Source organism: Mesorhizobium sp. M4B.F.Ca.ET.203.01.1.1 (genome assembly GCF_004791025.1).
Lineage (GTDB): Bacteria > Pseudomonadota > Alphaproteobacteria > Rhizobiales > Rhizobiaceae > Mesorhizobium > Mesorhizobium abyssinicae.
In genome coordinates this window covers 109,448-224,790 of sequence record NZ_SRUO01000003.1, presented here as the reverse complement: position 1 = coordinate 224,790, position 115,343 = coordinate 109,448, and the positions used below count along the sequence as shown (strand labels likewise).

At 64.9% G+C, this 115,343-nt stretch carries 101 protein-coding genes, 1 tRNA gene and 2 pseudogenes (3 of these 104 only partly in view); 50 read left to right on the top strand and 54 right to left on the bottom strand.

Annotated features, from left to right (window positions below; all coding sequences use genetic code 11):
• Positions 1-53, bottom strand: partial view of a lytic transglycosylase domain-containing protein gene (locus EN846_RS07845; RefSeq protein ID WP_245493343.1) — the 5' portion only. The gene continues 538 nt to the left of window position 1, outside the view; the window shows 53 of its 591 coding nt (coding positions 1-53); the start codon lies at positions 51-53; its stop codon lies off the left edge, out of view.
• Positions 1-1,377, bottom strand: partial view of a flagellar hook-length control protein FliK gene (locus tag EN846_RS07840; protein ID WP_128346277.1) — the 5' portion only. 18 nt of this gene lie to the left of the window's left edge; 1,377 of the gene's 1,395 nt are visible here — the first part of the coding sequence; the start codon lies at positions 1,375-1,377; its stop codon lies off the left edge, out of view. The genes EN846_RS07845 and EN846_RS07840 overlap by 71 nt, the downstream gene beginning before the upstream one ends.
• Positions 1,374-2,846: a chemotaxis protein MotC gene (locus EN846_RS07835; protein ID WP_127393419.1), complete on the bottom strand. Its 1,473-nt coding sequence runs from the start codon at positions 2,844-2,846 to the stop codon at positions 1,374-1,376. Before EN846_RS07835 ends, EN846_RS07840 begins: the two co-directional genes overlap by 4 nt.
• Positions 2,843-4,294 carry a MotB family protein gene (locus EN846_RS07830; protein ID WP_127393420.1) on the bottom strand — a complete coding sequence of 484 codons (1,452 nt, stop codon included), beginning with the start codon at positions 4,292-4,294 and terminating at the stop codon, positions 2,843-2,845. Before EN846_RS07830 ends, EN846_RS07835 begins: the two co-directional genes overlap by 4 nt.
• Positions 4,291-4,917: a hypothetical protein gene (locus EN846_RS07825; protein ID WP_127393421.1), complete on the bottom strand. Its 627-nt coding sequence runs from the start codon at positions 4,915-4,917 to the stop codon at positions 4,291-4,293. Before EN846_RS07825 ends, EN846_RS07830 begins: the two co-directional genes overlap by 4 nt.
• 3 nt (positions 4,918-4,920) lie before the next feature.
• Entirely contained in the window at positions 4,921-6,582 is a 1,662-nt protein-coding gene (gene fliF / locus EN846_RS07820; protein ID WP_127393422.1) for a flagellar basal-body MS-ring/collar protein FliF, read from the bottom strand.
• A 132-nt stretch (positions 6,583-6,714) separates the two neighbouring features.
• A complete protein-coding gene (locus EN846_RS07815; protein WP_126058480.1) occupies positions 6,715-7,599 on the bottom strand; it encodes a flagellin in 885 nt (294 codons plus the stop codon).
• Between the two features lie 246 nt (positions 7,600-7,845).
• Positions 7,846-8,730 carry a flagellin gene (locus EN846_RS07810; RefSeq protein WP_127285014.1) on the bottom strand — a complete coding sequence of 295 codons (885 nt, stop codon included), beginning with the start codon at positions 8,728-8,730 and terminating at the stop codon, positions 7,846-7,848.
• Between the two features lie 242 nt (positions 8,731-8,972).
• Positions 8,973-9,704: a flagellar type III secretion system pore protein FliP gene (gene fliP, locus EN846_RS07805; protein ID WP_126058482.1), complete on the bottom strand. Its 732-nt coding sequence runs from the start codon at positions 9,702-9,704 to the stop codon at positions 8,973-8,975.
• Positions 9,701-10,195 carry a flagellar basal body-associated FliL family protein gene (locus EN846_RS07800; protein ID WP_127393890.1) on the bottom strand — a complete coding sequence of 165 codons (495 nt, stop codon included), beginning with the start codon at positions 10,193-10,195 and terminating at the stop codon, positions 9,701-9,703. The genes fliP and EN846_RS07800 overlap by 4 nt, the downstream gene beginning before the upstream one ends.
• Before the next feature lie 26 nt (positions 10,196-10,221).
• Positions 10,222-10,926 carry a flagellar basal body L-ring protein FlgH gene (gene flgH / locus EN846_RS07795; RefSeq protein ID WP_127393891.1) on the bottom strand — a complete coding sequence of 235 codons (705 nt, stop codon included), beginning with the start codon at positions 10,924-10,926 and terminating at the stop codon, positions 10,222-10,224.
• A complete protein-coding gene (locus tag EN846_RS07790) occupies positions 10,923-11,504 on the bottom strand; it encodes a MotE family protein (protein WP_127393892.1) in 582 nt (193 codons plus the stop codon). Before EN846_RS07790 ends, flgH begins: the two co-directional genes overlap by 4 nt.
• A gap of 3 nt (positions 11,505-11,507) precedes the next feature.
• Positions 11,508-12,749 carry a flagellar basal body P-ring protein FlgI gene (locus EN846_RS07785; protein ID WP_128346519.1) on the bottom strand — a complete coding sequence of 414 codons (1,242 nt, stop codon included), beginning with the start codon at positions 12,747-12,749 and terminating at the stop codon, positions 11,508-11,510.
• Entirely contained in the window at positions 12,746-13,291 is a 546-nt protein-coding gene (gene flgA / locus EN846_RS07780) for a flagellar basal body P-ring formation chaperone FlgA (RefSeq protein ID WP_127393849.1), read from the bottom strand. Before flgA ends, EN846_RS07785 begins: the two co-directional genes overlap by 4 nt.
• Positions 13,292-13,297: 6 nt before the next feature.
• The gene (gene flgG / locus EN846_RS07775) at positions 13,298-14,086 is read right to left on the bottom strand and encodes a flagellar basal-body rod protein FlgG (RefSeq protein ID WP_127311692.1); all 789 of its coding nucleotides are present in this window, start codon (positions 14,084-14,086) and stop codon (positions 13,298-13,300) included.
• A 9-nt stretch (positions 14,087-14,095) separates the two neighbouring features.
• Positions 14,096-14,434, bottom strand: coding sequence for a flagellar hook-basal body complex protein FliE (locus EN846_RS07770; protein ID WP_127285021.1), 339 nt, complete (start codon positions 14,432-14,434; stop codon positions 14,096-14,098).
• Positions 14,431-14,850: a flagellar basal body rod protein FlgC gene (gene flgC, locus EN846_RS07765; protein WP_127311691.1), complete on the bottom strand. Its 420-nt coding sequence runs from the start codon at positions 14,848-14,850 to the stop codon at positions 14,431-14,433. Before flgC ends, EN846_RS07770 begins: the two co-directional genes overlap by 4 nt.
• 2 nt (positions 14,851-14,852) lie before the next feature.
• The gene (gene flgB, locus EN846_RS07760; protein ID WP_127311690.1) at positions 14,853-15,233 is read right to left on the bottom strand and encodes a flagellar basal body rod protein FlgB; all 381 of its coding nucleotides are present in this window, start codon (positions 15,231-15,233) and stop codon (positions 14,853-14,855) included.
• A gap of 102 nt (positions 15,234-15,335) precedes the next feature.
• Positions 15,336-16,181: a hypothetical protein gene (locus tag EN846_RS07755; protein ID WP_127393850.1), complete on the bottom strand. Its 846-nt coding sequence runs from the start codon at positions 16,179-16,181 to the stop codon at positions 15,336-15,338.
• A complete protein-coding gene (gene fliI, locus EN846_RS07750; RefSeq protein WP_128346518.1) occupies positions 16,162-17,583 on the bottom strand; it encodes a flagellar protein export ATPase FliI in 1,422 nt (473 codons plus the stop codon). Before fliI ends, EN846_RS07755 begins: the two co-directional genes overlap by 20 nt.
• A gap of 4 nt (positions 17,584-17,587) precedes the next feature.
• Complete coding sequence (gene flgF, locus EN846_RS07745; protein ID WP_127283906.1) at positions 17,588-18,310, bottom strand: flagellar basal-body rod protein FlgF; 723 nt, start codon at positions 18,308-18,310, stop codon at positions 17,588-17,590.
• A 7-nt stretch (positions 18,311-18,317) separates the two neighbouring features.
• Positions 18,318-19,094, bottom strand: coding sequence for a DUF1217 domain-containing protein (locus EN846_RS07740; protein ID WP_187331326.1), 777 nt, complete (start codon positions 19,092-19,094; stop codon positions 18,318-18,320).
• A 180-nt stretch (positions 19,095-19,274) separates the two neighbouring features.
• Here EN846_RS07740 and motA point away from each other — a divergent pair, with 180 nt between their 5' ends.
• Genes motA through EN846_RS07710 form a run of 6 tightly spaced genes read left to right on the top strand, consistent with a single transcriptional unit; the run spans position 19,275 to position 24,142 of the window.
• Positions 19,275-20,150: a flagellar motor stator protein MotA gene (motA, locus tag EN846_RS07735; protein ID WP_127393963.1), complete on the top strand. Its 876-nt coding sequence runs from the start codon at positions 19,275-19,277 to the stop codon at positions 20,148-20,150.
• Positions 20,151-20,184: 34 nt separating this feature from the next.
• Positions 20,185-21,123, top strand: a complete 939-nt coding sequence (locus EN846_RS07730; RefSeq protein ID WP_128345993.1) for a FliM/FliN family flagellar motor switch protein — start codon at positions 20,185-20,187, stop codon at positions 21,121-21,123.
• Positions 21,124-21,156: 33 nt separating this feature from the next.
• Entirely contained in the window at positions 21,157-21,543 is a 387-nt protein-coding gene (fliN, locus tag EN846_RS07725) for a flagellar motor switch protein FliN (RefSeq protein ID WP_127283902.1), read from the top strand.
• Positions 21,544-21,587: 44 nt separating this feature from the next.
• Positions 21,588-22,604, top strand: a complete 1,017-nt coding sequence (locus EN846_RS07720) for a flagellar motor switch protein FliG (RefSeq protein WP_127392608.1) — start codon at positions 21,588-21,590, stop codon at positions 22,602-22,604.
• A gap of 24 nt (positions 22,605-22,628) precedes the next feature.
• On the top strand, positions 22,629-23,711 hold the full coding sequence (gene flhB / locus EN846_RS07715; RefSeq protein WP_127392609.1) for a flagellar biosynthesis protein FlhB: 1,083 nt from the start codon (positions 22,629-22,631) through the stop codon (positions 23,709-23,711).
• Entirely contained in the window at positions 23,708-24,142 is a 435-nt protein-coding gene (locus EN846_RS07710; RefSeq protein ID WP_127283899.1) for a hypothetical protein, read from the top strand. Before flhB ends, EN846_RS07710 begins: the two co-directional genes overlap by 4 nt.
• A 121-nt stretch (positions 24,143-24,263) precedes the next feature.
• Here EN846_RS07710 and EN846_RS07705 read toward each other — a convergent pair whose 3' ends face one another.
• Together EN846_RS07705 and EN846_RS07700 are read right to left on the bottom strand one after the other, a co-directional pair.
• On the bottom strand, positions 24,264-25,034 hold the full coding sequence (locus EN846_RS07705) for a helix-turn-helix transcriptional regulator (protein WP_127392610.1): 771 nt from the start codon (positions 25,032-25,034) through the stop codon (positions 24,264-24,266).
• Entirely contained in the window at positions 25,031-25,735 is a 705-nt protein-coding gene (locus EN846_RS07700) for a helix-turn-helix transcriptional regulator (protein ID WP_135928094.1), read from the bottom strand. The genes EN846_RS07705 and EN846_RS07700 overlap by 4 nt, the downstream gene beginning before the upstream one ends.
• Positions 25,736-26,190: 455 nt before the next feature.
• Here EN846_RS07700 and EN846_RS07695 point away from each other — a divergent pair, with 455 nt between their 5' ends.
• Positions 26,191-27,384, top strand: a complete 1,194-nt coding sequence (locus EN846_RS07695) for a TMEM43 family protein (RefSeq protein ID WP_127392612.1) — start codon at positions 26,191-26,193, stop codon at positions 27,382-27,384.
• A 41-nt stretch (positions 27,385-27,425) separates the two neighbouring features.
• Here the strand turns inward: EN846_RS07695 and EN846_RS07690 are convergent, their stop codons facing one another.
• Together EN846_RS07690 and EN846_RS07685 are read right to left on the bottom strand one after the other, a co-directional pair.
• Positions 27,426-28,457, bottom strand: a complete 1,032-nt coding sequence (locus EN846_RS07690) for a histone deacetylase family protein (RefSeq protein ID WP_127392613.1) — start codon at positions 28,455-28,457, stop codon at positions 27,426-27,428.
• A gap of 23 nt (positions 28,458-28,480) precedes the next feature.
• A complete protein-coding gene (locus EN846_RS07685) occupies positions 28,481-29,134 on the bottom strand; it encodes a TetR/AcrR family transcriptional regulator (RefSeq protein ID WP_127392614.1) in 654 nt (217 codons plus the stop codon).
• A gap of 259 nt (positions 29,135-29,393) precedes the next feature.
• On the opposite strand from EN846_RS07685, the gene EN846_RS07680 reads away from it, so the two are divergent.
• The 8 genes from EN846_RS07680 (at position 29,394) to EN846_RS07645 (ending at position 39,972) form a co-directional block, all read left to right on the top strand.
• Positions 29,394-31,073, top strand: a complete 1,680-nt coding sequence (locus EN846_RS07680; protein WP_127392615.1) for an amidohydrolase — start codon at positions 29,394-29,396, stop codon at positions 31,071-31,073.
• 126 nt (positions 31,074-31,199) lie between these two features.
• A complete protein-coding gene (locus EN846_RS07675; protein WP_128345992.1) occupies positions 31,200-32,294 on the top strand; it encodes an ABC transporter ATP-binding protein in 1,095 nt (364 codons plus the stop codon).
• A complete protein-coding gene (locus EN846_RS07670) occupies positions 32,294-33,214 on the top strand; it encodes an ABC transporter permease (RefSeq protein ID WP_127283891.1) in 921 nt (306 codons plus the stop codon). Before EN846_RS07675 ends, EN846_RS07670 begins: the two co-directional genes overlap by 1 nt.
• Positions 33,207-34,004, top strand: a complete 798-nt coding sequence (locus tag EN846_RS07665; RefSeq protein ID WP_127283890.1) for an ABC transporter permease — start codon at positions 33,207-33,209, stop codon at positions 34,002-34,004. The genes EN846_RS07670 and EN846_RS07665 overlap by 8 nt, the downstream gene beginning before the upstream one ends.
• Before the next feature lie 23 nt (positions 34,005-34,027).
• On the top strand, positions 34,028-35,062 hold the full coding sequence (locus EN846_RS07660) for an extracellular solute-binding protein (protein ID WP_127283889.1): 1,035 nt from the start codon (positions 34,028-34,030) through the stop codon (positions 35,060-35,062).
• A gap of 66 nt (positions 35,063-35,128) precedes the next feature.
• Positions 35,129-36,325 (top strand): serine hydrolase, encoded by a 1,197-nt coding sequence (locus EN846_RS07655; protein ID WP_127391474.1) that lies wholly within the window; start codon positions 35,129-35,131, stop codon positions 36,323-36,325.
• A 25-nt stretch (positions 36,326-36,350) separates the two neighbouring features.
• Positions 36,351-37,529, top strand: a complete 1,179-nt coding sequence (locus EN846_RS07650; RefSeq protein WP_127391475.1) for a serine hydrolase — start codon at positions 36,351-36,353, stop codon at positions 37,527-37,529.
• A 124-nt stretch (positions 37,530-37,653) separates the two neighbouring features.
• Positions 37,654-39,972, top strand: a complete 2,319-nt coding sequence (locus tag EN846_RS07645) for a Tex family protein (protein ID WP_128345991.1) — start codon at positions 37,654-37,656, stop codon at positions 39,970-39,972.
• Here the strand turns inward: EN846_RS07645 and EN846_RS07640 are convergent, their stop codons facing one another.
• Positions 39,973-40,884, bottom strand: coding sequence for a LysR family transcriptional regulator (locus EN846_RS07640; protein ID WP_127391477.1), 912 nt, complete (start codon positions 40,882-40,884; stop codon positions 39,973-39,975). It lies immediately after the preceding gene.
• A 106-nt stretch (positions 40,885-40,990) separates the two neighbouring features.
• Between EN846_RS07640 and EN846_RS07635 the strand changes: the two genes are divergently transcribed.
• From EN846_RS07635 to EN846_RS07585, 11 genes are all read left to right on the top strand, one after another.
• Entirely contained in the window at positions 40,991-42,181 is a 1,191-nt protein-coding gene (locus EN846_RS07635; RefSeq protein ID WP_127391478.1) for an acyl-CoA dehydrogenase, read from the top strand.
• Positions 42,182-42,430: 249 nt separating this feature from the next.
• On the top strand, positions 42,431-45,790 hold the full coding sequence (locus tag EN846_RS07630; protein WP_127391479.1) for a transglutaminase family protein: 3,360 nt from the start codon (positions 42,431-42,433) through the stop codon (positions 45,788-45,790).
• Positions 45,791-45,796: 6 nt separating this feature from the next.
• Positions 45,797-48,208 (top strand): circularly permuted type 2 ATP-grasp protein, encoded by a 2,412-nt coding sequence (locus tag EN846_RS07625; protein WP_127391480.1) that lies wholly within the window; start codon positions 45,797-45,799, stop codon positions 48,206-48,208.
• A gap of 3 nt (positions 48,209-48,211) precedes the next feature.
• Entirely contained in the window at positions 48,212-49,096 is an 885-nt protein-coding gene (locus EN846_RS07620; RefSeq protein WP_127391481.1) for a transglutaminase family protein, read from the top strand.
• Between the two features lie 92 nt (positions 49,097-49,188).
• Positions 49,189-50,154 (top strand): glycosyltransferase family 2 protein, encoded by a 966-nt coding sequence (locus EN846_RS07615; RefSeq protein WP_348630819.1) that lies wholly within the window; start codon positions 49,189-49,191, stop codon positions 50,152-50,154.
• The gene (locus tag EN846_RS07610) at positions 50,154-51,023 is read left to right on the top strand and encodes a glycosyltransferase family A protein (RefSeq protein ID WP_127286415.1); all 870 of its coding nucleotides are present in this window, start codon (positions 50,154-50,156) and stop codon (positions 51,021-51,023) included. Before EN846_RS07615 ends, EN846_RS07610 begins: the two co-directional genes overlap by 1 nt.
• Positions 51,024-51,094: 71 nt before the next feature.
• Positions 51,095-51,763: a hypothetical protein gene (locus tag EN846_RS07605; protein WP_127394363.1), complete on the top strand. Its 669-nt coding sequence runs from the start codon at positions 51,095-51,097 to the stop codon at positions 51,761-51,763.
• A gap of 69 nt (positions 51,764-51,832) precedes the next feature.
• Complete coding sequence (locus EN846_RS07600; RefSeq protein WP_128345990.1) at positions 51,833-52,924, top strand: DNA topoisomerase IB; 1,092 nt, start codon at positions 51,833-51,835, stop codon at positions 52,922-52,924.
• 113 nt (positions 52,925-53,037) lie between these two features.
• Positions 53,038-53,412: a YciI family protein gene (locus EN846_RS07595; protein WP_127284727.1), complete on the top strand. Its 375-nt coding sequence runs from the start codon at positions 53,038-53,040 to the stop codon at positions 53,410-53,412.
• Positions 53,409-54,680: an RNA polymerase sigma factor gene (locus EN846_RS07590; protein WP_127284726.1), complete on the top strand. Its 1,272-nt coding sequence runs from the start codon at positions 53,409-53,411 to the stop codon at positions 54,678-54,680. The genes EN846_RS07595 and EN846_RS07590 overlap by 4 nt, the downstream gene beginning before the upstream one ends.
• 182 nt (positions 54,681-54,862) lie before the next feature.
• A complete protein-coding gene (locus tag EN846_RS07585) occupies positions 54,863-56,377 on the top strand; it encodes an aldehyde dehydrogenase family protein (RefSeq protein ID WP_127392994.1) in 1,515 nt (504 codons plus the stop codon).
• Between the two features lie 97 nt (positions 56,378-56,474).
• On the opposite strand, the pseudogene EN846_RS07580 reads toward EN846_RS07585, so the two are convergent.
• The 3 genes and pseudogenes from EN846_RS07580 to EN846_RS07570 all read right to left on the bottom strand — a co-directional run.
• Positions 56,475-57,311: pseudogene (locus EN846_RS07580) on the bottom strand (hypothetical protein); the annotation flags it as partial.
• 107 nt (positions 57,312-57,418) lie between these two features.
• Positions 57,419-58,285, bottom strand: a complete 867-nt coding sequence (locus EN846_RS07575) for a hypothetical protein (protein WP_187331327.1) — start codon at positions 58,283-58,285, stop codon at positions 57,419-57,421.
• A gap of 259 nt (positions 58,286-58,544) precedes the next feature.
• Positions 58,545-59,258, bottom strand: a complete 714-nt coding sequence (locus tag EN846_RS07570; RefSeq protein ID WP_127284722.1) for a GntR family transcriptional regulator — start codon at positions 59,256-59,258, stop codon at positions 58,545-58,547.
• 262 nt (positions 59,259-59,520) lie between these two features.
• Between EN846_RS07570 and EN846_RS07565 the strand changes: the two genes are divergently transcribed.
• The 6 genes and pseudogenes from EN846_RS07565 to EN846_RS07540 all read left to right on the top strand — a co-directional run bounded on the left by EN846_RS07565 (position 59,521) and on the right by EN846_RS07540 (position 65,327).
• Positions 59,521-60,609, top strand: coding sequence for an ABC transporter ATP-binding protein (locus tag EN846_RS07565; RefSeq protein WP_128345989.1), 1,089 nt, complete (start codon positions 59,521-59,523; stop codon positions 60,607-60,609).
• A 29-nt stretch (positions 60,610-60,638) separates the two neighbouring features.
• Positions 60,639-61,928, top strand: a complete 1,290-nt coding sequence (locus EN846_RS07560) for a PotD/PotF family extracellular solute-binding protein (RefSeq protein WP_127393693.1) — start codon at positions 60,639-60,641, stop codon at positions 61,926-61,928.
• Between the two features lie 143 nt (positions 61,929-62,071).
• A pseudogene (locus EN846_RS07555) lies at positions 62,072-62,911 on the top strand (ABC transporter permease); the annotation flags it as partial.
• Between the two features lie 4 nt (positions 62,912-62,915).
• Positions 62,916-63,734, top strand: a complete 819-nt coding sequence (locus tag EN846_RS07550; protein ID WP_127393691.1) for an ABC transporter permease — start codon at positions 62,916-62,918, stop codon at positions 63,732-63,734.
• Positions 63,735-63,745: 11 nt separating this feature from the next.
• Positions 63,746-64,492: an aspartate/glutamate racemase family protein gene (locus EN846_RS07545; protein ID WP_127393690.1), complete on the top strand. Its 747-nt coding sequence runs from the start codon at positions 63,746-63,748 to the stop codon at positions 64,490-64,492.
• Positions 64,493-64,496: 4 nt separating this feature from the next.
• The gene (locus EN846_RS07540; RefSeq protein WP_128345988.1) at positions 64,497-65,327 is read left to right on the top strand and encodes a GNAT family N-acetyltransferase; all 831 of its coding nucleotides are present in this window, start codon (positions 64,497-64,499) and stop codon (positions 65,325-65,327) included.
• A 13-nt stretch (positions 65,328-65,340) separates the two neighbouring features.
• Here EN846_RS07540 and EN846_RS07535 read toward each other — a convergent pair whose 3' ends face one another.
• Positions 65,341-66,273, bottom strand: a complete 933-nt coding sequence (locus EN846_RS07535; protein WP_127392763.1) for a GlxA family transcriptional regulator — start codon at positions 66,271-66,273, stop codon at positions 65,341-65,343.
• A gap of 88 nt (positions 66,274-66,361) precedes the next feature.
• Here EN846_RS07535 and EN846_RS07530 point away from each other — a divergent pair, with 88 nt between their 5' ends.
• Positions 66,362-67,513 (top strand): DJ-1/PfpI family protein, encoded by a 1,152-nt coding sequence (locus EN846_RS07530; protein WP_127392764.1) that lies wholly within the window; start codon positions 66,362-66,364, stop codon positions 67,511-67,513.
• 221 nt (positions 67,514-67,734) lie between these two features.
• Positions 67,735-68,619: a hypothetical protein gene (locus EN846_RS07525; RefSeq protein WP_245493241.1), complete on the top strand. Its 885-nt coding sequence runs from the start codon at positions 67,735-67,737 to the stop codon at positions 68,617-68,619.
• Positions 68,620-68,621: 2 nt separating this feature from the next.
• Here EN846_RS07525 and EN846_RS07520 read toward each other — a convergent pair whose 3' ends face one another.
• The 3 genes from EN846_RS07520 to EN846_RS07510 are packed head-to-tail and all read right to left on the bottom strand — an operon-like array spanning position 68,622 to position 73,502.
• Positions 68,622-70,151, bottom strand: coding sequence for a hypothetical protein (locus EN846_RS07520; RefSeq protein ID WP_127392766.1), 1,530 nt, complete (start codon positions 70,149-70,151; stop codon positions 68,622-68,624).
• 60 nt (positions 70,152-70,211) lie between these two features.
• Positions 70,212-71,345 (bottom strand): cellulase family glycosylhydrolase, encoded by a 1,134-nt coding sequence (locus EN846_RS07515; protein ID WP_127392767.1) that lies wholly within the window; start codon positions 71,343-71,345, stop codon positions 70,212-70,214.
• Between the two features lie 3 nt (positions 71,346-71,348).
• Positions 71,349-73,502, bottom strand: a complete 2,154-nt coding sequence (locus EN846_RS07510; protein ID WP_127392768.1) for a GumC family protein — start codon at positions 73,500-73,502, stop codon at positions 71,349-71,351.
• Positions 73,503-73,745: 243 nt separating this feature from the next.
• Between EN846_RS07510 and EN846_RS07505 the strand changes: the two genes are divergently transcribed.
• Together EN846_RS07505 and EN846_RS07500 are read left to right on the top strand one after the other, a co-directional pair.
• Positions 73,746-75,155, top strand: coding sequence for a lipopolysaccharide biosynthesis protein (locus EN846_RS07505; RefSeq protein ID WP_127285317.1), 1,410 nt, complete (start codon positions 73,746-73,748; stop codon positions 75,153-75,155).
• Entirely contained in the window at positions 75,152-76,246 is a 1,095-nt protein-coding gene (locus EN846_RS07500) for a glycosyltransferase family 4 protein (RefSeq protein WP_127285318.1), read from the top strand. The genes EN846_RS07505 and EN846_RS07500 overlap by 4 nt, the downstream gene beginning before the upstream one ends.
• Here the strand turns inward: EN846_RS07500 and EN846_RS07495 are convergent.
• Positions 76,232-77,716 (bottom strand): hypothetical protein, encoded by a 1,485-nt coding sequence (locus EN846_RS07495; RefSeq protein ID WP_127393561.1) that lies wholly within the window; start codon positions 77,714-77,716, stop codon positions 76,232-76,234. The two genes, EN846_RS07500 and EN846_RS07495, sit on opposite strands and share 15 nt — an antisense overlap.
• Before the next feature lie 294 nt (positions 77,717-78,010).
• Here EN846_RS07495 and EN846_RS07490 point away from each other — a divergent pair, with 294 nt between their 5' ends.
• On the top strand, positions 78,011-79,174 hold the full coding sequence (locus tag EN846_RS07490; RefSeq protein ID WP_245493240.1) for a GNAT family N-acetyltransferase: 1,164 nt from the start codon (positions 78,011-78,013) through the stop codon (positions 79,172-79,174).
• 77 nt (positions 79,175-79,251) lie between these two features.
• On the opposite strand, the gene EN846_RS07485 is transcribed toward EN846_RS07490, so the two are convergent.
• The 3 genes from EN846_RS07485 to EN846_RS07475 form a co-directional block, all read right to left on the bottom strand.
• Positions 79,252-80,478, bottom strand: a complete 1,227-nt coding sequence (locus EN846_RS07485) for an NAD(P)/FAD-dependent oxidoreductase (protein ID WP_127393560.1) — start codon at positions 80,476-80,478, stop codon at positions 79,252-79,254.
• Positions 80,475-81,323 carry a WecB/TagA/CpsF family glycosyltransferase gene (locus tag EN846_RS07480; RefSeq protein WP_128345994.1) on the bottom strand — a complete coding sequence of 283 codons (849 nt, stop codon included), beginning with the start codon at positions 81,321-81,323 and terminating at the stop codon, positions 80,475-80,477. The genes EN846_RS07485 and EN846_RS07480 overlap by 4 nt, the downstream gene beginning before the upstream one ends.
• Positions 81,324-81,584: 261 nt before the next feature.
• A complete protein-coding gene (locus EN846_RS07475) occupies positions 81,585-82,391 on the bottom strand; it encodes a MerR family transcriptional regulator (protein WP_127308869.1) in 807 nt (268 codons plus the stop codon).
• Between the two features lie 181 nt (positions 82,392-82,572).
• Between EN846_RS07475 and EN846_RS07470 the strand changes: the two genes are divergently transcribed.
• The gene (locus tag EN846_RS07470; protein WP_127308877.1) at positions 82,573-83,853 is read left to right on the top strand and encodes a 4-aminobutyrate--2-oxoglutarate transaminase; all 1,281 of its coding nucleotides are present in this window, start codon (positions 82,573-82,575) and stop codon (positions 83,851-83,853) included.
• A gap of 34 nt (positions 83,854-83,887) precedes the next feature.
• Positions 83,888-85,369 carry an NAD-dependent succinate-semialdehyde dehydrogenase gene (locus EN846_RS07465; RefSeq protein ID WP_128346107.1) on the top strand — a complete coding sequence of 494 codons (1,482 nt, stop codon included), beginning with the start codon at positions 83,888-83,890 and terminating at the stop codon, positions 85,367-85,369.
• 46 nt (positions 85,370-85,415) lie between these two features.
• Here EN846_RS07465 and EN846_RS07460 read toward each other — a convergent pair whose 3' ends face one another.
• Positions 85,416-90,236: a winged helix-turn-helix domain-containing protein gene (locus tag EN846_RS07460; protein ID WP_127391243.1), complete on the bottom strand. Its 4,821-nt coding sequence runs from the start codon at positions 90,234-90,236 to the stop codon at positions 85,416-85,418.
• Positions 90,237-90,391: 155 nt separating this feature from the next.
• Here EN846_RS07460 and EN846_RS07455 point away from each other — a divergent pair, with 155 nt between their 5' ends.
• Positions 90,392-91,246 (top strand): DUF1194 domain-containing protein, encoded by an 855-nt coding sequence (locus EN846_RS07455; protein ID WP_127308872.1) that lies wholly within the window; start codon positions 90,392-90,394, stop codon positions 91,244-91,246.
• A gap of 63 nt (positions 91,247-91,309) precedes the next feature.
• Here EN846_RS07455 and EN846_RS07450 read toward each other — a convergent pair whose 3' ends face one another.
• From EN846_RS07450 to EN846_RS07435, 4 genes are all read right to left on the bottom strand, one after another.
• Positions 91,310-93,136, bottom strand: coding sequence for a patatin-like phospholipase family protein (locus tag EN846_RS07450; protein ID WP_187331328.1), 1,827 nt, complete (start codon positions 93,134-93,136; stop codon positions 91,310-91,312).
• A 293-nt stretch (positions 93,137-93,429) separates the two neighbouring features.
• Complete coding sequence (locus tag EN846_RS07445; protein WP_127391246.1) at positions 93,430-94,245, bottom strand: oxidoreductase; 816 nt, start codon at positions 94,243-94,245, stop codon at positions 93,430-93,432.
• A 66-nt stretch (positions 94,246-94,311) separates the two neighbouring features.
• A complete protein-coding gene (gene fabF / locus EN846_RS07440) occupies positions 94,312-95,607 on the bottom strand; it encodes a beta-ketoacyl-ACP synthase II (RefSeq protein WP_127391247.1) in 1,296 nt (431 codons plus the stop codon).
• Positions 95,608-95,754: 147 nt separating this feature from the next.
• Positions 95,755-96,360, bottom strand: a complete 606-nt coding sequence (locus EN846_RS07435) for a TetR/AcrR family transcriptional regulator (protein ID WP_127391253.1) — start codon at positions 96,358-96,360, stop codon at positions 95,755-95,757.
• A gap of 86 nt (positions 96,361-96,446) precedes the next feature.
• On the opposite strand from EN846_RS07435, the gene EN846_RS07430 reads away from it, so the two are divergent.
• From EN846_RS07430 to EN846_RS07420, 3 genes are all read left to right on the top strand, one after another.
• On the top strand, positions 96,447-97,559 hold the full coding sequence (locus EN846_RS07430; RefSeq protein WP_127391248.1) for an efflux RND transporter periplasmic adaptor subunit: 1,113 nt from the start codon (positions 96,447-96,449) through the stop codon (positions 97,557-97,559).
• Between the two features lie 2 nt (positions 97,560-97,561).
• Positions 97,562-100,681, top strand: a complete 3,120-nt coding sequence (locus EN846_RS07425; RefSeq protein ID WP_127391249.1) for an efflux RND transporter permease subunit — start codon at positions 97,562-97,564, stop codon at positions 100,679-100,681.
• Between the two features lie 131 nt (positions 100,682-100,812).
• On the top strand, positions 100,813-101,427 hold the full coding sequence (locus EN846_RS07420; RefSeq protein WP_127391250.1) for a TetR family transcriptional regulator: 615 nt from the start codon (positions 100,813-100,815) through the stop codon (positions 101,425-101,427).
• Positions 101,428-101,565: 138 nt separating this feature from the next.
• Here EN846_RS07420 and EN846_RS07415 read toward each other — a convergent pair.
• Positions 101,566-101,642, bottom strand: a tRNA-Met gene (locus tag EN846_RS07415).
• 238 nt (positions 101,643-101,880) lie between these two features.
• Between EN846_RS07415 and EN846_RS07410 the strand changes: the two genes are divergently transcribed.
• Entirely contained in the window at positions 101,881-102,846 is a 966-nt protein-coding gene (locus EN846_RS07410; RefSeq protein ID WP_127391251.1) for a Gfo/Idh/MocA family oxidoreductase, read from the top strand.
• 50 nt (positions 102,847-102,896) lie between these two features.
• On the opposite strand, the gene mnmA is transcribed toward EN846_RS07410, so the two are convergent.
• A complete protein-coding gene (mnmA, locus tag EN846_RS07405) occupies positions 102,897-104,087 on the bottom strand; it encodes a tRNA 2-thiouridine(34) synthase MnmA (protein ID WP_127391252.1) in 1,191 nt (396 codons plus the stop codon).
• 261 nt (positions 104,088-104,348) lie between these two features.
• On the opposite strand from mnmA, the gene EN846_RS07400 reads away from it, so the two are divergent.
• Positions 104,349-104,624 (top strand): DUF1153 domain-containing protein, encoded by a 276-nt coding sequence (locus EN846_RS07400; protein WP_006203587.1) that lies wholly within the window; start codon positions 104,349-104,351, stop codon positions 104,622-104,624.
• A 68-nt stretch (positions 104,625-104,692) separates the two neighbouring features.
• On the opposite strand, the gene EN846_RS07395 is transcribed toward EN846_RS07400, so the two are convergent.
• Positions 104,693-105,619 carry an NADP-dependent oxidoreductase gene (locus tag EN846_RS07395; protein ID WP_127282274.1) on the bottom strand — a complete coding sequence of 309 codons (927 nt, stop codon included), beginning with the start codon at positions 105,617-105,619 and terminating at the stop codon, positions 104,693-104,695.
• A 90-nt stretch (positions 105,620-105,709) separates the two neighbouring features.
• Between EN846_RS07395 and EN846_RS07390 the strand changes: the two genes are divergently transcribed.
• Positions 105,710-106,114: a helix-turn-helix domain-containing protein gene (locus tag EN846_RS07390; RefSeq protein WP_127393955.1), complete on the top strand. Its 405-nt coding sequence runs from the start codon at positions 105,710-105,712 to the stop codon at positions 106,112-106,114.
• Positions 106,115-106,181: 67 nt separating this feature from the next.
• Here EN846_RS07390 and EN846_RS07385 read toward each other — a convergent pair whose 3' ends face one another.
• A complete protein-coding gene (locus EN846_RS07385) occupies positions 106,182-106,559 on the bottom strand; it encodes a flagellar export protein FliJ (protein ID WP_127282272.1) in 378 nt (125 codons plus the stop codon).
• Positions 106,560-107,009: 450 nt separating this feature from the next.
• Between EN846_RS07385 and ctrA the strand changes: the two genes are divergently transcribed.
• Entirely contained in the window at positions 107,010-107,705 is a 696-nt protein-coding gene (gene ctrA, locus EN846_RS07380; RefSeq protein ID WP_006203583.1) for a cell cycle two-component system response regulator CtrA, read from the top strand.
• 76 nt (positions 107,706-107,781) lie between these two features.
• On the opposite strand, the gene EN846_RS07375 is transcribed toward ctrA, so the two are convergent.
• Entirely contained in the window at positions 107,782-108,150 is a 369-nt protein-coding gene (locus EN846_RS07375; protein WP_127282271.1) for a response regulator, read from the bottom strand.
• 250 nt (positions 108,151-108,400) lie between these two features.
• On the bottom strand, positions 108,401-109,030 hold the full coding sequence (locus EN846_RS07370) for a histidine phosphotransferase family protein (protein ID WP_128346108.1): 630 nt from the start codon (positions 109,028-109,030) through the stop codon (positions 108,401-108,403).
• 402 nt (positions 109,031-109,432) lie between these two features.
• Here EN846_RS07370 and EN846_RS07365 point away from each other — a divergent pair, with 402 nt between their 5' ends.
• From EN846_RS07365 to EN846_RS07355, 3 genes are all read left to right on the top strand, one after another.
• The gene (locus EN846_RS07365; protein ID WP_245478323.1) at positions 109,433-109,969 is read left to right on the top strand and encodes an EipA family protein; all 537 of its coding nucleotides are present in this window, start codon (positions 109,433-109,435) and stop codon (positions 109,967-109,969) included.
• Between the two features lie 148 nt (positions 109,970-110,117).
• Entirely contained in the window at positions 110,118-111,278 is a 1,161-nt protein-coding gene (locus tag EN846_RS07360; RefSeq protein ID WP_128346109.1) for a hypothetical protein, read from the top strand.
• A gap of 41 nt (positions 111,279-111,319) precedes the next feature.
• Positions 111,320-111,625, top strand: coding sequence for a hypothetical protein (locus EN846_RS07355; RefSeq protein ID WP_127394235.1), 306 nt, complete (start codon positions 111,320-111,322; stop codon positions 111,623-111,625).
• On the opposite strand, the gene EN846_RS07350 is transcribed toward EN846_RS07355, so the two are convergent.
• The 5 genes from EN846_RS07350 to EN846_RS07330 all read right to left on the bottom strand — a co-directional run.
• Complete coding sequence (locus EN846_RS07350) at positions 111,604-112,404, bottom strand: RNA methyltransferase (RefSeq protein ID WP_127310666.1); 801 nt, start codon at positions 112,402-112,404, stop codon at positions 111,604-111,606. The two genes, EN846_RS07355 and EN846_RS07350, sit on opposite strands and share 22 nt — an antisense overlap.
• A gap of 57 nt (positions 112,405-112,461) precedes the next feature.
• Complete coding sequence (locus EN846_RS07345) at positions 112,462-112,800, bottom strand: metalloregulator ArsR/SmtB family transcription factor (RefSeq protein WP_127282265.1); 339 nt, start codon at positions 112,798-112,800, stop codon at positions 112,462-112,464.
• Between the two features lie 160 nt (positions 112,801-112,960).
• Positions 112,961-113,737 carry a HugZ family protein gene (locus EN846_RS07340; protein ID WP_128346110.1) on the bottom strand — a complete coding sequence of 259 codons (777 nt, stop codon included), beginning with the start codon at positions 113,735-113,737 and terminating at the stop codon, positions 112,961-112,963.
• 39 nt (positions 113,738-113,776) lie between these two features.
• Complete coding sequence (locus EN846_RS07335) at positions 113,777-114,949, bottom strand: CaiB/BaiF CoA-transferase family protein (RefSeq protein ID WP_135913825.1); 1,173 nt, start codon at positions 114,947-114,949, stop codon at positions 113,777-113,779.
• Between the two features lie 5 nt (positions 114,950-114,954).
• A protein-coding gene (locus EN846_RS07330; protein WP_127393571.1) for a 3-hydroxyacyl-CoA dehydrogenase crosses the window boundary here: on the bottom strand, positions 114,955-115,343 show its 3' portion. 373 nt of this gene lie beyond the right edge of the window; 389 of the gene's 762 nt are visible here — the last part of the coding sequence; its start codon lies beyond the right edge, outside the window — the gene reads right to left on this strand; the stop codon is at positions 114,955-114,957.

Below are 115,343 nucleotides of genomic sequence, written 5' to 3'. Positions count from 1 at the left end.
GCCAGTGCGCTCGCGAGCAGGCGAAGCAGCGCGGCCGCTGTCCGGTGTGTCATTGCTGTTGTTCCTTCCCGGCTGCTGACCGCCGGAGCCGGCATTGTTGCCGCTCGAGTTGCCGGGCTGAAAGGCGGATTGCTCGCGGCCTGGCGACATCGGCAGCGAGCTGTTGGCGTCGACGCGCGCGGCTGCTGGCGTTGCTATCGAAGGTTGCAGTACCGTGACCTTGTCGACGTCGAAGCCGAGCCCGCGCAGGGACTTGACGATCGCCTCGCTGTCGGCCGCGAGACGACGATGCGCGTCATGGGTTTCGGGCTTCAGCTCGATCGAAAGTTGCTCTCCGGAAAGCCGCAAGCTGGCCGTGACCATGCCAAGCTCGGCCGGGTGAAGCTCGATCTTCAATATATGTGTCGGAACGGCAACAGAACCGGGCGGTTGGGAACCCGCGGAGGGGGTCGAAAAGGCCTGCGGCAAGCCATTGTCCGACGCCAGCGCGTCGACCAGCGCCGGAGCCGTCTGGTTTAGCGGGTTCTGCGCCGGGGCCGGGAAGCTCTGCTCGGCGACGATGTCGATGCGCGCAGCCGACGACGCCTGTTTTCCTTGCTCCGACGGCGTCGCCGACCGTATTGCTTCAAGGGTTTTCGATGGCGATGCCGGTCGCTTAGCCGGCGCTGCCGATACGTCCGCAGGCGTCTGATCCTCAGGCGGCGCCGTGGCGCCGCCATCCCGGCGCGGCAGGTCCTTGAAGACGGCGCTGATGGCTTCCGGCTGCCGGAGCTTACCGGGAAAGGCCTCGGCGTTCGAGGCACGTTCGGACCGGGAGAAGGCACCGGCATCTTTGGAGTCGGGATCCGAGGTCTGATCGGGTTCTTTCAGGGTAGAAAGCAATCGCCGCGACGATTGCGGCTGGCCGTCCAGCGCCGGCTCCGGCCCGCTGGGCGCGGCATCGTCGCCGTCCGCTCTGGCCGATGGCTGGAAACGGCCGATGTCGCTCAACGCCATCAGCAATGGCAGGCTGTCCTTGAGCGGGCCGGCGTTCGCGGTCTGCGCGGCCGGGTCGGCATCCGCCGAGGCCTTGTCCGCATCGGTATCGGCCTCGTCCTTCACGGCCTTGCCGAGCGCTGACTTTGGCGCGGCGGCTCTGGCCGGAGCATCGCCTTCGGGCTGCGTCTTGCCGGGACTGGCCAGTGCGCGTCTGTTCCATCGCGCATCGGCGGATGCGGTTTCAGCCGGTTGCCCGTTTTCCTGCGCGGGCTGTTTTTCGGCGCCGCGCAGCAGATCGCCGAAGCTCGTGTCCTCGCCCTTCGCGGCCGGCGCGGCCGACCTGGACGCGGCGTGCGTGGGGACAAGTCCCGGGAGGGCCTGGCCGAGGCTGGTGGTCATTTCGGGGCGGCTCCAAGCAGTTGGTCGATCTTGTTGAGTTGGCGGCGCGTCTGCATCATCGCGGCGTCGGTGGCGTCGGACGGATCGGGACCGGGGGAAGGTTCCGGCGTCGATGCGGGCTGAACCGCCGCCGCCTCGGCCGATGCCGAAGCCACCGCCGGCGCATCGGTTGGAGCCGGAGCCTGCGCAGTCGGCGCGGCCACTGCCGGGATAGAAGCCGGCGCATCCGGGGATGGCGATGCCAGGGCTTGCCTCTCCGCCGGCTTCGCGACCGGGCCGGATGTCTCGACCGCCGGCTGCTCGGACATCGCGCCTTCGACCGGCGGCAGGTCGGCGTCTTCCTGTCTCTCAGCCGCCGCGATCTCGGCTGCGGGCTTCCCGGCTGCGGACTTCTCGGCGTCCGCGTCATGCTTTTCCACGGCGGGGACTGCCGGTCGCGCGACCACTTCGCCGGCGACGGCCTGCGCGGCATCGAGCAAGGCCCGGTCGCTTTCGGAGAGCTTGGCGCGGTCGATCTTCTCCAGCTTGGCGCGCACATCCTCGATGGTGCTCGACGTCACCGTCGACAGGCTGGAATAGAGCTGAGCGCGCGGGTCGTCCTCATTGCCGTTGCCGTCGCGGCCTTGCTCAGCCCTGGCCGAGGCGAAGCTGGAAAGCTCGGTCAGGCCGTCGATCGCCGCCCGGCGGGCGATGCGCAGATAGATCACCTTCTCGCGCTCGGGATCCATCATCGAGGTGATGTCGGCGAGCTTGTCGTGACTGATCGCCATGTGCAGCGAAATGACGCCGGAGACGAAGGAATCCGCGAATTGGCTGGCATAGGGCGAGTGGAGGTAGTTCGACACATATTGGGTGGAAGCCAGCGCGAAGCGGGCCGCGTCGCCTTGCTGCGCGGCGATGCCGACCGAGCGGCGAAGCGCTGCTTCCTCGACCAGCGTGCCTGGGCTGAGCAGCCGGGCGTCGTCGAGCAAAGCGAGGGCCGCGGCCGGCTGGTCGGTGGCGAGCAGCGAGCCCTTGACCAGCGCCAGGAAGGCGCCGAGGTCGGCGGGCAGCGCCATCGGGTCGATCGGCCTCAGCGTTTCGATCGCCTCGGCCGGGCGGCCGTTCAGGTAGCTGATGATGCCCTTGGCGACGGCCAGGCTCCGCGGGTCGGTCTCGGCGCGCGAGGCGGCTGCCTCGACGGTCACGGGATTGCCGCCGCTCATGCCGTAGACGAGCAGGGCGCGAAAGTTCCTCGGTTCCTTGAAATCCCCGGCATCGGCGGCGCGCAGGCGCGCATCGGTCATTTCGAGCAGCTTGGCCTGCATCGGCAGCGCCGCGTGGTCGCCGGCGGCGATGCGGTCCTGCACGAGCTGCAGCGAGCGCACCAGCTGATAGGGCTGCAGCGCCTCGTCGGCAAAGCTCGCCGACGGCGCTGCGGCGCTCAGCAGCAGGCCGACGGCGCGGCCGATGACGGTCGCAGCTTTCATCCGCCCGTCGCCATCAGAATCTCGATGCGCCGGTTGGCGGCCGCCAGCGGATCGGCAGGATCCTTCGGCTGCCGGTCGGCGAAGCCCGCGACCTCGGTGATGCGGCGCTCGTCGACGCCGCCGCGCACCAGCATGTAGTAGGCCGAATGGGCGCGCGCGGTGGACAGGCGCCAATTGTCGTAGGTGTCGCTTCGGAACGGCCGTGAATCAGTATGGCCGTTGATGCTGATCGTGCCCTTCTGGCTGTTGACGATATGGCCGATCTTCTCCATCGCCAGCACCAGCTCGCGGCGCGGCAAGGCCGAGCCGATCTCGAACATGCCGAAATCCAACTGGTCGGTGATCGAGATGACGACGCCCTTGTCGGTCGCCTCGACCGAGACGCCGTCATGCAGCTTGTCGCCCGGCTTGAAAGCTTCGGCCAGCTGCTGCTTGACCTCGGCCGCGGCCTTGACCGTGGCGGCGCTCGGCGCCTTTTCGCCGACATCGGGTTTTGCCGCCGCTTCGGCCTTCGCGGCTTCCGGCGTTGCGGTCTCGGCCTTCTCGCCGTTGGCGGTTTCGCTTGTCGCGGTTTCGCTTTTTGCAGCTTCGCGCTTGGCGGCCTCAGCCTTGGCGGCTTCGCCTTTTGCAGCCTCGCCCTTGGCGGCTTCGACTTTCGCGGTTTCGGCCTTTGCCGTCTCCGGCTTGGCATCCGCCTTGTCGGGCGCCGTCTTCGCCAGGGGCTCGAGCGGCGCGTCGATGACCGGCGGCGCCGGCGGCACGGCCTTGACCTTCGGCACCTGGGTCTCGGCGACTTTCTCGCCGGGCTTTGCCGGATCGCCCTCGATCTTGGCGCGCTCGGCGCTTTCCTCGGCGCCGGGCGCGGCCACCTGCTGCGACCAGAAATCCGGCGCGAAGGGATCGCGGTAGGACTCGCCGCCGGAGGCGCCGGTAGCCGGGCCGGCATTCTGCGCGCCGCCTTCGCCCTTTGCGCTGACATTCTGCATCACCCCGGTGTCGGTCGCGATCTCCGACAGCACCGCATAGGGATCGGCAAACAGATGCTCGTCGGAAAGGTCGGAGTTCTGCGAGGCTTCCTTGGTCTGCCTGCGGTCAGAGGAGCCGGCGCCGCCCTTGCCGTCCTCACCGGCCTTGCTGGCGCCGTCCTGCGGATTGTCGGCCGTCAGCCCGACCTTGCTCGGACCGTCGCCGAGATCCTCCAGGCCCTTGCGGCTGGAATTGCGATCGATCAGCTCGACCGGGTTGAAGTAGCTGGCGACGGCCGCCTTGGTCTGCTCGTTGGCGGCGTTGATCAGCCACATCACCAGGAAGAAGCACATCATGGCGGTCATGAAGTCGGCGAAGGCGATCTTCCAGACGCCGCCATGATGACCGTCGTCGTGGCCGTCATGGTTGCGCTTGACGATGATGATCTCGTGCCTGTCCTCTCCGGCGTCCACCGCGCTCATGACAGAACCTCGGACAGCGAGGCCGACCATTCGGCGATGCGCGTCTCGAACACCGCCTCGTCGATGACGACGGTGAGGTCGAGGCCCTGGGCCTCGACGAAGTCGAGCTGGGCGGCGCGCGGACCGAGCGAGGCCGCCAACGTTTCGAACAGCGACAGCGGGCCGCGCACGGCGATGCGCACCGCCTCGGAGTCGGCGATGGCCTCGCCGAGCGTGCGCGCGAGCGCGTCCAGCGAGCGCTTCTGCAGGTCGTCGCTGACCATGCCGCCAATGATGCGGGCAAGGGTGGCGCCGACGAGGTCGGTCACGCGCAGCTCCATGGCATCGATGTGCCTGGCGACGGCCTGGCCGACATCGCCGCCGAAGCTTTCAAGGAAAGCTTTTGCCTCGTCGGCATTGGCCTGGCGCTCGGCGTCGAGCGCGGCCTGATGGGCGACCGCAAGGCGCGCCTCGAGCGCCGTTTCCGCATCGGCGACGGCTTCGGCGATCAAAGTGCCGATGTCGGCCTGCGGCGGTGCTTCGTCGGGCTTGCGTTCGGGCTCGGCGGCGGCCTGCGGCTGGCCGGCACGCGGGCTGCGCGTTCCGAAATCCGGGAGAAGGTCGAAGAGGGCGACTGAGGGCATGGTCTATCCGGCGACTTCCTGGGCGGCCCATTTGCGCAGGATTTGCGCGGTGCGTTCCTCGTTGAGGTCGACCATGCGGGCAAGCCGTTCCTGCGGCGCCGGCCGGATCTTCTGGCGAAGGTCGTCGAGCGGCGTGGAGCCGGGGCGCGCGCCCGGCAAGGCGCCGACGGGAGCGGCCGTCGCGTCGGAACCGATCGCCGCCACCGCGGGCTCGGGCGTCGGCAGCGAGCGCTGGACATCGTCGAAGCTCGGGCCGGCGATGGCCGGCTTGGCCGGAGCCGTCAGCGCCGCCGCCATCGGTCTCAGGCCGAAGAAGGCGACCAGGAACACCACGACGATGAAGGCGCCGGCATTGATCAACGTGCCGGTATAGGTCCCGATCGAGGCCAGGATGCCCGGCTGCTCGATCGGCTCGCCGTCGAGCCCGTCGATGAACTCGACCGCCGAGACGTCGATGACGTCGCCGCGCTTCTCGTCGAAGCCGGTGGCGGAGGCCACCATCTTCTGGATGTCGGCGACGCGCTTGGCGATCTGCTCCGGCGTGGCGTCCTTGCCGAGAATGGTGGCCAGGCGCTGCTGGTTGACGACCACGGCGACCGACATCTTGGTGACCGAATAGCCGTTGGAGACGGTAGCGATCTTCTTGGAGTTGATTTCGTAGTTGGTGATCTCCTCCTTGCGGTCGTTCTGCGAGGTGGATTGCGGTCCCTCGGTGCTGGCCGCCTGGGTCTCGGGCAGGTTCTGCTCGACGCTGGTCGGGGTCGAGGCCTGCTTCTGATTGCTGTTCTCGTTGGTGCGCACCGACTGCACGGAGCGCTCGACGCGGGACTCCGGATCGAAGATCGTCTCTTCGGTCTGGCGGGTATCGGTGTTGACGTCGGCCTTGACGCTGGCGCGGAAATTGTCGGGGCCGAGATAGGGGGTGAGCGCGCGGCGGATGTTGTCGCCGATCTGCGCCTCGACCGTCTGCTCGACGCCCAGCGTGCGGGCAGCGCTGGTGTTGGACGGGTCGTCGCCGGCGGCCAAAAGGTTGCCGTTGGAATCGAGCACCGTCACCTTGTCGGCCGCCAGGCCGGGGACGGCGGCGGCAACCAGGTGGCGGATCGACATGGCGCTCTTTTCGGCATCGATGCCGGCATAGCGGATGACCACCGAGGCCGAGGGCTGCTGCTCGTCGCGGCGGAAATTGGCACGCTCGGACATGACGATGTGGACGCGCGCCGCCTTGATGCCGGCGATCGACTGGATGGTGCGCGCGATCTCGCCCTCCAGCGCCCGCACCCTTGTGATCTGCTGCATGAAGGATGTCAGGCCGAGCGAGCCGACATTGTCGAACAGCTCGTAGCCGGCATTGGCGCTGGTCGGCAGGCCCTTCTCGGCGAGCATCATGCGAGCCTGCGCGGTGGTGCCGGCGGGCACCAGCACGGAGGTGCCGTCGGCGCCGACGTCGAAGCCGATGCCGGCCTCGCCCAGCACCAGGCCGATCTGGTTCACGTCGGAGCGCTCGAGCCCGACATAGAGCGTCTCGTAGGCGGGACGGTTGAGATAGATCGAGGCGACGCCGATGACGGTCATGACGAGCGCCGCGATGCCGCCCAGCATGACGAGGCGCTTGACGCCAAATGCCCTGAGATTCGAGATGATGCTCTGGATCTGTTCCGGCACGTTCCAACGGCTCCCAGCACGACTGTCCGTCGGAACACTAGACCGCGAAGCTTGTGCGAGGATGATAGGCGGAATGCAAAAGGCCGCGCTTGCGGCGCGGCCTTCGATGCAGTGGAAAGATCAGCCGGGATGTCAGCTCTTGAACAGGGCCAGGATCGACTGCGAGTTGCCGTTGGCGATCGACAGCGACTGGATGCCGAGCTGCTGCTGCACCTGCAGCGCCTGCAGGCGGGTCGATTCCTTGTTCATGTCGGCGTCGACCAGGGCGCCAACGCCCTTGTCGATCGAGTCCGAGAGGTTCGACAGGAAGCTCTTCTGGGTGTCGATGCGCGACTTGGCGGCACCGAGATAGGCCGCGCCCGTCGAGAGCTTGGCAAGCGCCGTTTCAACGCTGCCCAGCGCCGTGTCGATGGCGGTGTCGGTGACGGCAGCGGCGCTTGGGTCGAAGAAGGTCGTGGCGAGCAGGCCGCCGACGATGCCGCCCGTGCCGGCAATATCGAGAACCTGCGTGTCGGCGGCCGCGACATTGATGGTGTCGATGGCGACGGTGGTGCCGGTGCGGTTGTAGGAAGCAACGATCTGCAGGTCGGAGGCGACGAGGCCGTCGTTCTGCAGCAGGTTCGAGCCGGCATAGCTGGCATTGGTGACCGACGACTTGATCTGCTCCTGGATGGCCTTGATTTCGGTCGCGATCTTCTGCTGGTTATCCTGGCTGGCGCCGCGGGCGGTGACCAGCTTGGCCTTGATCGCGTCGACCTGGTCCTTGATGTCGGTGATGGCGGTGTAGGCGGTGTCGACCTTGCCGGCGCCGAGGCCGAGCGCGTCCTGCACCGCCGACAGCGCCTTGTTGTCGGAACGCATGCTGGTGGCGATCGACCAGTAGGCGGCGTTGTCGGAAGCGGTGGCGACGCGGTAGCCAGTCGAGATGCGGGCCTGCGTCGTTTCAAGCGCCTTGTTGGTGGCGTTGAGGCTCTGCAGCGCGGTCAGCGCCGCGGCGTTCGTCATGATACTTGCCAAGGTACACCCCTTCTCAAAGCAGGCATGCCTTACGCATGCCGGTCAACCCGTTTGGCGGGGGCGTCATGCCTGTCGACCAACTGGTCTGCCCGTCATAAGTGAATGGTTAACCATAACTAGCGCGACATCGTTAATGGCGCGTTAAAGCCATGCTTTGGCGAGGGAAAATGACAAGGGTTTCACAAATGAAAATCGGGCCGCGCTGATGGCGCGGCCCGATGCAGATGACTGGAGTTCAGGAGGCGATCAGCCGCGGAAGAGCGACAGGATCGACTGCGAATTGCCGTTGGCGATCGACAGCGCCTGGATGCCGAGCTGCTGCTGGACCTGGAGGGCCTGCAGGCGGGTCGATTCCTTGTTCATGTCGGCATCGACCAGCGAGCCGACGCCCTTGTCGATCGAGTCCGAGAGGTTCGACAGGAAGCTCTTCTGGGTGTCGATGCGCGACTTGGCGGCGCCGAGCGAAGCGGCACCGGTGGACAGCTTGCCAAGCGCCGTTTCAACGCTGCCGAGCGCGGTGTCGATGGCAGTGTCGGCGACAGCGGCAGAGCTCGGATCGAAGAAGGCCGTGGCGAGCAGGCCGCCGACGATGCCGCCCGTGCCGGCGACGTCGAGGACCTGCGTGTCGGCAGCCTTGACGTCGATGGTGTCGATGGTGACGGTCGCGCCGGTGCGGTTGTAGGAAGCGACGATCTTAAGGTCGGACGCGGCGAGGCCGTCGTTCTGCAGCAGGTTCGAGCCGGCGAAGTTGGCGTTGGTGACCGACGACTTGATCTGCGCCTGGATGGCGTTGATTTCGGTCGCGATCTTCTGCTGGTCTTCCTGGCTGGCGCCGCGGGCGGTGACCAGCTTGGACTTGATCAGGTCGACCTGGTCCTTGACGTCGTTGATGGCGGTATAGGCGGTGTCGACCTTGCCGGCGCCGAGGCCGAGCGAGTCCTGCACGGCCGAGAGCGCCTTGTTGTCCGACTTCATCGAGGTGGCGATCGACCAGTAGGCGGCGTTGTCGGAGGCGGTGGCGACGCGGTAACCAGTCGAAATACGCGACTGGGTGGTCTCGAGCTGCTTGTTGGTGTTGTTCAAGCTCTGCAGCGCGGTCAGCGCCGAGGAATTGGTCATGATACTGGACATGGCTACTCGTACCTTGATTTTACACGTGTTTTTTTGACATACCGGCTTTTCCGGTATGACGGTGCGGCATCATGCCAATGATCGTTGATTGAGATCACCCGCCATCTGGGGGGACTATGCTGGCAAGTCCCTACCAAAGGCCTAAACGCGACGGTTAACCGAAAATATATTGCAGGAAATCTCGGCCCGGCGGCGCGGCGGCGCGGCGAAGTCACGCAAGGCTGGCGATCAATATCGACAGGTCAGGTGAAGGACCGCACCAGGCTGCCGACAAGCAGGTTCCAGCCGTCGATCAGCACGAAGAACAGGATCTTGAACGGCAGCGACACCACGGTCGGCGGCAGCATCATCATGCCCATGGCCATGGTGATCGTGGCGACGATCAGGTCGATGACCAGGAACGGCAGCACGATCAGGAAGCCGATCTCGAAACCGCGCCGGATTTCGGAGATCATGAAGGCGGGCACCAGGATGCGCAGGTCGACGGTGTCGCGCGAGACGGTCTGGCCGCGTTCGCGGGCAAGGTCGGCGAAGAGGTCGAAATCCTTGTCGCGCACATTGTGCAACATGAAGGTGCGGAACGGGTCCGAGATCTTCTCGAACGCTTCCGCCTGCGTGATCTGGTTGTCCATCAGCGGCTTGACGCCGGTGTTCCAGGCCTGATCGAAGGTCGGCGCCATGACGTAGAAAGTCATGAACAGCGACAGCGAGATCAGGATCAGGTTGGCCGGCGTCGACTGCAGGCCGATGCCGGCGCGCAGGATCGAGAAGGCGATGACGAACCGGGTGAAGCTCGTCACCATGATCAAAAGCCCCGGCGCCACCGACAGCACGGTGAGCAGGCCGAACATCTGGATCAGATAGCCGACGGTCGTGCCGTCGGCCTTGCCGATGGCACCGAGATCCAGCTGCTGGGCCGCGGCGACGGAGGTGGCAAGGACCAGGAGCGTGGCGGCGAGAAGGTATTTTCTCATTCGAGCAGCAATGTCCTGATCAGAATCTGTTTGGCATGGCCGCCGCTGCGGATGGCGGCGCGGTCCTCGAGGTCGGCCTTCAGATGCTGGTAGCCGCTGGCGCCCTCGATCTGATGCATCTTCAGCGTGCGCACCAGCGCCAGCAGGTCCTGGTGGATCTGCTCGGTCATTTCCGCGGGTTGCGGCGTGTCGTAGAACACCGATGCCTCAAGCCTTATCCAGACCTCGGCCGGCGACGCCAGGTTTGTGGTTATCGGCGCTAGCTGGACAAGCGTCGGTCCTGCAACCTCCTTGCCGGGCTCGGCGGGCTTCTCGCTGCTGCCTTCGTTTTCCGGAGCGACCGGCACCGAGGCCGGGGCATCGGTGCCCTTCAGATAGCCGCCGGACAGCCAGCCCATGCCGACGGCGGCGACCGTCACCGCCAGGAGCATGGCGAATTGGACGACCAGCGATGGTCCCTTCTTCTGCTCGACTTGCTCGACATTGGCCATGGTGTGATTTTCCGAGCCAGTCCGTCCTAGAAGGGGAGAACCTGATCGAGGATCTGCTGGCCATAGGCCGGCTGCTGAACCTCGCTGACGCGGCCGCGGCCGCCATAGGAGATACGCGCCTCGGCGATGCGCTCGTAGGGGATGGTGTTCTCGGCGCCGATGTCGGACGGACGCACCATGCCGGCGATGGTCAGCACCCTGAGCTCGTAGTTGACGCGCACTTCCTGCGAGCCCCTGATCATCAGATTGCCGTTGGGCAGCACTTCGGTGACGACGGCGGCGACGTTGAGCTCGAGGTTTTCGGAACGCTTGATCTCGCCGTCGGCATTGGTTTCGGTGCTGGAGCTCAGGCCGGCATCGCCCTTGCCGCTGGTGCTGTTGCCCTCCCATCCGAGGGTGATGTCATAGCCGAGCTTGCGCGCCGCGGTGCGGCTCCTGTCGTTCTGGTTCTTGAAGTTGGCCTTGTCGTTGAGCTTGATGTTGACGGTCAGGATGTCGCCTTCGCGCAACGCCCTGGGGTCGGTGAACAGCCGGCTCTGGCGATCGTCCCACAGCGAGAATTTCTTGACCGGTGCTGCCGGCGGCTCGGGGTAGCTGTAGGGGGCGTTGACGCTGCCTGTGATGCCGGAGCCGACCGGAGACAGTGAAGGCTCCCTGCCGACCTCCTTGAGATCGGTGCCGCAGCCGGACAGCGCCGCGACCGCGACCAGGATGAGCATCTTGCACTTCATGACGGATCAACCCTTCGCGCCGCGCTGGCCATGATGCCGGTGAGCGCTGCCGCCGCCTTCTGGTCCATTTCGTTGAGGATGACGCCGGCCTTGCGCGAATCCAGCTTCATCAGGATGGCGGCGGCCAATTCGACATTGACCATCGCCAGGCGTTCGGCCGCGGCGTCGGGCTTCATGCCGGCATAAATCTTGACGACGCTGTCCTCGGCGCGCGCCAGGAACACTTCGCGCCGCTTCAGCCATTGCTCGTATTCGGCGCGTTTGTCCTCCAGCGCCTTCATGCGCTGGTCGATGCCGGCCTGCAGCTCCTTCAGCTCCTGCGCCTGCAAGGCATAGCGACGGTCGCGGGCGGCGTCGGCGATGTTGGAGCAGAAGCGCTGGATCTCGCTTTCGTCCGGCGCCTTCTCCCGCTTCAGCTGCTGCGGCGTCGCCGGCGCCTGCCCGCCGGGCAGCACCTGGCGCACCGCTTCCTCGGTGCGGGCCTGGCCGCCGGCGAGAAGCAGGATCACGGCAAGGGTCGAGGCGACCATCGCCGGCCTGGCGTTGCGGATGGGTTGGCGGGGAGCGATCATCGGCATGGCCTATTGGAGGACCAGATCGGCCTGCAGGGCGCCGGCCGATTTGATGCCCTGCAGGATGGCGATGATGCCGTCCGGCTTGACGCCGAGACGGTTGAGGCCGGAAACCAGCGTTTCGAGATTTGGTCCGTCGAGCACGGCGACGCGCGCGTCGGGCCGCGTGGCCTCGATGGCGGTGAAGGGCTCGACGGCGGTCACGCCCTTGGAAAAGGGCTCGGGCTGGACGACTTTCGGCGCCTCCGTGATGCGCACCGTGAGCGTGCCATGGCTGATCGCCACGCGCGCGATCTTGACGTTGTTGCCGATGACGATGGTGCCGGTGCGCTCGTCGATGACGACGCGGGCCGGCGTGTCCGATTCCACGACCAGATTCTCGATCTCGGCATAGAAGCGAGCCGCCGAGACGTTCTTCGGCCGCCTGATCTGGACGGTGCGGGCATCGCGCTCGGCCGCGACGCGCATGCCGAAACGCTGCGCGGTGTAATCGTTGATGGCATCGGCGATGCGAATGGCGGTCGAGAAGTCGGGGTTGCGCAATTGCAGCGTCAGCACGCCCTGATCGTCGAATTCGGCCGGCACCGCGCGCTCGACGATGGCACCGTTGGGGACGCGGCCCGCCGTCGGCACGCCTTGCGTCAATTGCTCGGCCTGGCCCTGGGCGGTGAAGCCGCCGACGATCACCGAGCCCTGGCCGACGGCATAGATTTCGCCATCGGCCGCCTTCAGCGGCGTCATCATCAGCGTGCCGCCGGCAAGCGAGGTGGCGTCGCCCATCGAGGAAACGTCGATGTCGATGCGGGCTCCCGACTGCACGAAGGGCGGCATGTTGGCGGTGACGATGACGGCTGCGACGTTCTTGGCGCGCGCGCTGCCGCCTTCGGTGGCGATGCCGAGATTCTCCAGCATGGCGCGGATCGACTGTTCGGTAAAAGGCGAATTGCGCAGGCTGTCGCCGGTTCCCGCCAGGCCGATGACCAGGCCGTAGCCGACGAGCTGGTTGTCGCGCGCGCTCTGCAGCTGGGCGATGTCCTTGATGCGCGCCGCGACCTGGCCGGGCGGCAGCGTGCTTGGCCCGGTCGAAACACGGAACATCCGCGTGGTGGTGGCGGGATCGTATTCCGGGTCGTTGAAGGCGCCGCCATTCTTCGCGGCAAGCTCGCGCTTCGCCTTCGGGGTCAGCCCGTCGGCCAGTGCCGGCTGCAGCCCAAGCGCAGCCGCCAGAAGCAAGGCAAGTCCGCGCATCATGAGGCGCCGACCATGATGGTGCCGTCGCCCATCACCGTGCCGGATATGATCTTGCCGCTGTCGACATTGCGGACCTTGACCAGGTCGCCGGCGGCGCCCGGCTGCAAGGTGACGCCGGAAGCCGAAATGGTCAGGGCGCCGGCGGTGAAATAGATCTGCACCGCCGCGCCCTGTTCGACCAGCCAGGCGTCGCGGATGGCGGCGGTCGGGATATAGCGGCCGGGCAGCAGCGTGCGCTTGGCAACCTTGCCCTGGAGTTCCTGCGCGAGGGTGGCGACGGCGTCGGGCTTGTGCTTGCCGGGAACGAGCGTCACCTGCTTCAGCGCGGCAAGCTCGATCGTCTCGCCAGGATAGATGACCCGGTTGGGGATCAGCACGACCTCGCCGCTCTGCCTGGCATTCTGGGCGGCGAGCTGATTGGCGCTCTGGTTGCCGGCCTGATTGTCGCCGGCGTCCTGGGCAAACGCCGGCACGCCGCCGGCCACCAGCGCGAAGGCCAGCGCGGCGCGGCGGAGCAGGGAGCGGTGGGCCGGCGCAATCATGATCCGCTACCTGATGTTCTTGGACACGACCGAGGCCATGTCGTCGGCGGCCTGGATGACCTTCGAGTTCATCTCATAGGCGCGCTGCGCCGAGATCAGTTCGGTGATCTCCTTGACGGGATCGACGTTGGACGATTCCAGATAGCCCTGTTCGATCGTGGCGAAGCCGGGGTCGCCGGGCACGCCGACATTGGCCGGGCCGGAAGCCGCCGTCTCCTGGAACAGGTTGTCGCCGAGCGGCGCCAGGCCCGCCTCGTTGGCGAAATTGGCGAGCTGCAGCTGGCCGAGAAGCTGGAGATCGGTCTGGCCTTCGATGCGGGCGAAGACCTGGCCGGTCTTGTTGACGATGACCTCGACCGCGTCCGTCGGCACGGTAATGGCAGGGACGACATTGGCGCCATCGACCGTCACCAGCTGCCCCGTGGCGTTGGTGTTGAAGGCGCCGGCGCGGCTGTAGAGCGTGCCGCCGTCGGCGCCTTCGATCTGGAACCAGCCCCGGCCGGTCAGCGCGAGGTCGAAGCTGTTGCCGGTGCTGGTCAGCTCGCCCTGGGTATGGACGTTGCGCACGGCCGTCGTCTTGACGCCGAGGCCGATCGAGACGCCTTCCGGCACCAGCGAGGTGTTGGAACGGTTGGGCACGCCCTGCGTGCGGTCGACCTGATAGAGCAGGTCGGAGAATTCGGCGCGGGCGCGCTTGTAGCCGGTGGTGTTGATGTTGGCGATGTTGTTGGCGATGACTTCCAGGTTGGTCTGCTGGGCGTTCATGCCGGTGGCGGCGATAGCGAGTGCTTTCATGACGCGGTCCTAGATACTCATGCGGCTGATTTCGAGGTAGGCGGAGACGACCTTGTCGCGGATGGCGATGGTCGTCTGCAGGGCCTGCTGGGCGCTCATCACCGCGTCGACCACCTGGCGTGTGTCGGCGTCGCCCCGCAGCGCCTGGATCGATACCTGTTCGGCATTCTGCAAGGTGTTGACGGTCTTCGACGCCGCCTGGCTCAGCGCCTCTGCGAAGGAGGTGCCGACGGTGTCGGTCGCGGCCTGCGGCGAAACGATGCCCTGCAAGGCGCCGGTCGCCGCGTCGGCGCCGTCGGTTGCCGGCTTGAGCTGGAGCGCGCCAATGTTGCCGATGCCGCTGATCATTGCTGGTTCCTCATCAGGTCGATGGTCATGGAAATCAGGTCGCGCGCCTGCTTGATGACCTGCAGATTGGCCTCATAGGAGCGGTTGGCCTCGGTCATGTCGGCCATTTCGATCAGCACGTTGACGTTGGGCATCTTGACGTAGCCCTTCTCGTCGGCGGCTTCGTTGCCGGGCTGGAACTCGATGGGAAAATCGGAGGGATCGCGCGCCACCGAGCTGACCTCCACGAGCTGGCCGCCGGTCGAGCGGTCGAGTTCGGAAGCGAAGCTGATGGTTTTGCGGCGATAGGGGTCTGCGCCCGGCGCCGTGCCGGTCGATTGCGCGTTGGCAAGGTTTTCCGACACCACGCGCAGGCGCTCGGACTGGGCGCCCAGGCCGGACGCGGCGACTTTGAGAGCTGCGGTCAGCGCGTCCATGGTCAGCTCTTCACCGCCATCATCATCATGGAGTGGAAGGCTTTGACGATCGCGGTGTTGAGCTCGAAGGAGCGGCGGACCTCACCGGCCTTCATCAACTCGTCTTCCACCACCACGCTGTTCTTCGACGGCATGATCGAGCCGGTGCTTTCCTCCGGCTTGATGCTGAAACCAGCATTCGTCGCCTCGCCGCCGAGATGCCCGGCCTGGGTGGCCTGCAGCGACACCGCGGTGCGGTCGAGGACCTTCTCGAACGGCTCGACATCGCCCGCCGTGTAGCCCGGCGTGTTGGCGTTGGCGATGTTGGACGCAATGGCCGACTGGCGCACGGCCAGCCACTGCGACTGCTTCGTGGCGAGATCGAAAAGGTTGACGGGCTCCATGGGAATCTCCGGACGGGGTTCCCAGAGACTAGGCCGCCAGTCTTGCGCGGACCTTGCGCGGGGCCGGCATGGCGCAGCGCCGCGCGACCGGCCCGCGCGCCGCTATCTGGAGAGGTCGATCACCTGGTCGGTGCTGGTGACCATGACCCATTTGCCGCCGCGTTGCTCAATCGACGAGACGATGCTGGAATCCGGCAGCTTTGAGCCGCGCTGGACGATCCACAGGCCGGCGTCGTCCTCGATCATGGCGCGGCCGTTGGCAACATGCACCATGCGGAACTTGGGATCGGCCGGAAAGGGCTGCTGGTCGACGCCCGGCGCCTCAGCGGGATCCTCGGGGTCCTGCAGCGTGCCGGTGGCGAACAGGTCGACATCGGGAACATCCTTGGCCGTCAGCGGCTGGCCGGGATTTTCCATTTGTGAGCCACCGCTGACGCGTCCGGCATTGCTGCCGCTGCCGCCGAACTTGATGGCCTGCACGCCGAACTGTTCCTGGTTGAAGAAGATGTACCAGGGAAACAGCGCGCAGATCAGGCCGAGCGTGACGCCGAGCGCCGCGACGACGAAATCGCTGCGCCGGTCGGGCTTCTTGCCCAGCCGCGGGAATTCCGCCTTCGGCGGCGTGGGCCATTCCGTGCGCGGGAACAGGTCATCGATCAGCGAATCGCGGCTGGCCTGTATCGTCTCGGCGGCCGCAACCTGGGCAGCCGCGGGCAAATCATCCCCGGCGGTCCTGGCAGGCCCGGCGGTCCTCGGAAGGGCGGGCTTCGCCGCCTTGGCCAGGACAGCCCCGGTCTTGGCCGCGACCTTGGCGGCCATGGCGCGCGCGGCCTTTGCTGTGGCGGATCGTGCTTCCTCGGCCAAGGCGTCTTCCTTGGCCCTGGCGTCGTCGATCATCTCGCGCAGCAGGCGCTCGGTATATTGGCGCTCACTCTCCTGCATCGCCATTCTGCTTTCCCTTCAGGTAGCGGGCGAGGTCGGCGAACGGATCGACGGACGCGCGGTCCTTCGGCGACTGCGTCAGCGCCTCGTAGATCAGCGGCACCTGGCGCACGGCGATGTCGAGCTCGGCGTCGGCGCCGCCCTGGTAGGCGCCGAGCAAGCGGATGTCGCGCGTGTCCTCGAAGCGCGAGATCATCGACTTCAGCCTGGTCACCAGCATCCGCTGCTCGGCGCTCCAGGCCTTGTCGGCCAGGCGCGAGATCGACGACAGCGGGTTGACCGGCGGATAGCGGCCCTGTTCGGCGATCGCGCGATCGAGCACGACATGGCCATCGAGGATGCCGCGCACGGAATCGGCGACCGGATCGTTGTGGTCGTCGCCGTCGACCAGCACCGAAATGATGGCCGTGATCGACCCCTTGCCTTTGACTCCGGGGCCCTCGGCGCCAGGTCCGGCGCGCTCGAGCAGCTTGGGCAGGTCGGTGAACACGGAAGCCGGATAGCCGCGCGCGACCGGCGGCTCGCCGGTTCCGGTCGCCACCTCGCGCAGCGCGTGGGCAAAGCGCGTGATCGAATCGAGCACCAGGAGCACGCGGTGGCCCTGGTCGCGGAAATGCTCGGCGACGCGCATGGCGGTGTCCGGCGCGCGCCGACGCATCATGGCGCTTTCGTCGCTGGTCGCAATCACGGCCACGGTCTTGGCCATGCTTTCGGCGCCGATCGTGTCCTCGAGGAACTCGCGCACCTCGCGGCCGCGCTCGCCGATCAGGGCGACGACGACCGTATCGAAGGCATCGGCGCCGGCCAGCATGGCGAGCAGCGTCGACTTGCCGACGCCGGAGCCGGCAAAGATGCCGAGACGCTGGCCGAAACAGAGCGGCGTGAAGATGTCGATGACCCTGACCCCGGTCATGAAGGCGGTGCCGACGCGCTGCCGCGCCATGGCGCCCGGGGTCGTGGCATCCTCGCCCGGCGTGGATGCGGGCCTGACCAGCGGCGGGCCGCCGTCGATGGCGCGTGTCAGCGCGTCGATGGCGCGCCCGCGCCACGAGGCATGCGGCGTCACGGCCAGCGGTCCGCGGCGAAACACGGCGTCGCCCATGCCGGCGTCGGCACTGCGCTCGAAGGGGGCCACAACCACCTCGTCGCGGCCGATCCTGACGATTTCGCCGCGACGCGTGCCGGCAAGGCCGCGCTGCTCGACGATATCGCCCAGCCTGGCGATGTCGGAAAGGCCGCGCACCTTGTAGTGGGTCGGCGAGATCTCGGCGACGCGACCGCCGCGCCGGAGAAGGGACTCGGCGCGGTCGAAGCGGCGCAGGACGCGTTCCAGGGCGGCAAGCCGGTCGGCAGGTGCTGCTTCCGGCTGCTTTTCCAGAGCGCGCAGCGAGGGTGGGCTGGTCGACATGCCTTTACTTGGAGCCGAGCGTCTTGATCGCGTCGTCGGTCGTCGAATCGGTCTGGCGCATCAGCGCCGCCGTGTTCTCGAAGGCGCGCTGGACCATGATCAGCCGGGTCATTTCCTGCACCGGATTGACGTTGGATTCCTCGAGGAAACCCTGCGCCACGCCGACGTCGGAGCGATCGGTCACAGGTTCAGGCGTCCGCGCGGGCACGATGCCGGAATTGCCGTAGCGGACGAAATTCTGCCCTGGGTCGAAATTGTAGAGGCCGATGGCGCCGACCAGCTGGTCGTTCTGCCTGAGCGAGCCGTCGGCGCCGGCCTTGGGCGGTCCGTTGCGAGGGTCGAGCTGGATCGGCGCGCCGCCGCCGTCGAGCACCGGATAGCCTTCGATCGACATAAGCTCGCCGTTCTCGTTCATCGAGAAGCGGCCGTCGCGGGTCATCACCGTGCCGCCCGGCGTCTCGATGGCGAACCAGGCATCGCCCTGGATGGCGAAGTCGAAAGGATTGCCGGTCTCGGTCATCGAGCCGTGCGCCGTCGAAAGATAGGTGTTGCCCGAGGAGGCGAAGGAGACCGACTTCGGCCCGGTGCCGGAGACGACATCCTCGAATTTCACGCCGGTGGCGCGAAAGCCGATGGTCGAGGCATTGGCGACATTGTCGGCGATGGTGTCGAGCCGGCGCTCGAGCGCGATCTGCGAGGAGAGGGCGACGTAAAGGCTGTCCTGCATGGTGTTCTCAGAATTTCAGTTTCTGCATGGCCATCATCAGATCGGTCGAGATGCCGACCGTGGTCGGCTGGGAAAAGAGCACGCTGACCGATGTCGTTGCCGTCGAGGTCGGGTTGTTGATCTCCCACAGGCTGGTGAAGCGGGTCAGGAACTTGTTCAGCTTGTCGGTGTCCTTGAAGTCGGCGATGTCGAGCTTCTGCTCGAACAGCTGCGCCTGCTTGTCGATGTCGGCCGAGGCGAAGGAATCGGGCAGGCCGAGGGCGGTGCGCACCACGCTGGCAAGCGCAGTGTCGGCCAGCACGTCGTACCAGTTGGTGATGTCGGGCGCCTTGCGCTGGAAGTAGAGCGCAAGCCGCACGCCTTGATTGGTCTCGCCGGCGTTCTCCTCCAGGGTCTGGCGCATGTATTTGTCGACCGCGCCTTGCTGGGCGGAGGGAAAGAGCGTGGCGGTCGAGCCGTAGGCGGCAAAGTTGAACGCCTTGACGAAGGCGGCATAGCGCTTGTCGCTCAACTTGTTGGCGAAGCTGTCCGAATCCGAGACGCCTTCCTTGAGCGCCTTGACCATGAAAGCCTTGGCATAGGCCATGTCGCCCAGGCCGTATGCCTTCATGGCATAGGTGAACAGGCGGGTGTCCTTGACGAAGTCGTCGATGGTTTTGATGTTGCCGATATTGGCGAGATAGTAGTCGGTATCGCGCTTGACGACGGGCTGCGCCTCAACCTGGTCGATCGCCTTGGGTATGTCCTTGGCGATAAGTTGGTAGCTCGTATAAGTGTTCAACACGCTGTGCGCCTCCGGCCGAAGCTATCCCAGGAAAATACAGTCACTTCCTTGCGCGAAGCTGAATCGGCCCCGCAACCCGCGATCCGGACCTCGCGGGGTTGAAGCCTCGTCGATTCAAGCCTCACACAAGGCACGGGGATTATCGGTTGGGACCTGCGGTGACATGCGGAAGGATCTTGCGTGGGCATTCTGATCGGACTGGTGGTGACGCTCGGCTGCGTCCTCGGCGGCTTCATGGCCATGGGCGGCCATCTGCACGTGCTGATGCAGCCCTGGGAAGCGGTGGTCATCTGCGGCGCGGCGCTCGGCACCTTCCTCGTCGCCAACCCGATGAAGACCGTCAAGGACACCGGCAAGGGCATTCTCGAAGCGTTTAAGCAGGCGGTGCCGAAGGAACGGGATTATCTGGAGACGCTCGGCGTGCTGCACAGCCTGATGCGCGAATTGCGCTCCAAGTCGCGCAGCGAGGTCGAGGCGCATATCGACAATCCGGAAGAGTCGGCGATCTTCCAGGCCTTCCCGACGGTACTGAAGAACCACGACCTGACGCATTTCATCTGCGACTACTGCCGCATCATCATCATCGGCAATGCGCGCTCGCATGAGATCGAGGCGCTGATGGACGAGGAGATCCAGACCATCAGGACCGACAAGTTGAAGGCCTACCACGCGATGGTGGCGGTGGGCGACGGCCTGCCGGCGCTCGGCATCGTCGCCGCGGTGCTCGGCGTGGTCAAGGCGATGGGCGCGCTCGACCAGTCACCGGAAATCCTCGGCGGCCTGATCGGCGCCGCACTCGTCGGCACCTTCCTCGGCATCTTCCTGTCCTATGCCGTCGTCGGCCCGGTCGCCACCAAGATCAAGACCGTGCGCGAGAAGAAGAACCGCCTCTACATCATCGTCAAGCAGACGCTGCTCGCCTACATGAACGGCGCGCTGCCGCAGGTCGCGATCGAATTCGGCCGCAAGACCATCTCGTCCTACGAGCGGCCGACCATCGATGCGGTCGAGCAAAGCACGATGAACACCGGCTCGGGCGAAAAGAAAGCGGCCTGAGCATGCGTGAAGACAGACAAGGCCGCTCGCCATCATGACCAGTCCGGGCAGTCCGTCGCAGACCCGTTCCCTGATCATCGAACGTCTCGTCGGCGACAGCGGCGAGGCCGATCATGTCATCGGCGCCGGCCGGGGGATGGCCGAACGCGCCGTGCCGCTGCTGCAGAAGAGCCTTATCGGCGAACTCGGCGCACCGGTCACCGTCGATCTGCGCGCGGTCGCGGTCAGCCGTGTTCCCGAGGCGCGCAGCGATGCCGGCGACACATTCGCCATGACCATCGTCGCCTCGCCGACCTCCTCCGATGCCATGACCCTGGTGCTCGACGCGCCGGGCATCGCGGTGATGGTTTGCGCGTTGTTCGGCGGCGACCCGGACGTGCCGGTCTCGCCGATCGAGCGCGAGCTGTCGCAGATCGAAACCGACGTGGCGACGACGGTGTTCCAGCTGGTCGCGCAGGCGCTCAATGGATCGGGCAAACGCTCGCTCGAATTGCGGCTGCCGGTGCAGAGGGCGATGTCCGGCATGGAGGCGAAGCGGCGCGTGCTGCGTGACGGGGCGTCGGTCCGCATGGTGTTCGGCATCTCGACGCCGACCGACAGCGGCACTGTCACGGTGATGATCCCGCAGCGCGTCCTGCTGGCTACTCGCGGCGGCGCTGCCGGCGCCCACGAGGACGATCACGCGGCCGGCTCCGACTGGCGCGCGCGCTTCTCCGAAGAAGTAATGCGCTCGGCGGTGATGCTGGAAGCGACGATGCCGCTTGCGCGGCTGACGCTCGGCGACCTCGCCAGCCTCGAAGTCGGGCAGATCATCGAATTCGAGGAGACGGCGCAATCGCAAGCGCGGCTCAGCGCGCGCGACAAGACGTTGTTCGTCTGCGATTTCGGCAAGCTCGGCCAGAACTACACCGTCCGCGTCCGGCAACCCTACGATGCCGGGCAGGATTTCATCGACGGGCTGATGCCGGGCTGACGCCGGGCTGGCCCGATTTTTTGGAGACGACGTATGGCAAAGACCAAGGTGGAAGCCGACCCCGACCAGCCGGACGAGCAACTCGACCGCGCCATCGAGGAACTGCGCGGCGTCCTCAAGGAAGAGGAGCGGCGGCCGGACGCGGCCCTGCGGGCGGCATCAGGCGCCAATTCCAGCATCATCATGGCCATTCCGGTCGACGTGCAGATCATCCTCGGCAGCACCGAGATGGCGGTGTCCGACCTGATGGCGCTGCAGAAGGGCTCGACGGTGGCGCTCAACCGGCGCATCGGCGAACCTGTCGACGTCGTGGTCAATGGCCGCAAGATCGCCCGCGGCGAGATCACCGTGCTTGAAAGCGATCCGTCGCGCTTCGGCATCAGGCTGACCGAAATCATCGCCGCCACCAAGAGCGCATAGGCAATGGCCGGCGCGCCCATCGATCGCCTGCAAGGACAGACAGCATGACGACGCTGACCACGCTGACGCGCCCGCAGAAGGCAGCCGCCATCCTGGTGGCGATGGGCAAGCCCTCGGCCAGCCGGCTCTTGAAATTTTTCAAGCAGGAGGAGCTGAAGGCACTGATCGAAGGGGCGCGCCTGCTGCGCACCATCCCGCAGAACGATCTCGAGCGCATCGTCGCCGAGTTCGAAGCCGAATTCACCGAGGGGGCGGGACTGCTCGATTCCGCTGACCGGATGGACACCATCCTCAACGAATCGCTGTCGCCCGAGGAAATGAGCGCCATCATGGGCGACAAGAGGTTCGAGGTGGCGCCCGAGGGGCCGCCGCCGATCTGGCCCGACCTCGAAAAGCTGGAGGCCGGCCGCCTCGGCGCCTTCCTGTCCGGCGAGCATCCGCAGACCTCGGCCTTGGTGCTGTCGAAACTTTCCTCGCAGACGGCGGCCAATGTGCTGCTGACGATGGAAAAGCCCATCCGCAGCCAGATCATCAAACGCATGGTCACATTGGCCGCGGTCCCTGACGCGGCGGCCAAGATCGTCGAAAGCCAATTGCGCAGCAGTCTGCTGTCACAGGCGGCGGCGAAGGACATCTCGGTCGGACAGGCGCGTGTCGCCAGCGTGCTCAACGAAATGGACAAGCCTCAGCTCGAAGAGGTGATGCACGACCTGGAGGAGGCCGGCACGCCTGATCTCGACGGCGTCAGGTCGCGGCTGTTCGCCTTCGACGATTTGCCGCTGCTGACCCAGAAGGCGCGGGTGCTGCTGTTCGACGGGCTGTCGACAGAACTGGTCACGCTGGCGCTGCGCGGCGCGCCGCCGGCGCTCACCGAATCGGTGCTGTCGGCGATCGGCGCAAGGTCGCGACGCATGATCGAATCCGAGCTCGGCCAGGGATCCGAAGGCGTCGCGCTGGCCGACATCCTGGGAGCCCGCAAGACGATCGCGGTGGCCACGATCCGGCTGTCGCGCGATGGGGCGTTCGAACTCCCCTCATCGGCACAGAGCGAAGCGGCATGATGGCGACGGCTCGGTTGACGCGCCATGGCTGAAGCGGTCGACAAGGACTCCAAAACCGAGGAAGCAACAGAAAAGAAGATCCGCGACACCGTCGAACAGGGCAAGCTGCCCCATTCGCGTGAAGCGGCGATCTTCACCTCCTTCGTCGCCATACTGGTGTTCACGGTGTTTTATGCCAAGGACGCCATCGTCGATCTCGGCATGTTCCTGTCGATGTTCCTGGAAAAGCCGGAAGCCTGGCCGATGGACACCGAAAACGACGTCATCGCGCTCTACCAGTCCGTCATTTTCGAGATCGGCCGCGCCGTCGTCAGCCTGCTGGTGCTGCTGGTGGTGGCCGGCGTCGGCGCGTCGGTGTTCCAGAACATGCCGCAATTCGTCGGCGACCGGATCAGGCCGCAGCTGTCGCGCATTTCCATCACCAAGGGCTGGAGCCGGATGTTCGGCGTGCAGGGCTTCGTCGAGTTCCTGAAATCACTGGGCAAGCTCGGCTTTGCCGTCGTCGTGCTTGGCTTCACGCTGTCAGAGGATCACCGCAGGCTGCTTGCCGGCATGATCACCAATCCGGTCGCCTTCGGCCTTGTCATCCGCAGCATCGCCGTCGACATACTGGTTGCGATCGTCTTCGTCATGGGGCTGATCGCGGCGGTCGACCTCGTCTGGTCCCGCTTCAACTGGCGGCGCGACCTGCGCATGAGCAAGCAGGAAGTCAAGGACGAGATGAAGCAGTCGGAAGGCGACCCGATCGTCAAGTCGCGGCTGCGGTCGCTGGCGCGCGACCGGGCGCGCCGCCGCATGATGACGGCGGTGCCGCGCGCCACCCTGATCATTGCCAATCCGACGCACTTTTCCATTGCGCTCAAATATGTCCGCGAGGAGGATTCCGCGCCCCTGGTGCTGGCCAAGGGTCAGGATCTGGTGGCGCTGAAGATCCGCGAGATCGCCAGGGAGCACAACATCCCGATCTTCGAAGACGTGGCGCTTGCGCGCTCCATGTACACGCAAGTTTCGGTTGATAGCGTGATCCCGTCGCAATTCTATCAGGCCGTCGCCGAGCTGGTGCGGATCGTCTACTCGAAAAAGGCTGAGCGCAGACTGACCTCATGAACCGGCAAGCTTATGCAAAATCCCGCGAAATCATCGTCGCCAGCGCCATCGAGCAGGTGATCGCCGAACTCAGGCTGATCGATGTCGCCGACTATATCGCTTTCATACGGCTGGAGCATTTCGCTTGCCTGTCGGACCTGGTGGATTCGGCGGCCGAACTGTTCTTCATGCCGGGTACGCTCAGGCTCGGTCACGGCGGCGAAGCCCATGTCGACTGGAGCGGCAGCCCGCGCATCGTGCTCGACCTCGAGCTCAGGCCGCCCGGCGTCACCGTCTATTTCCAGCTGACGCTGAGCGAAGACAAGGACCATGTCGTGGTCAACTACGTCTCGTTCGAAAAGCCGGGCGAGAATCCGGAGCACAACACCGCTTTGCTGGAAGCGGTGATCGAGCAGGCCCGCATCCGCAGGACCGAGCCGCTCGCCTACTGAAAATCCGCCTTTGATGAAAGCAAGGCGCGGCGGTCGATCGACCACCGCGCCTGGCATGCCGTTGCCTCGAACCGGCGCGCGCTTTTGGCCCGGTCCGAGTGTAGAGAGTTCGCGGGTCGATCTATTCGATGAGGCCGAGCCGAAGCGCCTTGGCCACCGCCTGGTTGCGGTTGACGGCGTTGAGCTTCTGCGTCGACTGGGTCAGGTACTGGTTGGCGGTGTGCACCGACAATTTCAGCAGCTTGGCGATCTCCTCGCTGGTGTTGCCGTTGGCGGTCAGCTTCAGGCATTCGAGCTCGCGCTTGGAGATCGAGCGCATCCGGCTGGTGTCGGTCGGACGGATGCGGGCAACCGCGGCAAAGAGCGAGAAGCAGCGGGCGTGGATCTCGTAGAGCACGTCCTGCGGCAAGGCGATTTCCGATCCGAGGAAAATGACCAGGCCGCATTGGCCGCGGTCGGCATGGACGGGAAAGGCGATGCCGTTGGTGCCGGGCGCGAGCGGCGCGGTTCTTTCGGCCCAGGCAAGGTCCTGGAAGGCCTGCTGGGAGCTGGCGATGCCGTCGTCCGCCCACCAGCGCGGCGCCGTGGAGATGCGGGTGTGGCGCACCATTTCCTCGCCATTGGCGCCGGAGATGAATTTGGTGGCCACGGAGGTGCCGGGGTAGTCCGAATCGAAGCTTGGCACGAGGCGGGCCCGTTCCAGCGAAGGGCTGACGAAGAACAGGCCGAAAGCCCCGGCATTGATGTCGACGGCGATCCAGCGGCAGCGGCGCACGGCGTCCGGAATGGTGACGGCGTGGTGCGTTTCGGAGCCGAGCGAGAAGGCGCCGAAGGGGCTGCGCTGCTCGTTGAAGAGGGCCTCGGCTGCCTCCTTGACATGTGCCTGTTTCAAATGATGCCGCTCCTGATCGCCGTCGCGATGGCCATCGCGCGGTTGCTGGCCGCGAATTTCTGGATCGCGTGGGTGATGTAGCTGTTGACGGTGTTCGACGAGACGCCGAGGATCAGCGTGACCTCGTCGGTGGTCTTGCCCTCCGACACCCAGAACAGGCATTCGCGCTCGCGGTCGGACAGCGGGTCCTGCATGGCAGCGGCGGCGATCAGCTGCGGGATGTTGGACAGCGCGTAGCAACACTTCAGCTGGGCCTTCATCAGCCCCGGCTGGTCGATCTTGCCGGCCTGGGCGGCCGAGAACAGCACGAACAGGCGCTGGCGGCCGACATTCAGCCGCAGCGAGTAGATTTCGGCATGGCCGAGCACATCGAGCAGGCGGGCCTCCTCGCCGCTCAGCAGCGCGCCGGCATCGGGCGCCTGGGCGGCCACCAGCGGCCTCGGGCGGTTGCCGGGCGACGCGGTCAGCGGTCCCTGGGCGAGGCCGGCTATCAGCCGTTTGCCGATGAGTTCGATGGCGTCGAATATCCAGTTGGAGGACACGATGCGGGCATCGCTGCGATCCTGGTCGTGGATGATGGCGACAAGCATGTAGCTGTCGGCGCCGATCTCGGCGGCAAGCTGCATGAAAAAGCTGGTGAGGTCGCCGCGAGACGCCAGGCGCGATGGTTCGGATTGGAGAAGCGCGGCGGGACTGCTCATCTTATGCTTTGGCCGGAATCGATCCATGTGCCCGGTGCTGGTGTCGCCAGCGGCCGAACCCGAAATACGCGTCACTGTCACGAAGACACACTCAAGGCGCGGTCAGCGCCCAACCAGGTCGGAATCCCTACAGGGAACGCGAAGCCGTCCGCGTCTGGTGCCGGCCGAGTGCCGGAACTTGAGACTTTGGGTGGTCGCCGCGCCCCCCGAGGACCGGCTGATTCGGGTCTAATCTACCCGTAGATGAATCCGACATCAAACGCGATTTGACAAAATCGAATCCGGTGGACTCGGATCGCGACTCAGGGGCCGTTTCGCGCTGCTTTCAACAGGTCTCTTCGATGGAAAAGCGAGGGCGGTGCCGGGCCGCCATATCGGGGCGCGGCCGATTCGGCTAGGATTCGTATGGCGGCAATGGATGGGCGTCCGTTGCCGGTGGTCTTGCGGGGGAAACGATGAGCGATTCATTCCAGGAAGTGACGTCCGTCTCGTGGTTCGGACGGATCAAGCGCGCGGTCGGCGGGGTGGTCTTCGGCCTGATCCTGATCGTGCTGATGGTGATCGGTCTGTTCTGGAACGAAGGCCGCGCGGTGCAGACGGCGCGCTCGCTGGCGGAAGGCGCCGGCGCCGTCGTCTCGGTCGGCGTCGACAGCGTCGACGCCGGCAATGACGGCAGGCTGGTGCATGTGACTGGACCGGTGACGGCCGATAACGGTCTTGCCGATCCGGATTTCGGCATTCAGGCCGAGGGGCTGCGCCTGTCGCGCAGCGTCGAGATGTACCAGTGGAAGGAAGACTCCAAGTCGGAGACGACGAAGAAGCTGGGCGGCGGCGAGGAGACGGTGACGACCTACAGCTATTCGAAGGTGTGGGACGACAGCCAGATCGACTCATCCGACTTCAAGAAGCCCGATGGCCACCAGAATCCGCCGATGGCGATCCACAGCAGGAGCTTCCAGATTGCGGAGGGCAAACTCGGCGCCTTCACGCTCGACAGGCCGGTGCTCGACCGCATCGGGGGCGACAAGGAATTTTCGCTCTCGTCCAGCCAGTCGGCTGCGATCGAGGCTGCCTATACCGGTGCAAAGCCGATCAACATCGTCGACGGCAGGATCTATCTCGGCGCCGATACGACGTCGCCGGCGCTGGGCGACTATCGCATCGACTACGAGCTGGCGCCGCTCGGCACCGTCAGCATCGTCGCGCGCCAGGGCGGCGACCGGTTCGAGCCCTACCAGACGGCGGCCGGCGATGCGTTGCTGATGGTGGATACGGACGACGTGCCGGCCGACAGGATGTTCGCCGAGGCGGTCAGCGCGAACACGCTGATAACCTGGCTGCTGCGCGCCGGCGGCCTGATCCTGCTGACGATAGGCTTTGCGCTGCTGCTCGGCCCGATCGGGGTGATCTTCGACGTCATACCCTTCCTCGGCAGCCTGGCTCGTTTGGGCACCGGCATCATCGCCTTCGTCCTGGCGATCCTGGTCGGGACGACGACGATCGCCATCGCCTGGTTCTGGTATCGGCCGGTGCTGGCGGCCGCCATCCTGGCCGCGGGCGTCATTGCTGCGGTGGCGGTGTACATGCTTGGCCGTTCCCGCAAACCGGCCGTGCCGTCCGCGGCGCCGAGCCCCGGCGCTGCCGCCTAGCGTAGAGTTCCAAAGGGCGGCTGCGGGCGCCCTTTGGCTTCCTACCTGTCCTCGAAGCTGGTCAGCACGCCGACGGCGTTGATGCCGATCTCTTCCACAGCATAGCCGCCTTCCATGACGAACAGCGTCGGCAGGCCGAGCCTGGCGATGCGGCGGCCGATCTTGGGATAGTCGGCGCTCTTCAGCTTGAACTGGCTGATCGGGTCCTTCTCGAACGTGTCGACGCCGAGCGACACCACGACGACATCGGGGGCGTAAGCGGCAAGCTTGGCGCAGGCATCCTCCAGGGAGGCGTTCCAGCCGTCCCAGTCGGTGCCGAACGGCATCGGGTAGTTGAGGTTGAAGCCTTCGCCTTCGCCGATCCCGTGCTCGTCGGCATGGCCGAGGAAGAACGGATATTCGGTCATCGGATCGCCGTGCAGGTTGATCACCTGGACGTCGCCGCGGCCGTAGAAGATCTCCTGCGTCCCGTTGCCGTGATGGTAGTCGACATCGAGGATCGAGACGCGCCTGGCGCCCTGGTCGAGGAACCACTGCGCGGCGACGGCGGCGTTGTTGATGAAGCAATAGCCGCCCATGAAGGCGGCGCCCGCATGATGGCCGGGCGGGCGGCAGAGCGCGAAGGCGGCCGGCTCGCCGGCCTTGACCAGTTCCGCCGCCGTCAGCGCCACTTCATAGGACGACTTGATCGCCGTCCAGGTGCCTTCGACGAAGGTGGCGCCGGCGTCGAAGGAATAATAGCCGAGCAGGCCGTCGATGCGCTGCGGCGGCATGTCGCCGCGCAAACCGCGCGTCGGCCAGGTGAACGCCATGGCCGAGCCCTTGTGCCCCTCAGCCGTCCATCGCGGCCAGACGGTCGGCAGGAAGTCGATGTAGTCGGCACTGTGCACGCGCTTGGCGGCGGCGAGATCATGCTCGACCGGCCCGATGATCGGCCCCAACTTCTCGCTCTCGACGCGCGCCCTGATGAATTCCGCCCGCGACGGCTTTTCGAAACCCGGCACGATCGCCGACGTGACCAGTTCCATCTGGCCTGCATGGCCGGCGTGAAGCGGCGAATAGACAGTCTTCATGAAATTCCTCTCGAAGTGCGAAATCAGTCAAGATTGAGATAGGGGTTCACCAAGGCGAGCCACATCACTTCCACATCGTCCTCGATAAGGTCGTATGTCTTGCGATCCCTTTTCAGCCCCACAAGCCGGCATGCGTGCCCGACCTCCATCATCAGCAAGCCGAGGCGGCTCGCGACCTTGTCTTCAAGAGCCGGGTTCACATGCTGCAGCCATGCGGCGTAGAGGGCGACGATCTGGTCGTCATATTCGTTCTGGATCGGCCTCAGGTCGGCATTTCCCGATATGGCCTCGATCACCGGCATCAGGCTGGCGTTGTCGAGATAGAGCTTCGAGGTGTCGATGAAGAGCTTGCGCACTTCCTGGCGAAACTCTTCGCGGTTGGTGGGCGGGGCGACCTCGATGCGCCTTGCGATCACCTCCGGAAACGACGACAGCCAGCGCCGGGCGAGGTCGAGAAGAATGGCCTCCTTGTTTGGAAAATACTGGTAGACCGAACCGACCGACAGGCCGGCATGCTGGGCGATGGCGAGCGTCGTCGGCGCCTTGGTTCCTTGCTCCCGTGTCAAGGTCAGCGCCGCGTCGAGAATCCTGTCGACCACCTTGCTCGAACGTTGCTGGCGCGGCTGCTTGCGCGGTTCGAGCGCTATCCTGGTTTCGCGGCTGAGGCTGCGCTTCACGGCTCTAGGTCCCCGTTCCCCGCCCGGTCTCAAGACAGGCGCTGGGTGCTGTCCACAATTCATTCGAAATTCGGAGCGTTGACAAACGCGAATAATTAGTCGCATTCTTTATCCACGCTGTCTGCCGGGATAACAAGGGGAATTTCGAAGACAGCGCGCTGGCATCATTCTTGTCCCATGGCGCGCCGCTCCGGCGGAGTGGAACGCCGTTGGTCAAGGGTTGCCGGTCACGGCCAGTCGTCAAAAGCGCGGAGTCGCGATGTCTGTCACGGGTGCGGATCACAATGCGGATCTGATCGTCGTCAACGGTCGTGTGCTGACCATGGATGCCGACAATCCCGCCGCCGAAGCCATTGCCGTCAAGGACGGCGCCATCATCGCCATCGGCAGCCGTGCCTCGATAGAAGGCTACACGGGAGCAGCCACCAGGATCGTCGACGCCGGGGGCGGCTCGGTGATCCCCGGCTTCATCGAAGCCCACATGCATCTGTTTTCGGGCGCAGCCGAGCTTGCGCATCTGCAACTGTCGGGCGTCCACGGCTTCGAGGCGCTGCAAGCAGCGATCCGCGATTATGCATCGGCATGGCCCGACGCCAAGATGCTGGTCGCGCAAGGCGTCGACTATACCGTGCTTGGCGACGAGCGGGTGACGCGCCACCATCTCGACGCGATCCTGCCGGACCGGCCTTTCGTCATGGCCGCTCCCGACCACCACACGATGTGGGCCAACACCAAGGCGCTTGAACTGGCAGGCATCCTGCACGGACGCACGCTTGGTCCGGGCAACGAAATCGTCATGGGCGAGGATGGCCTGGCCGCGGGCGAGCTGCGCGAGGGCGAAGCGTTCGGTCCGGTGCTCGATCTTGCCGGCGAAGGCCGGGTGCGGCTCGGGTTGGCGACCGGCGGCGAGCCGGATCCGACGCCGACCGCTGCCGAGCGCGCCGCCGACCGCGACATCATGCGGCGTGGGCTCGCCTGGTGCGCGCGCCACGGCATCACCTCGATCCACAACATGGACGGCAATCTCTACCAACTCGAGCTGCTGGCCGAGATCGAGGCCGAGGAGGGCTTGCCCTGCCGCGCGCAGATACCGTTTCACTACAAGAATTTCATGACGCTCGACATGCTCGACAAGGCGTCCGTCATGGCCGAACGCTACAAGGGCGAGTGGTTGTCGTCGGGGATGGTGAAGGTCTTCTACGACGGTGTGCTCGATTCCTGGACGGCGGTGATGGTCGAGCCTTATGCCGACCGGCCGGACTGGGTGGGCGAGCCGCTGTTCACGCCGCCGCAGTTCGCCGAGCTTGCGGTCGTCGTCGACAAGCTCGGGCTGCAGATGGCGGTGCATTCGATCGGCGACGGGGCGGTGCGCGCCGTGCTCGACGGCTACGAGGCGGCCGCCAAGGCCAACGGCAAGCGCGACAGCCGGCATCGTGTCGAGCATATCGAGGTCATCACCGACGACGATGTGCCGCGCTTCGAAAAGCTTGGCGTCATCGCCTCCATGCAGCCGCCGCATCCACCCGGCGCGATGGATTTTCCGCTGGAACCGACGGTGTCGCGCATCGGGCAGGCCCGCTGGCCGCTAAGCTATGCATGGCGGACCCTGAAGAATGCCGGCGCGCGCGTCGTCTTCGCCTCCGACTGGCCGGTAGCGCCGATCGATCCGATCCTGGGCATCCAGGCGGCAGTGTTGCGCAAACCATGGGCAAGCACCGACCCCGATCAGAGATTCTCGCTGCACGAGGCGATTGCCGGCTATACGGTGGAAGGGGCCTATGCCGAGTTCATGGAGAACCGCAAGGGCCGCCTGAAGCCGGGCTATCTGGCCGACCTGGTGGTGCTCTCGGCCGATATCGAGGCGACCGCGCCGGAAGACCTGCACAAGGTGCGGCCGGTCACCACGGTTTGCGGCGGAAAGGTCACCTATCAAGCCTGACGGTGGCACGGGAATTGCTTTTTAGTCCAGTCCAAGCTCCGCAGTTGCCAAGCCGATTGGCTTATGGTGACAATCAAACAGGAACAAAACCTGCCGCCAAGAGCAGGCCATCTCAATGGGGTAATCGTGCCGGAACAACCGGATAAGAATGCGATCGAGGTTCGTGGCGTCCGCAAGGTATTTGGCAGCGGTGAAAACCAGGTTGCCGCTCTCGACACGGTTTCCGTGTCGATCCGCGAAAACGAGTTCTTCACGCTGCTGGGCCCTTCCGGCTGCGGCAAGACAACGCTTCTGAGGCTGATCGCCGGCTTCGACTTTCCAACCGCCGGCGAGATCCTGCTGTACGGCCAGGACATCGCGCCGCTGCCGCCGTTCAAGCGGCCGGTCAACACCGTGTTCCAGTCCTACGCGCTGTTTCCGCACATGACGGTGGCCGAGAACATCGGCTTCGGGCTGGAAATGCTCGGCAAGTCCAAGGCCGAGATCAAGGCGCGCGTCGGCGAGATGCTGAAGCTGGTCAAGATGGAGGCGCTTGCAGGCCGCCGCACCAGCCAGATCTCAGGCGGCCAGCAGCAGCGCGTGGCGCTCGCCCGGGCCCTGGCGCCGCAGCCGAAGGTGCTGCTGCTCGACGAGCCGCTGTCGGCGCTCGACTACAAGCTGCGCAAGGAGATGCAGATCGAGCTGAAGCGGCTGCAGCACGAGACCGGCATCACCTTCATCTTCGTCACCCACGACCAGGAAGAGGCGCTGACGATGTCGGACCGCATCGCGGTGATGTCGTCGGGCAAGATCCTGCAGGTCGGCACGCCCTGGGACATCTACGACAAGCCGGCGGAACGCTTCGTCGCCGACTTCATCGGCGAGACCAACTTCCTCACCGCCGCCATATCGGGCATGGGCGGCGGCAAGGCGCGGGCGACGCTCAAATCCGGCGCGACCATCGAGGCGACGGTGGCCGAAGGCTTCCAGCCGAAGGACAACGCCACCGTGGTGGTGCGGCCGGAGCATGCCAAGCTGACCAGCGGCAAGGGCGATCTGTCGGGCACGGTCGAGAACATCGTCTATTTCGGCACCGACACGCATATCCATGTCCAGCTGGACAGCGGCGAGGCCTTCACCGTGCGTCAGCAGAACACGCGCAGCGCCGGCTGCGGCTTCGAGCGCGGCGACAAGGTCGGCATCCAGATCGGCAACGACGCCGCGCAAGTGCTGAGGGACTGATGGCCACCGCGGAACAAGTCGCCAAGGAAGCGGAACGGCGCGACGTCCGCACGCGCTGGCTGCTGTCGGCGCCGGCGCTCATCATCATCTTTCTGGCGGCGACCGGCCCGCTGCTGATCGTGCTGGTCTATTCGCTGCTGACGCCCGGCGCGTACGGCGACGTGAAATGGCAATTCTCGCCGGAGGCCTGGCTGTCGGTGTTCATGGAGCGTGACATTTTCGACGACACGCTTTCGCTTGCCGCCGCTCACGTCACCATCTTCTGGCGCTCCATCAAGCTGGCGATCGTGACGACGATCGCCACCCTGGCGCTGGGTTTCCCGACCGCCTATTTCATGGCGACGCGCAGTGAAAAGACGCGCGACATCTGGCTGTTCCTGATCACCATACCGTTCTGGACGAACCTGCTCATCCGCACCTTCGCGGTGCTGCAGATCATCCGCAACGAGGGCATCATCAACACCATCCTGATCAAGCTCGGCATCGTCTCGGCGCCGGTCCAAATCCTGTTCACCGATACGGCGATCCTGATCGGCATGGCCTATGTCTACCTGCCGCTGATGGTGCTGCCGATCTATGCCAGCATGGAGAAGCTCGACTTCCGGCTGGTCGAGGCCGGCTACGATCTCTACGCCAGCCGGTTCCAGGTGCTGCGGCGCATCATCTTCCCGCTGGTCAGGCCGGGCGTCATCGCCGGCTCGATCCTGGTCTTCATTCCGGCGATCGGCGCCTATGTCACGCCCAGCGTGCTCGGCGGCGGCAAGAACATGATGCTGTCCAACCTGATCGAGCTGCAGTTCGGGCAGGGCCGCAACTGGCCGCTCGGCTCGGCGCTGTCGATCACGGTGATGATCATCGTTATGGTGGCGCTGCTGGCCTATGTGCGCAATGCCGGACGGGCGGAGGTGCGCCATGGCTAATTTCTCGATCAAGCACCAGCCGGGCTTCACCGCGATCGCGGCGACCTGCTTCGTCGTCCTCTATCTGCCGATCATCGTCCTGGTGTTCTACGCCTTCAACGCCGCGACATCGACCTCGGAATGGGGCGGCTTCTCGCTGAAATGGTTCCAGTCGGCATGGCAGAACACGCAGGTCATCGATGCCACCGTGCGATCGTTCCAGATCGGCTCGGTTGCCGCGGTGCTGGCGACCATCGCCGCAACCATGGCGGCGCTGGCGACGACCCGGACAGCGGCCTATCCCGGGCTGACCTTCAAATACGCGGCGATCAACCAGCCGCTAATGGTGCCGGAGATCGTCACCGGCGTGGCGCTGCTCATCTTCTTCTCGCGCATCAAGATTTTCACCGGCTATTCCGGCCTCGGCTATCTGATCGCCGCGCATACGGCGTTCTGCATCCCCTTCGCCTACCTGCCGATCCGGGCGCGGCTGGAGAACATGGACCTGACGCTGGAACGTGCCGCCGCCGATCTTTACGCGACGCCGTGGCGGACGTTCCGCCGCATCACGCTGCCGCTGCTGTGGCCCGGCATCCTGGCCGGGCTGATGCTGGCCTTCGTCATCTCGCTCGACGACGTCGTCATTACCGAGTTCGTCAAGTCGGGCGGCCAGGACACGCTGCCGACCTACATGCTCGGCCAGATCCGTCGGGGGATAACACCCGAGATAAACGCGATATCGACCGTATTCCTGCTCTTGTCGGTCGCCATCGTGACGTTGTTTTTCTTCATCAGCAGGAAACGCGATTAGACAACAGAAATGGGAGCACAACCATGAACTGGAAGATCACGGCGACCGCCATCGGGTTGGCGCTGCTCGCGTCGACAGGCGCGGCCTTCGCCGATGGCGAGTTGAACATCTACAATTGGGGCAACTATACCAGCCCCGACGTCATCAAGAAGTTCGAACAGAAATACAACGTCAAGGTGACGATCACCGACTACGATTCGAACGACACGGCGCTGGCCAAGGTGCGCCAGGGCGGCACCGGCTTCGACATCGCGGTGCCCTCGCAGACCTACGTTCCGATCTGGATCAAGGAAGGTCTTCTGCTCGAGACCGATCCTGGAAAGATGGAGAACTTCAAGAATGTGGCACCGGAATGGGCCAATCCCGATTTCGATCCAGGCCGCAAATACACTGTGCCATGGGCCTGGGGCACGATCGGTGTGGTCGTCAACACCGATGCCTACAAGGGGCCGGCCAACACTTGGGGGATCGTCTTCAATACGCCGGACGAATTGAAGGGCAAGGTCAACGTCGTCCCCGAGATGGGCGACGTCATGTTCGCGGCCACCAAATATGTCGGGGGCCAGCAGTGCACGGACGACAAGGCGGTGCTGAAGAAGGTGCGCGACCTGCTCGTTGCCGCCAAGCCCAACTGGATCGCCATGGAATACAACACCATCGAGAAGATGGGCGCCGGCGACTTCAAGGCGACCAGTGACTGGAACGGCTCGGCGCTGCGCCAGCGGCTGGCGAATCCCGCCATCCACTACAACTATCCGAAGGAAGGCTTTGGACTGTGGAGCGACAATGTCGCCGTTCTCAAGGAAGCGAAGAACGTCGAGAACGCCAAGCTGTTCCAGAACTTCATCATGGACCCGGAAAATGCCGCCGGGCTGTCGGCATTCCACCGCTACGCCAATGCCATCACCGGTTCGGACAAATACATGCCGGCCGACATGAAGGACGCGCCCGAAGTGGTCATTCCCGAGGCAGACAAGGCGCATGCCGAACTGCAGGTGATGTGCCCGCCCGAGGTCCAGGAACTCTACACCAAGATCTGGACCGAACTGCAGAAGTAGCCGCATAGCGACGGACCCGGCGGCAGGCGCCGCCGGGTCCGTTTTCATGTCGTCGGGACATTGATCATGGACTCCTACCGCAACTCTGATCCGCGGCCGCCGATCATGCAGGGCTCGCCGCCGAAGCTGGTCCCACCGAAGCTCGATTGGGACAGAGGGCCATGGAACCGCTGGGCATTCCAGAATATCCGTGAGGTCCTGCCGACCGTCGAGGTCTGGCGTGGCAATGGTCATCGCCGCCGTTTCGAGCGCGTCGAGGTCGATCTCGACGACCTGCCGGTGGTGGACAGCACGGGATCTGCGACGACGCTCGCCGGGCTGCTCGACGAGACTTACACGGACGGCTTTCTCGTGCTCAAGGACGGCAAGATAGCCTATGAGCGCTATTTCAACGGTATGGACGAGCGCTCGCTGCATCTGTCGCAGTCGATGGCGAAGTCGGTCACCGGCTCGGTGTTCGGCATCCTCGCCGGGCGCGGCCTGATCGATCCGGCAAAGCCGGTGACCAGCTACCTTCCGGAACTCGGCGAGACCGCCTGGGCAGGCGCCAGCGTGCAGCAGGTGCTCGATATGACGACGGGCGTACGCTTCTCCGAGGAGTACACCAACCCCTATTCGGAGATCGGCCAGGTCGACGTCGCCAGCGGCTGGAAACCGGTGCCGCCTAGCAGCGACCCCGCCTTCCAGTGGCCGGCGCACATGTTCGAGCTGATCCTGCGGCTGAAGGACAAGGTCCGGCCGCATGGCGAGGCGTTCGAATACCGCTCGATCGAGACCGACGTGCTCGCCTTCATCATGGAGCGGGTGACCGGCAAGCGCCTGGCGCAACTGGTTTCCGAGGAACTCTGGCAAAAGCTTGGCGCCGATGAGAGCGCCTGCTTCAGCGTCGACAGCGCCGGCTATGCGCTGGCCGAGGGCGGCTTCAATGCGACGCTGCGCGATTATGGCCGCTTCGGCCAGCTGATCCTCGACAATGGCGGTGGCGTGGTGCCGGCCGACTGGATCGAAGCGACACGCAATGGCAGGCACGGTCCCGGCTTCAATCCCAGCCTGCCGGAAGGTAGCTATCGCAACCAGTTCTGGATCGAGGATCCGCGCTCGCGCGCGCTGATGTGCCGGGGCGTGTTCGGGCAGCTGATCCATATCGGCTGGGACAACCGGATGGTCGTGGTGAAGCTGTCGACCTACCCGGATTTCGCCAACATTGCCTATTCGGTGGCGACGCTGAAGGCCGTGCACGCCATTGCCGCGGCGCTGGGCTGACCCACAACAAGCAGAAGAGATCGTCATGACCGGCAGGACCGCGTTCGAGACACAGTATGGCTTTGCCCGCAATGCGGTGCTGCTCTCCAACTGGCGCGAAAGCCCATTCAATCGCTGGTCGTTCCAGAATGTCGGCGAACTGGTGCCGAGCACGCCCTTCGCGGCGTCGGGCGGCGCAGAGGCGCCGGCGCAGGCGCTTGGCGGGCTGCTCGACGAAAAGGTCGCCCTGGCGGCCGAGCCGGAAACGGTCGCGGCTTTTCTCAAGCGCTCTGACACCGATGCGCTGACGGTCCTGAAGGGCGGCAGGCTGGTCGGCGACTGGTTCGCGCCGCATATGGAGTTCGGCGCGCGCCACATCATCTTCTCGATCAGCAAGTCCTTCACCGCCATCCTTGCCGGCATACTGGAAGGCGAGAGGGTATTCGACCCGGACGCGCCGGTCGTCAGCTATATCCCCGAAGCCGAGGGTTCGGCCTATGGCGATGCGAGCTGCCGGCATGTGCTCGACATGAGCGTCAGCCTCGATTTCGAGGAGGCCTATCTCGATCCCGAAAGCGCGTTTGCCCGCTACCGCCGCGCCACGCTGTGGAATCCGGGTGGCGGGTCCGAAAGCCTCAAGGCGTTCATCCTGACGTTGCAGCGTCTCGGCGAGCCGCACGGGCGCACCTATCGCTACCGCTCGCCCAATTCCGATCTGCTCGGCATGCTGCTGGAGCGGGCGTCCGGACATCGCATCGGCGATCTCCTGCGCGCGAAATTGTGGCAGCCGCTCGGCGCGATGGGCGAGGGTTCGATCGCCGTCGACATGGAAGGCACGGCGCGCACGGCCGGCGGCATTTCGGTGACGCCGCGCGACCTGGCGCGGGTCGGCGAGATGATGCGGCAGGGCGGCATGGCCAATGGCCGCCGCATCGTGCCGGATGCCTGGGTGCGCGACACGGTTTCAACCGGCGGCAGCTTCGAGGCCTGGCAGCGCGGCACGATGGCCTTTCTCTTTCCCAAGGGCCGCTACCGCAACAAATGGTATCAGACCGGCGCCGACAGCGGCGCCTTCTGCGGCATCGGCATCCACGGCCAATGGCTCTACGTCAACCCGAAGGCCGAAGTGGTGATCGCCAAGATGTCGTCGCAGCCGGAGCCGGTCGATGACCGGCTCGATGTCGAGCTGGTCGCCTTCTTCGAGGCGCTGAGCCGCATGGTCTGAGCCGCCTCGGCGGGGCGGTTTCGCAGCCGTTTTTCTGTGGAACCTCGCTACGGGGCCCGAACAGCGCGGTTGGCGAGGACGGCATCCAGGCCTATGGTCGCCGCTCTTTTCGACAGGGACCGGCATGGCATCCGACATCAAACGCATTGCAGCAATCATCGCGGCCGAGATCGGCGCGCGGCCCGAGCAGGCGGCGGCGGCGATCGGCCTCCTGGACGAGGGCGCGACGGTGCCCTTCGTGGCCCGCTACCGCAAGGAGGTCACCGGCGGGCTCGACGACACGCAATTGCGCGATTTGGCCGAGCGGCTCGCCTATCTGCGCGAGCTCGACGCGCGCCGCGAGACGATCCTCGGTTCCATCCGTGAGCAGGGCAAGCTGACCGAGGAATTGGAGGCCAAGATCATTGCTGCCGCCACCAAGGCCGAGCTGGAAGACATCTACCTGCCCTACAAGCCGAAGCGGCGCACCAAGGCGGAGATCGCCAGGGAACGTGGGCTCGGGCCGCTGGCCGAGGCGATCCTTGCCGACCGCGCGGCGGTGCCCGCCGATCTCGCGCTCGCCTACATCACCGAAGAAGTGGCAGACGCAAAGGCCGCGCTCGAGGGCGCGCGCGACATTCTGTCGGAACAGTTCGCCGAGAATGCCGATCTGGTCGGCAAGCTGCGCGCCTATATGAAGGAGCGTGCCTTCCTGCGCGCCAGGGTCGTCGATGGCAAGCAGGAGGCGGGCGCGAAATTCTCCGACTATTTCGACCATGTCGAACGCTGGGCGAACGCACCCAGCCACCGGGCGCTGGCCATGCTGCGCGGTCGCAACGAGGAGGTGCTGTCGCTCGACATCGAGGTCGATGCCGACGATCAATCGCCGGTGAAGCCGGTCGAGCGCATGATTGCCAATGCCTATGCGATCGGCGGCAGCTTGCCGGGCGACCGTTGGCTGATGGAGGTCGCCGGCTGGACCTGGCGCATCAAGCTGTCCTTGCATCTGACGCTCGACCTGATGCGCGACCTGCGCGAGCGGGCGGAGGAGGAGGCGATCCACGTCTTCGCGCGCAACTTGAAGGACCTGCTGCTCGCCGCGCCCGCCGGCTCGCGGCCGACGATGGGGCTCGATCCGGGCATCCGCACCGGCGTCAAGGTGGCGGTGGTCGATGGCACCGGCAAGCTGGTGGCGACGACGACGGTCTATCCGTTCCCGCCCAGGAACGACGTGCGCGGGGCGCAGGCCGAGCTCGCCGCGCTCATCCGCCAGCACAAGGTCGAGCTGATCTCGATCGGCAACGGCACCGGCAGCCGTGAGACCGAGAAACTGGTCGCTGACATGCTGTCGGACCTGCCAGCCGGTTCCGGCCCGAAGCCGCTCAAGGTGATCGTCAGCGAGGCGGGCGCTTCGGTCTATTCGGCCTCGGCGACGGCAGCGGCGGAATTCCCCGGCCTCGACGTGTCACTGCGCGGCGCCGTGTCGATCGCTCGCCGCTTGCAGGATCCGCTTGCCGAACTGGTCAAGATCGAGCCGAAGTCGATCGGCGTCGGCCAGTACCAGCACGATGTCGATCAGTACCGTCTTGGCCGTTCTCTGGAAGCAGTGGTCGAGGATGCTGTCAACGCCGTCGGCGTCGATCTCAACACGGCGTCGGCGCCGCTCTTGGCGCGGGTTTCGGGGCTTGGGCCGTCGCTTGCCGAAGCAATCGTTGCGCATCGCGATGCGACCGGGCCGTTTGCCAGCCGCAAGGACCTGCTCAAAGTGGCGCGGCTCGGACCGCGTGCCTTCGAACAGTCCGCCGGCTTTTTGCGCATTGCCAATGGCGCCGAGCCGCTCGATGCTTCCTCGGTGCATCCCGAAGCCTATGGCGTGGCGAAGAAGATCGTCGCCGCCTGCGGCCGCGACGTGCGCGCGTTGATGGGCGACAGTGCCGCGCTCAAGGCGCTCGATCCGCGTGTCTTCGTCGACGAGCGCTTCGGCCTGCCGACGGTGCGCGACATCCTGGCGGAGCTGGAAAAGCCCGGCCGCGATCCGCGTCCTGGTTTCAAGACGGCGACCTTTGCCGAGGGGGTTGACGACATCAAGGACCTGAAGCCGGGCATGCAGCTCGAAGGCACCGTCACCAATGTCGCTGCTTTCGGCGCCTTCGTCGACATCGGCGTGCATCAGGACGGGCTGGTCCACGTCTCGCAGCTGGCCGACCGCTTCATCAAGGATGCGCATGAGGTGGTGAAGGCGGGCGACGTGGTGAAGGTGCGCGTCGTCGACGTCGACATCAAGCGCAAGCGTATCGGCCTGTCGATGCGCAAGGATGGCGGCGAAGGTGGAGCGGCGCGCAGCGGCCAGCGTGACGATGGCGGCAAGCCGGCGCCGCGCTCGCCAGCACCGCAACGCCAGCCGGAGCGGCCATCTCAGGGTGCGTTCGGCGCGGCGCTCGCCGAGGCGATGAAGCGCAAGTAGTTACCAGGCCAGGAAAGCCGGCTCCTTTTCAACCTGGCCCAGCAGCCAGTCGCGAAAACTGGCAACCGGTGGATGGCCGCGCTTGTCGTGGGGCACGACCAGATAGTAGGCGCTGCGGCTCTGCATCGGCTGGCCGGGGGCCGGCAGCAACTGGCCGCGCTGCAGTTCTCCGGCAATCAGGATTTCCGGCAGCAGCGCCACGCCGAGCCCCGCCATGCAGGCCTGGGCGACTGTGCCGAACTGCTCGAACTGCATGCCCGGCCCAGTCGGTGCGCTGAGACCCTGCTCCTCGAACCATTCGCTCCAGGCGCCAGGACGCGTCGCCATGTGCAGCAGCGGCAGGCGGCTGATATCGGCCGGCGTGGCGACGTCGCGGCTGGCCAGGAATTCGGGCGAAACCACCGGCATCACGGTTTCGCGCATCAGCAGCGTGCAGTCGGCATCCGGCCAGTCGGGCATGCCGTGATGGATTGCGGCATCCAGCCTCTCGCGGGCGAAGTCGAAGCGGCCGATGCGGGTGGCGAAGTTGATGGTGATGTCGGGGTGGCGGGCGACGAAATCCGGGATCAGTGGCATCAGCCAGCGTGTGCCGAAGGTTGGCAGGATTGCCAGGTTCAGCGCGCCGCTATGTCGATTGCTCATCAATCCGAGAGCGGCGTCGCGCAATTGACCAAGTGCTGAGCGCACCGCTTCGGCATAGATATCGCCCGCCGTCGACAGCCGGACATTGCGGCTGTCGCGCTCGAACAGCCGGCGTCCGAACTGCTCTTCCAAGAGGCTGATTTGCCGGCTGACGGCGCCTTGCGTGAGGTCGAGTTCGCGGGCGGCGGCGGTGAACGAGCCTAGCCGCGCCACCGCCTCGAAGGCGGCGAGGGCGGCTGTGGTGGGCAGGAGGCGGCGCTGGACGTTCATAATCCATTACTAACGCTCATTGATCTGTGATGCAATTTTGTTTGATTTTTTCCGTGCGGAGGTCGATAAGCCGGGCAATTCAAGATTTTGCCGGGAGAGTGAGGCCATGGCCGCCGAGAAGAATTCCTTCGTCTGGAACGATCCCTTCCTGATCGAGGGCCAGCTTTCCGAGGATGAGCGCATGGTGCGCGACGGCGCGGCGGCCTTCGCGGCCGACAAGCTCGCGCCGCGCATCGAGGAGGCCTATCTCGACGAGCAGACCGATCCCTCGATCTTCCGTGAGATGGGCGAGGCGGGCCTGCTCGGCATCACCATTCCCGAGGAGTATGGCGGTCTCGGCGCCAATTACGTGACCTACGGCTTGGTGGCGCGCGAGGTGGAGCGCATCGATTCCGGCTACCGCTCGATGATGAGCGTGCAGTCGTCACTGGTGATGTATCCGATCCACGCCTATGGCTCGGAAGAACAGCGCAAGAAGTACCTGCCGAAACTGGCCTCCGGCGAATGGATCGGCTGCTTCGGCCTCACCGAACCGGATGCCGGCTCCGACCCCGGCGGCATGAAGACGCGCGCCGAGAAAACGGCGAACGGCTACAGGCTTTCCGGCTCCAAGATGTGGATCTCCAACGCCCCGATCGCCGATGTCTTCGTCGTCTGGGCGAAATCGGCGGCGCACGACAACCAGATCCGCGGCTTCGTGCTGGAAAAGGGCATGAAGGGCCTGTCGGCGCCGAAGATCGGCGGCAAGCTGTCGCTGCGCGCGTCGATCACCGGCGAGGTGGTGATGGAAGGCGTCGAGGTCGGCGAGGAGGCGCTGCTGCCCAATGTTTCTGGCCTGAAGGGGCCGTTCGGCTGTCTCAACCGGGCGCGCTACGGCATCTCCTGGGGCGCGATGGGCGCGGCCGAGGATTGCTGGCACCGGGCGCGGCAGTACGGCCTCGACCGCAAGCAGTTCGGCAAGCCGCTCGCCGGCACGCAGCTCTTCCAGAAGAAGCTCGCCGACATGCAGACCGAGATCGCGCTCGGCCTGCAGGGCTCATTGCGCGTCGGGCGGCTGATGGACGAGGGCAAGATGGCGCCGGAGATGATCTCGATCGTCAAGCGCAACAATTGCGGCAAGGCCCTCGACATCGCCCGCCAGGCCCGCGACATGCATGGCGGCAACGGCATCCAGATCGGCTACCACGTCATGCGCCATGCGCAGAACCTGGAGACGGTCAATACCTATGAGGGCACGCATGACGTGCATGCGCTGATCCTCGGACGGGCGCAGACAAGCATCCAGGCGTTTTTCTAAGGTGTGTCGATATTCAGGTGATGCCGGCCTGCAAACGCCGATTTCCTGCGCTTCCGGTGCTCGCGTACTTCAAGTACGCTCCGCTCCGGTTCTCGGAAGTCGCCATTTTCGGCTCGGCCTAACCTGAATCTCGACACACCTTAGCCGGCAACGCTGCTTAAATTAGGTGCAGCGCAACATCTCTGCTTGGAGAATGGCCTGCATTTGTGTCAGGGTTCGGCGAATTGAAACGCCGAACTCAGGGGCCCCATGGCAATTCTGGCAGCCGTCCACCACCTGACCCACTACAGATACGACCGTCCGGTGGTTCTCGGGCCCCAGGTCATCCGGCTGCAGCCGGCGCCGCATTCGCGCACCAAGGTGCTCAGCCACTCGCTGAAGGTCGAGCCGAAGAACCATTTCGTCAACCTGCAGCAGGACCCCTACGGCAACTTCCTTGCGCGCTTCGTCTTCCCGGAGCCGGTGACCGAACTCAAGATCGAGGTCGATCTCGTCGCCGACATGACGGTCTACAATCCATTCGATTTCTTCGTCGAGGAATCGGCCGAGACTTTCCCGTTCGAGTATCCGGAAGAGATCAGGGAAGACCTCGCCATCTACCGGACGCCGGAGCCGGCCGGACCGCTGCTCTCGGCTTTCCTGGAGACCATCGACCGCGGCTCCAGGAACACCGTCAATTTCCTCGTCGACATCAATGCGCGGCTGCAGCGCGAGATCGCCTATATCGTGCGCATGGAGACGGGCGTCTTCTCGCCGGAGGAGACGCTCGCCGCCGCCAAGGGGTCGTGCCGGGATTCGAGCTGGCTGCTGGTGCAGATCCTGCGCAATCTCGGCATCGCCGCGCGCTTCGTCTCCGGCTACCTGATCCAGCTCAAGCCCGATCTGGTCTCGCTCGACGGGCCACCCGGCACCGCGGTCGACTTCACCGACCTGCACGCCTGGTGCGAGGTCTATATTCCCGGCGCCGGCTGGATCGGTTTCGATCCGACCTCGGGCCTGCTCACCGGCGAAAGCCACGTGCCGCTCGCCGCCACCCCGCATTTCCGCAATGCCGCGCCGATTTCCGGCATGGCGAGCTTCGCCAATGTCGATTTCGGCTTCGACATGCGGGTCGACCGCATCGCCGAGCATCCGCGCATCACCAAGCCGTTCTCCGACGAAAGCTGGCAGGCGCTCGACGCGCTGGGAAACAAGGTGGACGCGGCGCTGAAGGAAGGCGACGTGCGGCTCACCATGGGCGGCGAGCCGACCTTCGTGTCGATCGACGATTTCGAATCCGCCGAGTGGAACACCGCCGCCGTAGGTCCGACCAAACGCGGCAAGGCGGACGAGTTGATCCGCCGCCTGCGCGAGCGTTTCGCTCCGGGCGGTTTTCTCCATTATGGCCAAGGCAAATGGTATCCGGGCGAGAGCCTGCCGCGCTGGACCTTCTCGCTGTATTGGCGCACCGATGGCCAGCCGGTGTGGAGCGACCCGTCGCTGATCGCGCGCGAAAAGAGCAGCGTCGCGGTGGGTCCCGAACAGGCGGAAAGCCTGCTGACGGCGATCGCCGGCGAGCTCGGCATCGACGAGGCGATGGTCAGCGAGGCCTATGAGGACCCGGCCGAGTGGCTGCTCAAGGAAGGCAAGCTGCCGGACAATGTCGATCCCTCCAATTCCAAGCTCGAGGATCCGGAAGAGCGCAGCCGCATGGCGCGCGTGTTCGAGCGCGGGCTGACCAAGCCGTCGGGTTATGTGCTGCCGGTCCAGCGCTGGAACAGCCAGGCTGCCGGCCAGCGCTGGCGCTCGGAGAAATGGAAGACCAGGCGCGGCCGGCTGTTCCTGGTTCCCGGCGATTCACCGGTCGGCTATCGGTTGCCGCTCGGCACTCTGCCCTATGTGCCGCCGGCGCAATTCCCCTACATTGTCCCGGTCGATCCGTCGCTGCCGCGCGGCCCGCTGCCGGCGCGCGAGGCCATCCTGCCGGGAGCCGCTCCGGCGGAGCTTGAAGGCGCCGACGAAATGGCGCGCCGCCAGCAGGCGGTGTCCTTCACCGCGGTAGCCGGCCAGCAGGACCGTGTCGAGCAGGAGATCACCGAGATCGGCGGTGCGGTGCGCACCGCGCTCACCGTCGAGCCGCGCGACGGCAGGCTTTGCGTGTTCATGCCGCCGGTCGAGGCGCTGGAAGACTATCTCGAACTGGTGGCGGCGGCCGAAAATGCGGCAAAGACCATCGGCCTGCCGGTGCATATCGAGGGCTACGGCCCGCCGCACGATCCGCGCCTTAACGTCATCCGCGTCGCGCCCGATCCCGGCGTCATCGAGGTCAATATCCATCCCGCCGCCAACTGGCAGGAATGCGTCGCGACGACGACGGCGATCTACGAGGAGGCGCGGCAGTCGCGGCTCGGCACCGACAAGTTCATGATCGACGGCCGCCACACAGGCACCGGCGGCGGCAACCATGTCGTGGTCGGCGGCGCCACGCCCAACGACAGTCCGTTCCTGCGCCGGCCGGATCTTTTGAAAAGCCTGGTCCTGCAATGGCAGCGGCACCCGTCGCTGTCCTATCTGTTCTCCGGCCTGTTCATCGGACCGACCAGCCAGGCGCCGCGCTTCGACGAGGCACGCCACGATTCGCTCTATGAGCTCGAGATCGCGATGGCGCAGGTGCCGCATCCGGACAAGGGCGAGGCGCCCTTGCCGTGGCTTGTCGACCGGCTGTTCCGCAACCTGCTCACCGACGTGACCGGCAACACCCACCGTTCGGAAATCTGCATCGACAAATTGTTCTCGCCCGACGGCCCCACCGGCCGGCTCGGCCTGGTCGAGTTCCGCGGCTTCGAGATGCCGCCCAATGCGCGCATGAGCCTGGCGCAGCAATTGCTCGTGCGCGCCATCATCGCCCGTGCATGGAAGAACCCGCTCGACGGCCGCTTCGTGCGCTGGGGCACCTCGCTGCATGACCGCTTCATGCTGCCGCACCATGTCTGGGCGGATTTCCTCGACGTGCTGGAGGACCTCAAGCTCAACGGCTTCGAATTCCGTCCCGAATGGTTCGCCGCGCAGCTCGAATTCCGTTTCCCTTATTGCGGCGAGGTCGAGCATGCGGGGGTCAAGCTGGAACTCAGGCAGGCGCTGGAGCCGTGGCATGTGATGGGCGAGCAGGGCGCGATCGGCGGCACCGTGCGCTTCGTCGATTCCTCCGTCGAGCGGCTGCAGGTGAAGACCGAGGGCCTCAATCCGGAGCGTCACGCCATCGTCTGCAACGGTCGCGTCGTGCCGATGAAGGTGACGGACAACCGCGAGGTCGCGGTCGCGGGCGTGCGCTTCAAGGCCTGGCAGCCGGCTTCCGGCCTGCATCCGGCGCTGCCGGTCAACACACCTCTGGTCTTCGACATCTACGACCGCTGGTCGGGCCGGGCGGTGGGCGGCTGCGTCTACCATGTCGCCCATCCCGGCGGGCGCAACTACGACACCTTTCCGGTCAATGGCAACGAGGCGGAGGCGCGGCGGCTTGCCCGCTTCGAGCCGCGCGGCCATACACCGTCCGGCTATGTGCTGCACAATGAAGAAGCCTCTGAAGATTTCCCGATGACCCTTGACCTCAGGCGGCCCCCGAGACTCTGATCGGCGATGGCGAAGGGGAATCAGAAGAAGATAGGCGGCAAGCCGCTGACGCACAGTCTGCTGGAGCACTACCAGCCGATCGACGGTGTCGTCGACGAGATGGTCGACGCCTCGGGCAATCCGCGCCCGGCCTGGCGCGCCTTCCTCGAGGCGCTGGAGGATCTCGGTCCTGAAAAGCTGGCCCGGCGCTTTGCCCGCGCCGACCAGTATCTGCGCGACGCCGGCGTCTACTACCGGGTCTACGACAAGGCCGGCGCCAATGAGCGCGAATGGCCGCTGGCGCATGTCCCGCTGCTGATCGAGGAACAGGAATGGGCGGCGATCAGCGCCGGCCTCGTGCAGCGAGCCGACCTGTTCGAGGAGACGCTGGCCGACATTTACGGACCGAACCGGCTGATCGAGAAGGGCATCCTGCCGGCCGGCCTGATCGCCGCCAGCCCAGAATATTTGCGGCCCGTCGTCGGCACGAAACCGGCCAGCGGCCATTTCCTCCACATGCTCGCCTTCGAGCTCGGCCGCGGGCCCGACGGCCGCTGGTGGGTGCTGGGCGACCGCACGCAGGCGCCGTCAGGCGCAGGCTTCGCCCTGGAGAACCGCGTCGCCACCACGCGCGCGCTGTCCGACATCTATGGCGAAATGCATGTGCATCGGCTGGCCGGCTTCTTCCGCCGCTTCCGCGACGCGCTGATCGGCATGGCCAACGACACTGGCGGCCGCGTCGCCATCCTGACGCCGGGGCCGCTCAACGAGACCTATTACGAGCACGCCTATATCGCGCGCTATCTCGGCATCATGCTGCTCGAAGGCGAGGACCTGACCGTCTCGGGCGGCAAGCTGATGGTGCGCACCGTTTCGGGGCTGAAGCCTGTCGGCGTGCTGTGGCGGCGGCTGGATGCCGCCTTCGCCGATCCGCTGGAGCTGAGGCCGGATTCGCAGATCGGCACGCCCGGCCTGGTCGAGGCTATCCGCCGGGGCACGGTCTCGGCCGTCAATGCGCTCGGCTCGGGGCTGATGGAAACGCGGGCGCTGCTTTCCTTCTTGCCGAGGATCTCGCGGGAATTGCGGGGCGAGGAATTGCTGTTGCCGAGCGTCGCCACCTGGTGGTGCGGGCAGGACAGCGAGCGCGAGCACGTGCTTGCCAACCTCGACCGCATGGTTGTCGGTCCGGCGCTGTCGACACGGCTTGCCTTCGAGGACGACGATGCGACCAGGCTCGGCTCGACGCTGTCCGATGCCGAACGGGCCGAACTGGTGGCGCGGATCAAGGACGGCGGCGGCGACTTCGTCGGCCAGGAAGCGGTGACGCTTTCGACCACGCCCGTCTATATCGGTGGCTGGCTGGAGCCGCGGCCGGCAAGCCTGCGCGTCTATCTGGCGCGCACGCCGGATGGCTGGACGGTGATGCCCGGCGGTTTTGCACGGGTCGGCTTCTCGCAAGACGCGACGGCCATCGCCATGCAGCGCGGCGGCCAAGCGGCGGATGTGTGGGTGGTCAGCGACCGGCCGGTGGAGCGCGAGACGCTGCTGCCGCAGGAGCACGACAGCTTCACCCGCTCGATGCCTGGCAGCCTGCCCAGCCGCGCCGCGGAGAACCTGACTTGGCTCGGCCGCTACATCGAGCGCTCGGAAGACACGGCGCGGGTGCTGCGCGCCTATCATGTGCGGCTGGCGGAGACCTCCGACCCCGAAACGCCGCTGCTCGCCGACATCAGGGACTATCTCGAACCGTTCGGCATCGACGTCGAAACGGCGATCCCGCTCGGGCTGATCAGCACGCTGGACAGCGCCGTCTATAGCGCCGGGCAGATCCGCGACCGTTTCTCGCCCGACGGCTGGCTGGCGCTGAAGGATCTGTCGAAGACCATCCATCAATTCGCCAAAACCGTCGCGCCGGGCGACGACGCGACGCGGGCGATGACGGTGATCCTGCGCAAGCTTGCCGGGTTCTCCGGCCTGCTGCATGAGAACATGTACCGCTTCACCGGCTGGCGCTTCCTCGAAATCGGCCGGCGGCTCGAGCGCGGCATCCAGATCGCCCGCATGCTCGCCCGGCTGACCAGGAAAGGCGCGCCGGACGGCGCGCTCGACATGATGCTGGAGATCGGCGACAGCGTCATGACCCATCGCCGGCAATATCCGGTGCAGGCCGGGCGGCGCACGGTGATCGATCTGCTGGCGCTCGACCCGCTCAACCCGCGCTCGATCCTGTTCCAGCTCGAACGATTGAAGGCGGAGATCGGCATGCTGCCTTCCGTTGGCGCCGAAGGACATATGTCGCCGGCGGCTAAGGAAATCCTGCAGCTCAACACGGCGATCGCCGTCATGGAGCCGTCGGACATGACGGCGCAAGTCATCGACGATCTCGCCAACGAGATCGGCGGCCTCTACAACAGCCTCGCCAAGGCCTATTTCGGATAGGGCATGCTCTACGACATCAGGCTTCATCTGAGCTACGACTATGACGCCGCGGCCGGTGGCGGCCGGCATCAGGTGCGCGTGCTGCCGCCGACGATCGCGGGCGTGCAGCGGGTGGTCGCCGCCTCGCTGTCCTTCACGCCAGCGCCGGGCGAGCGCTCTGATTTCACCGACTTCTTCGGCAACAACGTCACTTCGTTAGCCTTTCGCGACGCCCATGACGCGCTCGACATCAGGATGAGCGCGCGCGTGTCGGTTTCGCGCCCCGAGCCCGGGCTCGACGTTTCGCCCAACCTGCAGCGGCTGCGGGAGGAACTCGGCAGCGTGCGGTCGCTGGCGCCGGATTCGCCGCATCACTTCCTCGCCGCCAGCGATCATGCCGGCATCGATGCCGCGATCACCGCCTATGCGAAAGACAGCGTCGCAGGGTCGACGGTCGCCACGGTCATGGATCTGTGCAACCGCATCCAGCGCGACTTCACCTATGACGGCAAGGCAACCACCGTGCAGACCCGCGCCAGCGACGCTTTCGGCCTGAAACGCGGCGTCTGCCAGGATTTCTCGCACATCATGATCGCCGGCCTGCGCGGCCTCGGCATTCCCGCCGGCTATGTCAGCGGCTTCCTGCGCACCATACCGCCGAAGGGCAAGCCCCGGCTCGAGGGCGCCGATGCCATGCATGCCTGGGTCAAGGCGTGGTGCGGGCGCGACGCCGGCTGGCAGGAATTCGACCCGACGAACGGCATGCGGGCGAGCAATGACCACATCACCGTCGGCTACGGGCGCGACTATTCCGACGTGGCGCCGATCGTCGGCGTCCTGAAAACAACGGGCGGCCAGGCGGCCGAGCAAGCGGTCGACGTCATCCCGGTCATGCTCGAGAAGGTTTGAGATGCAAGCCTTTCCGGGGTTCCCGGGGCGTAAAGACTGCTTCTCAAATCCGGACGCTGCCGTTATCTTGCGCTTCGGGGCGGTAGGGCCGGATGCGCAACATGCACCGGCGGAGTTTCCATTTGAGAGCGGTCAGCGTCATCATTCCGGCACACAATGCGGCGGCGACCATAGCGAGGACGCTGGCATCGCTGCGTCCAGAGGCTGACGTCATCGGTGAAGTGCTGCTGGTCGATGATTCTTCGTCGGACGACACAGCAAGCGTTGCCGAGCATGCCGCTTCGCGGTGCGCGTTGCCGTTGCGCGTGATCCAGTCCAATTGCAGGGACGCGGGCGGAGCCCGCAATCTCGCTTTGGCGCAGGCGAACTACCCCTGGATCTACATGATCGATGCCGACGATCTGCATCTGGACGGCGGGCTGCGGTCATTGCTTTCCCGGACCGATATGCAGACGAGGGCCGATATGGTGGTCGGCGCCTTTCGCAGACGAACCGACGGCGTCGACCGGCAGATCAAGTTGCCTGTAGGTTATACGGCCGCCAGCACCGCCAATGCCTCGGCCTATATCCAGGGGCATGTACGCTCGATTGCCGTCGGAAGCGCGCTGGTGTCCCGGCGCGCGATCGATGAGACGCGATTCCCGACCGGGCTCGCCTATGACGAGGACACGTTGTTCTGGGCCAAGGTGCTCAGCACCGCCCGGCTTGCCGTCATCACGCAACCCGTCATGACCTATTTCGTTTCGGCGGAACGCTCCGACGATCGCTTCACCGTCAAGCCGGCGAAGCGCTTCCTCGAATGGCGGCAGGCGTTGCACGGGCTCGCCGATTGCGGGATCGCGAAGTCGGCGCTGAAGGTCAGGGAAGGCCTCGTCGCCCTGAAGATTGCGCGTGTCCACTATGCGCGCGGTGATCTGGATACGGCGGCCCGGTTCCTGGCCGTGGCCAGGGCGGCGCCGAAGGTGCCGTCGGACACCTGGCGTTGCATGCGCTACCAGTTCAAGCTTGCGGCGCGGCGCCGCTTTTCCGTGCCGCGCATCCAGTTGCAAAGCGCTTGATGGCCGGGAGACCGGAACTCGCAGTCGTGGTGATTGGTTTGCGGGCGCCCGCCGAACTGGTCGCCGCGGTGCGGTCGGTGCTCGATCAGAACATCCCGCTCGAGATCGTCATCGTGAATTCGGGCGGTGGCAATGCCCAGGCACTTGTCGACAATGCCGGTCTCAACGTGAGGGTCGTCGAGGTCGAGCAGCGACTGTTTGCCGGCGGCGCGCGAAATCTAGGCATCGCGGCGACGCAGGCCCCGTTCGTCGCCTTCCTCGCCGGTGATTGTCTGGCCTGCCCGCGCTGGGCTGAAGTGCGCCTGCACCATCACCGGCAAGGGGCCGCGACCGTGGCAAGCGCCATCCTCAACAGCCATCCGCGCAATCTGGTGGCGTGCGCGGCGCACCTCGTGACGTACATGCGGCGTTTGCCCGGCCTCCCCGCCGAGAAGGCACTGCGCTACGGCGTCTCCTTCGACCGAAAGCTGTTCGATCTGTACGGGCTGTTCGACGAGCGCATGGCGTTGGGGGAAGACACCGATTTCATGGCCAGGCTGCCCGAGGCGATGCAGCCGGTCTGGGATCCGCAGGTCCTCACCATCCATCGCAACGAGACAAGCCTGTTCCGCCTGCTTGCCGACCAGTACCGCCGCGGCCGCCGCCTTGGCGGCTATTTGAGGACCGTCGAAGGCGAGAAGCCCCTGAGGCCATTTCGAAGGATTTTCCGGGACCGCCGCAACGTGAGCAAGCTGGCCAAGGAAGGGCTGTCCGGAAGGGACAGGACTTTTGCGATGCTTTCGCTGCCAATCGTGTGGCTGGCGCTGTTCGCCAAATCGCTGGGGTCTGCCATCGGCGCCAGATATGGCGAGAAGGGCCGGCGCCAATGATCACGGTCGAGATAAGGCCGCCACGCCGACGGCGCGGTCGATGGTTCGGGTCGCGACGGAAGGTCGTCGCGGTGTTCAGCTATCGTTACGATGCGCATCTGGTGCCGGGCCTGATCGCGAACATCGACCCGATCGTTGACGGCTGGATTGCATATGACGATCGTGGTTCGGACGAGATGTTCAGCAGCGAGCCGACGAGGCGGCGTGCCCTGCTGGCTGCGGCCCTCGAGGCCGGCGCCGATTGGATCCTGGCAATGGACCCCGACGAGAGGTTGGAAAACGCGGTCGCCGATCAAATTGGCCAACTGACCAGCCGGTCGCGGCGCATCGCCTGGGGATTCCGGACGCTGGAAATGTACACGCCGGACAGCTACCGCGTCGACGGGCCCTGGGGGCAGAAGATGCAGCACAGGCTGTTCAGCGCCTACCATCCGGATCGCTATCGGTCGACGGATTTGCATGGCGCCTGGTTCCCCGAAGACCTCCGCCTCAAACTCAGGGACAGCGGTCTCAACCTTTATCATCTGAAGATGATCGAGCCGAAGCGGCGCGCGGCACGGCGCGACCTCTACAATCATCTCGATCCGGATCGCAGGCTGCAGGACATCGGCTATGACTATCTGGCGGATGACTCCGGAGCGGTTTTCGAAACCATACCGCCCGGGCGAGGCTACTTTCCGGTCCATAGCGACGACGGCGGGCTGTGGATGGCGGATGTGTCGGATGTCCGGCCGGCGTGAACCCCAATGGCATCGCGGAACCAGCGGCCGGTTGCCGGCTTATCTACGGACCAGTTCCGTGGATCCGTCATGCTGCAACGACCGCAATCCGCCCCTGAACGCCCGGCAGGCGAGGACGAAACTCAAAAGAACGGCGCGCAGAAATCGGCCGAGCGTGCATCGCTCACCTATGTCAGCGATGCCGATCCCGGCATTCGTCGGCTGCGAAAGGGCAAGGGCTTCGTCTATCTCGGGCGCCATGGCCGCCCGGTCTCCACGGCGACGCTTGCGCGCATCCGGGCGCTCGCAATTCCACCGGCGTGGACCGACGTGTGGATTTCGCCCGATGCCTGCGGCCATATCCAGGCGACCGGTCGGGACCAGCGCGGACGCAAGCAATACCGCTACCATCCGCTGTGGGCGGCCGAGCGCGACGGCGCCAAATATTCGAGCCTGATCGCCTTTGCCAGAAGCCTGCCCGAACTGCGCCGCCGCATCGATGCCGATCTGCGCCGCCACGGCCTGCCGGCGGAGCGTGTCGTGGCGGCCACCGTCTGGCTGCTCGACAACACGATGATCCGCGTCGGCAATGCCGCCTACGCCCGCGACAACAAGAGTTTCGGGCTGACGACGTTGCGCGACCGCCATGTCGACATCGAGGGATCGAGCCTGCGGTTTGCCTTCAAGGGCAAGTCAGGCAAGGAATGGAAGCTGAAACTGGTCGACCGCCGGATCGCCAGGATCGTGCGCGGCGCGCAGGAGCTTCCGGGCCAGAAGCTGCTTCAGTATCTTGGCGAGGACGGCAACCGGCATCCTGTCGGCTCCGGCGACGTCAACGGCTACATCCGCGACGCGGCCGGCGCGGATTTCAGCTCGAAGCATTTCCGCACCTGGGGCGGCACCATCCACGCCGCATCGCTGTTTGCGCAAACCGGGCGTCCGGAAAGCCAGGCGCAGATGAAGCGGGTCATGAACGGCATCATCGACAGGGTCGCCGAGCGCCTCGGCAACACGCGCGCGGTCTGCCGCAAATGCTATATCCACCCGCTGGTCTTCGAAGCCTGGTCGGAGGGGCGGCTGCTTAGCGAGATGGCTGAGGCCAGCAAGCGAAAACGCCGGATACCCGGCCTCGACGAAGAGGAGACGCTTGTGCTGAGATGGCTTGAGGCGCGCTGCGCCTGACCGATGGCGCGGGGAGGGCAGCCAAGCCCGTGTGATCGCTCGGCAATTTTTTTATCGACGTTGTGTCGGGAAGGGCCCTACTGTCGCGTCCTTTGATACGGAAAGGACTTGCCATGCTCTATGCCATCCTCTGCTATGCCTCCGAAGACGTCGTCTGCTCTTGGAGCAAGGAACAGGACGACGAGGTGATGGCCAAGCTCCTCAACGTGCAGGAAAAATACGCCCAGGCCGGGCGGCTTGGGCCGGTCGCGCGCCTGCTGCCGACAACCGCGGCGACGACGCTGCGCAGGGTCAAGGGCGAGCCGGTCGTCATCGACGGCCCGTTCGCCGAGACCAAGGAACAGTTCCTCGGCTTCTACACGCTCGAATGCGCCGATCTCGACGAGGCCGTCGACTTCGCGCGCGAGCTTTCCGAGGTCAATCCGAGCGGCGGCTCCTACGAGATACGCCCGGTTTCCATCTTCAATCCCGCCAGAGTGCCCGCATGACCGAGCTTGCCTGGATAAGCACCGCGATCAGCACCGCCCGTCCGCAGGCGATGGGCGCGCTGCTGCGCTACTTCCGCGACCTCGACGCCGCGGAGGAGGCTTTCCAGGACGCATGCCTCAGGGCGCTGAAGAACTGGCCGAAAAACGGCCCGCCGCGCGATCCCGCCGCCTGGCTGATCTTCGTCGGCCGCAACAGCGGCATCGATGCAGTGCGCAAGCGGTCCAAGCAGGCGCCGCTGCCGGAAGAGGACCAGATCTCCGACCTGGAGGATGCCGAGAGCGATATCGCCGAGCGTCTCGACGGCGCCCACTACCGCGACGATATCCTGCGGCTCCTGTTCATCTGCTGCCACCCGGACCTGCCGGCGACGCAGCAGATCGCGGTGGCCTTGCGCATCGTATCCGGCCTTACCGTCAAACAGATCGCGCGCGCCTTCCTGGTCGGCGAAAGCGCCATGGAGCAGCGCATCACCCGCGCCAAGGCGCGCATCGCGGATGCCGGCGTGCCGTTCGAGACGCCGGGCGCCGTCGAGCGCTCGGAGCGGCTCGCAGCGGTGGCCGCGATGGTCTACCTGATCTTCAACGAGGGCTATTCGACCAACAGCGGCGAGGCGCCGGCGCGCGCGCCGCTCTGCGAGGAGGCGATCCGGCTGGCGCGGCTCCTGCTCAGGCTGTTCCAGACCGAGCCGGAGATCATGGGGCTGACGGCGCTGCTGCTGCTGCAGCATGCGCGAGCGCCGGCACGCTTCGACGCCAGTGGCGAGATCGTGCTGCTCGAGGACCAGGATCGGTCGCTCTGGAGCCGCAAGATGATCGACGAGGGCCTGGCGCTTGTCGACAAGGCGCTGCGCCACCAGCAGCCCGGCCCCTACCAGGTGCAAGCGGCGATCGCCGCGCTGCATGCACGGGCGGTGAAGCCCGAGGATACCGACTGGACCGAGATCGACCTGCTCTACAGCCTGCTCGAGCGCATGCAGCCGTCGCCGGTGGTGACGCTCAATCGCGCCGTCGCGGTGGCCAAGGTGCGCGGGCCCGAGGCGGCGCTCGCCATGATCGAGCCGCTTGCTGACAGGCTGTCCGGCTATTTCCACTTCTTTGGCCTCAAGGGCGGGCTGCTGATGCAGCTCGACCGCGGCGATGAGGCGCGCGTTGCCTTCGACCGGGCGATCGCGCTTGCCAACACCGCCGCCGAGGCGGCCCATATCCGCATGCATATCGACCGGCTGATGAAGGAAGGCGCCGAGCGGGCCGCGCAAAAGGCGCGCTGAGCTCTCGTCTCGAAAGTCTGGCCCAACCTTGGGCGCCGGGCTTAGACCATGCCGGGGTGGCGGTTTTTCCCCGAAACGAGTAATGCCACGCCATGAACGCGCTCCGACGTGCCCGACGGCACGGATAGGGTGGCGTATGGCTTTGTCCTGTTGCCTTGCGACGGGATCTGAAAGGGACAAAAATGACGATAGCGAAGGAAACGGCCGCACTTCTGGAGAAACTCGGCGTCGCCAAGGACGCACTCTCCGGCGGCGACCTGATCGTGCGCAGCCCGGTGACGGGAGAGCAGATCGCGGCGCTGACGACGATCTCGCCGGCGGATGCGGCCAGGACCATCGACGCCGCCCACAAGGCGTTCCAGGCCTGGCGGCTGGTGCCGGGACCGAAGCGCGGCGAGCTGGTGCGCCTGCTTGGCGAGGAACTGCGCGCACACAAGGCCGAGCTCGGCCGGCTGGTGTCGATCGAGGTCGGCAAGATCCCGTCCGAAGGCCTTGGTGAGGTGCAGGAGATGATCGACATCTGCGATTTCGCCGTCGGCCTCTCCAGGCAGTTGTACGGCCTGACCATCGCCACCGAACGCCCCGGCCACCGCATGATGGAGACCTGGCATCCGCTGGGCGTCGTCGGCGTCATCTCGGCGTTCAATTTTCCGGTCGCGGTATGGTCGTGGAATGCTGCCCTTGCGCTGGTGTGCGGCGACGCCGTGGTGTGGAAGCCGTCGGAAAAGACGCCGCTGACAGCGCTTGCCTGCGAGGCGATCTTCAAGCGCGCGGTCAAGCGCTTCGGCAGTGACGCGCCGGCAGGACTGGCGCCGGTGCTGATCGGCGACCGCGCCGTCGGCGAGATCCTGGTCGACCATCCGAAGGTGCCGCTGGTCTCGGCTACCGGCTCGACCCGCATGGGCAGGGATGTCGGTCCGCGGCTGGCCAAGCGCTTCGCGCGCGCGGTGCTGGAGCTCGGCGGCAACAATGCCGGCATCGTCTGCCCGACCGCCGATCTCGACATGGCGCTGCGCGCCATCGCCTTTGGCGCCATGGGCACGGCCGGCCAGCGCTGCACGACGCTGCGGCGCCTGTTCGTGCACGAAAGCGTCTACGACGCGCTGCTGCCGCGCCTCAAGAAGGCCTACCAGAGCGTCTCGGTCGGCAATCCGCTGGAGACGTCTTCGCTGGTCGGTCCGCTGATCGACAAGGCCGCCTTCGACAACATGCAGAAGGCGCTGCAGGAAGCCACCGCCCATGGCGGCAAGGTGACCGGCGGTTCGCGGGTCGAGAACGGCCATCCGGACGCCTACTACGTGCACCCTGCGCTGGTCGAAATGCCGAAGCAGGTCGCGCCGGTTACGGAGGAGACTTTCGCGCCGATCCTCTATGTAATGAAATACACCGATTTCGACGCCGTGCTCGACGAGCACAATGCGGTCGGCGCCGGCCTGTCGTCGTCGATCTTCACCCGCGACTTGCAGGAATCCGAGCGCTTCCTCGGCGTCGACGGCTCGGACTGCGGCATCGCCAATGTCAACATCGGCACCTCGGGCGCCGAGATCGGTGGCGCGTTCGGCGGCGAGAAGGAAACCGGCGGCGGCCGCGAGAGCGGCTCGGATGCCTGGAAGGCCTATATGCGGCGCGCCACCAACACGGTGAACTATTCCAAGGCGCTGCCGTTGGCCCAGGGCGTGTCCTTCGACATCGACTGAGGCCATCGCAACTCGATGGGTTGATGACCATGATTTGCGGCATCTCCCGTACGGGGATGCCGCAGCGATCAGCTGTCGGCTGCGTGCCGAAGGCCTCAGCGAATGCGGCGTCGATGATGGCCAGCTTCACGGCCTGGGCGGTCATGTACTCGTTGTAGAAATCGCGCGACACCCACATCACCGATTGGCCGCGTTGGCCAAGCCAGCCGATGCTGCCCATCTCCTCGGCGTCGCGCAGCTTGCGCGCAAGGTGGGTGCGCGAGAGCTTCAGCCATCCGACGAAGTCGCCGATCGAGACCACGACGGTCGGGATGCGGTCCTGGCCGGCATGATCGGGATCGATGCCCGAAATCAGCCAGTCCATGACGGCGCCGCCGTTGTTCAGCCAGGTGAACAGCGAAAAGGTCTGTTTGGGCTCGCGCACCGGGTGGGACGAAAGCAAGCCGTCGGCCACCAGCGGCTGCAGCCTGGCCAGCGCGTCGGATCGCGCAAGAAAGAGGGACAGCCGGTTCGCGCCGTCGAGACCGTCCAGCGTCTGCAAATGGGCAAGCATCCAGCCCAGCACCTCCTCCAGGCTCGACCGCGTCGGCTGCACGGGGCGAATGCGCGCGTCCTCGTCGGCCGGCACGACCTCGATGAAGTTGTAGTGAAGCATCTCCTTGATGAAGGCGTCGGCGGTGTTGCGGCTGGCCACCTGATGCTGACGGATGGCGTCGATGATACGGGCCGCCGTCGCTTCCTTCCGGTAGTCGCCGGGGTCGCGCCTGAAATGCAGGGCCAGGCCGATATGGGCCATCAGCCAGCGCTGCTGCGTGGCAAAGACGGACGAAAGGCGCGGGTTTGCCTGGTAGGCCTGGTTCATCGCAAGCGCCTGCATCCGCACGCAGCGGTGCAGCGCCGGATGGTCGGCAATCTCTTCGGCGTTCAGCGTCATCCCCCCAGACCCGCTTACGTCTCGACGACTATAGCCGATAGCAGTTTCAACCAGCCGCCGCCAGACGGTCGGCAGGGCATCACGCAGGTTGTGAAGAAGGCGGTTGCTCAGCCGCTATCCGGCGCTGGAAAACAGGCCTCGAAGGCCGCGTCGACAACGGCGAGCTTGGCCGCCTGGACGGCCATGTATTCGTGGTAGAATTCTTTCGAAACCCACATCAGGGAATGGCCGCGCTGGCCGGTCCAGCCGATGCTGCCGAGTTCCTCGGCGTCGTGCAGCTTGCGCGCGAGATGGGTGCGCGACAGCTTAAGCCATTTGGCAAACTCCGCGATTGAAACGATGCTGGTCGGGATGCGGTCCAACCCGGCATTCTGCGGATCGATGCCGGACATCAGCCAGTCCATGACGATGCCGCCATTGTTGAGCCAGATGAACAGGGAGAAGGTCTGCTCGGGCTCGCGTACCGGCGTCGAGGACAGCAGGCCGTCGGCGATCAGCGGCTGCAATCTGGCCAGCATTTCGGGCCGCTCCAGGAAGGTCGCCAGCCGGTTGCCGCCGTCAAGGCTGTCCAGCGTCCTCAGATGAGCGAGGACCCAGCCGGTGAATGTCTTGATGGTGGCCGCTGTCGGCTGCATAGGGTGAGCGCGCGCATCTCCGCTGGTCGGCAGATATTCTGCGATGTTGTAATGCAGCATCTCCTTGATGAAGGCTTCCGCCGTGTTGCGGCTGGCCACCGAATTCTGGCGTATGACCTTGAGGAAGCGCGCCAGGGTCAGCGCCGTGTGGTGGTCGTTCGGGTCGCGCCTGAAATGCAGCGCGAGGCCGACATGGCCCATCAGCCAGCGCTGCTGCGTGGCGAAGATCGCAGCCAGCCGCGGGCTCGTCTCAAAGATCTGGATAAGTGCCCGCGACTGTTCCTGGACACCGCGGTGTACAGCCGGATGGCCGGCAATATCTTCGGCTTTAAGCGCCATCCTGCTCCTGCTCCGATTCAGCCCTCCGAACCGTGAAAACAGGGCGCACATTTCCAGCCTTCATCGTTGGTGTCCAGTGGCGCGATCACCGTACCAAAGTAGGTCAGGTTGCATTCGGGCCAAGGCCGTTTTCCCCCGTTAACTCTTTGCAACCGTTCGCAAAAACCACTCCCAACAATAGTCAGGCCGACAGCCCCGGTTGCATTGATGCACGCAAAGGGCGGGCATAGGTTTCGCGCCATCCGGCCGGCGATGATTGTCAGGACTCGAGCGCCTGCCGCAGTGCCGGACCGCTCCTGACGCGCAGGTCGAGATCGGCCTCGATATGGTCGATGTGGTGCAGCATCAGCGCGCTGGCGCGTTCGGCGTTGCCGTTCTCCAGCGCCTGCAGGATCTGCAGATGCTCGTTGTGGCCGCAGCTCGAAATGCCGGAGCGGCCATAGAGCGCGATCACCAGAGAGGAGCGCGCGACCAGTTCTTCCATGAATCGCTGCAGGATGACGTTGCCGGCCACCGATGCCAGCAGCAGATGGAAATCGCCGGAAGCCTTGATCTCGGAGCGCCTCGCGCTCGGCCCGCGCTCGGCGATGAAGCGGCCCTCTTCTTCGAGCTGTGCCTTGAAGGCGGCAACGTCAGCCGGTGTGATGCGCCCGGCAGCGGCAATCGCGATGCCGGGCTCGATCAGCCGGCGCGAGGCAAAGACCTGGCGCGCCTCTTCCGGCGAGGGATTGGCGACGAAGGCGCCACGATTGCGCTCGGTGCGCACCAGGCCTTCGAAGGAAAGCATCTGCAGCGCCGCGCGCGCGACGGTACGGCTGACATCGAAAAGGGTGCCGACCTCGCCTTCCGACAGCTTTGTTCCGGGCGCCAGCCGGCGGTCGACGATGGCGTCGCGCAGCTGGTCGCGGATCGCCTGGGCGCGATCCTCGTTGGCATTGTCGACGGCAGGAAAGGTCTGGTCGGCGATGTTCATGGCGGTAAGGTCCCTCAGCACTTCTAGCCTGAATCGGGCCGCCTGCACGAGAGCCAAAGTGAACGCAATCGCAGAAAAGATTGCATACGATTTCTGCTTACATCGCCAACAATCGCCCATAATTTGTGCATCGCACAAGAATGCCGCTTTGTCAGGCGGTGAGCGCGGTCGCCGATTTTCTCGAGGATTCAACCGCTTGAGGGCAGCGGCGGGCAACTGGCACGCATGATGCTTTGGTTAATCCGAGCAAAGAGGAGCCCGGATGTCCAAAGCCGCCGAGATCGACATCGTGTCCGTTTCGAAAGTCTACGGCGCAACCACCGCTGTCGAGGACATCAGCCTCAAGATCCCGGCCGGCACCTATTGCTGCCTGCTCGGTCCGTCCGGCTGCGGCAAGACCTCGACGCTGCGCATGATCGCCGGGCACGAAAGCATCTCCAGCGGCGACGTCCGTCTCGGCAACGTTGTCGTTACCGACCTGCCGCCGGCCAGGCGCGGCACCGCCATGATGTTCCAGTCCTACGCGCTGTTTCCGCATCTCGACCTTGTCGACAACGTCGCCTTCAGCCTGAAGATGAAGGGCGTCGGCAAGGCGGAGCGCCACGCCAAGGCGCTCGACATGCTGAAGCTGATGCAGATGGACGGCTATGCCAGCCGCCGTCCGGCGCAGCTTTCGGGCGGGCAGCAGCAGCGTGTGGCGCTGGCGCGCGCGCTGATCACCGACCCCGAAGCGCTGCTGCTCGACGAGCCGCTTTCGGCGCTCGATCCATTCCTGAAGATCCGTATGCGGGCGGAGCTGAAGAAACTGCAGGCCTCGCTCGGCATCACCTTCGTCCACGTCACCCACAGCCAGGAGGAGGCGATGGCGCTGGCCGACCTGATCGTGGTGATGAACGATGGCCGCATCGAGCAGGCGGCGCCGCCGCGCACGGTGTTCGAACGGCCGGCGACCGCGTTCGTCGCCCGCTTCATGGGCGACCACAATGTCGTCTCCGGGCGTGTCAGCGGCGAGCGCGACGGCTTGGCGTTCTTCGATGTGCCGGGTGGCGCCTCACTGGCCGCGAGCGGGCAGGCCCGCGAACCCGGCGCGCCGATCGACATCGCCATCCGCACCGATCGTGTGCGCGTCGGCGAAGCGCCGGCGGCGGGGCTCGGCTTCAGCGGCATCGTTTCCAACATCGAATATCGCGGCGCGACCGTGAAGCTCTCGGTCAATGGCGCCGGCATCGAGGATTTCACCGTCATCCTCGATGACGAGAGCTTCTTCGCCAGGCCGGTCGCCGTCGGCGACGCGGTGCCGATCGCCTGGGATGTCGAGGACACGATAATCCTCGGCCGCCTCAATTCCTGAACCATCACAACCAAAAAGGGGAACTGACAATGACCAACACCACCGACAAGAAGACAGGCATTTCCCGCCGCTCGCTGCTCAAGACGGGTGCCGCGGCGGTCGGCCTTGCCGCCGGCTCAGGCATCATCACCGGCTTCCCGACGATCTGGGCGAAATCGAACATCACGCTGCGCCAGTTCGGCACCGGCGTGTCGAACCTCAATGCCATCGCCGAGAAGTGCAAGGCGGACCTCGGCATCACGCTGGAGATGACGGCGACCGATTCCGACGCCGCCGCGCAGCGCGCGGTGACGCAACCTGACAGCTACGACATCGCCGACATCGAATACTGGATCTGCAAGAAGGTGTTTCCCACCGGCGTGCTGCAGCCGATGGATGTCAGCAAGCTGAAATATTACGACGAACTGGTGCCGCTGTTCAAAACCGGCAAGCTGACGCCGGACAGCGTCATCGCCCAGGGTACCGCGCCGCACACGGTCGGCTATGTCGAGGCGCAGGACAGCAAGGTCTTCGCCAAGGCGCCGACCGACTGGTTCACCATGGTGCCGACGATCTACAATGCCGACACGCTGGGCATCCGTCCCGACCTCGTCGGCCGCGACATCACCACCTGGGCCGACATCATGGACCCGGCCTTTAAGGGCAAGACCGCGATCCTCAACATTCCGTCGATCGGCATCATGGACGCGGCGATGATCATGGAGGCCACCGGCAACATCAAATACGCCGACAAGGGCAACATGACCAAGGAGGAGATCGACAAGACGATCGACTTCCTGATCAAGGCCAAGCAGGCCGGGCAGTTCCGCGCCTTCTGGAAGTCTTTCGACGAGAGCGTCAATCTGATGGCGTCGGGCGAAGTGGTGATCCAGTCGATGTGGTCGCCGGCCGTGGCCGCGGTCCGCTCGAAGGGCATCGCCTGCCGGTTCCAGCCGCTCAAGGAAGGCTATCGCTCCTGGGGCGGCGGCCTCGGCCTTGCCGCGCATCTCAAGGGCGCCGAGCTCGACGCCGCCTACGAATACATCAACTGGTACACGTCCGGCTGGGTCGGCGGCTATCTCAACCGCCAGGGCTACTACTCGGCCAACATGGTGTCGGCCAAGAAGTTCATGTCCGAGGACGAGTGGGGCTACTGGATCGAAGGCAAGGCGGCCAAGGGCGATATCCTGTCGCCGGACGGCAAGGTCATGGAGAAGGCGGGCGCGGTGCGCGACGGCGGCTCGTTCGAACAGCGCATGGGCAAGGTCGCCTGCTGGAACTCGGTCATGGACGAGGACCGCTACATGGTGAAGCGCTGGAACGAGTTCATCGCGGCGTGATGCACTGATGGCGGATGACGGCGGCGACGCCGTCGTCATCCGCAAACACAACCACTCGTCGGATATCCAGCATGACAGTCGCGCTCGAACGCCCTGCAATGGCCGCGGCCAGGCCCGTAAGGCGCCGTCGTTTCTCGATTGGCGCCATCGCCCCCTATCTGCAGGCGACGCCGCTTGCCCTGATCCTCGGCGCGTTCCTGCTGCTGCCGATCCTGATGATCGTTGTCGTCAGCTTCTGGGACTACGATTTCGCGGCGATGTATCCGGATTTTCTGACCACCAATTATGCGGATGTGCTCGGTTCCTGGGTCACCTGGAAGACCTATCTCAACACGCTGAAATACGCGGCCATCGTCTGGGCGCTGACGCTCTTCATCGGCTTCTGGGTCGCCTATTTCCTAGCCTTCCACATCCGCACCACGGCCATGCAGATGGTGCTGTTCCTGGTCTGCACCGTGCCGTTCCTGACCTCCAACATCATCCGCATGATCTCGTGGATCCCGGTACTTGGCCGCAACGGGCTGGTCAACTCGACGCTGGTGCAGCTGGGGCTGGTGCCGAAGCCGGTCGAATGGCTGCTCTATTCCGAATTCGCCGTGGTGCTCGCCATGGTGCATCTCTACACGCTGTTCATGGTGACGCCGATCTTCAACACGCTGATGCGCATCGACCGCTCGCTGTTCGAGGCCGCGCGCGACGCCGGCGCCTCCGGCTGGCAAATTTTGTGGAACGTCGTCATCCCGCTGGCCAAGCCAGGCATGGCGATCGGCACCATCTTCGTCGTCACGCTGGTGATGGCCGACTTCTCCACCGTCCAGGTGATGTCGGGCGGGCAGAGCGCCTCGGTCGCGCTGATGATGAAGAACCAGATGTCGCTGCTGCAGTATCCGGCCGCCGCCGCCAACGCGGTGGTGCTTCTGGTGCTGGTGCTTTTGATGGTCGCCGGCATCCTGCGCATCGTCGACATCCGCAAGGAGCTCTGAGGCGATGCACCGCGAGAAGCGAACTCTCCAATTCTACCTGCTGGCGGCGTTCTTCGCCCTGTTCGTGCTGTTTCTCTACGGGCCGCTGTCGGCGATCCTGATCCTGTCCTTCCAGGGCGAGAATGGCGGGCTGACCTTCCCGCTCAACGGAGTCTCGCTGCACTGGTTCGCCAATCTGTTCGAGAAGCAGGCGGTAGGCGATTTCGGCGGCAGCTTCAGGCGCTCGCTGGCGCTCGGCCTGATGGTGATGGCGGTAACGGTCACGGTGTCGCTGCTCGCCGGGCTCGCCTTCCGTCGCAAGTTTCGCGGCGCCGCGGCCTTGTTCTATCTCGCCGTCGCCAGCTTGGTCGTGCCGTCGATCGTCATCAGCCTCGGCATCGGCGTCGTCTTCCAGCAGATCGGCTTTCGTCCCGCCTGGTACACGTCGGCTTTCGGCGCGCATCTGACCTGGACCTTGCCGTTCGGCGTGCTGATCATGTTCGCCGTCTTCAACCGCTTCTCGCCGGCCTATGAGGAAGCCGCGCGCGATCTCGGGGCGTCGTCCTGGCAGACCTTCGCGCATGTGGTGCTGCCGATGATCGCGCCCAGCCTGATCGGCGTCGGCCTGTTCGGCTTTACGCTTTCCTATGACGAGTTCGCCCGCACGCTGATGACGTCGGGCAGTTTCAACACGCTGCCGCTCGAGATCTACGGCATGACGACGAATGTAACGACGCCGGTGCTCTATGCGCTTGGCACGGTGACCACCGTGTTCTCTTCCCTGGTGATCCTGCTGACGCTCGGCGCGATCGTCTATGTCGGCCGCCGCCGGGCGCGAGCCTGAACGGAGCCAACGTGCAGATTCTTGTGGTGAACCCGAACACGACCGCCAGCATGACCGAAACCGTCGCGGCGGCCGCCCGCTCGGTTGCCAGCGTCTCGACGGAGATCTTCGCAGTCACCTCGTCGATGGGGCCGGTGTCGATCGAGGGCTACTACGACGAGGCACTTGCCGTGCCCGGCCTGCTGGTCGAGATCGCCGCCGGCGAGCGTGCCGGCGCGCAGGCGGCGATCATTGCCTGCTTCGACGACACCGGGTTGGACGCGGCGCGCGCCATGGCGGCCATCCCGGTCATCGGCATTTGCGAAGCGGCGCTCAGCGTCGCCTCCTTCATTGCCCAGCGCTTCAGCGTGGTGACCACCACCGAACGTTCGCGCGTGCCGGTCGAAGAGCTGGTGCGGCGCTACGGCATGGCCGCGCGGGCCCGCGTGCGCGCCGCCGACATTCCGGTCCTGGCGCTGGAGGACCCGTCGTCGGGCGCCATCGTCAAGCTGCGCGACGAGATCGCGCGCGCCATCGAGCAGGATCGCGCCGAGGCGATCGTGCTCGGCTGCGCCGGCATGGCCGATCTTGCCGCCGAACTGCAACGGGATTTCCGCCTGCCGGTCATCGACGGCGTCGGCGCTGCGGTGAAGCAGGCCGAGGCGCTGATTGCGCTTGGCCTGTCGACATCCAAACGCGGCGCCTATGCAAACCCGCTGGCAAAGCCCTATCGTGGCGTTCTGAAATCCTTCGCCCCGGGTGCCGTCGCCGCCGAGTGATACGATGCCGAGAACAATCCGCGTGCTCGCCTCGCAGGAGGTGGAAATGCTTGTCGACTGGGCCGCGGGCGAAGGCTGGAATCCGGGCTTTGGCGATGCCGCCGTGTTCCAGGCGGCCGACCCCGAAGGCTTCATCGGCGCCTTCGTCGACGGCCAGATGGTGGCCGGCATCTCGGCCGTCGCCTATGGCGACCGCTTCGGCTTCATCGGCCTCTATATCTGCCGACCCGACCGGCGCGGCGAGGGGCATGGCAAGGCGGTGTGGGACGCCGGCATGGCGCGGCTCGGCAATCGCACGATCGGCCTCGACGGTGTCGTCGAGCAGCAGCCCAATTATCGGCGCATGGGATTTCAGCCCGCCTACGAGACGCTCCGCTACAGCGGCCATGCCGCAGGTCTCGCCGGTAGCGGCGACATCCGGCCGCTGACGCCCGATCGGTTTGCCGACGTCCTCGCCTATGACCGCGGCTGTTTCCCGGCGCCACGGCCGGCTTTCCTCGAAGGATGGCTGCAGCCGCCGCGCGTTGCCTTGCTGGCCATGAAAGCCGGCCGGATTTGCGGCTATGGCGTGGCGCGGCAGTGTCGGGAAGGGTTCAAGGTCGGGCCGCTGTTCGCCGACGATACCGAGACCGCGCTGCGGCTGCTGGCCGCGCTGACCGACATGATGAGGGGCACGCTGCACATCGACGTGCCGGTGGCCAATGCGGATTTCACCGCAGCGCTTGGGGCCGCCGGCCTGTCGCCCGGCTTCAGCACGACCCGGATGTATCGGGGAGGCGTGCCGGCAAACGCGCAAGCCAGGGTGTTCGGCATGACCACGCTCGAGCTGGGCTGACGCGGAGCGGCCGCTATCGCCGCGCCGAGCGCCGCAGCGCCTGGGGCGGCTGGCCGAAGCCGCGCATGAAGGCGCGGCGCATGCGGCCGGGATCGCCGAAACCGGTGGCGGCGGCGATACGATCGAGAGAGGCGGAGCTGGTCTCCACCGCGGTTCGGGCGGTTTCCAGGCGCAGCCGCTCCACGGCCTTGGCAGGCGTGGTTCCCGTTTCTCCAGTGAAGGCACGGGCGAAGTGGCGCGGGCTCATGGCTGCGCGGTCGGCGAGAATCTCGACCGTCAGCGGCTCGGCGAGATGGTCCCGCATCCACTCAATCAAATCGGCGAAGCGGCCGGTGCGGCCGCCGAGCTCCACCAGCGAGGAAAACTGCGACTGGCCGGACCTGCGCTGGTGAACGACAAGCTGCTGCGCCGTGCGGCGCGCGACATCCTGGCCGAGATCGTCCTCGATGAGGGCGAGCGCGAGGTCGATGCCGGCGGAAATACCGGCCGAGGTCCAGACATCGCCATCGTGAACGAAGATGCGGTCCGCATCGACGCTGATCCTCGGATAGCGGCGAGCGAAATCGTCCGTGCTCGCCCAGTGCGTGGTGGCGCGGCGCCCGTCGAGCAGCCCGGCTTCCGCCAGCAGATAAGCGCCCGAGCAGACGCTGGCGATCCGCCGCGCGCGGCCGCGTTTCAGCCAGGCGGCGATCTGTTCGGCCGCCGCCAGCGAGCGCACGATCTCGCCGCCGGAAATGATGACCGTGTCGAAGCGCTCGTCGCGCAGAGGCTCGGTGGCGAGGCTGATGCCCGAGGAGCTTTCGATCGCACCGCCGCCTGGCGCCAGCATCGCCAGCTCATAGCTGCCGGGGCAAAAACGACCGGCGATCTCGAAGGCCGCCGTCGGGCCCGCGGCATCCAGCAGCTGGAAACCCGGATGGATAATGATCGCGACTGTCCGTTTCATGGCAGTTTTTGCACGATTTATGTCATTTCGGACAAAGCCTAGCGTCTTTACACTTCGGGTCAATCCTTCGACCTGATGGGAGTGAACTATGCGCTTGCGGACCATCTTGTGGAGCGGAGTCGCCGCCGTCCTGCTTGTCCTTGTGGCTGGGGCGGGATGGGTGCTGTCGCTGCCGCCGGCATCAGACGCCTTCGCCGCGCCGGCGATCGACAGGCAGGAGGCGGACGCCACGGTAGCGGCGCTGCGGCCGCGAAAGCGGCAGCGGCCGCTGGTCGCCATCATCGGCATCAACGACGCCACCGAAACCACCGACTATCTCATGCCCTACGGCATCCTGAGGCGCGCCGATGTCGCCGATGTGATGATGCTGGCGACACAGCCGGGGCCGGTGACGCTGTTCCCGGTGCTCAAGGTGGAACCGGATGCGACAGTGGCGGAGTTCGATGCGCGGCATCCGCAAGGCGCCGACTACGTCATCGTTCCGGCGATGAGCCGCGACGACGATCCTGCGGTGCTTGAATGGCTAAAGCGCCAGTCGGCCAAGGGCGCCATCGTCATTGGCATCTGCGCCGGCGCCAAGGTGGTCGGCGCCAGCGGGTTGCTCGACGGCAAGCGGGCGACCACGCACTGGTATTCGGTGGGCGAGCTTCGCGACCGGCATCCCTCGATCCACTATGTCGCCGACCGGCGCTTCGTGGTTGACCAGGATGTGGCGACAACGACGGGCATCACGGCGTCGATGCCGATGATGCTGACCCTGATCGAGGCGATAGCCGGCAGGCGGAAGGCCGAAGCCGTCGCGCACGAGCTTGGGCTCACCGGCTGGGATGCGCGCCATGCCAGCGGCGCCTTCAAGTTCACGCGTCCCTTCGCGCTGACGGCGATCAGCAACACGCTCGCATTCTGGGATCGCGAACAGCTAGGGCTGGAACTGACGCTGGGCATGGACGAGGTGTCGCTCGCCCTTGTCGCCGATGCATGGTCGCGCACCTACCGCTCGCGCGCCGTGACGATTTCCGCGACGACTGAAGCCGTCACGAGCCGCAACGGCATGCGCATCCTGCCCGACCAGGTCATCGCCAACTGGCCTTCGGAAGCGCGGATCGCCGGCTTCGAGCATCAGCCGCCGGCCGTGGCGCTGGACCAGGCGCTTCGAAACATCGCCGACCGCTATGGCACGGACACGACCGATTTTGTCGCCATGCAGCTCGAATACCCGAAGCAAAGCGCCGCGCAATAAGGCGCCTGCGCCGCGAGTGGGCCTGACTGCACTTCAGGCTGGCGAGCGGTGACTTCTCCGGCGAACGCACCGCGGCCAAGTGGCGATGGTTGTACAAGGTTGTATTTCAGGAATGACTACAGAAACGCCTGCCACGGCGCAGAGTTTGTTAATTTTTGCGAAGTAGCATAAGTACGAACGTGAAGCTATCCAGTTGGTTTGGTAGTACTCCCGAGTCGACGATGGCCGTTCCTGGCGCTCCTCCCTCCGATCTCAGCTGTCGACCAATTCGCGAAGACGATTGGGAAGGCGTGCTCGATTGCCTGCGCAGAGGCTTTCCGATGCGCCGCCGCAAATACTGGATGCATGCGCTGATCCGTCTGGCGGAGCGGCCCGCGATCGAGGGTTGTCCGCGATATGGCTTTGCGCTGGAAAGTTCCGGCCGGATCGTCGGGGTCGTGCTGACCCTCTATGCCCGTTACCCGGGGCGAGAGGGCGACGAAATCCGTTGCAATATCTCAAGTTGGTCCGTGGACAAGGCATTCCGTCCCTACGCCATGAAATTGATCTGGCCGGTGCTCAGGCGAAGGGATGTGACCTACACCAACATTTCGCCGGCACCCTCGACATTGAACGCCAACAAGGCGCTCGGCTTTCGCCTCTTCGCCAGCGGCCAGTTCGCGTTCCTGCCCGCCTTGAGTTCGGCGCAGCCGTCATGCCGGGTGCTCGAGGTCCGCTCCGATCTCGCCGAGATGGCGATGCTGTCGGACAGCGAGAGATCCATTCTCGAGGACCATGCCGCGCTGGGCTGCCTCTCCTTCATCTGTGTTCGCGACGGGGCGGCGTATCCGCTGGTGCTGATGCCGCGCCGCATCCTGCACGGCCTGATTCCGTGCGCCCAAATCGTCTATTGCCGTTCGCTTGCGGATTTGGGCCGCTGCGCCGGCGCCGTGGGACGCATTCTCCTGCGGCGCGGAATCCTGCTTTGCCTCGTCGATGCGAATGGGCCGATCGCAGGCCTGTTCGGCCGCTACTTCGCGAACAAGGGGCTGAAATATTTCAAAGGGCCGAAACCGCCTTCGCCCGGGGATCTGACATTCACCGAACTGGTGATATTCGGCCCTTAAGATCAGGTTTGCTGACTGGCCCTCGCCGTCGCTACCTCGCGCCAGTGCGTTCCGAGCGAGACACCGACGAGCAGCAGGCAGAAGCTGAGCGCGAGCGGCGAGTAGAACGCCTCTTCCTGCAGCACGGCATTGGCCGAGATGGTGACGATGCCGACAAAGGCAAACAGGAAATCCGGGTCGCCGGTGTCGATCAGCCGCCGCCGTGCCGCCACGGCGAGCGCTGCGAGGAAGCCGAAGAAGACGAAGCTGCCAATCCCCATCTGGTAGAGCATGACGCCGACCGCGCTTTCGACGGGGACGGACGCGACGCCCTCGGCCTGGGCGGTCGCCCAGCTGAGATTGAGGCTGGTGCTCGACAGATTGCCGCCGAATCCCAATCCTTGCCCAAGCGGGTTGGCCATGAAATCGCGCAGGCCGGCCATCAGGCCAAGCACGTGATAGTCGCCATGCGTGGCGCCATAGGCGATGGCGGCGGTCGTCCAGATCGCTGCCAGGGCCAGGACGGCGGCGAGCGTCAGGCGGGCGCGGGAAGGGCGGTAGATGATGCGCATGGCGAGCGCGATGAGCAAAAGGAACGTTGCGCCCTTGGAGCCGATGACCAGAAGCAGCGGCAGGGCGGCGATGGGCAGCAGCCAGCGGCCTCTGAACAGGAGCCAGGCCGAGATGATGCTGAGCGCGTAGGCGTAGCTGATCGAATGGAAATTCGGGCCGCCGATGCGGAAGACGCTTGGCAGGATGTCGTTGAAGAACGGCGTGTTGAAGAAGGTCGTCGTCATCACGTCCTGCAGGCCGCGGAAAACGAAGCCCGTTTCCTTGAGCGACTTCTCCCAGACGCCGGTCTCGATCTGCCGCGCGATGTTGCGCTGGATGTAAAGGTCGCCGTGGAACAGGCTGAGGAAATCCATCGTGAAGGTCAGCTCCACGTAGCCGTAGATGATGGCACCGGCACCGAGCCAGAACATGCTCTTGCGCAGGTCGACCGGATAGAGGCTGGCGGCAAGCACCGCGATGTGGAAGCAGGCGAGCGGCGTGATCGTGTTGCGGAAATAGACGACCGCATCCTTGGGCTGGCCGTGCACGATCCCCAGGGCAAGATAGAAACAGATCGTCCCGCACAGAACGATGCTCAGCAGCAGCCAGAAGCGCAATTCGGTTAGGGCGCGCACGCGCTGCTGGAACGACGCGGCAAGGAAGATGCAGAAGGCGGTCATCAGGATGACGAAGTTGGTGCCGCGCAGCGCGTCGAACGTGTCGTTGTCGGGGATGTAAGGGGTGTACCAGGTCACTATGAGGTTCTGGTAGAGGAAGGCGCAGATGATCAGGACCGGGACGCCCGCTGGGATGGCGTTGGCCACGATCAGCGTCAGCAGGAATGTCGCCGCGATGCCGAACGGTGTCCAGACGGCGAAGGCCGAGACCGTCAAGGCAACGACGGAGAGCGACACGATGACATGCAGCAGCGCGTCATCGCGCGACGCCTCCAGCCTCGACGCGTCCAGGCCGACCGGTGGATATGTCCCGGTGACGCTCATTGCCGGTCAGCCCTGACCGTCGCAGGCATCGGCGCCCGGATGTGCTGAGCCTTGTCCATGTCAGTCCTCGCCGTCGCCGCCGAGGAGGGCGGCGATCATCGAGCGGTCGAACCCTTCCGCGCTCTGCCTACTGGCGATGAAACCGAACCCCTGGTCGAGCTCCCAATGGGCCCAGCCGATCTGGTTGGCCTCGGCCGCCCTGCGCACGGCGCGAACCCAGCGCGCGCGGCTTTCGGCATCGACGCAGAAATTGAGCACGCCGAACTCGTTCAGCATGACCGGGCAGTGCTGGGCCGCCGACCAGTGCCCGAGCCCAGCGAAATCCGAGGCGATCCGCGCCTCGGTCCAGGGGCTCGACAGTTCCTGCTCCAGAAGGGAAGCAGCTTCTTCGTCGCCCGCCGCCTGGAGTTTGGAGACAAGCGCGCGGACCGGCGGCGAGTCCTTCGTCGCAGGAAAGGGCAGGTTGGCGAGACGGGCGAGCGGCGATCGATCCCAGGTCTCGCATTGATGCGTGAAAGCCATGGGCGCGTAGTAATGGATGGCAGCGATCTGCCTGTTATCGGCGAGCGGCGGGGTGTCGCCGATCTCCCAGATACCCTGGAAGCGCGCCGGTCCCCAGACCAGCGTGTGCAGCGGACATTTGGCGCGCACGGTCCTGGCAAGCTCATCGCGCAGCCCGAGCCAGTCGCTCCGCTCCATCGGCGGTTCGTTCAACAGCTCCGGATAGACCAAATCCTCCGGCAGGTCGGCAATGACGACGCGCAGCGCCGTCCAGGCTTGAACCACCTGCCTGGCGGCGGCTGTCGGATCGCGCTCGAACGCGGCGCGAAGATCACCCGAAGGGTGCATGTCCACCAGCACCGCGAAGCCGAGCCCGACAAGCTCGGCCACGCCACGCTGAATGCCGCGCAATGCCGCCCGGTTGCCGTCCGCGACGAGATCGCCGTTCACCGGCAAGCGGATCGTTTCGAACCCCGTTTGACGAAGCTTCTCCAGAACGGCCGGGGCAGGGGCGCTCCCGCCTTCTCGTTCGAACCATCCCGGAAGGTTGAAGCCATGCGAGGGAACGGCGCGCTTGTTCGCCGGCAGCGTGGCGGAGACGGAAAAAGGCAAGGCTGCAAGCAGGGCGCCGCCGGTCAGGGCAAGCGCTCGCCGCCGCGACAGCGCCGGCAATGCCTGCCCCAGCGCCCGCATGGATCAGGTCCTCGCGATAGCGCCGCGGCGCCAGTCGCCGGCCTTCGACGGGACGTCGTGCAGGGTCTTGCCGGGCTGGGCGCTGTCCTGCGCGATCACCAGCGTGGCGCTGCGTTCGACTTGGCCAGCGCCGAGATGCCGCTCGATCAGATCGGCGGCGTCGGATGCCCTTTCGGACCGGTTCAACGCGAACAGCGTGAGATCGGCCTTGGCAGAAAGCTCCGGGTCCCAACCTTCTTCGCCAAGCGATGGGGCGACCACGAGCACGAAATCGAAGGCGTTGCCGGCTTCGGCAAGAATGCTGCGCAAGCTGTTGCGATCGCGCGATTGCTGACCCTGCCCGGCCGCAACACCGGCTGCAACCGTGCGCAGGCCGCTGGCGCCGTCGATGAACAGGCCGGAGCCGTATCCTGAGCGATGCGGCAGGTCTCCGACTTCAACCACGAGCACATTCTGTTCGGCTCGCTGCAGGCCGATCCCGACCATCGCGCCGGCGAGCCGTGCCTCGGCGCTGCTTTGCATCGAAGACACCAGCAACACAAAGGGTTTGGGGTGGTCGCTCAGGCGCTCGAGGATCTGCCGCATCAGTCTCAGCACGGCCAGCGAAAGCGTTTCGTTGCCGGTCTCGAACAGCGACTTCCTCATCGCCTTGATGTTTGCAAGCGCCGCGCCCCCGGCGACCCCGGGCAAGCGGTATGCGCCGAAATCGGCCGGCACGGGCAGCGATCGGGGCTTGGCCCGCGGGCCATCCTTGGCTGGATCGACCGCCTGCGGAGCGTCCCGCCGTTGGCTCGACGGATCATCCTGCGGCCGGCCGACCGGGCCTAGCGTCAAAGCGAGGCCGCATCCGGCCATGAGGCCGAGAAAGACGCTCACCGGCAGCAGCAGGGCCGGCTTTGGCCAGGTCGGCTGCAGCGGCGGCGCGGCGGCGCTTATGGTGCGCGCCTCGGATGTCTGGACACCCTGCAGCTGTGATGTTTCCTGGGCGCGCTTGAGGAAGTCGTCGAGCACGGTGCGGGCGGCCTGGGCCCTGGAGTCCAGTTGCCGCAACTGCACCTGCGCCAGGCTGGAGTCCTGCGACTGCTGGCGCAGGGCTTCGAGCTTGTCCTGCAGCTTTGCGGCATTCTGGACGGCGAGATCGTAGTTGGCCTTCAGCTGCTGCCTGATGCGCATCGCCTCTCCGGCCATGAGCCGGTTGATGCGATCGAGTTCGGACCTCAGGCGTCCGATCGCCGGATGGCGCGGCCCGTACATGGTTTCGAGGTTGGCGAGCTCGGTGGCGCGCTGATTGTAATCGTCGCGCAGATTGGCGGCCGCGTTGGAGGAGAGTATCTCCGAGAGCTTGGCGAGGCCTGCCGCGGAAGTGCCCGCCGCCAGCGCCTGATTGTACCTGTCCTTCGCCTTGTCGGCGTCACCTTGCGCGGCGATCAGCTGCGTCGTCAGCTGGTCGAGCTGCGATTGCAGCGTGCCGCCGTCGGTCGGATCAACGATCCTGTGCTGCGATTTGAAGTCCTCGACGGCGCGCTCGGCGTCGCTGACGTCCTTCTGCAGGCCCTTGATCCTGTCGTTGAGAAGGGAGTTCACATCGTCATTGGCGGTTTCGCGCTCGCCGGCGAGGCTCGCCTTGTAGCGGTCGACGATGGCGTTGGCGAGGCGGGCCGCCTTCTCCGGCGACGGCGAGGTGAAGGAGACATTGATGACATAGGTCAGCCCCTCGCGCTCGACCGATACCGCCTTCTGGAAACGCTTGAATGCCGCATCCTGCGAGGAGGTCCCTCCGAACAGGGACATGAGGCGCGATATCGGCCCGCGGGACGAAAATTCGGGATCATTCTGGAGCTTCTGGCTGTCGAAGACGGTGCCCAGCAGGTCCTGCGATTCGATGACGAAGACCTGGCTCGCGATGGCGGCGCTGTCGGCCCCGATGCCCGGTAGGACGTTGTTGAAATTGGTCGCGCGCGCGTCGCGCGGATCGATCAGGATCGAGGCGGTCGCGGTGTAGCTGGGGCTCGTCACGGCAAGGTAGAGCAGCGCCAAAAGCAGAGCCGCGCCGGTGATGGCAAAGACCAGCAGGCGGCGCCCCCAAAGGATGGCCCACAACGGTCCGATATCGAACAATGGCGGAAGAGCGCGATCGTCGATCCTGGCTGGCTTCATTACCTTTCCCCTGCAGAGGCGCGGCGTCCCGACACCACTCTACACGGTCCAGTATTCAGGATTAACGTTAGCCTTTCGTTAAGGTTACCGAGGTGCTTACGCGATTCATTTCGCGCTAACGGTAACCATGAGCAGCGTTCGCGCTGGCGCGATTGCGGGCTTTTGCTCTATTCAGGGGGCAGGTTTCAGCGTCGGCTCGCCTGCCGCGGGGGTTAGGCAAGTTGATTGCTGCAGGGGCCGACGTTGAGTGAGAATCAAGCCGATCGCGACGCCGTGGCCGGGAGCGCCAGCCCCGCGGCCGGCATGCGCATGCCCATCGTGGCGCTCGCCAAGAGCGGCGCGGTGGCCGGCGTCATCAAGCTTGCCAGCGCCGGCCTGTCCTTCCTGATGTTCGTCGCCGTCGCGATGGTGATGGACGGACGGCAGTTCGGCCTCTACAGCGCGACCTATGCCGGCGCCAGCCTGGTGTCTTTCTTTGCCTCGGTCGGCCAGCAGAGCACCGTGCTCAGGTTCTGGCCGCAATATGCCGGGCTTGGCGATCTCAACTCCGCCCATGGCATGATGGCGCGCGCCATTCTGGTGGCGCTGGCGGGGCTCATAGGCTCCAGCCTGTTGATCCTGCTGGTCGGATTCCTGCCGTTCATCGGCAAGGGCACGCCGGAATGGTTCTCGCTGTGCCTGGCGGCCGCAGTGCTGTCCTTCTCGCTCGGCTGGTCGGAGTTCACGTCCGGCGCCTTCCGGGCCAAGAACGCGCTGATATCCGGCCTTTTGCCGCGCGATATCATCTGGCGCGCGGCGACGATCGGCATCCTTTTCGTCTGCCATTTCATGCGCGTGGAGATGAGCGCGGTCGAGGCGACCTGGCTGACCGCCCTGCTGCTCATCCTGTCGGTCGTTCCGCAGACAGTGCGACTGGTGCGCGACACGGCGCGCGCGGAACGCGGCCCGCTGAGCGAAGGGCAGAAGCAGGAATTCAAGACGGTGACGCTTGGCCTGTGGGGCGTCACCTCGCTGCCGCCGGCGCTCGGGCAGGTGAGCACCCTGCTTGTGGCCATGATCCTCGGACCCGAGGCCGCTGGCGCGATCTTCGTCGCCGACCGAACGACGCGTTTCGTGGCGCTTGCGCTCAACGGTATCAACCAGGCGCTTGCGCCGCAGATTTCCAGCGCCTTCTACAGCGGCGACAGGGCGCATGTTCAGCGCATCACCAGCCTCGCCGCGCTCGGCAGCTTCGCGATCGCGCTGTGCGTGCTCGCGGCATTCTGGATCCTGGGCGGCTTCATCCTGTCGATGTTCAATCCGGCCTACGCCACGCCGACCATGCGGGCGACGCTCGTCATCTTCGGCATCGGCGCGACGTTCGGCACGGCTTGTGGCCCGATCGAGGTGCTGCTGCAACTGACCGGCCTGCAGCATGCGCTGTTCAAGGTACTGGTCGTCGTCAACGCGCTCGGCCTCGGCGCCACCGCCGTGACGACCTACTTCTTCGGCCCCATCGGCGCGGCTGTCAGCATCGCCGGCACGGTCATCGCCTGGACCGCCATTGCCGTGTCGATCGCCAAGCGTAGAATAGGCATCGATCCATCGGTCTTCGGCTTCACTATGGGAAGGCCGGCGCTCGCCGCCCGCGTGGCGCTGAAGGGGCGTATGTGAGGATCATCCAGGTCCAGACCCAGGCCGAAGCGGCCGGCGCGCAACGCATTTCCGACATGGTGGGTGAAGGCTTGCGGGCTCGCGGGCACGATGTGCGCACCGTTTTCATGTACAGGAAGACGGACGCCTTCGATGGCGATCCGCACGCGGATTTCGTCCTTGCCGAACCCCCGAAAGGATTGCCGGGACAGGTCCGCGCGGCCATCGGCCTTGCTGCCTATCTGCGCGCGGCGCGGCCGGATGCGGTCATCTCCTACCAGCACTACGGCAACATCTTCGGCACGATCGGCGCCCGGCTGGCCGGTGTCCGGCACATCGTCGCCAACCAGAGCGGTGCGCCGCAGACCAAAGGGGTGATGGGCCTGCTCTCGCGGATCGACAGACTGATGGGGGTGCTCGGCCTCTACCAGGCGAATGTCGTCAACTCGGCCTGGACGCAAGCGCAGTTCGATCGCTATCCGCAAGCCTATCGGCGGCGGATCCGGCGCATCGATCACGGCGTTCCCGCACCAGCTGATGATTTCGACAAGGCGGCGGCACGCGCCGCCTTCGGCTTGCCCCGCGATGCCTGGCTCGCCGTCTCGTCCGGGCGCCTGACGCAGATGAAGAACCAGATCGCGCTGGTTGGGGTGCTCGAGCGGCTTCCCGATGTCCATGTGGCGCTTGCCGGCGTCGGACCGGAGCGGGACGCGCTCGTCGACTTTGCCGGAAGCAGGGGCCTGGCGGACCGGCTGCATCTGGTCGGCGAGGTTCCTACGGCGCGCATTTTCGAATTCCTCGCTGCGGGCGATGCCTATGCGTTTCCATCGACGACCGAGACCTTTGGCCTTGCCTGCGTCGAAGCGGCGATTTCCGGTCTGCCGGTGGTATCGAACGACCTTGAAGTGATGCGCGAGGTGCTGACGGCCGAGGACGGCGAAGCGGCGGCGATCTTCGTCAACGCCGATGCCGACGGCATGGCCGGGGGGCTTGCGGAGATGCTCGCCAGGCCGGAACTGATGGCCAGGCTCTCCGCGGCGGGACGGCGACTGAGGGACAAGTACTCGCCGGCGAGGATGTGCGCGGGCTACGAGGCGCTACTGCTTCCCTGAACGCTTTCGCGCCGCCGCGATCCCGTCGATCACTTCCAGCCGGCCCGCGCGGTTGAGGGTGTGGATCTTCGGGTATGGCCAATCGCCTTCCGGGTCTATCGGCCGAGGCTGCGAAAGCCGCACCGTCCGCCGGTCGAGGTCCAGCAATTCCGACAGGCCAAGCCCGCCGCCGTAGCCGAGCGTTCCGTCCTGAACCGGAAGCAGGATACGGCCCTCCCGGTTGCGAACGAAAGCTCCGCCTGGGCGTGCCATACGAAGGTCGATCAGGACAGGGTTCATGGGATGCGGGGTCCACGGGCCGGAGAGCGCCGGAGCGCTGAAAACCACCAGCGTGTCGGACGTGCTGCCGTAACCGTCGCGATCGGTCGCGAACAGCCAAAGTTGTCCGCCATGCTCGAGCAGCGTCGCGTCGGAGATCTCGCCTTCGACCAGCACCGTCTCGGCGGTCCAGCGTTCCGGGAAGCCCGTGGCGCGATAAAGGGTGAGCCTGCCGCCGGCGCTGGCCTCGGGAAGCATCCAGACCGCGCCGTCACGCTCGAACACCTGCGGGTAGGAGAGGTGGTGCGGCTCCTCCAGCACGACCCTCGGCGTTTCGGGTGTGCCGCTCGCATCGAACGGCACGACGGAGATGACGGCCTTGCCGGTCGCATGAGGGTAATCCTCGACAAAGAGGAATGACTGCCCTTGCCACTCGAACGGAAAAGGGTCGGCGTAGAAATGGTCGCCCGGATCCGGCAGGACCGACCAGCCGGTTCCGAGCCGGCCTGTGTCCGCCACGCCGGGCGCATCGGTGAAGCGGTAGCCGACGCGCCAATGCGCATGGCGATAACCGACGCGCCTTATGGCCTCCCGGCCGAGCCGCGGCAGCGCGGAGCCCAGATAGGCGGTGGCGAAGCCAAACGCCGTCGCGCCCTTTCGGCCCTGGGCGTCAGGCGTTCCTTCTGCCTGAAAAGGCCGGCCTTCGGCGAAGGCACGGGCGATCGAGACGACCAGCGTGACGGCGCGGACCAGCACATCCTCGGTGCCGAGCGCCGCCGATTCCCGCTTCTCCACCATCGGCCGAGCCCGGCCCACCACCATCTTTCCGTCGAGGACGGCCTCGATGACCGGCAGCCTGCCGGCCGCGACCGCCGTCGCCGCCGAGAGGTCGGAGGCCGACCCGTCAAACAGCAGGCCAATCGTCGGGACATCCGACGGCGCCGCGTTGCCGGCGAGGTCCAGTCTCAACGTTGCGGGCAGGCCGCCGGATCGTGCCTCGATCCTGTCCAGCGGAGCGCCGAGGCCGGGCCCTTTCCGTCGAAACAGGCGCTGCTCGAAGGCAAAGGCGAGCTTTGCCGCAGCCGGCCAGGCGGCCGCTTCGGCCTGATGCAGCACGGCCACGTCATGACCGTCGGCCCGAAGCCGCTCGATGACGAGCTCTTGCCATCGGCGAGGGGCAATTTGCGGAACAATCACGTCGATCGAGACCATGTCATTCCCGTTCGCGGTTGTATTGGTGCTCGGGCCGCAGACACTCGAAAAGAAATCACTTGGCCGAAAAAGCTTACCTTGCGGTTACACTTGAAATCCGAATGCGTGATTTGCGGAAAAATAAATCTCGACTGCCTCGGCCCGATCCTGCCGAGCGCCGAATGCATGACAGATTTGCAACCGGCGTCCCAACTCTTGCATATACCAAGTTTCTAACTTTCCTGCGATTTGCCTTGACGCGGAACGCAAGACGTCGTCGATAGATCGGGCCGCAGTCTGCCGGTTCGGATACATATGTTTGAAGTCACTGCCGAGGATTCCTTCGACTTCCGCTCGACGGAATATGCCGAGCTGTTCGCCAGCTCGGCGGCGACGGCCTTTCAGCACCCGATATGGCTGGCGCAGCTCTATGAGCGGATCGTCCGGCAAAGCTCCGCCACACCGCTGATCATCGTCGTGCGCAGCCGGCAGGGCGGCAAGCTCGCCATGGTCCTGCCGCTGGTCAGGCGCCGGTACACGCTGCTCAAAGTCGTGGAATTCGCCGACATGCGCGTTTCCGACTATGTGTCCCCGGTCACCGACGAGGAGACCTTGTCGCGCATCCTGGCGGACAGCCGCGTCGTCGCCTCGATCCGCAGGCTCCTGCGGCCCTATGATCTGCTGCGCATCGGCAAGCTGGCGGATCGCTCGCTCGCCATCGAGCGCCTGTTCGGCATTGAGAAGCGCGAAAGCATGGGCATGAGCGCCTATTCCAGCAAGCTGGAGCCGACATTTTCCGCCTGGCGCGAGCATCAGCTCGACCAGTCCTACCGCAAGGAACTCGACAAGAAATCCCGGCAGCTCGGCCGGTTGGGGGAGGCGCGCTTCAAGTGCGCCGAGAGCATCGACGCCATCCGTACCACATTCGACGCGCTCAAGGTCTATCGCGGCAAGCGCTTCGACGGCAGCAACGGCCCCGCCGACCTGCTGCAGCAGCCGTCCTATTTCGACTTCTATCTTGCCGTCGCGGCGGAAGGATGTGGCGGTTTCGCGCGCACCTACACGTTCTGGATGAACGACAGGGCGATCGCCGGCGCGCTTGGGCTTGCGCATAATGGCTCGCTTCTCGTCATCCTCGGCGGCTTCGACGAAGCCAGCTACAGGAAGCAGTCGATCGGCAGCCTGCTGTTCGAACAGATCGCGCGCGATTGCATCGAGCGCGGCGACCACTCCCTCGACTTCACCATCGGCGACGAGCCCTACAAGCGCATCTTCGGCGGCCGCCCGTCGCCGATGTGGCAGATCTTCCGGGCGGGAAGCCCGCTCGGCTACGCGGCGCATTTGACGGTGGAGAAACTGCCGGCGGCGAAGGCGCTGGCGCGGCGCGTGCTGCACGGCAAGAAGGCCGCGCCCGATCGCGCGATCGCGGCGCCGGTTCCCGTGGACGAGGAGTTCAGCCCTGAGGTTCGAAAAACCTGAAGCGCGTCGCGCCTGGTCGACCAGCGGTACAAACGAGATGGATGTTGGAGCGGCTTCCGCTGTGGAGATCAGCCGCTCTAGGTCGCCGCTTCGAGCCTCGGCCTCTTGAGGCCGCGCAGCCTTGCGGCGAAACCGGGGCTCAGCCTGTTGATCCCATGCATGATGCGGCGGCGGCTGAAGTGGAGATGCCGGCGCGCGCGCCAGCGCAGATCGTTCTCGATGGTCAGGCGGCGGCGGAAATCCGCCAGCTGCAATCCGTGCGCATCCATCGCCAGCTTGGCGGGATCGCCGTAGAAAGCCGCGATTTTCGCGGCCGCCATGCCGGGGGAGGCCAGCCATTGCGGCACATGCGCCTTGCACAGGCGCTCGACGTCGGTGAGCAGACGGCTGACGCCCGTTCCCGCGGCCGGACAGGATGTCTGATAGGCATCGCCGATCAGGACGACGCCGTCCTTCACGCAATTCTCGGCGACGGTGATGTCGGTCAGCCAACTCTCGACCTTATCCATCACCTCGAAATCGCCGAATGCCTTGACCAGCCCCGGCAGCGTGTCGATCAGCGTTTCCTTCGGCTGTTCGCGCAGCGCCTTCACCCAGGGGTCGCGATGATCCCTGAAGACAAACAGATTGGCGCGCGTGACGTCGGCGGCCGGGAACAGGTTGAGATAGTCGATGCCGTCCGAGGTCCGCTCGCCATAGTAGGTGAGCGCGGAATGCCGGAAGGCGCCCGCTCCCGCCGGGCGAAGGTTGAAGCCGAAGGTCAGCGACTGCCGCTGGTGGACGAACCTGCGTTCGATGCCGAGGTCGCGCTTCAGGATGTCGCCCATACCGGTGGCCAGCACGAGCAGCCTGGCGGTGACGTCGCCCTGGCCCAGGATCGACACGCGCTGGCGCTCGGCGCCTGCCTCCAGAGCGTTGACCCGGCCGGCGATGAAGCGGACGTTTTCGGGCAATGCCGCCCGCATGGCGTTGACAAGATCGTCGTAGAAGATGCCGTAGTGGCGCGCGTGCGTGCGGTCGAGAAGGCGCCCCTTGCGGATGTTGACGATCTCATCGAATGCGACGGCAGCGCCGGCGAGCCTGTCGAGCAAGCCGATCCGGCGCAACTTTTCGATCTGGTCGCCGGCGATCTTCTCGACGCGGAATTCCCGGGGGAAGACGGCATAGCGATCGATCAGCGTGACCTGATAGCCGGCGCGGCCGAGCACGTTGGCCGCAAGCGTGCCGGACAGCCCGCCGCCGACGATGACGATCTCCGTATCGATGCCCGCCGGCAGCGGAGGGCGGGACTGATCGGCGGTCATTTGGAATACCTCAAGATGGCGTAGATGGCCTGGGGGCTGGTTGTGAAATAGCGCCAGAAAAGCCGGCGCGGCTCCATCAGTACGCGCCACAGCCATTCGAAGCCGGCCTTCTGCACCCAGTGCGGCGCCCGCCGCACTTTGCCGGCAAGATGGTCGAAAAGCCCGCCCGACGTCTTGATGACGCCGACATTCGAAAGCCGCGAGGCAAAGTCGCGCACGAAGATCTGCTCGCGCGGAACGCCGAGGCCGAGCCACAATATGTCGGGCGCGAGCGCGTTGATCTCGTCGAGCTTCTTCTCAAGCGCTTCGCCGGCGAGGTAGCCGTGGCAATTGCCGACGATGCGCAGGCCGGGATATCTGGCCCTCATTCCGGCGACGGCGCTGCGGTTCTCGGCCTCCGTCGAGCCGAGCAGGTAGAATGTAGTGCCCTCGCGCTCGGCGAGCCTGGCCACATCGTGAAAAAGGTCGGTCGTGGCGACGCGTTCCGGCAATTGCACCCTGCACAACAGGCGCGAGGCGAAAACAAGCGGCTGACCGTCGGCGAAGATCTGGTCGGCTTCGCGAAAGAGTCCGGCGGTTTCCGCATTGACGCGCGTCTGGGCGATGACGTCCCCATTGGCAGAGGTGAAATAATAGGGGCGGCTGCCGGAAAGGTGTCCCCGCGCCGCCGCGACCATCAGATGGGCCGCGTCCTGCCTGTCGATCACAGTGATCGGCAGCCCGCCGATCAAAACGGTCGGAAAGGTCGAAAGGCCTTCCGGAAGGGATGCTGCTTCCCGCCGCGCGGCGGCCGCGCCACCCGCACCGGACGCAGACCCCTCAAAATCTCCCTGTGACTGTTCCATTGCCCTGCGCATTCGAGAAGTATTCCACCTTCGAATATTCTAGGTAAAACCCGCAGAAAGTTAAGCAATTCGTTAATCGTTAGTTAACTCGTCAATTTTTACTAAAACTATCTGCAACGACCGGATTCTTTGTTTCATCCAAGGCGTGTATCGAGGTGGTATGAAACTCGCCGCCGAGTCGATCTCCGGGAAGAGGTGGCGGTGCCCAAAGTCCTGCCGTTTTTCAGGAGTCCGGGCGGCCGATGGGACCACCCGTCACGGTCAGAAGGTCGGCGGGGTGTTGATCCAGAGCAGGACGGTTTCGCCGTCGTGGCGATTGCGCCAGGAGTGGTAGCGGCGGCTCTCGAAATACAAGGAATCGCCCGGGCCGAGATCGAAGAACTGGTCGGCATCGAGCACCAGTTCCAGGCGTCCGGACAGCACGTGCATGAATTCCTCGCCTTCGTGGCGGTAGGCGCCTTCGCTGGCGGCGCCCGGCGCCAGGACGAAACGGTGGCAGTCCATCATCGTGCGGCCCTCGGCGAGAAGCTGCACCGTCACGCCCGGCGTGGTTTCCGGCCATGTGCGCCAGGCGCCGGCGCGCACGAGCGCCGGCACGTCGTCCCGCTCCTCGCCGGAAAGGCGTGAAACGGTGGTGCCGTAATACTGCGCCAGGTCGTGCAGGGTCTTGAAGCTGACGCCCTGGGATGTCCGCTCCAGCGTGGAGAGCGTGGAGGCGGCAATGCCGATATCGGCGGCAATCTGGTCCAGCGTCTTGCCGGCGCCGTGGCGAAGGCTGCGGAGCCTGCGGCCGAGGTCGGACGCATCCGTGGCGTCGGGACTGTCGGACGGCGCCTCGCTTTCCAGCGCCTCGCGGATGGCCGCCGGGTTGAGGCCGCGCTCGGTCCGATACCAGGCGATCTTCTGCAGCCGCGCCACATCCTCGGCGCTGTATTGCCGGTGGCCGGTCTCCGACCGTCCCGGCACCACGAGCCCCTGGCTTTCCCAGAGGCGCAGCGTCGAGGCAGAGACGCCGGCCGATTTCGCCGCCTCCGCCACCTTGTAGCGTACCGGCGTGGCATTGCTCATGAGCCGAATATTCCCGGTTGGTTGTCTCTCAGCCCTGTTCAGGACCATCGCCGAAAACGGCGGCGGTTTGAAGCCGAAAACACCGCTTGCATTCTTGCAGAAAAAATGTAGGAAGTTTGTACATGCCTTGCAGAAATTATGCAAGATATCAAAATCCCACCCCAGAGCGCAGGAGCGCATGATGGCCGCGACCACCCTCACTGACCGCAAGAATGCAGCGATTTCCCGCGGCGTCGGCATGACCACGCAGATCTATGCCGAGCGTGCCGAGAACGCTGAAATCTGGGACAAGGAGGGCCGCCGCTACATCGATTTCGCCGCGGGCATCGCCGTGCTCAACACCGGCCATCGCCATCCGCGCGTGATCGCGGCGGTGAAGGATCAGCTCGATCATTTCACCCACACCTGCCACCAGGTCGTTCCCTATGAGAGCTATGTGCGCCTGGCCGAGCGGCTCAACGCGCTGACGCCGGGCGATTTCGCCAAGAAGACGATCTTCGTCACGACCGGCGCCGAAGCTGTCGAGAACGCCGTCAAGATCGCCCGCGCCGCGACCGGCCGCTCCGCTGTCATCGCCTTCGGCGGCGGCTTCCATGGCCGCACCTTCATGGGCATGGCGCTGACCGGCAAGGTCGTGCCCTACAAGGTCGGCTTCGGCGCGATGCCGGGCGATGTCTTCCACGTGCCGTTTCCGATCGATCTCCATGGCGTGACCTCCGAACAGTCGCTGGCGGCGCTGAAGAAGCTGTTTGCCGCCGATGTCGATCCGCAGCGCGTCGCCGCGATCATCATCGAGCCGGTGCAGGGCGAGGGTGGCTTCTATCCGGCGCCGGCGTCGCTGATGAAAGCGCTGCGCGAACTGTGCGACCAGCACGGCATCCTGCTGATTGCCGATGAGGTGCAGACTGGCTTTGCCCGCACCGGCAAGATGTTTGCGATGGATCATCATGCCGTGGCGCCCGACCTGGTGACGATGGCCAAGAGCCTCGCCGGCGGTTTCCCACTCGCCGCCGTCACCGGCCGAGCGGAAATCATGGACGCACCGGGACCGGGCGGGCTGGGCGGCACCTATGGCGGCAGCCCGATCGGCGTCGCGGCCGCCCATGCCGTGCTCGACGTCATCGAGGACGAGGATCTCTGCGGCCGCGCCAACCAGCTCGGCAACCGGCTCAAGCAGCGCCTGGAATCGCTGCGCGAGAAGGCGCCGCAGATCGTCGATATCCGCGGTCCGGGCTTCATGAACGCGGTCGAGTTCAACGACAGGACGACGAAGCTGCCGAGCGCCGAGTTCGCCAACAAGGTGCGGCTGATCGCGCTCGATAAGGGCCTGATCCTGCTGACCTGCGGCGTGCATGGCAACGTCATCCGCTTCCTCGCCCCGATCACCATCCAGGACAGCGTCTTCGGCGAGGCGCTCGACATTCTGGAGAGCGCGATCCTCGAAGCAAGCGCCGGCAACTAGCCGGAGCCCCCGTCCATTTTCCGGAGCAGATCACATGGCCTTCACGACCGCGTTGACCAAGCATGTTTCCTTCTCGTCGCGCTTCCTGCGCGACACCGGCTACATCGACGGCGTCTGGACCGCGGGAGACGCGAGCAGGACCTTCGACGTGCTGAACCCGGCAACCGGCGAAGTGCTGGCGTCACTGCCCGACATGGGTGCCGCCGAGACGCGGGATGCGATCACCGCCGCCCATGCCGCGCAGCCGGCCTGGGCGGCGCGGCCGGCCAAGGAGCGCGCCGCGATCCTGCGCAAATGGCACGAGCTGATGGTCGCCAACGCCGATGAGCTAGCGGCCATCCTGACCGCCGAAATGGGCAAGCCCTTCGCCGAGGCGCGCGGCGAGATCCTCTACGCCGCCGCCTATGTCGAGTGGTATGCCGAAGAAGCCAAGCGCATCTATGGCGAGACGATCCCGGCGCCGTCGAATGACAAGCGCATGATGGTCATCAAGCAGCCCGTCGGCGTCGTCGGCACGATCACGCCGTGGAACTTTCCCGCCGCGATGATCGCCCGCAAGGTCGCGCCGGCGCTCGCCGTCGGCTGCACGGTCGTCTCGAAGCCCGCCGAGCAGACGCCGCTTTCGGCGCTGGCGCTGGCCGTCCTTGCCGAGCAGGCCGGCGTGCCGGCGGGCATCTTCAACGTCATCGTCGGCGAAGACGGTCCGGCCATCGGCAAGGAATTGTGCGGTAACGACAAGGTGCGCAAGATCAGCTTCACCGGCTCGACCGAGGTCGGCCGCATCCTGATGCGCCAGTGCGCCGACCAGATCAAGAAGGTCAGCCTCGAGCTCGGCGGCAATGCGCCGTTCATCGTCTTCGACGATGCCGATCTCGACGCCGCGGTCGAAGGCGCGCTCGCCTCCAAGTACCGCAATGCCGGCCAGACCTGCGTCTGCGCCAACCGCCTCTACGTCCAGTCCGGCGTCTATGACGCCTTCGCCGCCAGGCTCGCGGCAAAGGTGGCGGCGATGCCGGTCGGCGACGGCTTCGAGGCAGGCGTGATGGTCGGCCCGCTGATCGACGACAAGGGCTTGGCGAAGGTCGAGAGCCATGTCGAGGACGCGGTATCGAAGGGTGCCAAGGTGCTGACCGGCGGCAAGCGCATCAAAGGCGCCGGCACGTTCTTCTCGCCGACTGTGCTGACGGGCGTCACAAGCGGCATGCAGGTGGCGCGCGAGGAGACCTTCGGTCCGGTCGCGCCGCTCTTCCGTTTCGACACAGTCGAGGACGTGATCGCGCAGGCGAACGACACCGAATTCGGACTTGCGGCGTATTTCTTCGCAGGCGACCTGAAGAAGGTCTGGCGGGTGGCCGAGGCGCTGGAATACGGCATGGTCGGGATCAACACCGGCCTGATATCCAGCGAAGCGGCGCCGTTCGGCGGCATCAAGCAGTCCGGCCTCGGCCGCGAAGGCTCCCGCCACGGCGCGGACGACTATCTGGAAATCAAATATCTCTGCATCGGCAATCTGTAGGCAGCTACTCTCGACTCAAGCGGCAACATCTGGCCCGTTGCCGACATCAGCCCGGACAGGTGCCGGTTGCAGGGTCCGCAGGCAGGAAGAAGCTTCGCCGCTCGCAAGCGGTGAGCTCGCGAGGCACGGTGCGCCGGGCGAAGTCGATGAGGTCCTTGGGCGCCTGGAAGACACGAACGATAGGGACACTTTTTTCGCCGGCAACAATTGCGACGCGGGTGCCGTCGGAACTGAAAGCTGCGCGTGTAAAGCCCAGTAGAACGGTTGCTTCGTCGTGGCTGCCAAGGACGGCAATTTGGCGCCCCGATTGCGTCGCCCATAGCCGCACCGTGCGATCTTTCGAGGACGCGGTCACGACATACAAACCGTTGGGACTGAACTGGGCGCTGTCGACGGCGCCGCTGTGGCCCCTTAGAACGGCCCTTTCCAGTCCGCCAGCGACCCCCCAGATGCGGACGGTTCCATCGCGCGAGCCGGTCAGCAGCGACTGACCGTCGGGGCTGAAGGCGAGGACCGTTAGCGCGCCGGTGTGTCCCACTAGCGTTCCGACGTTTGCTCCGTCCGCGGTCGACCAAATGCGAGCCGTGTGGTCGAGTGAGCCTGTGGCGACGAGTTGACCGTCCGGGCTGAAGGCCGCTGCCGTGATGCGATCCTGATGCCCCACAAGAACCCTGAGCTCGGCTCCGCCCGTCGTCAGCAGGTGGCCCGCATTGTCTTCCCTGGCCGAGAGGATCAGATTTCCGTCGGGACTAAGAATGGCCTGCGGCAGATTGCTGCTTGTATTGATGACGGCCAGCTTAGTGCCGTTCGCCGCGTCCCACAGCTGCGCGGTGCCGTTCATCGATGCGCAGAGAAGCGATTTGCCATCGCGACCAAACTGGATCTGGATCAGGCCGCCATGTGATCGGAACTGGGCGGTCTCCGAACCCGTGGCCACATCCCAAATTCGGACCTGGCCCTCAAGCGATGCCGTCGCGACGCGCCTTCCATCTAGGCTGAACGTCGCGCTTTGAACGATCTCATGTGTATCGAGCCGGATTGTCTCGCGCCCGCTCACGACATCCCACAGGTGCGCCGCGCTGTCGCCGCCGCCGGTCAGCAGGTGGACATTGTCGGGACTGAAGACCGCGAAAGTCGGCCGGTATTCATGCGAGAGCGCGGTCGTGAGGGCGCCGTCGACATCCCACAGCCGAGCGGTGCCATCATGTGAAGCAGTGAGAAGAATGTTGCTGTCAACCGGGCTGAATTCCAGATGCTCGACCAAAGATTCATGGCCGGCGATCGTCGTCACCAACGAGGCGCGTTCAACGTCCCAGATGCGGATCGGCCCATTGACCGAGGCGGTCGCCAGGAAGCGGTCGTCCGGGGTGAAAGCACCGGTCATCTCCACATCACGTTCATCCGTGTCGATGTCTGCCTTCAATCCCGAAACCTCCTGGCCGAGCACATCATCCAGCGTTCCCAACACTCCATCCCAAATCCGGGCAGTGCCATCGAGGGATACAGTGGCGATTCGCTGACCCCCGTGACTGAAAATCACGCCGTTCAATTGCGTGTCGCTCTTGCTGCCGGCCAACTTTGCGATCTCCGTTCCTTTCGACACATCGAAAAGGCTGGAAGTGTCGCGGTGTGAATGCCAACCCCACGGGCCGGCCAGCATCCGGCTTCCGTCCGGGCTGAACGCCAGGCTGTAGGGCCAGGAGGTCACTCGGATTGACCGCGTCAGCGCGCCGTCTGCGCTATTCCAGATCGAAACAAAATGCCTGCCTGCCGTCGCGAAGCTGCGGCCGTCTGAACTGAAAGCAGCACGCGTATATGCGTCGCTCCTTACACCTAGGACTTTCTTTCCGGTCCGAGCATCCCAGAGCGTTGCATCGCTGTTCTCCCCCGCCGTCAGCACCCGGGTGCCATCCGGGCTGAAGATTGCCGTCGGATAGTTGCTTACAGGCCGCAGGATGAAGAGCTGTTCTCCCGATGTGGCCTCCCAAAGGCGTGCAGTGCCATCCCTCGCGGCCGTCAGGATACGGCTCCCATCCGGGCTGAATTCAGCCCTCTCCAGGGCCTCTTCATGTCCTTTTAGAACTGCGGTTTCGGCGCCGCTGGAGATGTCCCAGACGGCTGCAGTCTTGTCGTGGGATGCGGTGACGATGCGATCGCCGGCCGGATTGAATGCCGCATCCGTCACGCCGGCCCCATGCCGGAAGATTTTGATCTGTCGGTGCGCCAGCAGAGCCTTGTAGAGGGCTGTCTCAGCCTCGAAGAGATAGGGCCGCTTGGGCTGGTCTTTCGAGGACAGTGCTTCGAGCGCCAACAGGATCGCAGCCTCGGTGTTGCCTCTCGACGCGGACTGCTCCGAAAGAAACGAGAGCGAAAGAGACTGATTGCGCAGCGCCTGATCGCGTTGGCCCCTTGCCTCTTCCCGCGCTTTGAAGGCGACCAGCGCGCCTGCGCCCGCCATGAGAGCGAGCGCGATCGCCACGATCGCGGCATTGCGCGTCCGTCGGGCGAGCCGGTTTGCTGCGACAGCCGCGAGGCTCCGGCGCTCGGCCTCGCGCTCCAGGCGCTCGCGTTTTGCCTCTTCGGCGGCCTCGATCAGCGCCAGCTCCGCGTGCCGATCCTTCTCCTCTTTCTGCCGATGGGCACGCAAGGACGCCTCGATGTATTCGAGGACGGCATCGTCGACCTCCTCGCGTCTTGACAGCATTAGCTCTTCGCCCTCCGCGAGACGTTTGCCGGACGGAAGGAGAAGCTCTCGATTCCTGTTCTCCAGGTGCCAACGGTGAGCGTCGGCCCTGAGGCGGTCGCGTGTCTCGAGGAAGTTCCGGTTTGCGTTCACAATGTCACCGGCGCGCGGCCAACGGCTCAGCAGTGCTTCATGTGCTACGCGGACGACGACATGGCCTGCGGCGTCCTCATCGCTGACGAGAAGCCGTGCGTCGATCAGGGCCCTGACGAGGGCCGATCGCGCGGGAGTGCCTGCAACTTCGGTGAGCAGGGCAGGACGCGCCGTCACCGTTTCATCGCCCGGATTTGCCGTGGTGAGGGCGCCCAGCACCGCGGGCAAGGCCTCCTGGATCTTGGGCGCCAGCAGGTCTACGACTTCATCGGCGCGGCGCGCGATTGCGCCTTCGAGCCCGCCGAGCGCGCGATAATGCGCAAAGGTGAGGAGCCGGCGCTCGCGACCGGCCTCGTACAACGCGTCGAGCACAAACTCGAGAAGCGGCAATGATCCGGGATCGGCAGCGGCTGCCTCCTGCAGCACATCATCGAGCCGCCCCAACTCGGCATTCTGCTCGAAGCGGAGCCCGGCAACGCCCGCGGGCTCGCGGATGATCTGCGCGATCTCCGGGCCGGTCGGCGGCAGGAGTTCGTAGCTGGCGAGACCGTCCTTGAGCGCCGAGAAGCCCGGCACCTCGCCGCAGCGGTGAAAGAAGTCCGAACGGATCGCCGCGATCACCCAGACCAGTCCGCTCGCGGCCAGCACCGCCATGAACCGCACAAGGGCCTCGCGCGTCGCCGGTTGCTTCTGCGTGGTGAACAGCTCCTCGAGCTGATCGATGGCAACCAGCAATCTGATCTGCGAGCGGGCCGATCCGCCAGCCCTGCCAAGTGCCTGCCGGATCATCGCCAGCGCCCGATCCGGAGCGTTCCTGCAGAGCAGCGCCAGCTCCGCGGCTGTTACTTCGCGGGACAGTTCCGGCACAGCAGCTTCGCCAAGCAGTGCCGCAGCCAGCACAGCGAACGCATCCGGCCCTTCTGAGAGGCGGATCAGGCAGCGGCGCCACAGGGATATGCCCGCCACGGCCCCAGGCCGCGTCAAAGACGGCATCAGGCCGGCGCGCAGCAGGGAAGACTTGCCGCAACCGCTCATCCCGTAAATGAGCAGGAATGCCGTGCCGCTGGCTGCCTGCTGCTCCAATCTTGCGGTGCAGGCAGCAATCGCCCGCGCCCGGCCGAAGAACAGGTCGGCATCTTCGAATTCGAAGGCATCGAGGCCGCGAAATGGCGACTTGACCGGTTCCTCCGAAGCAAGGGGTACGCGGTAGATGCGCAAGGCGCGCGCGACACTCTTCAGCTTGTGCTCGCCGAGATCGACGAATTCCAGCGAGAGCCGGTCTTGCGCCTGGGCGTGGACCGCTTCGGTGACGCAAATCCCACCCGGTCGGGACAGAATTTGCAGATGCGCGGCGACATCGACGGCCTCGCCCGCGAGGTGGTCCCCCTCGGCGACGACATAACCCAGGTGGACGCCGATGCGGAAGCGCAGGCGCTTTGTCTCGGGAACTTCGCAGTCCCGCCTGTCGACCTCATGCTGGATCTCGCTCGCACACCGCATCGCCTCGACAGGGCCGGCAAACTCGGCGACCAGGCTCCCTTCGCCGTTCCAGAACGCGCGACCCGCATGTTGGACCAGCAGCCGATCGATGATCTGCCGGTACTCCCGGAGAGATGCGGCGGAAATCCACTTGACTGTCGGCCGGCTCTCGGAGGCCAATTCGGCTGCCAGGATGGTCGCCATCCTCGGTCCGGCATTTGCGGGAAGGACCAGCCTGTAGCCGCGCCTCGGCACTGTCTGCACGACGGTCTGCCGGCTGTCGTTGAGCGCCGCACGGATCTCGTGAATGCATTGCACCAGGCTGTCGTCGGTGACGGCTATCCCGTTCCAGACCGCCCTCATCAGGTCGTCTTTGGTGACGACGCGATCCGCGTTCGCCAGAAGGTGACGAAGCACCGCAAAGGTCTGCTGGCGAAGTGCGATGGTCCTGTTGGACTTGTCGCGCAAGGTCTCGCTGCTCACGTCGGCGGTAATGCCGTTGAGTACGAACGTCGTGGGCGGCGAGCTATCCAAGCCGGTTTCCTCACGCACGAAGCCGCAGTCCAATGCTTCGATATTAGCACGGACTGCGAAGCGTCATCACCATCCGACGGGCGCGGAGCGCAGATTTCGGCGAATGATCGGAAGCTGTTCGTGACGCGCAGGACGCCTCGGACCGACAATTGCATGTCAGCGAGAGGCTCGCCATGGACGACCTTGTGCGGATTGCTCGATGTGCGGGTGCAAGACCGGTGCTGCGGCTCACGGCCGTCTGCTTTCTGCTCTTCGCTATGGCGTCGCAGGCTCTCGCGACCGACCGTCCCGCTGACCACCTGGCCGAAGTCGATCTGCAATTGATCCTGGCCGTGGACGTTTCGCCCTCGATGAGCAACGTTGAGCAACGAGTGCAACGCGACGGCTACGTCAGCGCCTTCCGCCACGCAGACATCGCGACCGCCATCAAGTCGGGAGAGCGGGGCAGAATTGCAGTGCTTTATCTGGAGTGGGCAGGGCCAGACCAGCAAACAGTCATCATGCCGTGGACAATTGTTGAAGGCCGCGAGGACGCCCTGATCTTGGCAGACAGGCTCGCGGCGCTGCCGTTGACCGTAGGTCGCGGAACGTCGATCTCCGGCGCATTGTGGGCGGCGCATGATCTGTTCGCGAAGAGTGGCTTGCGAAGCCCGCGCAGGGTTGTTGACGTATCCGGCGATGGACCCAACAATGCCGGAGCGCCGCTTGATCCCATCCGGCAGGTCCTTCTGGCGGAAGGCGTGACGATCAACGGGTTGCCGATCGCACTGCCCCGCATCGGCTGGGCCGGCGGGTTTGCGATCTACGACCGTTCCTATCTGCAATCCTATTTCGAACGCTGCGTCATTGGCGGACCAGACGCATTTGCGATCGGCGTCACCGAGGCCGCCATGTTCGCTACCGCGGTCCGGCTAAAGCTGGTGCGTGAAATTTCCATGAACATGGGTCAGGTGATCCACGCCGCCTACACGACGCGTTCCGACCGCACAGCCGACTGCAACATGATCGCTCAGTCGCCGGGCCGGTAAGTTCGGCAATGGGGACCGCGATGCAGGGCAGCAACGGAAGGCGCAAAGTCTAGTGGTGATGCGCTAAGTATGTGCGTTACCTAGCATCGCCCGGAGGCCTGAGTCGTTCTGGCGGAGACGTTCCTCGATCCATTGCGCCGTGCGGCCGTGGGCGTCCGAAAACAGCTCGGAATGCCGACTCCAATCCATGAAGGTGCTCGAGACCTGCGGACAGACCAAGACATCCTCGTCGCCGACGGCAATGTCCTGCGGCCCGTGTGCCAGCATACTCGCGGCAATAACCTGAAGCATGCTCGGAACCTGCGGCAGGCGGGCACGGCCGAAAGGGTTCAGCAGGGCGACCGCCAGTTCCGATCTTCCGGGGATGCGGTCATAGTCGACGTGGTATTTTTGCGGTCCATTGGACCCAAAGCTCACGATCACATTGGGGCCGGTCTTGAGTTCCCTCATCTGTTCCAGCGGCAAATTGTTCATGATGGCGCCGTCCACCAGCATATCGCCGTCAGCCGTAAAGAACGGCGGCAGGACACCCGGGAGCGAGCCGGATGCCCGAACGGCTTGCCAGAGTTTCCCACGACGGTGGACATGGGGCTGACGGCTGCTCAGATTGGTCGAAAGCGCAAAGAACGGAAGCCAAAGATCTTCGATCAGGACGTCGCCGTATTCTTCCCGAAGGGCTCGATCGAAGGCTTTGTGATCTAGAAGCGCGAAACGCGGCAAGGTGGGGCGCCGAAACGCCCTGCTCTTAACAAATACGTTGTGCGTGCCGCGGTCGATCTGCTCCGCGTCCAACCCTCTTGCGAAGCCGGCCATCATCGCGGCTCCGGAACTCGTCCCGCCGAGATAGTCGAAGCGCGCGCCCGCCTCGACGAAGGCCTTGTAGACGCCCAGATGGGCGCTGCCCAGGGACCCACCCCCCGCCGCCACGAAGCCACGGGCCTTGCAGGAAATAAATCGGACCAGGCGCTGGATATCAGACGCGTCCTCCAGCGCAACATGATGATGCTGGCCGACATGGGGACGCTCATCGAGCCACGCAGAGGTCCCGTAGACCGCAGCCGAGCGATTGTCGTGAATTAGGACAAGCCGACCGGTCGATGGTGGATGGACCGATAGCGCCAATTCCTCGGCCGTGTTCAAGCGAGGCGAGGAGGATGCGTTCGCTACAAGCAGGACGGTATCGGCCTGGCGAATGCAGACTCGTGTCCATTCATTAGGTTCTTCATCGGCGACGTAGACAACGAATTCAGCTTGCGCCTCGAGTTCGTTCAACCAGTTAAGGACCGGCTGGTCGTCGATCGGACGACCCGCGAACCTCGCGTGGACGTCATGCCGGGAAACGAACTGAGCGTGCGTGAGCGCACCGAACTCTTGCTGTAGGTGCCCGATGAAAACCGGTGAGATGCGGCTTCCGCCGGCTGCGATGATGGCAAGCGTTCGGATCTTGGCAGGTTTCTGACGTGACAAAATCGGAGATTGCGTGGCGAACCGGCGCGCCAGAGATGTTGTGACCGCCTCTCTCAGGTTCGGCAGAGCCTCGGCCGCCTTCTCGAAATGATTGCGACTGATTTCAAGGACGATCGAATCGCGCGCTGCAAGGACAGTGGCCGTACGGGGCAGGCCTGCAAAGAAACCAATTTCGCCGACCAGTTCGCCCTGTGCGATCTCGGCGACCGAGCCAATCCGATCTCCTTTGTGTACCGTAAAGCGACCGGACAGCACGACGAAGAACCTGTCCGATGGATCGCCTTCGCGAACCAGGACCTCACCGCGCCTTAGGACTAGACGGTCGGATTCGGCGGCCAAAGCCTCGAGCGCCAGCAACGACGCACGATCGAACATCAATGTCGCCGACAATAGTCTCGCGGCGAGAGAATCGACGGAGGACATTTGAGCCATCCCGAGGACGCATTCGCTCCGGCAATTGTATCCCGTGCCGCTCGTTTTTACAGCGTCGCAAGGCGCATTGGTTTCCGGTGGCGTCTGTGAGGCGCTCGATCCGCGGCAACTGGTGGGTAGCAGCGAGAGGCTTCGGAAGCCTAGGTGTTGTTAGCGGTGGTGGCGGAGGACCGTTCTCTCCGCTTCAACATTCGGCACCGGCCCATCTGTCGGTGGACTGGTAGCGGGAGAGCGCTACCGCTTTTCCCCCCACCTATCAGATCGACGGTTCCTGCTCCGTCGAATCAGACCGGCAGGCCAAGTTGCTTTCGAAGGCTTTTGTCGAACGCTGAGGCGGGAACGAAACGGCGCAGGAAGCTGACCTGGCGAGCCGTTTTTCCCGCCGTGTAGCGCCGCTTCGGGTCTGGGTCGGTCGCAGCCGCCAGAACTGTCTTGGCCACCACCTCGGGCGTATCACCCTTTTCCATCGCTTTCCGAACCGCCGCTTTCATGCCGGCCCGCGATGAGTTGTAGATATCGAGCAATTGATCCGGGGTGGCGAGGCTTTCTTCGAATGACGTGCGGGTATAGGCGGGCTCGACCAATGCCACTCGAATTCCGAACGGGCGCACTTCGTGGTCGAGCGATTCGGAGTAGCCCTCAATTGCGTGTTTGGTCGAGGCGTAAAGCGCGAAATAGGGAGCGGGGATGAACCCCTGCACCGAACTCACATTGACGATCCGGCCCTCGTTCTGACGTCGCATCGTCGGCAGGACTGCGTTTGTCATGCGGAAAACGCCAAAGACGTTCACGTCGAACAGCGCCTGAGCTTGAACAGTCGAGGATTCCTCGGCCGCGCCAAACAGGCCCATACCGGCATTGTTGACGAGCAGGTCGATGCGCCCGGTTTCGGCCAGCACATCGTCGACCAGCTGTGACACGGATGTGTCATCGGTCACGTCGCAGGTCAGCATCGTCACGCCGTCGCTTTTTCCAGCGATCGCGCGACGGCTGGTGCCGAACACACGAAAACCAGCGCTCTGCAGGGCATTGGCCGTTGCATGTCCGATGCCCGAGGATGCCCCTGTGACGATGGCAACGCCGGGATTGATCTTGTTCATGGAAATCACTTTCTTTGAGTTGGATTAGAGTGAGAAGAGGCAGAAAGACCGAAGCAAAGGCGTCGATCATCGAGGGCTTCGGCGGTCACGCCGGGCACCTTCCCAGCGCCGGAATAGAGCGCTGGCGTTGACCCCTCCGAAGCCAAAACCGTTGGAGATCGCGTACTCCATCTCCATTGACCTGGCCCGGTTCGCGACGAAGTCGATCCCTTCGCCCGCTGGATCAGGCGCGTTCAAATTGAGGGTGGGCGGTGCCACCTGATCCCTGAGCGCAAGGATCGTGAAGATCGCGCCAAGCCCGCCGGCGGCGCCGAGCAGGTGGCCTGTCGCCGACTTCGTTCCGCTGACGGCTATCCCGAAATCGTGCCCGAACACGCTCTTGATCGCTTCGATCTCACCAAGGTCGCCCACCGGCGTGGAGGTTGCATGGGCATTGAGATGACGGACCTCGCGCGCCGAAATCCCTGCCTGAGCGATTGCAATCTCCATAGCTCGGCGCGCGCCATCGCCGTCCTCGGGACCTGAAGTGACGTGATACGCATCCGCCGTCGTGCCGTAGCCGACGACCTCGGCGAGCGGTTCCGCGCCGCGCGCCAGTGCATGGCTCAACTCCTCGATGACCAGGATGCCAGCGCCTTCGCCCATGACGAAGCCGTCCCGTGACATGTCGAACGGACGAGAGGCCTGGTCGGGGCGATGATTGTAGGAGGTCGAAAGCGAGCGTGCCGCCGCAAAGCCGCCCAGACTGACCACGTTCATGCAAGCTTCGGTGCCACCGCACACGGCGACATCCGCGTCATCGGCCCGGATGAGGCGGGCGGCATCGCCGATTGCTTGGATACCTGCCGCACAGGCCGTCACAGGCGCGCCGAGCGCCCCCTTGAATCCGTAGCGAATCGAGATGTGGCCGGCCGCCATGTTGACCAGAAAGGATGGGACCGTGAATGGTGAAAGACGCCGTACTCCGCGCTGGTCGACTGTCCGCACCGCCTCCGTGATGGCCGGAAAACCTCCGACACCTGAAGCGATGATCGTTGCGGTGCGAACCCGATCGCTCTCCGAACTCGGCTCCCATCTCGCCTGGGCAAGCGCCTCTTCCGCCGCGGCCAACGCGAAAAGAATGAATCGGTCGATTCTGCGCTGGTCCTTCGGAGCCACGAAGGCATTGGCATCGAGGCCGGCCTCGGGATCGTCTTCCAGGGAGGGAACCACGCCGCCGACCTTTGCGGGCAACTCTCCCACGACCTCGTCCGCAAGCCTCGCGATGCCCGAGCGACCGCTCACGAGCCGCGTCCAGGTTGCCTCGACGTTTGCAGCAAGCGGCGTGACCGCTCCCATGCCTGTAACGACTATGCGTCGCATATACTCACCTATCAAATCGCTTGCGCCGCGAGGCTCTGCCCCACGCGCTGGCACAATCCTGACGGACGTTGGATTGCCGCTTACCCATCTGCCTAAAGAGGTGGATAGAAGCTGTGGCGCTGTGCATCCCGCTTGGAGAAACCACCGTCATAGGGGCGGCTCTTCCTGAGCATTGCTGGACGATGATCGCTGCAGCACGCTCTCGGCTGCGGCTTGCAGAAACTGCTTCGACAGTTGCTTGTCGTTGACGGCCCGTGAAAGGACGACCGCACCGACCATCGTCGAGAGGACGGCCATGGCCTTTCCATCGGGATCCTCGCCGTGGGCATCGCCAACCCATCCATCGAGCAGTTCGAGATATTCCCTGATCCCGGCTTCGAAGGATGCTTTTACGTCGCTGCCCTGCCTGGCTGCATCCGAGCCCAGCGCCACGACCGGGCAGCCGTCCATCCTTTCTTCGCGATGTCCGGCGCTGAGGTAGAACTCGATCACTGCACCAAGCGGGTCCTTGGGATTTTTCGCGGCCGCGTCCGACCATCGACGCGATGCGTGCTCCAGTGCCCGCCTGGACGCCAGCGCCTCCAAGTCCTCCTTTGATGCGAATTGCTTGTAAAAGGCGCCTTGGGTCAGCCCGGCGCCCTTCATCAGATCCTTAAGGCCGATGCCGTCAAAGCCATGCTTCCGGAAAAGGCGGCTTGCCACATCGATCACCGTCTCGCGGTTTTCCGCGGCCTGAGTGCGACTCACGCGCATCATCGATCTCCTTTTTTAGATTTCATTCGTAATCTATACCAGTTATAGAGTGTGAATGCAATCTATTTTGACGTGAGGCGATGGGCATGAAAAAGAGATCCCTAATTGTGCTGGGCAGTATCCTGATCGCAGGATCAGCGGCACTGGCATTCGTGACACTTTCTGACCGCACGCAGGCAGCCGCCGTCGCTGCCGACCCGAGGCAGGAACCTCCGATCGTCAGACTGGTGACGGGAGAGCAAGTCACCGGCTCTGCGCGCAGTTTTACCGGCATTGTCGCGGCGCGAGTGCAGAGCAACCTTGGTTTTCGCGTGCCCGGCAAGATTGTCCAGCGCCTCGTGGATGCTGGCGATCAGGTCAAGGCTGGACAGCCGCTCATGCGGATCGACGAGACCGATCTACAACTTGCGCTCACGGCAAAGCGCAACGCAGTCGCCGCGGCACACGCTGTCCTAATCCAGGCGGCAGCAGACGAGAAACGCTATGCGGCTTTGGTGAAAGACGGATTGGCTGCAACTCCGCAGCGATACGAACAGGCCAAGACCGCGCTGGATACCGCTACGGCCCAGCTCGCCGCCGCCGAAGCGGAAGCGAAGGTCGCGGAGAACGAAGCGACATACGCAGTCCTGGTGGCGGACGCCGATGGAACGGTGGTCGATACGCTCGGTGAGCCGGGTCAGGTCGTCTCCGCCGGCCAGACAGTGGTCCGGATCGCCCAGGCCGGCCCCCGCGAAGCGGTGGTATCACTTCCCGAAACGATCAGGCCGGCGATCGGCTCGGCGGCCGAGGCCAGCGTGTATGGTGGCGATGAGCACCGCCATGCGGCACATCTGCGACAATTATCCAACTCCGCCGATACCCAGACCCGCACCTATGAGGCCCGCTACGTGCTTGACGGTGAGGCTGCGGCGGCACCGCTTGGCGCGACGGTGACCATTCGGGTTGCAACCCAGGCGAGTCAGCCTGAGGTCCAGGTGCCGTTGGGAGCCGTGCTCGACGACGGCCGGAAGACTGGCGTTTGGGTCTTGGACAAGGGCACGTCGACCGTGCACTTTCAACCCGTCCAGCTTGTTCGTGTAGCCAGCGAAACCGCTGTGATCTCCGGACTAAGCTCCAGTGTTCCCATCGTGTCGCTCGGCGCTCATCTCCTGCAAGAGGGTGCTCGCGTGAGGACTGCCTCTGAAATCGGGAGCAACTGAGGATGACCCTCAATCTTTCAGCGCTCGCCGTTCGCGAACGGGCCGTCACTCTGTTCTTCATCCTCCTGCTGGTGGCTGCCGGCGCCTACGCCTTCCTTATGCTCGGCCGAGCGGAGGACCCCAACTTTACCATCAAGACCCTGACCGTCACGACGACATGGCCAGGCGCGACAGCGCGCGAGATGCAGGACCTCGTCGCCGAACCCTTGGAGAAGCGGCTTCAGGAGCTGACCTGGTACGACCGGGTGGAGACGACTACGCGGCCGGGCTATGCGTATATGACGGTCACGCTGAAGGACAGCACGCCGCCATCCGCCGTGCAGGAAGAGTTCTACCAGGCCCGCAAGAAGCTCGGGGATGAAGCCCGCAACCTGCCGCCCGGCGTCTACGGGCCCTTCATCAACGATGAGTACTCGGATGTCAGCTTCGCTCTTTATGCGCTCAAGGCCAAAGGCATGCCGATGCGTGAGCTGGCCAGGCAGGCCGAGGCGATCCGCCAGGACCTCTTGCACGTGCCCGGCGTCAAGAAGATCAACATCCTCGGTGAACGTCCCGAGCAGATTTTCGTCGAGTTCTCCTACGCCAGGCTGGCTACGCTCGGCGTGTCGGCCCAGGATATCATTGCCGCCTTGCAGCGGCAGAACACTGTCACCCCGGCGGGCTCGATCGACACTGACGGGCCGCAGGTCTTCATCAGGGTCAATGGCGCCTATGACAGTGTCCAGACGATCGCCGACACGCCGATCGTTGCCTCCGGGCGGACGCTCAAACTTTCCGACATCGCCGAGGTCCGCCGCGGCTATGAAGATCCTCCCACGTATCTCATCCGGCGCCAGGGTGAGCCCACGATCATGCTCGCGGCCGTTATGCAGGAGGGCTGGGATGGTCGCGCACTCGGCAAGGCGCTGGAGGACAGGACGGCGGCCATCGTACGGACATTGCCGCTCGGGATGACGCTCGACAAGGTGTCAGACCAAGCGGTCAACATTACCTCGGCCGTCGACGAGTTCATGATGAAGTTCGCGATGGCGCTGGGCGTCGTGCTGCTGATCAGCCTGCTGAGCATGGGCTGGCGGGTCGGCATCGTCGTGGCGGCCGCCGTCCCCCTGACGCTTGCCGCCGTGTTCCTCATTATGCTGGAGACGGGACGGTTCTTCGATCGCATCACGCTCGGCGCGCTCATCCTGGCGCTCGGTCTTCTCGTCGACGACGCCATCATCGCGATCGAGGTGATGGTGGTGAAGATGGAAGAGGGCATGGACCGTATCAAGGCGGCGGCCTATGCCTGGAGCCACACGGCGGCGCCGATGCTGTCGGGAACGCTGGTCACGATAGCCGGCTTCCTGCCGGTGGGCTTCGCTCGCTCGACGGCCGGCGAATACGCTGGCAACATCTTCTGGGTTGTGGGTTTCGCCCTCATCGTCTCCTGGATCGTCGCCGTGGTCTTCACGCCCTATCTCGGCGTCAAGATGCTGCCCGCCATCAAACCGATCGAAGGCGGTCACCACGCGATCTACGACACGCCTAACTATCGGCGCCTGAGGCGGCTCATCACTTTTGCCGTGCGCCACAAGTTCGTGACCTCCGGTATTGTCGGCATCGCTTTCACGCTCTCCGTTGTCGGCATGGGTGCCATCAAGCAGCAGTTCTTCCCCACATCCGACCGCCCGGAAGTGCTGGTGGAGGTTCGCCTGCCGGAAGGCACCAGCATCGAGACGACGACCGCCACGGTCGAGAAGCTCGAGCACTGGCTGGACGGACAGCCCGAAGCCAAGATCGTCACGAGCTATGTCGGTCAGGGCGCCCCGCGCTTCTTCTTCGCGATGGCGCCTGAGCTGCCCGATCCCGCCTTTGCCAAGATCGTCGTTCTGACCCCGAATGCCGAGGCGCGCGAGGAATTGAAGCACCGGCTTCGAGAGGCGGTGGCACAGGGCCTCGCGCCGGAAGCCAATGTGCGCGTCACGCAGCTCGTGTTCGGCCCCTACACGCCGTTCCCAGTCGAGTTCCGGGTCATGGGACCTGATCCTGCGCAACTCTACAGTATCTCCGAGAAGGCCCTCGGCATCATGCGGGGCGTCCCGGACGTGCGGCAGGCCAACCGCGACTGGGGCAATCGCACGCCCGTGCTTCGCTTCGTCCCGGACCAGGATAGATTGAGCCTCATCGGCCTGTCGCCGACCGAGGTGGCTCAGCAGCTGCAATTCCTCCTTACCGGCATCCCGGTCACGCAGGTCCGCGAGGACATCCGCAATGTCCCTATCGTGGCGCGCAGCGCCGGCGGCGAGCGGCTGGATCCGGCGCGCCTGGCGGATTTCTCATTGATGAGCCGCGACGGCCGGCAGATTCCGCTCGACCAGATCGGCCATTCCGAAATCCGTCCTGAAGAGCCGATCCTGAAGCGCCGCGACCGCACGCCCGTTATCACAATCCGCTCCGACATCAACGAAGCGACCCAGCCTCCGGAGGTCTCAAAACAGGTCGTGAAAGCCCTTCAGCCGCTGATCGCATCCCTTCCGGCTGGCTATAGCATCGAAATGGGCGGATCGATCGAGGAGGCTGAAAAAGCCAACACCGCGTTGGGCAAGATCTTCCCGGCCATGATCGCCGCCATGCTGATCGTCATCATGCTCCAAGTGCGATCCTTCTCGACGATGTTCATGGTCGTGCTAACGGGGCCGCTTGGCCTCGTCGGCGTCGTGCCGATGTTGCTCGTCTTCCACCAGCCCTTTGGCTTCAACGCCATTCTGGGCCTGATAGGATTGGCCGGCATCCTGATGCGCAACACGCTGATCCTGACCGAACAGATCAAGGAAAACCGCGCCGCAGGCCTCGACGCCTATCACGCCGTCATCGAGGCCACAGTGCAGCGCGCGCGGCCCGTGATCCTAACCGCGCTTGCCGCAGTGCTGGCCTTCATACCCCTCACGCACTCCGTCTTCTGGGGATCGATGGCCTATACGCTGATCGGGGGCACGGCGGTTGGCACGGTATTGATCCTACTCTTCCTTCCCGCGCTCTATACCGCGTGGTTCCGGATCAAGCCGACCGCGGACGAGAACCATGAGGCCGCCCCAACGCAAGAGCCAGAACCGCAACTGCGGCTGGCAATGGCCGCGGAATAGGACTCGTGCCGGATGAAATGGGGTCGAGGCCCGCCCAAAGGACTTGCCTTGCGGGCGGGACGATCGTGCCCGCTTCCAGATGCTCGACGGGCAAGTCTTGCAGATCCGATTGATCAGTCCCGGAGAGATCAATGAATCACCCGATCCGAGTGCGAACTGATCTCGACTCGGTGCGCGCGCGCATTCTTGAGGTAGCGGAGAAGCACTTTCGCCGCATCGGCTCCCATAGGACGTCGATGTACGACATCGCCTCAGACCTCGGCATGAGCCGGGCAAATGTCTACCGTTTCTTTCCCTCTAGGGATGCGATCAACGGGTTCATCTGCAAGCGGATCCTGGACGAGGCTGCCGATATCGCCTTTGCGATCGCACGTACGAACGCCACGGCGTCGGAAAAAATCAGTCGGCTTTTGATCGCAATTCACAATCATGGCAAGGCGACACTGATCGAGCAGAAGCACATGCACGACATGATTGTCGCGGTCATGCGGGAGGACCGGGAGATCGTCAAAGGTCATATTGAGTGGATGGTCACGATCTTCGAGGCGATCATCCGCGAGGGCATTGGAGCGGGCGAATTCAAGGTCAGCGACCCGGCAGAGGCGGCGCGCGCGGTCAAGACCGCGTTCATGCCGTTCTTCCATCCGGTTCTGATCGAGCACTGCGTCCAACACGGCGAAGACACCGAGGCGAGCTTGCGAGAGCAGATTGGCTTTATCCTGAAAGCACTTGCCAAGTCGGACTAAGCGGCATGCAGAAACAAACGTTAGGCAATGTGCGGCACCCAGGCGGACGCCTCAACCCTTGAAATCATTCAAGATTCTTGGACGGGGCGCCACCACAACTACCCGTTTTCGCTATGATTTCAATGGCTTATGATGATTTGGTAGCGGGAGAGGGACTTGAACCCCCGACCCCAGGATTATGATTCCCGTGCTCTAACCAACTGAGCTACCCCGCCAGGGCGGCGAAAAGCCCGAAATCCACCTAAATCTAAAGGCATGTCGGAGCGTTCACCAAGGTCGGCGCGGATATAAGGTTGCGAGGGCAAGCCTGTCAAGCTTCGATGCGGCCGCCCGCCCGGCTTATTTGCGCTGCAGCAAAAGCTTTGCCGGACAGGCATTTGATCTGGGGCGCGGGGTTGAGTTCGACGGGGCACGTCGCTATGTCTCGGCCACGAAATTCTAGAGTTTGAGCGAATGAAGCCGCGCATTGCAGTCCTCGGTTGCGGATACTGGGGCAGCAACCATATCCGCACTCTCAAGGCGCTCGGCGCCTTGCACGCGGTTTCGGACCTCAATCGCGCGCGCGCGGAAGGCTTTGCCAGCGAGCAGGACTGTCTGGCGATCGAACCTGAGCAGTTGTTCAAGCGCGACGACGTCGACGGCATCGTCATGGCGCTGCCGCCGCAGTTCCACGCCGACATGGCGGTGCGCGCCATCGAGGGCGGCAAGGACGTGCTGGTGGAGAAGCCGATCGCGCTGACGGTCGCCGACGCCGAGCGCTCGGTGCAGGCGGCAAGGGACCACGGCCGCGTCTTCATGGTCGGCCATGTGCTGCGCTTCCACCCCGCTTTCGAGACGCTCAAGGGCCTGATCGACAATGGCGAGCTCGGCGAGGTGCGCTACATCCATTCGCATCGCCTCGGCCTCGGCAAGTTCCACACCGAGAACGACGCGCTGTGGGACCTTGCGCCGCACGACCTGTCGATGATCCTGGCGATCACCGGCACCGAGCCGATCGAGGTGAGGGGCGAGGGCGCCGCGCTGCTCGACAATCTCAGCGACTTCGCGCATCTGCACATGCGCTTTCCCAACGGGCTGCGCGGCCATCTCTTCGCCTCGCGGCTCAATCCCTATCGCGAGCGGCGGCTGACGGTGGTCGGCACCAAAGCTATGGCGGTGTTCGACGATGTCGAGCCGTGGGAGCGCAAGCTCGCCGTGTACCGCCATGCGGTGTGGCAGGACAGCGGCCAGTGGGCCTTCACCGCCAACGAGCCGTCCTATGTGGCGGTCGGCGAAGGCATGCCGCTGACGCGCGAGCTGGCGCATTTCATGCGATGCATCGAAACGCGGGCCGAACCGCGCACCAGCGGCGAGGAAGCGATCAGGGTGCTGCGCATCCTGACTGCGGGCACCGTCACCCACTCCGGCCCTTCATCCTGAGCCCGGGCTAAAACGCCTTTGACGTCCGGAAATCGCGGCGAAGCGCGTCGCTATTCGGCGGGGATCTGCGCCGGGCGGGCGGCAAGCCGCGTCAGCATGGCCTCGGCCTCGGCGCCGCGCTCCGAGCGTTCGATGAAGCCGCCGCCGAACACGCGCGCCTCGTTGCCGTCGTCGGAATAGAGCACGCAGGCCTGGCCGGGCGCGATGCCCGACTCGCCGTCGACCAGTTCCACCGAGGTGACGCCGTCGCGGTGATGCAGCACCGCCGGACGCGGCGGGCGCGTCGAGCGGACCTTGGCGAACAGTTCCAGCCCGCCGGCCGGAACGTCGGCGAGCGGCCCGTCGCCAAGCCAGTTCATGTTGCGCAGATAGATCTTGTGCGTCTCCAGCGCCTCGCGCGGGCCGACGATGACGCGGGCACGGTCGGCGTCGAGATGGACGACATAGAGCGGCTCGCCGGAGGCGATGCCGATGCCGCGGCGCTGGCCGATCGTGTAGCGCAGGATGCCTTCATGGCGGCCGAGCACACGGCCGTCGATGTGGACGATGTCGCCGGGATTGGCGGCGGCAGGCTTCAGCTTGGCGATGATGTCTGAATATTTGCCCTGCGGCACGAAGCAGATGTCCTGGCTGTCCTGCTTGGCGGCGACCGTCAGTCCCATCTCCTCGGCGATGGCGCGAACCTGCGGCTTCGACAGGCCACCCAGCGGAAAGCGCAGATAGTCGATCTGCGCCTGCGTGGTGGCGAACAGGAAATAGCTCTGGTCGCGGTCGGCATCGACCGGGCGGTAGAGCGCGCGATGGGCGCCGTTGGCGCCGGAGCGGATGTAGTGGCCGGTGGCCAGAGCATCGGCGCCAAGGTCCTGCGCGGTCGCCAGGAGGTCGGCGAACTTCACCGTCTGGTTGCACGAAACGCAGGGAATCGGCGTCTCGCCCGCGACATAGGAATCGGCGAAGGGATCGATGACCGCCTTGCGGAAGCGCTCCTCATAGTCGAGCACATAATGCGGGATGCCGAGCGTCTCGGAGACACGGCGGGCATCGTCGATGTCCTGGCCGGCGCAGCACGAGCCGGCGCGATGCGTCGCCGCGCCATGGTCATAGAGCTGCAACGTGACGCCGACGACGTCATAGCCTTCGCGCTTCAGGATGCCGGCGACGACGGAGGAATCGACGCCGCCCGACATGGCGACGACGACGCGGGTGTTTTCGGGGCGTCCGGGAAGGTCGAGGCTGTTCATGGTTCTTTCGTTCTGCGTGGCGTCTGAATGCCAATGGCCGGAATATAGGTCAAGCACCCGCGTGGCGCCAGCGTCTCCCGGACGGGTCGATTTTTTGCCTGCAAAATCAATGCCCGGCGGCGCATCTCTCAAATGCCGAGGAAAACGCTAACGCGACGTTCACGATCCTTACCTAGTCATTAGGGTTCGCTTAGGCAATTTTTAAAGCTGTGGCGGTACTGTGGCGGGGATTGGGTCTTTGAGTTTTTTGTAGAGAGTACGATGACCGATCTGGTTAGACCGCGAGTCAAGTATGTTATCGGGCCTGACGGCAGCCCTCTTACGATTGCCGATCTGCCGCCGACCAATACGAGGCGCTGGGTTATCCGGCGCAAGGCGGAAGTTGTGGCCGCGGTGCGTGGCGGACTGCTCAGCCTCGAAGAGGCTTGCCAGCGCTACAAGCTCACCACCGAGGAATTCCTCTCCTGGCAAGCGTCGATCGACGAATACGGCCTTGCCGGGCTGCGCACGACGCGCATCCAGCAATACCGGCATTGAGGCCTCTCCAGGCTAAACGAAGGGCGCGGTAACCGCGCCCTTCGTGTTTTTGTCGGATCGTCCCGCGCTCAGACTGCCAGCACCACCTTGCCGATCGGCCTGGCGGCGAGGAAGGCATGGGCGTCGCCGGCTTGCGCCAGCGGAAAGCTTTCCGCCACATGCACGGCAAGCTTCTTCGCGTCGATCAGTTTGCCGAGTTCAATGAGACCGTCGCGATCCGGCACCACCGACATGCGCTCGACGCGGATGCCGCGGGCGCCGGCCGTTGCCCTGGTGGCGTCGTGAACGTTGAGCAGCGAAACCAGCACGCCGCCGTCACGCACGACTTTCAGCGACTGATCGGCATGATCGCCACCGATTGCGTCCAGCACCAGATCGACATCGCCGACCTTTTCGGTGAAATCGCCTGCGGTGTAGTCGACGACCTCGTCGGCGCCGATCGATCGCACGAAGTCGAGCTTGTCGGGACTGGCGGTGGCGATGACATGGGCGCCGAGCGCCTTGGCGATCTGCACCGCCAGATGGCCGACCCCGCCGGCCGCCGCGTGCACCAGCACGCGCTGACCCTTTCTCAGGCCGCCGTGGCGGACGAGGCCTTGCCAGGCCGTCAGGCCGGCCAGCGGCAGCGCCGCGGCGTGGATGTGATCGATGCTGTCGGGCTTTGGCGCAATCTCGTCGGCGGGGGCCACGGCGAGTTCGGCGTAGGCCGCCGCCTGCTTCGGAAAGTGCGGCATGCCGAACACCTGATCGCCAACCTTGAGGCCGCTCACATCGGGGCCAAGCGCCTCGATGGTTCCGGAAATGTCCCAGCCGAGGATGAAGGGCGGCTCGCCGAGCAGCGGGTAGTGGCCGCCGCGCACCGCGCCGTCGACAGGGTTGATGCCGGCCGCGCTGACGCGGACCAGCACTTCGCCGGCCTTCGGCGCCGGGTCCGGCCGGTCGGCGATGACAAGGACGTCGGGACCGCCGACGGTATTCTGGGTAACGGCACGCATGAGAGGCTCCTCGTATGTTGGTGTGCCGCTATCATTTGGATAGTAATATTCCCTTGTCCAGTATGTACCTTTTCTATATATAGGCACCTCATGGATAGCGATAACGACTCCCCTTTCGGCTATGACGCGTACCGGCGGACGTGCCCTTCGCACACCGTGCTCGAAATGCTGGCCAGCAAATGGGTCTACCTGACCGTCTGCGCGCTGCGCCGCGGGCGGATGCGCAATGGCGAGCTGGCCCGCAAGCTCGAAGGCATCACGCCGAAAATGCTGACGCAGACGCTGCGTGTGCTCGAGCGCGACGGGCTGGTGCGGCGGGAGATCTTTCCGGTGATCCCGCCAAGGGTCGAATATGAGCTGACCGATCTCGGCCGGAACCTGGCGGGACTGCTCAATCAGATACGGTCCTGGTCGGAAGAGCACGCGCCCGACATCAAGGCGGCCCGCACCCGGGCATCGATGGATCCTCAAGAGGATCATGCGACGCTGGGCTGAGCGGTCGCCAGGCTCCTGGCCGGCGGTTCGCCGGCTTGCATCGCGGAGGTAGCGCTCGGCGGCGGCTTTACCCGATCATTGCGCTGCGGCCGCCGAGTTCGGCGTCGCGAATCTTGGTGTCGCGCGATTCCAGCATCTCTGCCTTGGAAAGCTCCGCTTCAGCTTCGCCGAGTAATGATTCGGCAGCGCTTCGCTGTTGGGCGAGGTCGCTTTGCGAATTTCTAAGGTTGTCGCGGCGCAGGCGCGCCGCCTTGGCGAAGGTCGGATAGGCAAAATGGTTGATGTCGGTGATGCCGGCCTTCTTCTCCTCGGCGGCGATCTGCACCTCCAGTTCGACGGCCATGCGTTCGAACTCGGCGATCATCATGTCGAGCTGCAGCAGCTGCCGCCGCTTCTCATTCACCTGAAACTGTTTCAGCCGAACGAGGTTTTCACGTGACTTCATGATTCGGTACTCCCGGAAACGCACACCCGCACATATCGTCCAATCCGCCCGGAAAGGCCCAAGCGCTGCCCGTATCCCCTGGCTTTCCCCCCACTATGGGAAACAAACTCCTAAAGTTTTTTGCCGTTGGTAACCATTCGTTTACGGGCATTGTTAATCATACGGCCGAGGACTTAAGGCCGGGTAAAAATTCCGGCTTTCGACGGGAAGCCGACCAGCGAGTCCCTGGAGTCACTTAGGCTGACTTATTAATGTGGTGCATTAGCGGTTTTGGTCTGTGATTCATTATTAGATTCAAGAGGGTGTAGAAAGGGGTTAAAAAATCTGGTATCGTCCTCGGCACGAAATTAGGTTTTGTTAACCATTCAATGGCACCTTCTGTTCAGGCAATCACTGCTCCGGGTCCCGGACGGGTCGTGACATGGTCCGGCAGCAGAAAAGGGGAATGAAATGCGTGTTCTGCTGATAGAAGATGACAGTGCAACCGCACAAAGCATCGAATTGATGCTGAAATCGGAAAGCTTCAACGTCTATACGACCGATCTCGGCGAAGAAGGTGTCGACCTCGGCAAGCTCTACGACTACGATATCATCCTTCTCGATCTCAATCTCCCCGACATGTCGGGCTATGAAGTCTTGAGAACGCTTCGCCTGTCCAAGGTGAAGACGCCCATCCTGATCCTGTCCGGCATGGCCGGCATCGAGGACAAGGTGCGCGGCCTCGGCTTCGGCGCCGACGACTACATGACCAAGCCATTCCACAAGGACGAGCTGGTGGCGCGCATCCACGCCATCGTGCGGCGCTCCAAGGGCCATGCTCAGTCGGTCATCACCACCGGCGACCTGGTGGTCAACCTCGACGCCAAGACCGTCGAAGTCGGCGGCCAGCGCGTGCACCTGACCGGCAAGGAATACCAGATGCTGGAGCTGCTCTCGCTGCGCAAGGGCACCACGCTGACCAAGGAAATGTTCCTCAACCACCTCTATGGTGGCATGGACGAGCCGGAACTGAAGATCATCGACGTCTTCATCTGCAAGCTGCGCAAGAAGCTGGATGCGGCGTCGGGTGGTCAGAACTACATCGAGACGGTCTGGGGCCGCGGTTACGTGCTGCGCGAGCCGGAAGACATCCGCGTCAGCGCCTAACACGCCCTGTCGATTGTTTTTGAACACAAAAAACCCGGCTTCAGCCGGGTTTTTTGTTGCCGATCCGGGCCGGCCGTCAGGCGGCGATTTTCAGGACGCGAAAGCGTTCCAGCAATTGCGGCCGATTGAACGGCTTCAAGAGATAGCCCTGGGCGCCGGCCCGCTTTGCCCGCATGATCGAGGCGACATCGACTTCGACCAGCGAGATCAGGATCTGCGGCTTGACCGCGCTCTCCATGGCGCGAACCCGGCGAATGAAGTCGACCGCCTGCATGTCCGGCAGGCCGCCATCGACGACGATGACGTCAGGCATCTCGGCGGCGCACACCTCGACGGCATCAAGGCCGCTGGCGGCTTCGATCACGGTGAAGTCGGAGCCACCGAGGATGCGTTTTGCGACCTTCCTGATGACGCTCGAATCGTCGACGAACAGGCAGCGTTTCATTTCCGGGTCCTCTTTGCCATCTGGCGAACCGGCAACCTCTGGGCAACCGCAGCCACCATAGTTCAATCTGGTAAAGAAGCGGAAAAGCCGTTAGGTAAAGTTTTTGCAAAGATGCGCCTTGTTCGCCCCGTTCGTCGCGAACTCGGTTTTGGTCAGGCCAACAAAACTTGCTACGCCTGAAATGCGGGCCCAACCGCAAATATTATTTGAAATAGATACTTGATCTGTTCTTGCCGACAGAACAGGCCGCTCAAGCGGCCGACAGCACGATTTCCTCGGCCGTCGCGTGGATCGAAATCGTCATGCTGGCCTCGCGCGCCAAGAGCAGCGTGTAATAGGGCTGGACCGAATGGGCGTCGATCGGTTCCTCGGGCTTGTGGCCGGAATGCAGTTCGAGGAATTTCGGCGGCACGCGCAGCATCGGACCGGCGGCCGACAGCGCAAAACGCGGCTCGGTGTCGAGATTCTCCAGGGTGACGACAAGCTTGCCGCCGCGCGGAATGGCGGCGTTGGCGACGAGAATGAGGTTGAGCAGCAGCTTGACCTTGTTCTTGGGCAGCAGCGCGCGGGCCCCGTTCCACACCAGTTCCGGCTTCTCGTTCTTGAGGAAGGCGATGGCGACCGCCTCGGCGTCGCCGGTGTCGATCATCATGCCGGCCGAGCCGGCGGCGCCGAAGGCGATGCGGGCGAATTGCAGCCGGGCCGAGGCATTCCTGGCGCTCTGGCGGATCAGCTTCATGGCGTCTTCGTCGGCGCCGCCCTCGTCGAGCAATTCAAGGCCGTTGTTGATGGCGCCGACCGGCGAGATGATGTCGTGGCAGACCCGGCTGCAGAGCAGCGCGGCAAGGTCGGGTGCGGAAAGGGTGAAAAGCTCGGCCATAGGCGAAGTCCCTGCTAAAGTTATTCACGGCCGAGCGATCAGTCGTCGCGCCCCGCCCGCACGAATCACGCGCTCTCCCTGGGCACCCTGAATACACAGCGCCCGAGCGTGCAGCAACAAATCCAAAATTGTCGTCGGCGAAAATGGTGGATTCGCGCGGAAATGCCGGGCCCCGCGCAGCGTTTCGGGGCCAGAGCTGGGTTCCCCGGCCTTCGAACCGCCATCTTCATGTGAGAGCTTAATGGTTGAAAAAGGATTACGGCATAGTTTGCCAGTGATAGTCACCTCGAGCGGCCGCCAAGAGCCGTGGGGGGTGCGAGGCGTCGGCGAAAGTGCTCCCTGACGGAGATTGGAAGCATGTTTTCCCGATTCTACGACCGGAATCTTTTCCGTGTCATTTCCATGGCGATTGCCCTCATGGGCGCTCTCGTCTTCTCAACCTCCGCGCTGCGGGCACAGGAATATACCGCCCAGGAGATCATCGATTCCGGCCACAAGTTCTTCGGCGCGACCTCCGGCGGCCTGGCCACGGTCGTCGAGAAGATCTTCGCCTCCTACGGCCTGCCCAACGGCTACCTGCTCGGTGAGGAAGGGTCGGGCGCGCTGATCGGCGGCCTGACCTATGGCGAGGGCACCCTCTACACCAAGAATGCCGGCGACCATAAGGTGTTCTGGCAGGGTCCTTCGCTCGGCTGGGACTTCGGCGGCGAGGGATCGCGCGTCATGATGCTCGTCTATAACCTCGACGACATAGGCAATCTCTATAACCGGTTCGGCGGTGTCGCCGGCTCCGCCTATGTCGTTGCGGGCGTCGGCTTCAACGTGCTGCAGAACAACAGGGTGCTGCTCGTCCCGATCCGGACCGGCGTCGGCGCCAGGCTGGGCGTCAATCTCGGCTATCTGAAACTCACGCAGCGGCCGACCTGGAATCCGTTCTGACAAGGTCATGACGGTGCCAATCCAACATCAGAACTGCTTGTTGCAGGTCTTGCCGCGGCATGCTCTTGCCGCGGCACTGGATTTCCGTCATGCCAAGATGGCAAAGTCGAGCTTTGGCGGTAGCCGCCATCCATAGCGGATAGTCACCTTGGTCCAGTCGATCCTGTTCTTCGCCCTCGGCTTTCTTTGCGCAGCGTTTTTGGCATTGCTGATCGCTCCGGCCATCTGGCGCCGGGCCGTCGCGCTGACGCGCAGGCGGGTCGAGGCTTCGATGCCGCTGACGCTGGCCGAAATCCAGGCGAACAAGGATCAGGTCAGAGCCGAGTTCGCAATGTCGACGCGACGCCTGGAGATGAGCGTCAAGACCCTGCAGGAGAAAGCAGCCGAGCAGCTGGTCGAGATCGGGCGCGGCCACGAGGCGCTCAAGGGGTTGGCGGTCGAGCGGAAGGACAAGAACCAGGCGCTTTCCGACCTCGAGGTGAGGACCGGGGAACTGCACCAGCGCGAGGAGCAGTTGCACCAGCTGTCCGAGAAACTGGCGCATATGGAACGCATGCTGGAGAAGCGCGCGCTCGAGCTGGAAAAGCTGGAGCATATGTATGACGATGCCAGCTTCGCCTCGAGCAACCGCCAGATCGAGCTGGTGGCGCGCGAGTCCGAGCTGGACAAGCTCGCCAACGACATTGCCGTGCTGCGCGCCCAGCGCAAGGAAGCGGACAGGCGCAACCAGGAGATGACGGCCGAAAGCAAGGCCGCTCGCGAGGCGCTGAAGTCGGAGAAGAAGAGAACCGGCGAACTGGACAAGAGGGTCGAGCGCCTGCTCGCCACGCTTGCCGATCGCGAGGAGAAGCTCGACCGCCGTGAGAAGGAACTGGCGCGGCTTCGCGAGCGGGCGAAGGGCGAGACCACGGCGCCCGCTCCCGTGGCCCCGACGGCCGGCGTCAGCAGCAACGACATCGACAAGGCGATCGCCAGACTGGACGGCGAGCGCGAGCGACTGGAGGCGCGGCTGACGGCGCTGGCGCGCGAGAACAAGCGCCTCAAGACCGACCTTGCCGCCCACGAGACGTCGAGGTCCGGGGCCAGCAGCGATGCCCGTGGCGCAAGCGCTGCGCTGCGCGACCAGATGAACGAACTGGCGGCGGAAGTCGTCAGCCTGACGATGAAGCTGGACGGACCGGATTCGCCCATCGCCAAGGCGCTGGCCTCTCCGCCCCGCGAAGGGCGCCCGGCCAATGGAGAAGGCGTCACCAGCCTTGCCGATCGCGTGCGGGCGCTGCAAAAGGCGCATTCGCCGAACGGAAAGTAGCGCACGCCGCAACCTGCTTGCACTCAGGGCTGGGCATCACCATGTCCGATGCGATGATCCTCCGTGCGGTCGCCGCGATATTCCTGCTCGCTCTCTGGCTCTTTTGTCCGCTGCTTTCCGCGCTGTTGGATGTCGCGACGTCGCTGTGGGATATCACCGAAATAGCCCACGATGCGCGATCGAGGGCAACCGGCGCTCCAGTGCCGCGCGCAGACGACATGGAAGTCTTCAGGATCGAGGCCGCGCCAACTGAGATCGGCACGACACGCATCGTTCCGAAACCAGGTCAGCCTTCGACCACACTGTCCCTCATGGGCGACATTCGTCAGCCGCCGCGCGAAAAATGATGCAGCGCGATGGCCGAGGCGGCTGCGACGTTGAGGCTGTCGAAGCCTTGCGCCATGGCAATCCGCACCGTGCGCAAGCGGGAGAGCAGAGCCTCGGGCAGGCCTTCGCCTTCGGTGCCGAGATAGAGCGCCAGCCGGTCCGTCCTCTGCGCATCGCGAATGTCGGTCTCGCCGCGCGGCGACAGGGCGAACTGGCCAAAGCCCAGCCGGTCGAGCAGGGCGGTGATGTGGCCGGCGTCGCCGAAGGATGCGAAGGGGACCTTCAGCGCGGCGCCGACCGAGACGCGGATCGCCTTGCGGTACAGAGGATCGCAACAGGTCGCGTCCATCAAGACCGCATCGGCGCCGAAGGCGGCGGCGTTGCGGAAGATCGAGCCCATATTGTCGTGATTGGCGATGCCGACGAGGACGACGACCAGCGCGCCGGCGGGCAGGGTAGCCAGCAAACTCTCGGCGGGTTGTTCGGCGCCCCTGCTGCCGATCGCCAGAATGCCGCGATGCATGTGGAATCCGGCGATCCTGTCAATGATCTCGCCGCTGGCGACATAGACGGGGAGAGCAGGAGCAGCCTTGCGCAAGGTGCTCTCGAGACCAGCCAGCCGGTTTTCCAGGACCAGCACCGATTCGACGGCGAAGCGGCCCGCCGAGAAGAGCACGTCGAGCACCACCTTGCCTTCGGCGACGAAACGGCCGTGACGGCCAACGAGATCGCGCTCGCGGATATCGAGATAGGCAGCGACACGCGGGTCCCGCGGATCGTCGATGCGGATAATGTCCATGCGTGCCTCGACCGGCGAAAATTCGTCAGCGAGGTAAGGGGTGATCGGACGCGCCGGTCAAGCCCCGGCGCGACGCAGGCGATGGGCCATCCGCGATAGATCGCCGTCGCCGAAAATGCCGTCCAGCATGCGGAGCAACTCGCGCGCGGCTTCCGACTTGCAGGAATAGTAGATCATCTGCCGGTCGCGACGGGTCTCGACGAGGTCGAGTCCGCGCAGCTTCGCCAGATGCTGAGACAGGGCGGACTGGCTCAGCTGGACCTTTTCGGCGATGGCGCCGACCGACATTTCGCCGTCGACCAGATAGCTCATGATCAACAGCCGTTTCTCGTTGCCCATGAGCGTCAGAAACGTGGCTGCCGATTCGGCGTTTGCGATTAGCTTGCTCGAGATCATCGATGCCCCATGCTTTTCAGCTCATCCAGACGCTATGGGGGCAATAGCGTCTGATTCCATAAACTCACGTGTGGGTGCGCGCTCGTGAATCAGCGTCACACCAAAAGGGTAGAACATTTCTTCCAAATCTCAAGACTTGCTTTTGATTCTAGGCGATTAACTATCGCCCTTGTGAATAGCCGGCGGCGCGACCGGTCTTTGCCATGTCGACCAGCACCGTTCGCAGATCCCGCGCGGCCTTCAGCGGTTCAGGAAAGAACACCCGGCATAGGCTATCGCCAGCCGCAAGGTCCATGCCTTCGGCGTCGAAGCCGGTGGCGACCCAGCCGTCACCCTCGGCCCTGGCGAAATGAAGCGCATAGACGGCGATCGCGTCGAGATGGTCGGCATTCATGTGGTCGAGTGCCGATTGCTCGCCTGCGGCCAGGTCCTCGACAATCGGTCCGGCGATGATGAGGTCGGCACGATCGAGCAGATAGGCCTTGCCGAAGCCGCCATTGAGGCTGGCACGCTCGGGTTCGAGCCGGAAAATGGAGAAGTCGCCAAGCCCGGCGTAGAGCCTTGCCTTGGGATTGCGGTTGAGATAGCGCCGCTCGGCGCGCTGGTGCTCTTCCGCCCCATGCTCCAGCCGCCTCGCCCGGCAGACCAGCGTTATGCGCGGATGCGCCAGCGGATCGCCCTTGCCGGGTTCGCCGACCAGCAGCGAACAGCGCGGGTCGGCAAGCAGCGCGCCGGTATGCGCCGACAGCATCGAGACCAGGATCAGCGGCGCGCCGTCACTGTCGGTGGCAACGCCGACCCGGCTCGCCAGCGGCGCCCCGGTGCCGGGCTCGATCACCGCCAGCGCGCCGAAGCGAGCGCTACGGATCAGCGTCTTCGCCAGCCTCACCGCTTCGGCATCGGTCTCGCGGATGACGTCCTTTTTACGATCAACCAAGAGCGCTCACCGTTTAAGCTGATTTTTCTGCTCCGCTTATCATCCGATCACGCCGGATTTGACAAGGGCCGCAATCTCGCTTCCGGCGACGCCGAAACGCGCAAGAACCGTCTCCGGCTTGAGATCACGATCGGTCGGCGCGGCGCCGATCGTCGACGGCGCTTGCGAGAAGCGTGGCGCCGGAGCGGGGCGATCGAGGTCGCCCGATCTGACAAAGGCGCCACGGGCGCGATTGTGCGGATGGTCTCTGGCTTCCCGCAAGGACAGCACCGGCGCGACGCAGGCATCAGTCGCGGCGAAGACCGTCTCCCAGTCGTCGCGCGTCTTCTGCCTCATGCGCGCGGCGATTTCGGCGCGCATCGCCGGCCAAATGGCCCTGTCGTACTGGCCATGCGCGAAACGCTGGTCGAGCGGCAGCAGCCTGGCGAATTCGGCGAAGAAGCGGGGCTCGAGGCAGCCGACCGCGACATGGCGCGCGTCCGCCGTCTCGTAGGTGTCGTAGAAGGGCGCGCCGGAATCGAGCAGGTTGACGCCGCGTTCGTCCCTCCACAGGCCGGCGGCCATGAAGGCGTGCACCGGCGTTGCCAGCATGGAAGCGCCTTCGACCATGGCGGCGTCGATCACCTGGCCCTTGCCGGAACGCGAGCGCTGGAACAAGGCGGCGAGCACGCCGGCGATCAGCATCATGGCGCCGCCGCCATAATCGGCGACGAGGTTGAGCGGCGGGACCGGCGGGCTTGCCTGCCTGCCGATGGCGTGCAGCAGGCCGGAATCGGCCAGATAGGTGATGTCGTGGCCGGCGCGGTCCGAAAGCGGCCCGTCTTGACCGAAACCGGTCATGCGGCCGTAGATCAGCGCGGGATTGCGCGCCAGCGCCGCATCAGGTCCAAGGCCAAGCCGCTCCATGACGCCGGGCCGATAGCCCTCGATCAGCATGTCGGTCTTTGCGACAAGACCGAGCAGCAGTTCTCTGCCTTCGCCGCGCTTGAGATCGATGCGCAGGATGGAGCGGCCGTGGCGGTCGAGATCGTATTCGGCCGGCAGATCCAGCAAAGGCGGACTTGCGCCGATGCGCTCGATGCGCAGCACCTCGGCGCCCATTTCCGACAGTATCAGCCCCGCCAGCGGCACCGGACCGAGACCGGCCATCTCGATCACCGTCAGACCGGCCAGCGGACCGGTCTTTCCGGCAGCGGAAATGCCGGTGTCCATCGCGGCTATTTGGGGGCCATGCGGATGGCGCCGTCGAGGCGGATGGTTTCGCCGTTCAGCATCTGGTTCTCGACGATGTGCAGCGCAAGTGCTGCATATTCTGAAGGCTCGCCGAGGCGGGACGGGAACGGCACCGCCGCGCCCAGCGAATCCTGCACCTCCTGCGGCATGCCGGCCATCATCGGCGTCCGGAAGATGCCGGGCGCGATGGTGCAGACGCGGATGCCGGAACGGGCGAGATCGCGGGCGACCGGCAGCGTCATGCCGACCACGCCGCCCTTGGAGGCCGAATAGGCAGCCTGGCCGATCTGGCCGTCATAGGCGGCGACCGATGCCGTGTTGACGATGACGCCGCGCTCGCCGCCATCCAGCGCATCGAGCTTGGCGGCGCGGT

Bases quoted from the DNA above. Each gene is read 5' to 3' on its own strand.
- EN846_RS07835 (WP_127393419.1), bottom strand. From the start codon at position 2,846: ATGAAAGCTGCGACCGTCATCGGCCGCGCCGTCGGCCTGCTGCTGAGC.
- EN846_RS07830 (WP_127393420.1), bottom strand. From the start codon at position 4,294: ATGAGCGCGGTGGACGCCGGAGAGGACAGGCACGAGATCATCATCGTC.
- EN846_RS07825 (WP_127393421.1), bottom strand. From the start codon at position 4,917: ATGCCCTCAGTCGCCCTCTTCGACCTTCTCCCGGATTTCGGAACGCGC.
- EN846_RS07810 (WP_127285014.1), bottom strand. From the start codon at position 8,730: ATGTCCAGTATCATGACCAATTCCTCGGCGCTGACCGCGCTGCAGAGC.
- fliP (WP_126058482.1), bottom strand. From the start codon at position 9,704: ATGAGAAAATACCTTCTCGCCGCCACGCTCCTGGTCCTTGCCACCTCC.
- EN846_RS07800 (WP_127393890.1), bottom strand. From the start codon at position 10,195: ATGGCCAATGTCGAGCAAGTCGAGCAGAAGAAGGGACCATCGCTGGTC.
- flgH (WP_127393891.1), bottom strand. From the start codon at position 10,926: ATGAAGTGCAAGATGCTCATCCTGGTCGCGGTCGCGGCGCTGTCCGGC.
- EN846_RS07790 (WP_127393892.1), bottom strand. From the start codon at position 11,504: ATGCCGATGATCGCTCCCCGCCAACCCATCCGCAACGCCAGGCCGGCG.
- EN846_RS07785 (WP_128346519.1), bottom strand. From the start codon at position 12,749: ATGATGCGCGGACTTGCCTTGCTTCTGGCGGCTGCGCTTGGGCTGCAG.
- flgA (WP_127393849.1), bottom strand. From the start codon at position 13,291: ATGATTGCGCCGGCCCACCGCTCCCTGCTCCGCCGCGCCGCGCTGGCC.
- flgG (WP_127311692.1), bottom strand. From the start codon at position 14,086: ATGAAAGCACTCGCTATCGCCGCCACCGGCATGAACGCCCAGCAGACC.
- EN846_RS07770 (WP_127285021.1), bottom strand. From the start codon at position 14,434: ATGATCAGCGGCATCGGCAACATTGGCGCGCTCCAGCTCAAGCCGGCA.
- flgC (WP_127311691.1), bottom strand. From the start codon at position 14,850: ATGGACGCGCTGACCGCAGCTCTCAAAGTCGCCGCGTCCGGCCTGGGC.
- flgB (WP_127311690.1), bottom strand. From the start codon at position 15,233: ATGGAGCCCGTCAACCTTTTCGATCTCGCCACGAAGCAGTCGCAGTGG.
- EN846_RS07755 (WP_127393850.1), bottom strand. From the start codon at position 16,181: ATGGCGATGCAGGAGAGTGAGCGCCAATATACCGAGCGCCTGCTGCGC.
- fliI (WP_128346518.1), bottom strand. From the start codon at position 17,583: ATGTCGACCAGCCCACCCTCGCTGCGCGCTCTGGAAAAGCAGCCGGAA.
- flgF (WP_127283906.1), bottom strand. From the start codon at position 18,310: ATGCAGGACAGCCTTTACGTCGCCCTCTCCTCGCAGATCGCGCTCGAG.
- EN846_RS07730 (WP_128345993.1), top strand. From the start codon at position 20,185: ATGACCAGTCCGGGCAGTCCGTCGCAGACCCGTTCCCTGATCATCGAA.
- fliN (WP_127283902.1), top strand. From the start codon at position 21,157: ATGGCAAAGACCAAGGTGGAAGCCGACCCCGACCAGCCGGACGAGCAA.
- EN846_RS07720 (WP_127392608.1), top strand. From the start codon at position 21,588: ATGACGACGCTGACCACGCTGACGCGCCCGCAGAAGGCAGCCGCCATC.
- flhB (WP_127392609.1), top strand. From the start codon at position 22,629: ATGGCTGAAGCGGTCGACAAGGACTCCAAAACCGAGGAAGCAACAGAA.
- EN846_RS07710 (WP_127283899.1), top strand. From the start codon at position 23,708: ATGAACCGGCAAGCTTATGCAAAATCCCGCGAAATCATCGTCGCCAGC.
- EN846_RS07700 (WP_135928094.1), bottom strand. From the start codon at position 25,735: ATGAGCAGTCCCGCCGCGCTTCTCCAATCCGAACCATCGCGCCTGGCG.
- EN846_RS07695 (WP_127392612.1), top strand. From the start codon at position 26,191: ATGAGCGATTCATTCCAGGAAGTGACGTCCGTCTCGTGGTTCGGACGG.
- EN846_RS07690 (WP_127392613.1), bottom strand. From the start codon at position 28,457: ATGAAGACTGTCTATTCGCCGCTTCACGCCGGCCATGCAGGCCAGATG.
- EN846_RS07680 (WP_127392615.1), top strand. From the start codon at position 29,394: ATGTCTGTCACGGGTGCGGATCACAATGCGGATCTGATCGTCGTCAAC.
- EN846_RS07670 (WP_127283891.1), top strand. From the start codon at position 32,294: ATGGCCACCGCGGAACAAGTCGCCAAGGAAGCGGAACGGCGCGACGTC.
- EN846_RS07665 (WP_127283890.1), top strand. From the start codon at position 33,207: ATGGCTAATTTCTCGATCAAGCACCAGCCGGGCTTCACCGCGATCGCG.
- EN846_RS07660 (WP_127283889.1), top strand. From the start codon at position 34,028: ATGAACTGGAAGATCACGGCGACCGCCATCGGGTTGGCGCTGCTCGCG.
- EN846_RS07655 (WP_127391474.1), top strand. From the start codon at position 35,129: ATGGACTCCTACCGCAACTCTGATCCGCGGCCGCCGATCATGCAGGGC.
- EN846_RS07650 (WP_127391475.1), top strand. From the start codon at position 36,351: ATGACCGGCAGGACCGCGTTCGAGACACAGTATGGCTTTGCCCGCAAT.
- EN846_RS07645 (WP_128345991.1), top strand. From the start codon at position 37,654: ATGGCATCCGACATCAAACGCATTGCAGCAATCATCGCGGCCGAGATC.
- EN846_RS07640 (WP_127391477.1), bottom strand. From the start codon at position 40,884: ATGAACGTCCAGCGCCGCCTCCTGCCCACCACAGCCGCCCTCGCCGCC.
- EN846_RS07635 (WP_127391478.1), top strand. From the start codon at position 40,991: ATGGCCGCCGAGAAGAATTCCTTCGTCTGGAACGATCCCTTCCTGATC.
- EN846_RS07630 (WP_127391479.1), top strand. From the start codon at position 42,431: ATGGCAATTCTGGCAGCCGTCCACCACCTGACCCACTACAGATACGAC.
- EN846_RS07625 (WP_127391480.1), top strand. From the start codon at position 45,797: ATGGCGAAGGGGAATCAGAAGAAGATAGGCGGCAAGCCGCTGACGCAC.
- EN846_RS07620 (WP_127391481.1), top strand. From the start codon at position 48,212: ATGCTCTACGACATCAGGCTTCATCTGAGCTACGACTATGACGCCGCG.
- EN846_RS07615 (WP_348630819.1), top strand. From the start codon at position 49,189: ATGCGCAACATGCACCGGCGGAGTTTCCATTTGAGAGCGGTCAGCGTC.
- EN846_RS07610 (WP_127286415.1), top strand. From the start codon at position 50,154: ATGGCCGGGAGACCGGAACTCGCAGTCGTGGTGATTGGTTTGCGGGCG.
- EN846_RS07600 (WP_128345990.1), top strand. From the start codon at position 51,833: ATGCTGCAACGACCGCAATCCGCCCCTGAACGCCCGGCAGGCGAGGAC.
- EN846_RS07595 (WP_127284727.1), top strand. From the start codon at position 53,038: ATGCTCTATGCCATCCTCTGCTATGCCTCCGAAGACGTCGTCTGCTCT.
- EN846_RS07590 (WP_127284726.1), top strand. From the start codon at position 53,409: ATGACCGAGCTTGCCTGGATAAGCACCGCGATCAGCACCGCCCGTCCG.
- EN846_RS07585 (WP_127392994.1), top strand. From the start codon at position 54,863: ATGACGATAGCGAAGGAAACGGCCGCACTTCTGGAGAAACTCGGCGTC.
- EN846_RS07575 (WP_187331327.1), bottom strand. From the start codon at position 58,285: ATGGCGCTTAAAGCCGAAGATATTGCCGGCCATCCGGCTGTACACCGC.
- EN846_RS07570 (WP_127284722.1), bottom strand. From the start codon at position 59,258: ATGAACATCGCCGACCAGACCTTTCCTGCCGTCGACAATGCCAACGAG.
- EN846_RS07565 (WP_128345989.1), top strand. From the start codon at position 59,521: ATGTCCAAAGCCGCCGAGATCGACATCGTGTCCGTTTCGAAAGTCTAC.
- EN846_RS07560 (WP_127393693.1), top strand. From the start codon at position 60,639: ATGACCAACACCACCGACAAGAAGACAGGCATTTCCCGCCGCTCGCTG.
- EN846_RS07550 (WP_127393691.1), top strand. From the start codon at position 62,916: ATGCACCGCGAGAAGCGAACTCTCCAATTCTACCTGCTGGCGGCGTTC.
- EN846_RS07540 (WP_128345988.1), top strand. From the start codon at position 64,497: ATGCCGAGAACAATCCGCGTGCTCGCCTCGCAGGAGGTGGAAATGCTT.
- EN846_RS07535 (WP_127392763.1), bottom strand. From the start codon at position 66,273: ATGAAACGGACAGTCGCGATCATTATCCATCCGGGTTTCCAGCTGCTG.
- EN846_RS07530 (WP_127392764.1), top strand. From the start codon at position 66,362: ATGCGCTTGCGGACCATCTTGTGGAGCGGAGTCGCCGCCGTCCTGCTT.
- EN846_RS07525 (WP_245493241.1), top strand. From the start codon at position 67,735: ATGGCCGTTCCTGGCGCTCCTCCCTCCGATCTCAGCTGTCGACCAATT.
- EN846_RS07520 (WP_127392766.1), bottom strand. From the start codon at position 70,151: ATGAGCGTCACCGGGACATATCCACCGGTCGGCCTGGACGCGTCGAGG.
- EN846_RS07515 (WP_127392767.1), bottom strand. From the start codon at position 71,345: ATGCGGGCGCTGGGGCAGGCATTGCCGGCGCTGTCGCGGCGGCGAGCG.
- EN846_RS07510 (WP_127392768.1), bottom strand. From the start codon at position 73,502: ATGAAGCCAGCCAGGATCGACGATCGCGCTCTTCCGCCATTGTTCGAT.
- EN846_RS07495 (WP_127393561.1), bottom strand. From the start codon at position 77,716: ATGGTCTCGATCGACGTGATTGTTCCGCAAATTGCCCCTCGCCGATGG.
- EN846_RS07490 (WP_245493240.1), top strand. From the start codon at position 78,011: ATGTTTGAAGTCACTGCCGAGGATTCCTTCGACTTCCGCTCGACGGAA.
- EN846_RS07485 (WP_127393560.1), bottom strand. From the start codon at position 80,478: ATGACCGCCGATCAGTCCCGCCCTCCGCTGCCGGCGGGCATCGATACG.
- EN846_RS07480 (WP_128345994.1), bottom strand. From the start codon at position 81,323: ATGGAACAGTCACAGGGAGATTTTGAGGGGTCTGCGTCCGGTGCGGGT.
- EN846_RS07475 (WP_127308869.1), bottom strand. From the start codon at position 82,391: ATGAGCAATGCCACGCCGGTACGCTACAAGGTGGCGGAGGCGGCGAAA.
- EN846_RS07470 (WP_127308877.1), top strand. From the start codon at position 82,573: ATGGCCGCGACCACCCTCACTGACCGCAAGAATGCAGCGATTTCCCGC.
- EN846_RS07465 (WP_128346107.1), top strand. From the start codon at position 83,888: ATGGCCTTCACGACCGCGTTGACCAAGCATGTTTCCTTCTCGTCGCGC.
- EN846_RS07455 (WP_127308872.1), top strand. From the start codon at position 90,392: ATGGACGACCTTGTGCGGATTGCTCGATGTGCGGGTGCAAGACCGGTG.
- EN846_RS07450 (WP_187331328.1), bottom strand. From the start codon at position 93,136: ATGTCCTCCGTCGATTCTCTCGCCGCGAGACTATTGTCGGCGACATTG.
- EN846_RS07445 (WP_127391246.1), bottom strand. From the start codon at position 94,245: ATGAACAAGATCAATCCCGGCGTTGCCATCGTCACAGGGGCATCCTCG.
- fabF (WP_127391247.1), bottom strand. From the start codon at position 95,607: ATGCGACGCATAGTCGTTACAGGCATGGGAGCGGTCACGCCGCTTGCT.
- EN846_RS07435 (WP_127391253.1), bottom strand. From the start codon at position 96,360: ATGCGCGTGAGTCGCACTCAGGCCGCGGAAAACCGCGAGACGGTGATC.
- EN846_RS07430 (WP_127391248.1), top strand. From the start codon at position 96,447: ATGAAAAAGAGATCCCTAATTGTGCTGGGCAGTATCCTGATCGCAGGA.
- EN846_RS07425 (WP_127391249.1), top strand. From the start codon at position 97,562: ATGACCCTCAATCTTTCAGCGCTCGCCGTTCGCGAACGGGCCGTCACT.
- EN846_RS07420 (WP_127391250.1), top strand. From the start codon at position 100,813: ATGAATCACCCGATCCGAGTGCGAACTGATCTCGACTCGGTGCGCGCG.
- EN846_RS07410 (WP_127391251.1), top strand. From the start codon at position 101,881: ATGAAGCCGCGCATTGCAGTCCTCGGTTGCGGATACTGGGGCAGCAAC.
- mnmA (WP_127391252.1), bottom strand. From the start codon at position 104,087: ATGAACAGCCTCGACCTTCCCGGACGCCCCGAAAACACCCGCGTCGTC.
- EN846_RS07400 (WP_006203587.1), top strand. From the start codon at position 104,349: ATGACCGATCTGGTTAGACCGCGAGTCAAGTATGTTATCGGGCCTGAC.
- EN846_RS07395 (WP_127282274.1), bottom strand. From the start codon at position 105,619: ATGCGTGCCGTTACCCAGAATACCGTCGGCGGTCCCGACGTCCTTGTC.
- EN846_RS07390 (WP_127393955.1), top strand. From the start codon at position 105,710: ATGGATAGCGATAACGACTCCCCTTTCGGCTATGACGCGTACCGGCGG.
- EN846_RS07385 (WP_127282272.1), bottom strand. From the start codon at position 106,559: ATGAAGTCACGTGAAAACCTCGTTCGGCTGAAACAGTTTCAGGTGAAT.
- ctrA (WP_006203583.1), top strand. From the start codon at position 107,010: ATGCGTGTTCTGCTGATAGAAGATGACAGTGCAACCGCACAAAGCATC.
- EN846_RS07375 (WP_127282271.1), bottom strand. From the start codon at position 108,150: ATGAAACGCTGCCTGTTCGTCGACGATTCGAGCGTCATCAGGAAGGTC.
- EN846_RS07370 (WP_128346108.1), bottom strand. From the start codon at position 109,030: ATGGCCGAGCTTTTCACCCTTTCCGCACCCGACCTTGCCGCGCTGCTC.
- EN846_RS07365 (WP_245478323.1), top strand. From the start codon at position 109,433: ATGGCGATTGCCCTCATGGGCGCTCTCGTCTTCTCAACCTCCGCGCTG.
- EN846_RS07355 (WP_127394235.1), top strand. From the start codon at position 111,320: ATGTCCGATGCGATGATCCTCCGTGCGGTCGCCGCGATATTCCTGCTC.
- EN846_RS07350 (WP_127310666.1), bottom strand. From the start codon at position 112,404: ATGGACATTATCCGCATCGACGATCCGCGGGACCCGCGTGTCGCTGCC.
- EN846_RS07345 (WP_127282265.1), bottom strand. From the start codon at position 112,800: ATGATCTCGAGCAAGCTAATCGCAAACGCCGAATCGGCAGCCACGTTT.
- EN846_RS07335 (WP_135913825.1), bottom strand. From the start codon at position 114,949: ATGGACACCGGCATTTCCGCTGCCGGAAAGACCGGTCCGCTGGCCGGT.